Origin of the sequence: Aporhodopirellula rubra (assembly GCF_014192335.1) — a bacterium.
GTDB lineage: Bacteria > Planctomycetota > Planctomycetia > Pirellulales > Pirellulaceae > Rhodopirellula > Rhodopirellula rubra.
In genome coordinates this window covers 1-115,343 of the sequence record NZ_JACHXU010000006.1, presented here as the reverse complement: position 1 = coordinate 115,343, position 115,343 = coordinate 1, and the positions used below count along the sequence as shown (strand labels likewise).

General features: G+C 55.1%; 83 protein-coding genes (1 of these 83 running past the window's edge). 15 read left to right on the top strand and 68 right to left on the bottom strand.

The window, feature by feature from the left end; genetic code table 11:
- Both FHS27_RS10000 and FHS27_RS09995 read left to right on the top strand, forming a co-directional pair.
- Positions 1–1,113: the 3' portion of a tRNA pseudouridine synthase A gene (locus FHS27_RS10000; protein WP_184304737.1), read on the top strand. It extends 3 nt beyond the left edge of the window; 1,113 of the gene's 1,116 nt are visible here — the last part of the coding sequence; its start codon lies beyond the left edge, outside the window; its stop codon occupies positions 1,111–1,113.
- A gap of 120 nt (positions 1,114–1,233) precedes the next feature.
- Complete coding sequence (locus FHS27_RS09995; RefSeq protein WP_246419387.1) at positions 1,234–2,838, top strand: serine/threonine-protein kinase; 1,605 nt, start codon at positions 1,234–1,236, stop codon at positions 2,836–2,838.
- Between the two features lie 15 nt (positions 2,839–2,853).
- On the opposite strand, the gene bshB1 is transcribed toward FHS27_RS09995, so the two are convergent.
- Together bshB1 and FHS27_RS09985 are read right to left on the bottom strand one after the other, a co-directional pair.
- Entirely contained in the window at positions 2,854–3,594 is a 741-nt protein-coding gene (gene bshB1 / locus FHS27_RS09990; protein ID WP_184304735.1) for a bacillithiol biosynthesis deacetylase BshB1, read from the bottom strand.
- A 148-nt stretch (positions 3,595–3,742) separates the two neighbouring features.
- A complete protein-coding gene (locus FHS27_RS09985; protein ID WP_184304733.1) occupies positions 3,743–5,494 on the bottom strand; it encodes an outer membrane protein assembly factor BamB family protein in 1,752 nt (583 codons plus the stop codon).
- 35 nt (positions 5,495–5,529) lie between these two features.
- Between FHS27_RS09985 and FHS27_RS09980 the strand changes: the two genes are divergently transcribed.
- Together FHS27_RS09980 and FHS27_RS09975 are read left to right on the top strand one after the other, a co-directional pair.
- Positions 5,530–6,459, top strand: coding sequence for a metallophosphoesterase (locus FHS27_RS09980; RefSeq protein ID WP_184305015.1), 930 nt, complete (start codon positions 5,530–5,532; stop codon positions 6,457–6,459).
- A 177-nt stretch (positions 6,460–6,636) separates the two neighbouring features.
- Complete coding sequence (locus FHS27_RS09975; RefSeq protein WP_184304732.1) at positions 6,637–7,368, top strand: response regulator transcription factor; 732 nt, start codon at positions 6,637–6,639, stop codon at positions 7,366–7,368.
- 24 nt (positions 7,369–7,392) lie between these two features.
- Here the strand turns inward: FHS27_RS09975 and FHS27_RS09970 are convergent, their stop codons facing one another.
- The 4 genes from FHS27_RS09970 to FHS27_RS09955 all read right to left on the bottom strand — a co-directional run bounded on the left by FHS27_RS09970 (position 7,393) and on the right by FHS27_RS09955 (position 14,310).
- A complete protein-coding gene (locus FHS27_RS09970) occupies positions 7,393–9,003 on the bottom strand; it encodes a methyltransferase regulatory domain-containing protein (protein WP_184304730.1) in 1,611 nt (536 codons plus the stop codon).
- A gap of 121 nt (positions 9,004–9,124) precedes the next feature.
- The gene (locus tag FHS27_RS09965) at positions 9,125–11,266 is read right to left on the bottom strand and encodes an adenylate/guanylate cyclase domain-containing protein (protein ID WP_184304728.1); all 2,142 of its coding nucleotides are present in this window, start codon (positions 11,264–11,266) and stop codon (positions 9,125–9,127) included.
- A gap of 333 nt (positions 11,267–11,599) precedes the next feature.
- The gene (locus FHS27_RS09960; RefSeq protein WP_184304726.1) at positions 11,600–12,394 is read right to left on the bottom strand and encodes a GntR family transcriptional regulator; all 795 of its coding nucleotides are present in this window, start codon (positions 12,392–12,394) and stop codon (positions 11,600–11,602) included.
- A gap of 632 nt (positions 12,395–13,026) precedes the next feature.
- Positions 13,027–14,310 carry a HEAT repeat domain-containing protein gene (locus FHS27_RS09955; RefSeq protein ID WP_315854512.1) on the bottom strand — a complete coding sequence of 428 codons (1,284 nt, stop codon included), beginning with the start codon at positions 14,308–14,310 and terminating at the stop codon, positions 13,027–13,029.
- A gap of 190 nt (positions 14,311–14,500) precedes the next feature.
- On the opposite strand from FHS27_RS09955, the gene FHS27_RS09950 reads away from it, so the two are divergent.
- From FHS27_RS09950 to FHS27_RS09940, 3 genes are all read left to right on the top strand, one after another.
- The gene (locus tag FHS27_RS09950) at positions 14,501–15,337 is read left to right on the top strand and encodes a phosphoadenylyl-sulfate reductase (RefSeq protein ID WP_184304724.1); all 837 of its coding nucleotides are present in this window, start codon (positions 14,501–14,503) and stop codon (positions 15,335–15,337) included.
- Positions 15,338–15,414: 77 nt separating this feature from the next.
- Positions 15,415–16,404 (top strand): FHA domain-containing protein, encoded by a 990-nt coding sequence (locus tag FHS27_RS09945; RefSeq protein WP_246419386.1) that lies wholly within the window; start codon positions 15,415–15,417, stop codon positions 16,402–16,404.
- Positions 16,405–17,093: 689 nt separating this feature from the next.
- Positions 17,094–18,209: an SPFH domain-containing protein gene (locus tag FHS27_RS09940; RefSeq protein WP_184304720.1), complete on the top strand. Its 1,116-nt coding sequence runs from the start codon at positions 17,094–17,096 to the stop codon at positions 18,207–18,209.
- A 419-nt stretch (positions 18,210–18,628) separates the two neighbouring features.
- Here the strand turns inward: FHS27_RS09940 and FHS27_RS09935 are convergent, their stop codons facing one another.
- The 12 genes from FHS27_RS09935 to FHS27_RS09880 form a co-directional block, all read right to left on the bottom strand.
- Entirely contained in the window at positions 18,629–20,119 is a 1,491-nt protein-coding gene (locus tag FHS27_RS09935; protein ID WP_184304718.1) for a tetratricopeptide repeat protein, read from the bottom strand.
- Between the two features lie 2 nt (positions 20,120–20,121).
- Positions 20,122–21,990, bottom strand: coding sequence for an exosortase U (gene xrtU / locus FHS27_RS09930; RefSeq protein WP_184304716.1), 1,869 nt, complete (start codon positions 21,988–21,990; stop codon positions 20,122–20,124).
- 1,833 nt (positions 21,991–23,823) lie between these two features.
- Positions 23,824–26,355 (bottom strand): polysaccharide biosynthesis tyrosine autokinase, encoded by a 2,532-nt coding sequence (locus tag FHS27_RS09925; RefSeq protein WP_246419385.1) that lies wholly within the window; start codon positions 26,353–26,355, stop codon positions 23,824–23,826.
- 343 nt (positions 26,356–26,698) lie between these two features.
- The gene (locus tag FHS27_RS09920) at positions 26,699–27,331 is read right to left on the bottom strand and encodes a hypothetical protein (RefSeq protein ID WP_184304714.1); all 633 of its coding nucleotides are present in this window, start codon (positions 27,329–27,331) and stop codon (positions 26,699–26,701) included.
- Positions 27,332–27,533: 202 nt separating this feature from the next.
- Positions 27,534–28,925, bottom strand: a complete 1,392-nt coding sequence (locus FHS27_RS09915; protein WP_184304712.1) for a tetratricopeptide repeat protein — start codon at positions 28,923–28,925, stop codon at positions 27,534–27,536.
- Positions 28,926–29,125: 200 nt separating this feature from the next.
- Complete coding sequence (gene xrtU, locus FHS27_RS09910; protein ID WP_184304710.1) at positions 29,126–30,904, bottom strand: exosortase U; 1,779 nt, start codon at positions 30,902–30,904, stop codon at positions 29,126–29,128.
- A gap of 1,143 nt (positions 30,905–32,047) precedes the next feature.
- A complete protein-coding gene (locus FHS27_RS09905; protein WP_184304708.1) occupies positions 32,048–32,914 on the bottom strand; it encodes a glycosyltransferase family 2 protein in 867 nt (288 codons plus the stop codon).
- Positions 32,904–33,341, bottom strand: a complete 438-nt coding sequence (locus FHS27_RS09900) for a putative colanic acid biosynthesis acetyltransferase (protein WP_221225006.1) — start codon at positions 33,339–33,341, stop codon at positions 32,904–32,906. The genes FHS27_RS09905 and FHS27_RS09900 overlap by 11 nt, the downstream gene beginning before the upstream one ends.
- A gap of 124 nt (positions 33,342–33,465) precedes the next feature.
- Positions 33,466–34,767, bottom strand: a complete 1,302-nt coding sequence (locus FHS27_RS09895) for a glycosyltransferase family 4 protein (protein WP_221225005.1) — start codon at positions 34,765–34,767, stop codon at positions 33,466–33,468.
- Positions 34,764–36,185: a hypothetical protein gene (locus FHS27_RS09890; protein WP_184304702.1), complete on the bottom strand. Its 1,422-nt coding sequence runs from the start codon at positions 36,183–36,185 to the stop codon at positions 34,764–34,766. The genes FHS27_RS09895 and FHS27_RS09890 overlap by 4 nt, the downstream gene beginning before the upstream one ends.
- 667 nt (positions 36,186–36,852) lie before the next feature.
- Positions 36,853–37,959: a glycosyltransferase family 4 protein gene (locus FHS27_RS09885; protein ID WP_184304700.1), complete on the bottom strand. Its 1,107-nt coding sequence runs from the start codon at positions 37,957–37,959 to the stop codon at positions 36,853–36,855.
- Between the two features lie 183 nt (positions 37,960–38,142).
- Positions 38,143–38,991, bottom strand: a complete 849-nt coding sequence (locus FHS27_RS09880) for a glycosyltransferase family 2 protein (protein WP_390853227.1) — start codon at positions 38,989–38,991, stop codon at positions 38,143–38,145.
- On the opposite strand from FHS27_RS09880, the gene FHS27_RS31050 reads away from it, so the two are divergent.
- Positions 38,948–39,088 (top strand): hypothetical protein, encoded by a 141-nt coding sequence (locus FHS27_RS31050; protein WP_246419541.1) that lies wholly within the window; start codon positions 38,948–38,950, stop codon positions 39,086–39,088. The two genes, FHS27_RS09880 and FHS27_RS31050, sit on opposite strands and share 44 nt — an antisense overlap.
- Here the strand turns inward: FHS27_RS31050 and FHS27_RS09875 are convergent.
- The 38 genes from FHS27_RS09875 to FHS27_RS09690 form a co-directional block, all read right to left on the bottom strand.
- Positions 39,070–39,966 carry an FkbM family methyltransferase gene (locus FHS27_RS09875; RefSeq protein WP_184304696.1) on the bottom strand — a complete coding sequence of 299 codons (897 nt, stop codon included), beginning with the start codon at positions 39,964–39,966 and terminating at the stop codon, positions 39,070–39,072. The two genes, FHS27_RS31050 and FHS27_RS09875, sit on opposite strands and share 19 nt — an antisense overlap.
- Positions 39,963–40,295, bottom strand: coding sequence for an acyltransferase (locus FHS27_RS31045; RefSeq protein ID WP_315854510.1), 333 nt, complete (start codon positions 40,293–40,295; stop codon positions 39,963–39,965). The genes FHS27_RS09875 and FHS27_RS31045 overlap by 4 nt, the downstream gene beginning before the upstream one ends.
- Positions 40,296–40,555: 260 nt before the next feature.
- Positions 40,556–41,533 (bottom strand): glycosyltransferase family 2 protein, encoded by a 978-nt coding sequence (locus FHS27_RS09865; RefSeq protein ID WP_261363924.1) that lies wholly within the window; start codon positions 41,531–41,533, stop codon positions 40,556–40,558.
- 52 nt (positions 41,534–41,585) lie between these two features.
- Positions 41,586–42,638, bottom strand: coding sequence for a glycosyltransferase family 2 protein (locus tag FHS27_RS09860; protein ID WP_184304691.1), 1,053 nt, complete (start codon positions 42,636–42,638; stop codon positions 41,586–41,588).
- Positions 42,635–43,441, bottom strand: a complete 807-nt coding sequence (locus FHS27_RS31630; protein WP_390853225.1) for an exostosin domain-containing protein — start codon at positions 43,439–43,441, stop codon at positions 42,635–42,637. The genes FHS27_RS09860 and FHS27_RS31630 overlap by 4 nt, the downstream gene beginning before the upstream one ends.
- 221 nt (positions 43,442–43,662) lie before the next feature.
- Positions 43,663–44,367: an FkbM family methyltransferase gene (locus FHS27_RS09850; RefSeq protein ID WP_221225003.1), complete on the bottom strand. Its 705-nt coding sequence runs from the start codon at positions 44,365–44,367 to the stop codon at positions 43,663–43,665.
- A 160-nt stretch (positions 44,368–44,527) separates the two neighbouring features.
- Positions 44,528–45,631, bottom strand: a complete 1,104-nt coding sequence (locus FHS27_RS09845; RefSeq protein WP_184304685.1) for a glycosyltransferase family 2 protein — start codon at positions 45,629–45,631, stop codon at positions 44,528–44,530.
- The gene (locus tag FHS27_RS09840; protein ID WP_184304683.1) at positions 45,616–46,614 is read right to left on the bottom strand and encodes a glycosyltransferase family 2 protein; all 999 of its coding nucleotides are present in this window, start codon (positions 46,612–46,614) and stop codon (positions 45,616–45,618) included. The genes FHS27_RS09845 and FHS27_RS09840 overlap by 16 nt, the downstream gene beginning before the upstream one ends.
- Positions 46,615–46,704: 90 nt before the next feature.
- Complete coding sequence (locus FHS27_RS09835; protein ID WP_184304681.1) at positions 46,705–47,769, bottom strand: STELLO glycosyltransferase family protein; 1,065 nt, start codon at positions 47,767–47,769, stop codon at positions 46,705–46,707.
- Positions 47,770–47,786: 17 nt separating this feature from the next.
- A complete protein-coding gene (locus tag FHS27_RS09830) occupies positions 47,787–49,157 on the bottom strand; it encodes a hypothetical protein (protein ID WP_184304679.1) in 1,371 nt (456 codons plus the stop codon).
- A gap of 2 nt (positions 49,158–49,159) precedes the next feature.
- Positions 49,160–50,422 (bottom strand): MBOAT family O-acyltransferase, encoded by a 1,263-nt coding sequence (locus FHS27_RS09825; protein ID WP_246419382.1) that lies wholly within the window; start codon positions 50,420–50,422, stop codon positions 49,160–49,162.
- Positions 50,423–50,595: 173 nt separating this feature from the next.
- Complete coding sequence (locus FHS27_RS09820) at positions 50,596–51,810, bottom strand: glycosyltransferase (protein WP_184304675.1); 1,215 nt, start codon at positions 51,808–51,810, stop codon at positions 50,596–50,598.
- Between the two features lie 7 nt (positions 51,811–51,817).
- Complete coding sequence (locus FHS27_RS09815; protein WP_184304673.1) at positions 51,818–53,056, bottom strand: hypothetical protein; 1,239 nt, start codon at positions 53,054–53,056, stop codon at positions 51,818–51,820.
- 58 nt (positions 53,057–53,114) lie between these two features.
- The gene (locus FHS27_RS09810) at positions 53,115–53,828 is read right to left on the bottom strand and encodes a sulfotransferase family 2 domain-containing protein (RefSeq protein WP_184304671.1); all 714 of its coding nucleotides are present in this window, start codon (positions 53,826–53,828) and stop codon (positions 53,115–53,117) included.
- The gene (locus tag FHS27_RS09805; RefSeq protein WP_184304669.1) at positions 53,828–55,030 is read right to left on the bottom strand and encodes a glycosyltransferase family 4 protein; all 1,203 of its coding nucleotides are present in this window, start codon (positions 55,028–55,030) and stop codon (positions 53,828–53,830) included. Before FHS27_RS09805 ends, FHS27_RS09810 begins: the two co-directional genes overlap by 1 nt.
- 2 nt (positions 55,031–55,032) lie before the next feature.
- Positions 55,033–56,202, bottom strand: coding sequence for a glycosyltransferase family 4 protein (locus FHS27_RS09800; RefSeq protein ID WP_184304667.1), 1,170 nt, complete (start codon positions 56,200–56,202; stop codon positions 55,033–55,035).
- Positions 56,203–56,403: 201 nt separating this feature from the next.
- Positions 56,404–57,450 (bottom strand): hypothetical protein, encoded by a 1,047-nt coding sequence (locus FHS27_RS09795; RefSeq protein ID WP_184304665.1) that lies wholly within the window; start codon positions 57,448–57,450, stop codon positions 56,404–56,406.
- 114 nt (positions 57,451–57,564) lie between these two features.
- A complete protein-coding gene (locus tag FHS27_RS09790; RefSeq protein WP_184304663.1) occupies positions 57,565–58,791 on the bottom strand; it encodes a glycosyltransferase family 4 protein in 1,227 nt (408 codons plus the stop codon).
- Positions 58,740–59,630: a 6-hydroxymethylpterin diphosphokinase MptE-like protein gene (locus FHS27_RS09785; RefSeq protein ID WP_184304661.1), complete on the bottom strand. Its 891-nt coding sequence runs from the start codon at positions 59,628–59,630 to the stop codon at positions 58,740–58,742. The genes FHS27_RS09790 and FHS27_RS09785 overlap by 52 nt, the downstream gene beginning before the upstream one ends.
- 57 nt (positions 59,631–59,687) lie before the next feature.
- Entirely contained in the window at positions 59,688–60,251 is a 564-nt protein-coding gene (locus tag FHS27_RS09780; protein ID WP_184304659.1) for an SIS domain-containing protein, read from the bottom strand.
- The gene (locus FHS27_RS09775) at positions 60,248–61,225 is read right to left on the bottom strand and encodes a Gfo/Idh/MocA family protein (protein ID WP_184304657.1); all 978 of its coding nucleotides are present in this window, start codon (positions 61,223–61,225) and stop codon (positions 60,248–60,250) included. The genes FHS27_RS09780 and FHS27_RS09775 overlap by 4 nt, the downstream gene beginning before the upstream one ends.
- Positions 61,218–63,143, bottom strand: a complete 1,926-nt coding sequence (locus tag FHS27_RS09770) for an acyltransferase family protein (protein WP_184304655.1) — start codon at positions 63,141–63,143, stop codon at positions 61,218–61,220. Before FHS27_RS09770 ends, FHS27_RS09775 begins: the two co-directional genes overlap by 8 nt.
- Positions 63,144–63,200: 57 nt before the next feature.
- Positions 63,201–63,872: an acylneuraminate cytidylyltransferase family protein gene (locus tag FHS27_RS09765; RefSeq protein WP_184304654.1), complete on the bottom strand. Its 672-nt coding sequence runs from the start codon at positions 63,870–63,872 to the stop codon at positions 63,201–63,203.
- 67 nt (positions 63,873–63,939) lie between these two features.
- Positions 63,940–64,680 carry an inositol monophosphatase family protein gene (locus FHS27_RS09760; RefSeq protein ID WP_184304652.1) on the bottom strand — a complete coding sequence of 247 codons (741 nt, stop codon included), beginning with the start codon at positions 64,678–64,680 and terminating at the stop codon, positions 63,940–63,942.
- Entirely contained in the window at positions 64,677–65,153 is a 477-nt protein-coding gene (locus tag FHS27_RS31625; protein WP_184304650.1) for a YhcH/YjgK/YiaL family protein, read from the bottom strand. Before FHS27_RS31625 ends, FHS27_RS09760 begins: the two co-directional genes overlap by 4 nt.
- A 47-nt stretch (positions 65,154–65,200) precedes the next feature.
- Positions 65,201–66,016: an NAD(P)-dependent oxidoreductase gene (locus FHS27_RS09750; RefSeq protein ID WP_184304648.1), complete on the bottom strand. Its 816-nt coding sequence runs from the start codon at positions 66,014–66,016 to the stop codon at positions 65,201–65,203.
- Between the two features lie 73 nt (positions 66,017–66,089).
- Positions 66,090–67,001 (bottom strand): FkbM family methyltransferase, encoded by a 912-nt coding sequence (locus FHS27_RS09745; protein ID WP_221225002.1) that lies wholly within the window; start codon positions 66,999–67,001, stop codon positions 66,090–66,092.
- Positions 66,998–67,942, bottom strand: coding sequence for a hypothetical protein (locus FHS27_RS09740; RefSeq protein ID WP_184304644.1), 945 nt, complete (start codon positions 67,940–67,942; stop codon positions 66,998–67,000). The genes FHS27_RS09745 and FHS27_RS09740 overlap by 4 nt, the downstream gene beginning before the upstream one ends.
- A 10-nt stretch (positions 67,943–67,952) precedes the next feature.
- Positions 67,953–69,119 (bottom strand): ABC transporter ATP-binding protein, encoded by a 1,167-nt coding sequence (locus FHS27_RS09735; protein ID WP_184304642.1) that lies wholly within the window; start codon positions 69,117–69,119, stop codon positions 67,953–67,955.
- Positions 69,120–69,121: 2 nt separating this feature from the next.
- The gene (locus tag FHS27_RS09730; RefSeq protein ID WP_184304633.1) at positions 69,122–70,024 is read right to left on the bottom strand and encodes an ABC transporter permease; all 903 of its coding nucleotides are present in this window, start codon (positions 70,022–70,024) and stop codon (positions 69,122–69,124) included.
- Positions 70,025–70,120: 96 nt separating this feature from the next.
- Positions 70,121–71,209 carry a glycosyltransferase family 4 protein gene (locus tag FHS27_RS09725; protein ID WP_184304631.1) on the bottom strand — a complete coding sequence of 363 codons (1,089 nt, stop codon included), beginning with the start codon at positions 71,207–71,209 and terminating at the stop codon, positions 70,121–70,123.
- Positions 71,210–71,260: 51 nt separating this feature from the next.
- Entirely contained in the window at positions 71,261–72,664 is a 1,404-nt protein-coding gene (locus tag FHS27_RS09720) for a glycosyltransferase family 4 protein (protein ID WP_184304629.1), read from the bottom strand.
- 1,841 nt (positions 72,665–74,505) lie between these two features.
- A complete protein-coding gene (gene rfbB / locus FHS27_RS09715) occupies positions 74,506–75,612 on the bottom strand; it encodes a dTDP-glucose 4,6-dehydratase (RefSeq protein WP_184304627.1) in 1,107 nt (368 codons plus the stop codon).
- A 1,368-nt stretch (positions 75,613–76,980) separates the two neighbouring features.
- Entirely contained in the window at positions 76,981–78,000 is a 1,020-nt protein-coding gene (gmd, locus tag FHS27_RS09710) for a GDP-mannose 4,6-dehydratase (protein WP_184304625.1), read from the bottom strand.
- A gap of 1,141 nt (positions 78,001–79,141) precedes the next feature.
- Positions 79,142–80,086 carry a GDP-L-fucose synthase family protein gene (locus FHS27_RS09705; protein ID WP_184304623.1) on the bottom strand — a complete coding sequence of 315 codons (945 nt, stop codon included), beginning with the start codon at positions 80,084–80,086 and terminating at the stop codon, positions 79,142–79,144.
- 727 nt (positions 80,087–80,813) lie between these two features.
- The gene (locus FHS27_RS09700; protein WP_184304621.1) at positions 80,814–81,845 is read right to left on the bottom strand and encodes a GDP-mannose 4,6-dehydratase; all 1,032 of its coding nucleotides are present in this window, start codon (positions 81,843–81,845) and stop codon (positions 80,814–80,816) included.
- A gap of 464 nt (positions 81,846–82,309) precedes the next feature.
- On the bottom strand, positions 82,310–83,620 hold the full coding sequence (locus FHS27_RS09695; protein WP_184304619.1) for a DUF3748 domain-containing protein: 1,311 nt from the start codon (positions 83,618–83,620) through the stop codon (positions 82,310–82,312).
- An 83-nt stretch (positions 83,621–83,703) separates the two neighbouring features.
- Positions 83,704–85,311 carry a hypothetical protein gene (locus FHS27_RS09690; protein ID WP_246419378.1) on the bottom strand — a complete coding sequence of 536 codons (1,608 nt, stop codon included), beginning with the start codon at positions 85,309–85,311 and terminating at the stop codon, positions 83,704–83,706.
- Between the two features lie 146 nt (positions 85,312–85,457).
- Between FHS27_RS09690 and FHS27_RS09685 the strand changes: the two genes are divergently transcribed.
- The 3 genes from FHS27_RS09685 (at position 85,458) to FHS27_RS09675 (ending at position 88,868) form a co-directional block, all read left to right on the top strand.
- Positions 85,458–86,165, top strand: a complete 708-nt coding sequence (locus FHS27_RS09685) for a PTS sugar transporter subunit IIA (RefSeq protein WP_184304617.1) — start codon at positions 85,458–85,460, stop codon at positions 86,163–86,165.
- A complete protein-coding gene (locus tag FHS27_RS09680; protein WP_221225000.1) occupies positions 86,146–87,126 on the top strand; it encodes a hypothetical protein in 981 nt (326 codons plus the stop codon). The genes FHS27_RS09685 and FHS27_RS09680 overlap by 20 nt, the downstream gene beginning before the upstream one ends.
- 251 nt (positions 87,127–87,377) lie before the next feature.
- Positions 87,378–88,868 carry a Gfo/Idh/MocA family protein gene (locus FHS27_RS09675; protein WP_184304615.1) on the top strand — a complete coding sequence of 497 codons (1,491 nt, stop codon included), beginning with the start codon at positions 87,378–87,380 and terminating at the stop codon, positions 88,866–88,868.
- A 246-nt stretch (positions 88,869–89,114) separates the two neighbouring features.
- Here the strand turns inward: FHS27_RS09675 and FHS27_RS09670 are convergent, their stop codons facing one another.
- The 7 genes from FHS27_RS09670 to FHS27_RS09640 form a co-directional block, all read right to left on the bottom strand.
- Positions 89,115–89,942, bottom strand: coding sequence for a lysophospholipid acyltransferase family protein (locus FHS27_RS09670; protein WP_184304613.1), 828 nt, complete (start codon positions 89,940–89,942; stop codon positions 89,115–89,117).
- Entirely contained in the window at positions 89,943–90,794 is an 852-nt protein-coding gene (locus FHS27_RS09665) for a hypothetical protein (RefSeq protein ID WP_246419376.1), read from the bottom strand. It lies immediately after the preceding gene.
- A 159-nt stretch (positions 90,795–90,953) separates the two neighbouring features.
- On the bottom strand, positions 90,954–91,274 hold the full coding sequence (locus FHS27_RS09660) for an HU family DNA-binding protein (protein ID WP_009095042.1): 321 nt from the start codon (positions 91,272–91,274) through the stop codon (positions 90,954–90,956).
- Between the two features lie 178 nt (positions 91,275–91,452).
- Positions 91,453–96,303 carry a tandem-95 repeat protein gene (locus FHS27_RS09655; protein WP_184304609.1) on the bottom strand — a complete coding sequence of 1,617 codons (4,851 nt, stop codon included), beginning with the start codon at positions 96,301–96,303 and terminating at the stop codon, positions 91,453–91,455.
- A gap of 636 nt (positions 96,304–96,939) precedes the next feature.
- The gene (locus FHS27_RS09650) at positions 96,940–97,956 is read right to left on the bottom strand and encodes an ABC transporter substrate-binding protein (protein WP_184304607.1); all 1,017 of its coding nucleotides are present in this window, start codon (positions 97,954–97,956) and stop codon (positions 96,940–96,942) included.
- A 25-nt stretch (positions 97,957–97,981) separates the two neighbouring features.
- Positions 97,982–98,767: an ABC transporter permease gene (locus tag FHS27_RS09645; protein WP_184304605.1), complete on the bottom strand. Its 786-nt coding sequence runs from the start codon at positions 98,765–98,767 to the stop codon at positions 97,982–97,984.
- A 56-nt stretch (positions 98,768–98,823) separates the two neighbouring features.
- Complete coding sequence (locus FHS27_RS09640; RefSeq protein ID WP_246419374.1) at positions 98,824–99,741, bottom strand: ABC transporter ATP-binding protein; 918 nt, start codon at positions 99,739–99,741, stop codon at positions 98,824–98,826.
- A 98-nt stretch (positions 99,742–99,839) separates the two neighbouring features.
- Here FHS27_RS09640 and FHS27_RS09635 point away from each other — a divergent pair, with 98 nt between their 5' ends.
- Positions 99,840–100,631 carry an MBL fold metallo-hydrolase gene (locus FHS27_RS09635; protein ID WP_246419372.1) on the top strand — a complete coding sequence of 264 codons (792 nt, stop codon included), beginning with the start codon at positions 99,840–99,842 and terminating at the stop codon, positions 100,629–100,631.
- Between the two features lie 52 nt (positions 100,632–100,683).
- Here FHS27_RS09635 and FHS27_RS09630 read toward each other — a convergent pair whose 3' ends face one another.
- Positions 100,684–101,778, bottom strand: a complete 1,095-nt coding sequence (locus tag FHS27_RS09630) for a formylmethanofuran dehydrogenase (protein ID WP_184304603.1) — start codon at positions 101,776–101,778, stop codon at positions 100,684–100,686.
- Positions 101,775–103,763, bottom strand: a complete 1,989-nt coding sequence (hemE, locus tag FHS27_RS09625) for a uroporphyrinogen decarboxylase (protein WP_184304601.1) — start codon at positions 103,761–103,763, stop codon at positions 101,775–101,777. The genes FHS27_RS09630 and hemE overlap by 4 nt, the downstream gene beginning before the upstream one ends.
- A 261-nt stretch (positions 103,764–104,024) precedes the next feature.
- Here hemE and trmB point away from each other — a divergent pair, with 261 nt between their 5' ends.
- Entirely contained in the window at positions 104,025–104,726 is a 702-nt protein-coding gene (gene trmB, locus FHS27_RS09620) for a tRNA (guanine(46)-N(7))-methyltransferase TrmB (protein WP_184304599.1), read from the top strand.
- 67 nt (positions 104,727–104,793) lie between these two features.
- On the opposite strand, the gene FHS27_RS09615 is transcribed toward trmB, so the two are convergent.
- Positions 104,794–105,642, bottom strand: a complete 849-nt coding sequence (locus FHS27_RS09615; RefSeq protein ID WP_184304597.1) for a UDP-2,3-diacylglucosamine diphosphatase — start codon at positions 105,640–105,642, stop codon at positions 104,794–104,796.
- A gap of 425 nt (positions 105,643–106,067) precedes the next feature.
- Here FHS27_RS09615 and FHS27_RS09610 point away from each other — a divergent pair, with 425 nt between their 5' ends.
- A complete protein-coding gene (locus tag FHS27_RS09610; protein ID WP_221224999.1) occupies positions 106,068–109,613 on the top strand; it encodes a family 16 glycoside hydrolase in 3,546 nt (1,181 codons plus the stop codon).
- 89 nt (positions 109,614–109,702) lie between these two features.
- The gene (locus FHS27_RS09605) at positions 109,703–111,178 is read left to right on the top strand and encodes a DUF7133 domain-containing protein (protein ID WP_184304595.1); all 1,476 of its coding nucleotides are present in this window, start codon (positions 109,703–109,705) and stop codon (positions 111,176–111,178) included.
- A gap of 41 nt (positions 111,179–111,219) precedes the next feature.
- Here FHS27_RS09605 and FHS27_RS09600 read toward each other — a convergent pair whose 3' ends face one another.
- Together FHS27_RS09600 and FHS27_RS09595 are read right to left on the bottom strand one after the other, a co-directional pair.
- Positions 111,220–114,690 (bottom strand): serine/threonine-protein kinase, encoded by a 3,471-nt coding sequence (locus FHS27_RS09600; protein WP_184304593.1) that lies wholly within the window; start codon positions 114,688–114,690, stop codon positions 111,220–111,222.
- 395 nt (positions 114,691–115,085) lie between these two features.
- Positions 115,086–115,343 (bottom strand): IS4 family transposase (locus FHS27_RS09595; RefSeq protein WP_315854507.1); only part of this gene is annotated, 258 nt, incomplete at its 5' end.

The following is a 115,343-nucleotide window of genomic DNA, read 5'->3' as shown; positions in this document are numbered from 1 at the left end:
GATTCCCTCTCACCTCTCCCTGACGAGACGCCGTTGCCGACCTTTCATCTCACTGTCGTCTATGACGGGACGCGATATTCGGGATGGCAGGTCCAACCCGGTCGACTGACCGTGCAAGCGGAACTTGAGCGAGCCGTCGCGACCCTCATCGGCAAACCTGGCAAGAAGGCAAAACCGGCGGGGACACCGAATCGGGACGAACAGCCTTTGCGATCGGAGCGGACGACGAGCGATTCATCGAACGATTCGCCGAGCGGTGACGTCGCGAAAATTGACGTCGCCCATTTTAAGAACGCGAGCGGCGATACCGGTCCAGACGAGATCACATCGAACGCGACTGACGGGGCACGGTCGTTTCGGGTCCTCGGCAGCGGACGAACCGATGCGGGGGTCCACGCATGGGGGCAGGTCGCGCGGTGTGTGTTGCCGAATTGGCGGGCCGATGCGACGGCGGTGATGCGTGGAATTAACTCACGATTGCCTGATGACATTACGGTCGTCGACGTGCGAGAAACGGTTCCCTCGTTTCATCCCATCGCCGACGCCATCGGCAAACGTTATCGGTATCAAATTCAAATCGGCGGGCACCGCGATCCTTTTGCGGTGCGGACACGTTATCGGGTGCCGTGGCCGATTGATGTCGACTTGTTATCCGCAGCGGCGGAGAAATTCATCGGTTGTCACGACTTCGCCGCGTTTCAGGCTGCGGGCGCGGTTCGGGCGAGCACCGTCCGCACGATCACGCACAGCGTGTGGACGCGGGAAGCCGCTGAGCCGTCCGGTGGCGCATTCTCCGGTGACGTTACCGGCAATCTCGCTGGAAAATCCACTGGGCAGTTCGCTGAGAGATTCGCTGAAGAGTTTGCTGGGCAGAGATGGTTTTATGAGGTGGAGGGAAACGGGTTTCTCTACAACATGGTCCGCAACCTCGTCGGAACGATGCTCGATGTCGCTCGCGGCTATCGGCCGGTCGAGTGGATCGACGAAGTTTTGGAATCAAAAAATCGCCAGATGGCTGGGGCGACAGCACCGCCACAGGGGCTTTTTTTGTGTCGGGTAAATTATCCCAGTGAGGTTTTTTTGACTCCCTCGTTAATGTTCATGGAAACTTAACCTTTCCGGGCTAAAAATCGGTTGAAATAACGGCTATTCACCTCAACCTGTTGCTTCGCAATCTGCGAAGCCGATGAGTAGAATTGGTCGTTCGTTTATTTCACCCACTTCGAGTTCACGATGAATGGTGAGAGTTACCCCGCCGCTCCTGGACCTTCCATTCAGTTAACATCGTCGTCCACTGCCGTGACCGCGCGCCCGATTCTCGATGAAGATACCCGTTCGCTGGTCAAACGCGCACTCGCGTCTCGTGTTTTGACGCTCGAGGAAATCAAGACGGTCGTTGCATCGTTGATGACGGAAAGCACCGTGGTGGATTCGCAGCGTCTCGCCGATGGACTGCGCAACGCCGGGTTACTCACACGTTGGCAGGCGAGCAAACTGCTCGCGGGCAAGAGTCGTGGATTCTTTTTGGGAGCCTATAAACTGCTCCGCCCGCTCGGTCGTGGCGGCATGGGGATGGTGTATCTCGGCGAACATCAAGTCATGAAGCGGCAAATGGCGTTGAAGGTGTTGCCGCCTGAAGCACTCAAGGACAGTCGCCGGATCGAGAGATTCAAAGAGGAGGCTCGCGCGTCAGCACAACTCGATCACATCAATATCGTTCGCGCGTATGACTTCAACGAAGCGGGCAACAAACTCTATATCGTGATGGAGTTTGTCGACGGTATCGACCTCCACCAAATCGTCGCTCGAGATGGAGTGATGTCTTACGACGCCGCACTCGATGCGGTCGCCCAGGCCTGCGAAGGATTGGTGCACGCACACGAACGAGGTGTCATCCACCGTGACATCAAACCTTCCAACCTGATGCTGCGCAGCGACGGAGTTGTGAAGGTCAGTGATATGGGATTGGCGCGGATCGGGTGGACCGAAGCCGATGACGGGCAAGAGTCGAAACGGTTGATGGGCACCGCCGATTTTGTTGCCCCCGAACAAGCCCTCAACAGCAAAACGGTCGACGCGCGAGCGGATATCTATTCGCTCGGGTGCACTTGGTATTTCCTGCTGACGGGAAAGTCACCGTTTCGTGGTGAAAGTGTGGCCCAGCGACTGGCGAAGCACCAGACTGCGGCGATTCCGGATGTTCGCGAAGTACGCAGCGATTGCCCCGAAGCCCTGGCGATGTTGCTGATGCGGATGATGGCGAAGAAGCCTGCGGATCGTCCATCATCGGCTGCCGATTTGCTCAATCAATTGCAACGTTTGCGAGCGGGACGTGGTGATTTTGATTCACGACACGAACAGTTGGCCGCCATGGTCACTCGGAGCGATTCGACGATCGACGAAAAACTCTTCAATGCCACGATGGACGACAGTTCCGGGATGCCCATCTCGGAAGTTGAAGTGGTCGAGGTGATGGAGGATTTCGACTTCGGATCGTTGCCGCCACTCGATGCGGGCGGTGGATCGGTCTCCGATTTTTCTTCCGCGTCTTCATCGCACTTGTCAAACGGGACTATCGTTCGTCCTGGCAAAACGCCAACAAAGTCCGGAGTCGGCAACGTCGCGAGAACGGCACCGTCGCCGCAAAACGGCACGTCACAAAAGTCCGCCGACACGCAGCTCGTGATGCTGGGCATCGGGCTCGCCATCGCCGTGCTCGCGTTGGTGCTCGTCGTTGGCGTTGCGGCTTACACGATCGCACGTCCACTGCCCCAGACGGCTCCGAAAGTCAAAGCGATGGAAGACGGCAAGGGCGGCAAGGTATTCGTCGTCGAGTGAGCCGAGTCACTCGTTTTAGAGCAAGTCTCGCAGGCTGTTCAGCGCGAGCGGTTCTTTGGTGTCGAACGGTTCGCCGTGGGTGCGATTAATCAGTCGGCCCCAGTGTTCGCCTTCGTGACGGATTCGGTCGATCAATGTCGGAGGTGTCGCGGGCCGGCCGGTAATCATCTGGCTTTCATACGCTCGGACCGCTTCCATTTTGCGTTCCCATTGTTCGGAGATGTCGACGATCCATGCCGGCTGAACCGCCAGTCGTAGGTGGATGCAAAAATAGTAGTACAGCCGCTCGGGATGGTGACGTGGTCCCGGCATGTCGGTCTTGCTGAGTTTGGCTTGAAAACGAGCCGCCTCGGTTAACAGTGTCGCGGCCAGGTGATCAGGATGGGCGTCGTGGTAATACGGGGCAAACAACCATCGCGGCCGAAGGCATCGAATGTAGCTGGCGATTCGGATGCGGGCCTCGATCGTATTTTCGAGCGCGCGATTGACCAATCCGGCGTTGCCACGCCACGTCAGGTTCATCACGGAAGTGGCCGCGGCGGTTTCGCGGATACGGGTTTCCATGCTGCCATGCGGCGTCGGCTCGCCCGATGTCAGGTCCAACACCCCGACCCGCATTCCTTGGTCGAGCATTCGCATGATTGTGCCACCCATGCCAATCTCGGCATCGTCGGGGTGTGGGGCAACGACTAAAAAGTCGAGTGGTTCGAACTCATCCGGATTGGGGAATTCAGTGGGTGTGAGGGTGTTGATCATCGTCGTTGGGTTGAATGAAATGTTCTAAAGTGGTGCATCGAAATGACAGGTGAATTCACATGCGAACCGACTGGGCAATCGGTTCGCTTGTGTAGGAAGAACCTAGCGATCATCCCGGCATTGAGTTCGGAAGAGGCTGGTGCGGCGGTTATTTCGGCGGCAATCGAAACGCCATCGCTTGGACTGCGTTCCGGACCAGGAGTACGTTACCGGCAAGACTCGGAACGTTCCATGTCTTGTGCTGCAATGCGTCAATTCGCAGCAGTTCACGGTACTCCGCCGGGTCTGCCGCGACCAGCAAAACGTCACCCATCTCTTCTTGGACGATTAACGTGTCGCCGGCCAGGATGACTTGGCCCTGCCCCGATCGACTGCGGCGTGATTGTTCCCAAAGCCGGTCGCCGGTTTCGATTTCCATGGCTTGCAACGCACCGTTGCTGATTCCATAGGCGACTCCGTCACGGATGACGGCATGGTTGAATTTGGTCTTCATCACGCGGTTGGAACGCCACACGTCTTCGGCGATAAAGCCCTCGCCTGATGGAGAGGCTTCGATTTCGATCAACGCACTGCCGCCGCCGTAGCCTTTGCCGACCAGAAATCGATCTTTTCCAGCACCAATCACCGCGGCGCAGTTCGCACCGCCGTTGCTCTGTCCGGCCCAGTCGGTTTGCCAAAGCTGTTCACCGGAGTCGACGGTGTGCCCGGTAATGGAAGCTTCATTGACCGAAACAATTTGTCGAACGCCCGCGAGCGTGAGCAGTTGTGGCGAGGCGTAACTGATTTGGTCTTCCCCTGCGGTCCAGCGAACCGAACCGGATTGGGCGTCCAACGCGATCAGTGACCTAGCGCCGGAATCCACTTTCCCGCCATAGGGCAACACGCACAGACCGTTGACGAGTAGCGGCGACCCGCTGCGCCCCCACGTTACGGCAACTTCGGATTCGGTTTGGTCCCATCCGGCGAGTTTTAGCAGGTCGGCATCCCAGATCACGTGCCCGGTCACCAAGTCCAAACACCACACCATCCCGGTCGCTCCTTGTGCGTAGACTCGTCCGTCGAGGACTGCGGGAGTGGATCGTGGACCCGCTTCACCGAGCGGGTGAGTGTGGGTCGCTTCGTGGTCGACGATCCACAACAACTCCCCATCGCTGACTCGGTAGGCGGTGACGCATTCTCGATCTTCTCGCTGTTCGAGTGTGACCGCGAATTCGCCCGCTACGGCGAAGGATGACCAACCGCCACCGATACCGATGTTCCACAACGTTTCGATCTCGTCGGTGGATTGGGGAATCGAAAACGGCCGTTCCTCGATGGTCCCGTTGCGATCATTGCCCAAAAATTGTCCCCACTGAACGACGAGCGTATCGGGTGCATCGTCGGTTGCCCGCGTGGCGTTTTCACCTGGGGTGGCGCCATCGCCAGCGTTTTCAGTTTCCGAATCGGTGGCGGGGGCGATTGATGTTGCCGAGCCTGATTCGTTAGGGGCTATCGGCGCCGCGGGGGGCGTTTGTAATTTGGGGATATCGCGAGTCGAGAAACGCCATCCGAGTTGTGGGATCATTTCGCCGGACATCGTGCGAACCTTGACCAGCGAAGCGAACACAATCCCGATCGCGAGCGTCGTCAAAGGTACCAACCATGTCCTGCCGGCGCGATGAGCGGCTCGTTGCAGAAAGTAAAGCGTCAACACGGCCGAGATGAGACCGATGGCGAGGCAACCGAGGAACGCAAATTGATAGTCGAATTCGGGCGCGAAATACTGCACGACGGCGATCAACGCGAACCCAATCGCGGCCGAAATCGCAGCCCGTCGGAGGAATGGTTTTTCGTGAGTCGGATCGGCTGGCGGTCGGGATGCGGATCCCGTAACAGCGTACCCATCGGCGGGATCGCTCATGATTGTCTCGATAGATGAATAGAAAAGGCGTTGCTATGACCCTCGGTCGTCTCTCTCACGATAGCAGTCCGCCAAATATTGCGACATTGGTGCCCGATGGATCAGGCGTCGAGGATCGTCAGTGGACCACCGCGTTCATTTCCGATTTGCATCTGCTTAGCGCTCGCAGCAATTATTCGCAGCACATGCGTTCGGTTCGGCGTGCCGTCGAGTCGGCCGACGTTTGTGTTTGGGGGGGCGATCTGTTCGATTTCTGCTGGTCCTGCGAAGGGGACGGGCCAACCTCACGACGCATCGCGGTGGATTGGTTGGAGGCGTGGAGAGAGGAGTTTCCGGAAAAGCGATTCGTTTATCTGACCGGCAATCACGACGCTCAGCCTCGGTTTCAACAATCGCTCGCCGATTGGGCGGCCCCGCACCAACGCCTATCGGCAAAACCCAACCCGACAGGAGAATCCAGCCCGACAGGAGAACCTGGCCTAACGGGCGATCAAAGCACGGCGGCGATCACGACTCCTCGCGAGCTTGCTCTTTACGAAGGGGCCGTCTACGTGGGGCTCGACGCGGTTCGGGTCGGTGATTGCTTGATGGTCCACGGCGACGTGATCGAAGGGGGCGGAAGTCATGCCGGATTAGGACGTTATCGGTCGCGGTGGCACCACGAACGTACTGGCATCCACGAGCCTCCCGCGATCCGAAATCATCTCTACAACGCCGCCGTGACCGCGCGTTTGCACCTCGCCACCGCCGGAGTCGCACACCGGCGAAAACGAGTTTGCATGCGATTGCTGCACTGGATCCGCAGCCAACCCGATTGGCTCGGCAGTGGTGTGCAGCGGATCGTATTTGGGCATACGCACCGTCGGATGGGCGGTTTCCGCATTGCAGGCTACGAGTTTTACAACGCGGGGGCTGCGGTGAAGCACGTTCCTTTCGAGCCGATTGTGCTCGATTTGTCGTTTTAATTCGCCGGTTTTAATCGGAGGGAGCGTCCGTTTAGGCGGTCGAAGGTTAGAATATTCATAAAACCTTCATCGCTTTCAGGGCCCCCGGGGCGCTGCGTCAATCGGGTTGATGGATCAAAATGTTGGCGTCAGCAGGAGGCCGTTTTACATCAGTCAGTCCCCACCCAATCGCGCCGCATGTCCAAAACGAAAGTTCTCGTTGTCGAAGATTACCTGCCGCTCGTCGAGACGTTGGAGTATCAGCTCAAGCGCGCCGGGTATGAAGTTTTTCGCGCTACCGACGGGCGGGAAGCTCTCAAGCAAGCCAAGCTTCAACTGCCCGATTTGATCGTTCTCGACGTCGATCTTCCGATCCTCAGTGGCGTGGAAGTCTGCAAGCAGTTGCGTGCGAACCCCGCGACCCAGTCCTGTTTGATCATGATGCTCAGCGCACTCGGAGAAGAGTCCGACCAAGTCGTCGGGTTCGCGATGGGAGCCGATGACTACGTTCTCAAACCGGTCGAGAGCTACAAAGTTCTCCTGCAAAAAATCAAAGCCCTCTTGCGACGACGCGAGCCCGCAGTTGACGACGCCGAATCGGTCACGCAGTCCGGCGTCACCGTCGATCGCCGACGTTTCGTCGCGACTATCGATGGCGAAGTCCTGAAGTTAACCAAGAGCGAGTTTCGCCTTCTCGAGACGTTGATTCGTCAGCCCGGACGAGCGTTCGATCGCAACGAACTCGTTGAAGCAGCGCTCGGCGAAGACACCTTGGTGCTCGAGCGAACGATCGATGTTCACATCCGTGCCCTACGGAAGAAGATGAACGATGCGGCTGATTTGATCGAGACCGTGCGAGGAATCGGTTACCGTTTCCGAGAGCATGAATCGAGTCCGAGTAACGAAGTCGCTATCGCCGAAAACGTCTGACTCTCGTCGAAGAAGCCGGCGTCGTTAACGTACGAGAAGGCCCATCACGCCGAGGTTTTTCAGATTCGGTTCGATCTTCTCTCGCACCAATTCAGTAATCTGATTCGGGTCGGTGATCTCGCGGCCTTGATGTTTCAGTCCGACGCCATCTCGTGTGATGAAGCGGACCATCCCCGCCACGATCTGCTGGCGATCGTTGGTGCCATCGCACAACATGATTAACTGCCGCGTCGCCTCATCGACTCGCACGTTCATGTGTCGTAGTGATGTGATCGTGTTACCGGATTCCGCTTGCAGACGCGCCAGTACGCTGGTTTGAGGTTGAGACGAAACCGTCGTGACCAGAGGCAGTTCGCCCCAATGCAAACGCACCATTTCAAACCGTGCCAACTGAATCAATTCGCCACCAAAGTTGGCTCGAGCTGATTCTTCATCGGCTCCAGCGTTCCGTTGCCTGGATGCATGATCCCAAAGACTTGGGAAGCTTACCGCGGCAGGTCGAACCGACGCCAAGTGCAGCAACGCAGCTTGGGTCGTGGGCGTCTTAATTGTCACGTTCGTGCCACGAGTATTAACAAGTCGTAATTCGGTTTCGGGATTCGCTAAATCGGCAGCGGTGAAAGGGCGATTGTCACTGTTCTGGCATTTTGAATCGGAGGAAAACCACAATTGGTTAATCCCCGATAATTCTGGATTGTCAGCAGCCTTTTCGCCCTTTCCGCTTCGACGCAGGAGCGATTGCCGAAAAGTTCGGTTGCACACGTAGTCGAGATATTGTTCCCGCTGCAGCACGCCCATCGTCGAGATTCGCTGTTTCATTGCCTCTGTTTGCGATGGCACAACGGTCAAGCTCGATTCGCACACATACTGCAGATCCATCTCTGACACCTCATCAACGAACTGATGAAAGTAGCGAGGTTCGTTAATCGTCTCGAACTGTTCATGAAACAAATAGGCTTCATGGGATTGCGATATTGACCAGAGTTCTTCCCGCAACATTTTCCCATAGCTGGTCGTTTCGGGGACCGAGTTGGCGACTTCCTCTAAGAATTGTATTCCATCGGTAATCGATTCAAGCGAGGGGCGGCTTTGTGAAGATACAGATGCATGATGTCTCAACATCTCCCGCACCATGCCTTTGGCGTGCCATCCTGGATAAGTGTTGTAGCTGATGAACGCGATTCCCGAATCGGAAAGGTGGTCACGGCAGATTCTGAGAATCTCTTTGCGGACTTGCTCTGGAACCCAAGAATAGACTCCATGCACAAGGATGTAGTCGAACCGGTTGTCGCCGGTCGGTTGTACGATGTCGGCGGGAAAGCCCGCGGGAAATTTCGCTAGGTCACCGGCATGGAGTCGGATGTTTTTGAGTCCGAGTTTTGCCGTGTTGGATTTCCCCGACGCAATGTGTCCGGCACTCAAATCGATCCCAACGCAGCGTGAGTCCGGATACAACACCGCGAGCGAAATCAAATTGCCGCCCTGTCCACAGCCGAGTTCGAGTATCCGAGAATGAGCGGGAGGAGCGGTTTCGACTCCGTGTAGCCTCGCCATCGCGGCGATCGAATCCGGGTTTGTTCGCGGATGTACGAAGTCTGGATAAGGGACATCTTCGTATTGTTGTGCGGCATCCATGCGGAGGTACTCGGAGGGCTTCGGTGAGGCGAGATGAGGCGGTTGAGTATCCCGTGCTTGATCCTAAGACAGATTTGGCGTGGTCATGCGTTGCGGGAATCAGAAGATAGCGAGGTGATCGCTATTTCGGAAACTCGAGTACTCCGTCCCAATCGGCAGGGGCGACGCGGTGGTGTTGCAGAATTCGCTGCAGCAACACGTCTTTGGGGCGGTCCCAGGCGGGCAATTCGTGAAGTTGCTGATAGGCGTCGTCCCAACGTCCTTCGCCAAACGCGGCGAACGCTTGCTCGGAAAGTCTCAATTGAGCTTCGGTGAGTTGAGGATGATTCTCCATCGGCACGATGAGCTGAAAGATCTCGATGGGGTTCTTGGTTCCCGCTGGCCGCACACGCCCGAGCGTTCGGAGGTGGAATCCGTCCCGCGTGGTGGCAGTCTTTGCACCGGAGAGACGCAGGTCGTCTGAGGTGGATTTCCGTTCCACCGAATCGGGGACGGCGAGGTGTTTCGCGGTCGCTTCATCGACGAGGATTTCAACGCCGAACACTTTGGTCAGACCTTCCAATCGGCTCGCCAGATTCACGACGGGACCAAACGCGGTGACTTTGACTTGGTCGACTGTGCCGATTCGCCCAGCGACGGCCTTGCCCGAGGCGATCCCGATTCCACAGCGAAAATCGGAGGCACCTTTGGTGTAGTCGCGGCGGATGTCGGCTGCTGCTCGCGCCGCCGCTGCACTCGCCGCGACCATCGGATCGGTTCCGTGCGGCAGGGGCAGCGGCCATCCCCAAAAACCCATTGCGGCGTCGCCGTGAAAATCGCCGATCACGCCCTCGGTGTCGAGGATATGTTTGGTCATCACGCCGAGTGCCGCGCTGACTTGTTTGAGCAAGACGAGCAGATCGTCGCTGTGCATTTCGGATGTACGCGAAAAACCACGCAAGTCACAGAACATCACCGATAGGTCGCACTCTCGCGGCTGTAGCCAGTTCTCTGAATCGGTACCCGCAATCGCGTCCAGGACGACCGGCGCGAAGAAACGCCGCATCGCCGCATGCCGTTGTTGAAACTGATTGGCCTGCCGCATCCCCGAGACAAGCGAGCCGACAACCTCGGCGAATTTGACATCGTCACTGAGTCGATCCACCAACGTTCGTGAATCGTTGATCGAGGCGTCTCCGGTGAGCAGCGCGGTCCGGCTGCCGGTCACATAGAGAACCCATCCGCGGCACGCTTCACTCCGCAACGGCACACAAAAAGCCCAGTCGATATTTTCAGTCGCCGTGTAGTCCGTCGCTGACGCTTGTCCGCCTCGCAGGGGCGAGGTCTCCCAAAGATGCAGCACACTCTCTCGACGTTGAAGGGTCGCCGCAACCAATTTGGTGCTGACATCGTGCGAAGTCGAATCATTGTCGCGAACGTCGTAGTGCAAGATCTGCATCTGCGGCAAGACGCTGTCTGACTCGGGACTCGGTATCGAACCTTCCGAAAGATCCGCACGAACGATTGCGACCGCGGAAGAGGCCGGGGTCGCACGCAACAGGACATCGGTCACTCGCGCAAACAATTCCTCGTCGCTGATACTGCCGGCAACCAAGTCTGGCAAACGGGCCAGTAATTCGATTCGTGCCTGGGTGTCGTGAAAGTTGCGTTGGCGAAGTGCCGATTCGGCAAACGCCATTTCAGTGACTTCATACGATTGCGGCGACGCGATGTAGTCCGGCGTGAGGTCCGCGTCGCTGGCCGGTTCGCCATGTTCGTTTGGCGAGAGCCCACGACGGATGGACGGAACGGCATCGGCAGAAGGTTTTGGTGACTGATCCGAATCGGATGTGAATCCAGGGCGACGAGCGAGCGTGAAGGTGGTTTGACCGATCACAAAGTGCTCACCCGGAACGACGACGAACTGATCCCGCGGTTTGCCACGGTAAAAGATCGGATTGCGTGCTCTCGGATCGCGAGTCACTCGCAATCGGTCACCGTTGAGCATCGTGAGAACGGCGTGATGCCGAGAGATGGATGGGTCCCACGGAACGGCCCATGGGATCGCAACAATATGTCGTTTTTGCGGTTGTCCCATCGCTGCGACCGCACCCCCTCCGGCGTCAGCATAGGCCGCATGGATACCCGCCCCGGGCGGTGACGAGAGCGATGAAGGAGGCGGCGAGGTTTGAGGTTGTCGCCCCAGCAGGACGTCGCGTCCGGCGGCGATTTCAGGCAGCCCACGTCGCCAACGATTCGACCCTTGCGCAATCAAGTCAGGCATAGGTTGTTCGAAGCCTGGGATCAGGCCAGCTTTCATTCCGAGAAGGTATTTGTTCGCACTTCCGATGACAGACGTCGAATAATACCAGGGTTGCTACCGTTGGGTAAGCAACACCGTTTCATCGCTCGCGATGCCGAAAAATCTACGCAGCGGGACCCGTCGAGAGCGATCAGTCACTCACGTTTTAAGCAAATACTAACGCGACTCGAGCATTCTCAGAAAGGTGCAGTCGCCGTCGCCAGGCTTCGGGGGTCGAAAATCTGGCACATCCAGCTAACGTGAACAGGCACGTCATCGTTTGAAATGCTGCAAACTCTCGCGTCCTGATTCAGACTATTCTGATTTTTCTTCCGTCGGAGTCTCCAAGGGCGTCTCCACGGGAGCCTCCTTTGCCGCTGGCTCGTTTTTGCCGCCTTCTTTCGCGGCCTCTTCAGCTGCTTTCGCGGCTTCGGCTTGGTCCATCACGATCAGACAATGTTCCAAGCCGTATTGGATGTGTTCGACGGCAGCGGCGAAAGCGGCTTCGGGTTGGCGATTCGCGATGCCGTCAAAAATCGCTTGGTGGTGACCGCAGGTCAGTTTCATCGATTCGGCATCGTGAATGTGTTTGCGAATGCCGAACACACGCGTCAGTACTTGCGACTGAGTCGCGGTGTGTACGATTGCTTTGTTGCCGGTCGCTTCGAACACGCGAATGTGGAATCCGTAATCAGCGCGGTCGAAGTTTCGTTTGATTTCCCGAGTGGTGACTTCGGTGCCGCCGAGTTCTTGAGCGTGCGTCGCTTCTTTCATCTTAGCTAGCTCTTCACCGATCGCCGCGATCTGTTCTTCGCTCGCCTTTCGAGCCGCCATCGCGGACGCACCCGGTTCGATGATTTCGCGAACGCCGTAGATCTCAATCAACTCTTCGCGACCGATGGTACGAACAACGGCTCCGATTTGAGGAATCAGATCAACGAGACCTTCGTTGGCGAGTCGACCAGCGGCTTCGCGAACCGGCGTCGCGCTGACGCCAATTTCTTTGCCGATAGGTCCATAGAGTAGTCGCGTGCCGGGCTCAAAATCTCCCGAGATCAGTCGGTTGCGTAAGTGCTGATATGCGCGAACGGAATGAATCTCTTGGCTCAATGGTATGTCCTGATTTTTATCGGAGATTGAGGTATGTCTAATTTTGTCGATAGTTGAACAATATTGTAGCAACGCAATCACATTTGCGCAGGCGATCAGTGGCACGAAGAGAATAGAATTCCTGGTTCACATGCCACCCGAAAGGCTTCTTCGGAACGTAACGGGTCGATGGAACGCGAGAGAACCCGTCTATAGAGACGTCGTGCGTTTTGCGTGATGCAATCTCAACGACGAACAACTTGTCTATAGATGCGATTGGGTTTCGGCGACGATGAGCGCACCCATAATCAATGAATCAATAGACTCGTTGGGTTGCTCGTGAACCCGCCGCGATTGCTGTCATATCAGGGAACGCTACCGCGAACAAGAAACAGTGTGTCCAGTTCGCATGCTCTGCGGAAATGTGCTTGACCCCTTTTGATGCATCGCAACCCACAACCGTTCAGTCACCTGTATCCGTAGCACAGGCTGCCAGCCTGTCTTGCCACCTCCCCTGGTTCATCAGCAAGCAGTTCATCTAAGCGGAGCCTCGCACGCACGTGCTAGCCCGTTTGTCTCTAGCCGTTTGCCTGTAGCCGGCGTCATGTTGCAGGCTGGCAGCCTGCACTACGGTGGTTGTTACTTTTTGAGGGTTATGGATCGCGCCGGAGATCCGATCGGCTCGGGTTTCTCAGTGCCGCGAAGTATTTACGCCAAGCCACTTCGTCGTAACCGTAGTCCGCATTCGGGGCGATCATCTTGACGAGTCGTAGGACTTCGGGATGCCGCACCGCGACTGTTTTCTCTACGATCTTCGCACCCTGCTGCATTCCCGCTGATCCGTTGTTTCCGAACCCGGCTTGCGTGCCGCCACTGCCGACCTGGACCTTGGACTTCTGTTCGGTGATCAACGCGTTGGTATAAGCAAACGCGAGTTCAGGATTGGGGAAAGACGCGAGAACACGGGCGGCGGCTTTGACCTGCGCCGGCGAGTTGGATCGTAATAGCGGCAGGCATGTCGCCACGGCGGATGAGCCTCCGTATTCGGTCAGTTGTCGCACGGCTTCCTCGCGAATCAATTCATCCGGTTCATACAAGGCGGCTTCGACGAGCGCCTTCACCGCGTCCGAGTTTCGGAGCCGACCGAGCAGGCGAACGTAACCGAGTCGTAGCGTCCGCAAGTTGATCTTGGACCTTCGCGTACGAAGGAATTCCGAGGCGATCGCATGGGTTGCGAATGGATCGTCGATCGCCTCGATCTCGGCCATCGCTTCGGCGTCACCGCGGATCGCGTTGGCGTGTAAGCGTCTAAACTTTTTGATCCACAGTTTTGCTTTCTTGTCGCTTTCGTCGGCGTATTCACTGGCCGCCAAAACCTCTGGCAGTACCCAGCGGCCTTTTCGGTCTTCGATCAATCCTTGACTGCGGCGGAGTCGTTCATAACTGATCCAGCCGTTGCCTGACCGGTTTCGAACGAATCCCAACGCAGCCCGCGCGAGTTCATGATCGGGTTGGATATCGATCGTCCGCGTGAGGTGATAACGGTACTGCGGCAGTAATGTTTGTGACTTGCACCAACGGGCGAGTTGGAATTGAGCCTCGGCGTCATCGCCCGCTGATGCGGCCCGCTGGCGATACTCTTTCAAGTCGTCCGCCTCGACCGCTCGTCGCACATGAGTCCCGGCGACCGCGATCGACAAATCTTGATCGATCCGCACGACGACATGGGCTGTCGAGCCGTCTTCCTTCTCTGCACGCCGGACGTCGCCGGTCAATTGGCCGCCGCCGGAGAGTTCGACCTTGCCGGCCTGGCACGCCGCAGTGACGGCGAAAGACAGCAAAATCACGAGGGTGACACGTGGGGCCCGTGTGGGGAAGGCAATCCGGAGGCGGTAAAACATCATCAAAATCCCGATCGACTTGAGGGGTGTAGTCACTCTATCTTAGCCGACGGAACCGGTTTTTCGTCGTTAGACCTCGCGAATCTGCTCAAGGGACCCCCGATGAGTGGTCGATGGAGATACTTGACCAAACAGGTCATGTTTGTATCCTTTCCCGGATCGAATTCCCAAAACCGTTCCATTTCGACTCCCGCAAACGCTTTCCCAGTCGCCGAGCATCGCCATCGTGTCCCCTGACTCTGAACCGTCCAAAACGCTCTCGGTCGAGGAATCCGCTGGCGCCGCGTTGGCCGCTCAAAAAGCCATGGGGCTTGATAAAGAGGGGATTCCGTTGGTCGGTGGTGCCCGCGTCGCCGACCCGCCGCTCGAGCCGACACCCGAATTTCTCGCCGAACTGCAGCGAGAGAGCGAGGCGTTGGAGAACGAAACCCCGCAAGCGATTTTGAAATGGGCGGTCGATCGCTACGCGCCCAAGTTCACGATGGCGACCGCGTTCGGCCCCGAAGGCATGACGATTATTCACATGCTGGCCGAAATCGCTCCGGAAACGCCGATTTTTAACCTGGAGACGGGTTACCAATTCGAGGAAACGATGCAGCTCCGCGAGCGGGTTCGCGAGCGTTACGGCGTCACGGTCGAATACAAATACCCGAAGATGTCGGTCGAGGAATTCGAAAAAGAAAACGGCGGTCCGGTCTATTTGACGGATCCGAACCGCTGCTGTTTCGAAAGAAAGCTCCGGGTGCTCCACGAAGCGGCACGCGGCTGGCACGCCTGGGCCAGTGCGATCCGGCGCGATCAGAGCGAGGACCGTGCGAAGGCGCCGATTGTCGGTTGGGACAAAAAATTCCAGCTCGTCAAAATCAGTCCGCTGGCTAATTGGACGAAACAGCAGGTTTGGTCGCTGATCATGAAGGAAGGAATTCCCTACAACCCGCTCCACGATCGAGGCTACCCGAGCATCGGATGCCAACCGTGCACGCGATCGGTGATGGCCGGCGAAGACGAGCGGGCGGGACGGTGGAGCGGTTTTCAGAAAACCGAATGTGGGCTGCATAACTAAGCTACACGTAGCATCCCACTCACAAGCGTGGCAGAATAGAAGCAGACTCTTTTCTTTATTCGTTGAAGTTGCTGCTGATGTTCGACAAACTCAAACGCTTGCTCGGCGCCGCTGACGGGCGTTCGAATGACGACGCGTTGGCTCACCAGACGATGACGGGCGAAACGCTCGATCAGGAAATCGACGCGATCCGGCAAACCATGGTCGTCGATCCGTCTCGCTTGCGTGGCGACGACGAACCCGACGTTGATAATGGATCGGGCGGCGCGGCAATGCACGGTGCGACTCAAGCACGCGGAGCAAAATCGCGGGCCGCCGCGCCTGGGAAAGCTTCGTCCAAACGCACGCCGCTGTATCGCCCCATTTTGCGGCCGCCGATGGCGTTTCTCTCCGCTCTCGACGACGGTTCGATCAAGGAGTCGGAAGTCCACCGGCTACGCGGCGGAGTCGCCGTGATCGGTCGCGAACAAGGAGACTTAACGTTTCCTCACGAAGTCCTGATGTCGTCGAAGCACGCTCAGTTGGAATGTCGACGACACCGGGGCAGCTACCAGTGGCACTTCGTGGATCTGGATAGCCGTAACGGATCGTTCTTTCGTGTGCAGCGGGCGTATCTCCGCAACGCTCAAGAGTTTCTCGTCGGCGGGCACCGGTTCGCTTTCAAAATGCCAACACCCGATGGACGCTTTGACGATGGGGGCGGGACCCAAGTGTCCGGTGACGACAAAGACGCACGGGCAACGCAATTAGTAAGCGACGTGAAGGTGTCGTTGCCGAAGCTCGTCTACCGAGATCCGAAGGGCCCCGAACAGTCCTACACGCTCGAAAGCACTCACATTGTGATCGGTTCGGATCCGTCCACATCAGCCCTCTCGATCAACGACCCCTACGTGTGTCCGAATCATTTGCAACTGCATCACACACCGCGAGGATGGCTGATCGAAGACCTCAACTCACGCAACGGAATTTGGCTGCGACTGCACGATGTGAAATTGGATCAAATCACCGAGTTCCAGCTCGGCGAACAAAGGTTCTACTTCCGACCACCGGCCGCACGAAAAGTCTAACGGCGCGGCGCAGCGAAAATCGCCCACGCATTTGAGCCGCGAACACCAAAAAGGCTCGATCGCGCCGCCGATCGGACACCCACCTTCAAGATCCCTCCTCTACGAACCAGACCACTGCTTCAAAAGTCAGTCCCCACCTTTCGTATCGTTCGTACTTTTCGTGGTTGAAAAAATCCACACCACCACCTCCATCACACCAAACAAAATACCGCCCCGACGCGCATGCTTCGAAGCTGCATTCTCCCGCAGGCCGGACCAAGCAAACACTGCAATTACGGGAGCGGCTGCGGCGATGGAGAACGTCTCTCGGACCTCCAGGCTTCGTGCAAAAGCGGTCCTTATGCGCCGCTCCGGCACGGCTTAAATCCCCGATCCGGCCATATGTCGCCAGCACCCAAACGACCAACGAGAATTTCCGTCAGTCCCAACCTTTCGTGTCTTTCGTCCTTTTCGTGGTCAAAAAAACACACCACCAACCTGCACCACACCAGACGCAAGACCACTCCGACACGCCAGCAAGTGACGCAAAAAGCACGCGTGGCGCGCCCTGACACATCCGTTTTCTCGCCTGAAGGAACGCGAACGTTTTCGGTTGCCCGTCCCCGGTGGGCCTGAATCGTCACCAATTTGTTATCATTCCAGAGCTGCCTGCTCTCGCATACACGAACACCTAGAACAAAGGAATCCAGATGGGATTGTTTGATTTGATTCGCTCCGAGTTGATCGACATCATCGAGTGGATCGACGACTCACAACACACGCTTGTTTGGCGTTTCCCACGGCACGATAACGAAATCAAAAACGGCGCCCAACTGATTGTGCGTCCGGGCCAGATGGCGGTGTTTGTCTACGAGGGAGAGATCGCCGATGTGTACCCGCCGGGGCACTATGAACTGACGACGGCAAACCGTCCGGTGATGACGACGCTCGAGAGTTGGAAGTACGGCTTTGATAGTCCCTTCAAAGCGGAAGTGTATTTCGTCAGCACACGCCAGCTCACGGATTTGAAATGGGGAACACCCAACCCGATTATGTTGCGTGACCCCGAGTTCGGGCCCATTCGAATCCGAGCCTTCGGCACGTACACGCTCAAAGCGGTTGATCCGAAAGCGTTACTGACCGAGATCGTTGGCACCGATGGCCAGTTCGGAGCCGATGATGTCACCACGCTGTTGCGATCAGTAATCCAGAGTGCGTTCGCCGACTTAATCGGCAGTTCGCAGATCGCCGCGTTGGATCTCGCGAGCAATTACCAGCAGCTCGCCAGCACGCTCCGTGAGAAGGTGGTCGAACGCATCGACGATGAGTATGGGTTGGATTGCCCGCAACTCTTCATCGTCAATATTTCGTTCCCCGAATCAGTCGAGAAAGCCCTCGACACACGCACCAGCATGGGCGTGATTGGGGACATGAACAAATTCCAACAATACCAAATGGGCCAAGCCATGATGGCTGCCGCCGAGGGCGGTGGAGGCGGAGGCGCCGCCGAAGGAATGGGACTGGGCGTCGGGATGGCGATGGCTAGCCGCATGATGCCCGCCGCCGGAGCGAGCCCCGTGGCAGCTCCCAGCGCCGGACCACCACCGCCACCCGCAGCAGACGCATGGTATGTCGCAGTGAACGGGCAGACCAAAGGTCCTTTCACAAGCGATCAGATGCGATCGGGAATCGCCAGTGGCGAAGTGAACGGGCAAACGATGGTCTGGATGGCCGGCATGGCCGCCTGGTCACCCGCCGCCACCGTCCCCACACTCGCCACAGCCCTCACCGCCTCGACCCCGCCCCCACCACCCCCTGCTTCCTAAACTTTCTCGCTCAGGACCAAGCCAGTAACTCGTTAACTACCCGGCAGCCATTCGTCCAAGGTTTCCCGGGGTGAACAGTCCCGCACTTCACCCTCCCCCCAAAAAAAGGAGGGTGAAATTGGATTGATTCGGGCACTCTCGCAGAAACGCGTCCCGGGCCACTATGGTTTGTCCCTCTCAGCCCGCGAGAATGTAGGGATGGGCGTCGCATTTCACCTTCCCTCGGGGAGGGGCGATGTGATGGAGGATCGTGTGGCGCCGTGAAGGACGCAACCCACCCGTCATCAGTTGGAATAACGTAACCACATGAAACTCAGCCCCGAACTTTCGTGTCGTTCGTGCCTTTCGTGGTTATATAGACGCGACCTAAGCACCCCAGGCGCTGACCCGTCATCGACGCCATGCGGAAGGTTTGCTGATCAGTGTTCCGACTTCAGTCGGTCGGCAGCGGCTTGATGATCTTTCGACAATTCGGGTTCGTCGATCTTCGCGTAGCAACTAGCGAGCGTTTTGTGAGCGTTCGCTGCGAGTGGTTCGGCGGCGAGTGCTCTTTCCAAATCCGGGATCGCGTCAAGGTAACGTTCCATCAGATAGAGAATCTGACCACGTGTTTCGTAGAAATAGGGGCTGGGCCGATCCACTGTCGCGATGGCTTGTTCGCTCAGTTGTAAGGCTTGCTCCAGATTGCTGTCCTCGCGTTGACTCAGTGCAACGGCAAGGTTGTTAAGGATCGCACCACTGTTGGGAAGGTGCTGCGATGCGAGGGTCAAATGTCTCTGCGCTGATTCCGCATTCCCTTTCATTAGCCATGCGGTGCCGCGGACGAAGTGGGCGATCCCCGGTGACGACCCTTTCACCAACGCGTTGCGAATCGTGATTACCTCGTCTTCGTCACTTTCGATCGTTCTCAAGACTTGGTTGGCCACGAGGGTCAGGACTCGTGGATTGTTCGGTGCGTATTGCAACGCCACCTGCAGCATCTTGAGGATTCTGAGTTGTTCGGTCGGTGTTTCGTTCGGTTGTGATTCAATCTTGTTGATCCACGCAACAATGGTGTCACCCATCGCCTGGTGAAGTGCACGCCGATGCTCCGGCGTTTTCATGCGTTCGATCGAATCGGCGAGCGTGCGGACGGCTTCGTCATGTTGATCTAAGAACACGCGTGTTTGCGAAACGGCGATCGCCAGTCCTGGATTTGCCGGTTCTTCTTCAAACAGTTGGGTGAACTTGTCGAGTGTGGTGGTTGCCAAGCGGTCAGCCATCTCGTTTTCGCCGATCCGCCGCGCCAAAGCCGCCGCTTGGAGCCCTCGTCCTGGTTGATATTCGGCGAGTTGGACCAGATACGGGATTGCGGAACTGTACCGCTCGGCCGCGATCAGGTAGTTCGCGTAGAGTTGTTTGACGCCGAGGTCGTCTGGTCTTTGCTGCGACAGCAGAGTGAGCAATTCTCCAAACTCTTTTCGTTGATCGTTATCCAGTTCCGACCACGTCGTGCCCTGGTACAGTTCCTGCACCAACCACCGAGCGGCAGCATCGTTCCGGCGTGTCGACGCGAGTTGCCGCATCAGCGCGATCGCTTCGTCGGTCTTGCCTTGCCGATCCAGGTTCTCGGCGTAGGTGAACATCGTTTCGGCAGACGAATCGCCCATTTTGACCTGACGACGAAAAAGGAGATCAGCTGTTTCAAAGTCTTCGGTTAGAATCGAATCCGCAAGCTGGCCCTTGATCAGATTTCGTCGCCATGATCCACCATCGGTAAACGCAAAAAGCGACAACGTCACTAACCCGGCACACAGCAGGATTGCCGGAATGCCCGCGGAAACACTTTTCCACGGAATTGAGATGCCCCAAAAATAAACGAACTGCCAAAACCAACGCATCCACTGAATAGGATTGAGATAGGCAATCATGATCATGCCTCCTCGCTTTCGTCCGCATCCGAAGGCGTAGTCTCAGCGGCGTTGTTAGCAGGAGGTATCGTTTGCGGTGCCACCGTTTTGGTCGAATTCAATTCCCGAACACGCTCCGCGATCCGGCCACGCAACAACGCAAAATCCTCAGTGACCTTTTCGAGCGAAGACGGTTCAAGAGGATCGGCCGATGTCACCCAAATCTGCAGCATCATGACCGGTTCGGACACGTCGGATGTCGCATCAAACGCATCGGCAAATCGTGAGCCGAGTCGACCGGGTCGAGCGGGAGGATGTGGTTGCTTTCCAGACTCCGTAATCGAAGCGTACCAAAGATGCCCACGTCCACCCTGTGGTGTCCGGAAAACCGCGTAAGCGAGTGGGACATCGGATTCGACATCACCTGCTGGAGTCGGATCTCGTAGATCCCGATTGAGCAATTCCCAGTCTTTGTTTTCGTAGCAGAGACAGAGTTCATGGAAGCCTTGGTACGTTTGACTCATCACAAATTGCCCGGTTAATCTCCCGTCGTCTTGCGTTGGCGTCGAATAACTCCACACGTCGGAGTTGCGACCTAGAATCGGGTTTTCGCCATCTCTAGACGTCAACCGATCCGAAAGATCAAAGGCGGTCCCGTAGGACTCGATCTCCCCGTTGTTGGGTTCAATGATGAGTCCGTCGACAAACATTCCCGCGCCGCCTTCAAACTGCATGCGTTCGACACTGAATGCGCGTACGGTTGTCACGCCCAAGAAACTAAGACTGATGAGGGCAATTGCAAACAACACTGTTTGCGATTGGGCCACATTTATCATGCTTAATATGCGGGGTGAGCGATTGATTGTCACGGGAGCATGAGACGTCATTCCAGCACGGTAGTAGGCGTCGGCTGCATTCTCTAAAGAACCATCATCCACACAGGCATTCCATATTCGAATGATCGGGTTCGATTTGGAAGCAACGATCGCTTCCCCCGTCGGATGCAAAACGGAAGTGATCAATCGATCAAACGAGATCAGAAAGAGGGCGGAAATTCCCAATGTGAGGTAGCCCAGCAAGTCATGCGACCAACCTTCGGCCCAGTCCCATCCCAACGCATGGTCGACGACCGCGACCGTGGTCACCCGGAGCACATTGCCTGCAACAGCCAGCACGCATGCGATCACGAGATAGAAAGGTGCCAACCACAATCGTCTGCGATACACGGCAATGAGAAGCGTGCTCAAGAAAGCAAGCGTGAATACGGACTGAATCCCACTACATGCTTCAGCTACAAACAGATCTCGATTGACGAGTTGGATCACGTTGTTGTCGACGGCATGGGGAACCCCAGCGACGTCAATCAGCAAGCTCGATAGCTGTGTCGTTATGGGTTGCAGCCAAAGAACAATGAGGGAGTCGTACCCGAGTGGCAGCCGAACCAGCAACGCAAGTGGCAGTGCCAGTGCGAGCAATGATTTATCGAGCGGCCCCCGCATCACGTTCAGGCATCCAGCGGCGAAGAAGAAAAACGCGATCGCGACCATCCAAGGTGAGCGTAGCGACCAACCGCCTACCAATGCGATTCCCCCGAGACTCACACAGGTGATGCTGATCCAGCTCATCGGCGGATAAAACCGGCGGTCGCTCCGTGTCCAAGCGAGCCAGAGAACGGCAAGAATCGCAAACGGAAAGTACTGGTAGTGCGTCAGCCGCCACATGCGAGAGAAGTAGATCACCAACATCGGCAACCCACAGGCGAGTAACCCGCCCCAAAACCAAGTCCAAACGGAGAGATGCCACGGAGTCTCGTTCGGGTCGCTACTTAGTTGCAGCACATTTTCCGCTCGACGGTCGTTCGATTGGCTGTCCTGAGGCGTTTGCGCTGTCATTGGGAATCTCAATCATCGAGCAATCTCGGGAGTCACTTGTCAAAGCCCAAGCAATGGAAGTGACCATCTTTGGGCAATAGGAAAGCTCACAGGGTATTTTGCGTAACCCAATTGTAGTGCGAACGCTAAAAATACCAACGCGAATTCAAGTCTGGGGTCCCACTCCTAAAACTGAGCCCTCCGAAGTAAACGAATGTTCGCGGCCCTGAGAAAAAGCCAAGCCGCAGCGACCGTCCCCTCAAACCACAAAACACCCCAACCACACGAATTCCAGCCTCCACCTTTCGTCTCATTCGTACTTTTCGTGGTCAAAAAAAACACGCCACCATAGTCGCCCGATCGCTCCGCCGATCGGATCCCCACGCCGCACAATCCCAGCCCGACGCGACCAAGTTTTAGTCCGTGGGATACCTATGATACCGGATAGCTCACGCCAATCCGCTAATATGAACGTGATCCGGTTTCAAAAACAGATTGGCGTTACCCAGCCACGAACCACACGACGCCCAGTCTCCACCTTTCGTGTCATTCGAAACTTTCGTGGTCAAAAAATCCACACCACCATAGTCGACCGATCGCTCCGCCGATCGGATTCACGCACCGCACAATCCCAGCCCAACGCGACCAAGTTTTAGTCCGCCGGATACCCACGACACCGGATAGCTCGTGCCATTCCGCTAGCTAGAACGCGTGCTAACTTCCAAGCTAATGAGTTATTCCCAACCACGAACCACACCAATCACACGAATTCCAGTCTCCACCTTTCGTGTCATTCGCGCCTTTCGTGGTTAAAAAAATTCCCACCACCATAGTCGCCCGATCGCTCCGCCGATCGGAACCCCAGGCCGCACAATCCCAGCCCAATGCGAGAGCGAGTCAAACAGCAAAATTCCTCTCTTGCCCGGCGAGCAGGAAATTCAACATCCGGCTCACGCCATTCTTATCAACGAGAACGCCAGCTAGAAAGAAGAGCTGCTCTTTTAGGCCACGGACCACACGAATTCCAGTCTCCACCTTTCGTGTCATTCGTAGCTTTCGTGGTTAAAAAAATTCCCACCACCATAGTCGCCCGATCGCTCCGCTGATCGGATCGCCAGGCTACGCAAATTCAGCCCAACACGAGAGCGAGTCAAACAGCAAAATTCCTCGCTTGCCTGGCGGGCCGGAAATTCAACACCCGGCTCACGCCATTCTTATCAACGAGAACGCCAGCTAGAAAGAAGAGCTGCTCTTTTAGGCCACGGACCACACGAATTCCAGTCTCCACCTTTCGTGTCATTCGTAACTTTCGTGGTCAAAAAATCCACACCACCATAGTCGCCCGATCGCTCCGCCGATCGGAACCCCAGGCCGCACAATCCCAGCCCAACGCGACCAAGTTTTAGTCCGCCGGATACCCATGACACCGGATGGCTCGTGCCATTCCGCTAGCTAGAACGCGTGCTAACTTCCAAGCTAATGAGTTCTTCCCAACCACGAACCACACCAATCACACGAATTCCAGTCTCCACCTTTCGTGTCATTCGTAACTTTCGTGGTCAAAAAAATCCACGCCATCATAGTCGCCCGATCACTCCGCCCATCGGATCCCCACGCCGCACAATCCCAGCCCAACGCGACCAAGTTTTAGTCCGCCGGATACCCATGACACCGGATAGCTCGCGCCATTCCGCTAGCTAGAACGCGTGCTAACTTCCACCGATGAGTTCTTCCCAACCACGCAATAACCCAACCACACGATGTCCAGTCTCCACCTTTCGTGGCATTCGCAGCTTTCGTGGTCAAGACAATACCTCGCAAACGCCAGATATCCATCCACGGCTACCAATGTGATTACACGTCGTCCGTCGGCGTTCCGTTGGTGGAGTTGCTCGTCGCGACGGATATCGGTTTTGCCGCTGCCGCGGTTGCTCGTAAACCGGTTGTCCGACCGGAAACGACAATGGGAGTACGCGGTTGGCCGGCCTTAACCCCATTTTCAGCGGTCTTGCGGTAATATCGGTTGGTGTGTCGACCGTAGCGATAGTAACCGTATCCCTTGTAGCCATCGCTGCTGCCTGACTCGTCCGAGTTGTTAATAACCACCCCAATCAGCCGCGCGCCCACGGTACGAAGAATCCCAGCAGCCTCTTTCAAGTTTGGCTTGCTCTTGCGACGGATCTTCAACGTCATCACGACCGCATCTACCATGCTGGCTAAGATACTTGGATCCGTCACAACCAAGAGTGGTGGAGTGTCCACAATGATGTAGTCAAACTCGTCACGAAGCAGTTCGAGTAATTCGCTCATCTCGGTCAGGGTCAACGCCTCTGCTGGGTTGGCGGGGATGGGGCCTGACGGCATCATTTTAAGGGTCGCTAGAGGCGTTTCGTGCATCGCTTCGACGTGTTCGCAATGACCGTTGAGCACGTCGATCAGACCAAGCTTATCAGCAGAGTCAAAGTTGTCAGTGATCTGTGGGCGGCGTAGGTCGCAATCAATCAGCAGCGTTTTTTTTCCGCTTTGTGCGATGCTGCAAGCTAAATTGCCCGCAACAGTGCTTTTGCCATCACCAGGGAGTGGGCTCGTCACCTGTATAATTTTTCCACCATTTATATTCGACAGATCGAAGAAAATTGAGGTTCGGCAAGACCGAATCGCTTCCGCAGGTACCGATGCCGGTTGATGAACCACCGCTAGGTAGGGATCTAGCTTTTCGAAAGGATTTAGGGCGTCCTTCTTCGATTTTCGTATCTTACCCTTAAAGAATGGGAGGTGTGTGAGTATCGGAACGCCGATAGCAGCAACAATTTCGTCTGGGGTTCTAAACGTGTTTGCGTTCTTTTCAAGTAAAAATGCTAAAACACATCCCAATGCCAGTCCAACAACCGACCAGAGGCTAAGTGACTTCGAAAGATTGGGGCCGATTCGAACTGCCATGCTCGGAGCCGACAATTCGGTCACGATCACGCCACTATCTTCTTCTGTCAGGCTGACTCGCGCCATTTGCTCCTCAAATTGATTGATGAGTTGTCGAGTTCGTTCGATTTCGCGTAGCAGAGAGGCGTCTTCTTGTTCAAACTTTGCAAGTGCAAGTGCTTTCTTTTTTTCGTCTTCTATTTGCTTGTCCAGATCCGCAATCTGCTGAGAGAGAAACTGGATTTCAGCTTCGTATGCAATCTTCATTACTGAAATCGATTGCTTGGCCCGTTCGTCCGGTTCGGAGTTTGGTTGTGAGGACTCTTTCATCAACTCCAGGATGCGGTCGGTTCGCTCTTTGATTAAACGTGTGAACTCGGACCTCATCATCGTTAGTTCTGTGTCTAGGTTTTTGACCGTTGGGTGTGATTCGCCAAACTGCTCGGCATACTTTATTCGTTCAATAACTAACGGGATGAGGCGTTGATCCAGGTCGATCTCGGCCAGTTGGAGGTCTGTGTCTCGGGCGACTCCTCGCGATGCCGTTGCTGCAGATACTGCAGAAAAAGCAGATTTTCTTCCTAATAATTGTGCGAGAATCGAAAGAGCGAGCGACGCGTCTTCGGTCTCCTTGGTGATGGCTTCGATCGACGAAAGCTCGATCGACTTTTGGCGTAATTCTTCTGACAATTGGCCTCTTCGTTTCGCTAGCAGTAATTGTTGCTCTCGATGGGGATTAATGGCTTTCCCCGCCTCATTCCACACCAAAGGGGCATCGATCCGGAATTGGCGATAACGATCTTCCAATTCGGTCATTTTTGGGTGAAGTTGATCAATCCCAACATTGATCAAACGGATCAACTCAGACCGACTGCTCTTGTGCCGCTCAGCGAATAATTCTCGAAGCGATTCACTGAATGCTTTCACGCTTTGCTCACACAGCACTGGGTCGTGATTTTGGAATGTCAGTACCGCTACCATCGAGGATGCAGATCGTCCACCCTGTGAATCGACTGAAAACTGCAGCCCAGATGTGATCGAGCTTGCAAAGCCTCGTGGGTTGCTCTCAATCCTGTCCCGGAACGGGTTCATGTGGGGGGATTGCAATGAACTGCTAACCACTCGGTCGCTGTAGAGTTGCGACGTCAATATCTGGATCGGGGGGACGCCCCCGATCATGTCGCCGGTAAGGGAGTTGAGCGCGGCTGGTCGCTCAGTTTCAAACAATAGTTTGGTCGAAGAGCGAAATGATTCGGGCGTCTTGAGGAAAAGCAAGAATCCACCGAGCATACCCAGCAATGTTGGTAAAACAACGGCCCATCGATATCGCCACAACGCACCAAATAGGTCAGTGCCTTCTGACGCGTCGCCACCCTGATCGTGATTGTCCTGTCCGAAATCAGAGAGACCGCTTTCCCTAGATGGATAAGCTGAACTGATATCACCAACTGCCATTCGAATAGCCATTTCGCAAAAGTTGTTTTGGAATAATCAAGTAACCTTTGGCAAGGTTGTCGTTGAATAATCCTGAAAAATGATGTCCTGCATACCGAAAAGGGATGAATGTTCGATTTCGGATTATGGGGGAGGGAAGGCGTGCTGCTCCGCGGGCCTTTGAGTTTGAGTATACGTTCGCTGCCGAACCGGGCAATCGAAAATTGCGATTACCTAAGGTTGATACCTCTAGCTCAAGTTGCAGCAAGCGACTAATCGTTAAATTCCGCTGGATTGCGGGGACATTGAAGATACGAAAAAAGGCCAAGGCGATTGCCTTGACCTAGAGTGAGATTTTCGTGAGACCGACGACAGGCTACGCTAATGCAGGCTGAGCTTGAGTGACTGCCTTCCGCCTTCGGCGACGGCGAGCAGCGATAACACCAGGCACCGTGACCATCGCACCTAACAAAAGTGTCGCTGGTTCAGGGTTTGCAGTCAAACCAATTGTGAAGTTCGACGAATTCCCGGCCGCTCCGAAGTTTGCCAAACTCAGAGCAAACGATGAAATGGCGGTTTGCCCTGGGACGATTTGGCCACCGCCCCCATTGAGACCACCGATTCGGACAAAGGTAGTTGGTGGTTGAGGCTCGATAGCGAACGAATTACTTGTCAACGGGGTATTTACACTGCCTGCTAATGTTCCGGCAAACCCACCGACCGACGCATCAAATCCGTTCATTGGATGACTGGCAAGATTAGTTGACGTCAGTGTCACCGTGTAAGTCTCTGCAACAAACGGCGGTGTACTGAGTTCAGCTTGGGCGTTGAATCCCAACTGGATTGGTTGGTGTAGTTGTAGAAAACTTAGGTCAATACCGATTGTCTTCGCAGTATTGTCGATCGAAACCGAATTTACCGATGCATTGCCCCCAAGAACATTGTTGCCTGGGACGTACGTTACCAAAATCGCTTGTGCGGGACTGGCCCAACAAACGACGGATAACATTGCTATTAAGCTTAAATTTCGCATGATTTTACCAGTTGTGAAAGGACAGATTCGGGGCTTGTTTGCAGCGAAAAGTGGACGTTTGATCCTTGTTCCCCCCAAATGTACTGGGAGGAATGGTTGGTGTCAAACGTGAAGTTGGGAGTTTTGGGGGGGAAAGTGCTGTTTTTTCTAGATGTCGCAATTGTGTCGCAATATCGAATCATTTCGGTAGTCGAAACGTGGCCTCACCATCGTTAAATCGGCCGGTTAATTGTAAATGGTCTGCGATGAGGCGATGGCGTTCTTCTAGCTCGAGCATGTTAAGGTTATGGTAGGCTCTGGCCATTCCACGGTGAACGCTCTCGACTTCTGGAAATTCGGTTAAGGAAACTTGAAAATCGTCTAGTGCTAGCTGCCATTTTTGCTGTTCAAGGTAAATATTTGCGCGAGTGTCGATAAATGCGGGGGTGTTCGGGTGTCTATCCAGGACTGTCGAGATTAGTTTCATGGCGCGATCAATTTGGGGGGGCGTGCGTTTTATTAAATGCCAAGCCAAGTTGTTGGCGACAATTGGGGCCTCCGGTAAAAGTTTGAAGGCTTGTTCTAAGTGGAAATTGGCTCGCTCGCTAACGCCAGCTTCTTGGAAACTGGTGCCCAACAACAGGTGGCTGAGCCCCACTGCTTTACCGGTCGCTATATTGTCGAACAAAAAGTCTCTGGCCTTTTTGGTGGCTGAGTCGTCAATAGACACCAATTGCAGCATACGATTGAAGACATCAGCGTCATCCGGGTTCTGAGACATCGCTGCGGCAATGAGTTGAAAGGCTTGAGGCCGAGAGTGCCTGGTTGCGCCTTCTTGCGTTAGCAGTTTGTCTGCCCAGCCTAGATATGTTCGAGCCAAGGCTTTGTGAAGCGGTGCCACGTCGCCCGATTGTCGCAAGCCTTCGCGTAAATTCTTAGCGGCTTGGTCAAATCTCTCTAGTATGAACAACGCTTCTCCACGCTCGATTCTGGAGGCTTGGTCTTTCGGGTTGGCGCCGAGTCTCTGCGTCGTCAGGCGTAGCGCTCGCTCAGCACTAGCCTCTGCCTCGGCAGTCCGGCCTGTGAGGATGCAGGCTTTGGCATAAAGGATTTGGTAGTGGGGAAGAGTCTGGCTGGCTCGCCCGAGGTGGAACGTAGCACCTTCGAGGTATCCTCTTTGAAAGTAGAGGTCTCCTAAAATACCGTGAGCGTTGACGTTGCTTGGATCTACTGCCAGCGTATTGCGTAGTTGCTTTTCTGCCGACTCAAGTTTTTCTTTGGGGATTGGGTGGAGCGATAGTAGTCGCGACGCATTCCAAAGGTGGGCTGGAGCATGCACGGGTTTGTCGAGCGGGCCTAATTTTTGAAGTATGGCATCTCGGCGTCCGAGGTCATTGGACCTATCTGATGCAATAGCCAGCTCAAACATCGCGTCGCGATCACGGACTCCCAACTCAATCGCTCTTTCCAAATATAATGTTGCCGATGACCAATCGTTGCCGCGTGACGCAGCACGTCCTGCCTGAACATATTTCGTGCTCAACTGAGTGGAGGAGGCAAATGCTGTTGTCAGCAGAAAATATCCTGTCACGGATATTGTGATGATTGCGGGAATCCCCCACGCGAGATTCCGCCACCGACGTGACCGGTACCAGATCGCTAGTCCCCGAGATAGCCCTCGAAACAACCACCCCACAAAGGAGAACGGCGAAAGCAAAACTCTCAAACTGCCTCTGGAGATGTCACCGAACCACCACGAAAAACGCCGGAATCTACGCCGAATAAAAGAGATCATTGCACCGCCTCCTCGTTAGCCGAAATCTCCACCGCTGGATCGTTCAGCGTCGCCAAGACCTGTGGTGTTAATCGACGCCTCGCTTGTTGGAAAACCGCGATCACACTCCTTTCCGTTGCCTCGTCCATTTCTGAATGAGTTCGTGCAAAAAGATGGATTTGAATATAAGGCGGTTTGGGTATCTCGTAGACAACGTCCTTCACACCACGCGTTAACGTCGTCAGCTTGTTGCCGGCAATATCGGTTGCGTTGGCTTTGGAAATATCTTTGATGAGTGCCTTGGTCTTTCCGTCCAGGTCAAAACTACTAAAAACGATCAGGCCTGTTCCGAAGAGCTCTCGAGAAATGCTTGCAGTTGCCAGGGGGAGTGGCTTGGATGGAGAGGAATGCTCGTCCAGAAGGTCGTCTTCGTTCCCGTTGTTCGCCACCGAATTGACGTAGTCTTCGCTGCCTTTCCACATTCGCTGGTCAGAAATTTCCCACCCTGTACTGACATAACAAAGACACAGGTCCTTCACGTTTTCATAGGGGTAATCGATCGACAGGCTCACACTGATGTCGCCACTGCGATAGATCCAGCGTTGGCTCGATCTGCCGAATGGATCCCCCTCGACGCGGCGGATCACCTCGTAACCTGTTCGCTGGAAATTCCCTATATTAGGCGGCAAAGCTTCCTCACCCAATTCGACCAATTCAAAGTCTGGCGGGATCAGTGAGCTGATGCTGGGGAGATCTGCTGGGCGGTTCCAGATCTGGACGGCGCCCATGGGTGCGAACACCACCGAAAGTGCCGTCCAGGCGATGGTCGCGGAATACGACATGCGCGATGGTTCCATCCCACCTGTCACTCCACCACGCGATGAAAACCGCTTTGAAAGGAAGTGAAATGGGCGGTGAGGAAGCAGAAACAACAAAAGTTGGTCGACCGAGATCACCAGAATCGTTGAAGCAAGAAACAGAAAAACGCCGAGCCAAGTGTGTGGCGTCCCCTCGCTTAGGTCCCGCGAATGTCCGAGCGCCCAGGCGACAATGACAATTCGGGTAACGTTCTCTACCAACACCAAGCCGAACGTCGAGCCCAGCAACATCAAGCAATGCACCACGCTGCGGCGAAGGTAAAGCCCGAGAAACAGCGAAAATGCCATTAAAACGTAGAGGGAATGAATGCCACTACAAGCGTCAGCCACGAACAGTGACTTGCTTGGTAGTTTCACTACATTTGCGTAGGTTTGGTGTAGAATTCCCAATTCGTCAAGCACTCCACTGGTCAGTCTCGTTGTCACTGACCGCAATTGGATGATCAAATCTTCGTCGAGTCCAAATGGGAGTGGCAGAAACGCCCACGCAAAAATCCAGGTGGGGAGCCAGTTCGATGGAGGAATGGATGAATTGACAAAAAAAGCAAGCAGGGCGAATAGAGCCGCCACCATGGCCAGCCAAGGTGACCATGCAAAGGTCGCCAATGCCAGACCTGCGAGAGCGGCCAAGAGTAAAACGAATCCCCACCATGGATGCGAACGGCCAGGGATGCGTGCCTCACTGTCCTCGTCAGCGCCGCCCCAGAGCAACCAGAAGGCGAAGGGTGCTAATAGAAGGAACTGATAGTGTGGCTTGGCGAGCAAACCCAGCAGATGCCAGTAAAGGAGCGGTGCAAATCCTAACGCAACGAGCGTCGTAATCAGCCATGGTCGCGTCGCAAAGGCGTTCGAAAACGGTACGGTGTTCGTTTTTGCCGTGGGGAAACCACTTTCCGACGTGGGGGCGGTACTTGCCATAATGTTCTAGAGGTTTCACTATTCGAAAAAGTCAGATTTGGGACATGTCGAGCTCCACCTGAGGGCGGCTCTTTTTTCCGCCGCACAACTGAGGGTGCTTAGGATGTCCGTTGCGTTGGATCACAGTTTTAGGAATTGCATTGATCTGTGGGCAGAGCAGCAATGATAGGTGTGGATTGATAGGTAAGCTCCCTAGATTCGACTTTTGCACGTTTACTTTGGACGAATCGCTCGCAATTTGCTGTGTAGAATAATTGTACAAATTGTTTGATAGCCTGAGCTGGCTTCGCCAGCGAAACAATTGGGGCAATTGGGGCAATTGGGGCAATTGTTCTACAATATGTGGATTCGTCGCTTGAGCGTGCAAAAGTCGAACTATAGCGAACGTATTCTCGCATCGCGTCCGATCAATCCCCCATCTGCAATGCAGACGCACTGCCTGGAGGGGGGGGGGTAGTACGATGATCACAGGTCTCTATTTTTGCAAGTCGAAACTGACCGAATCGGTCACCCGCGTTCAGTATGGGCGACTGATTAGGCGAATGCGGACGGAACCAATGCTTGAAAAGCTATGTAACGCTACTTTTCACGCAATTCGGTCTTTCGGGATGTTAATTTTTTTGTGCTCTTTCTAGCGGAACAGCGTGAACCCTCCCGGTAACGCGGGAACGGACGGCTCGCGAGGTTCCGCTACATTTGAAATCCTGCAGTATTTAAGAAAGCGTTCCAGCAATCGTTGAAAGTTGAAAAGGTTGAAATTTGGAAGGTCTACGGGTGGGCTGAATCTGCCCTATGCAGCTTTTCAATGTGTGTCCGCGGCGATCGCTCACTTGCGCCGGGTCGCTAATGATGAGCTTGTATCCCAGCAAGTCTCACGGCGGCGGGCACATGGGTTCCGCCGGGCGGATCGCACGGGAGACCAAGGTAGATCAAGTGGCGAGAGAGCCACCCTATCCGCCACTGACTTGCGTTTATATTCGCGGTCTCGGCGCACTCGACGGTTGCAGGAGTGTTCATTTGCGACGTAAGAAAACATGCTTGCCAATCCCGGCCTTTACTTAACTTTTCACAAAGAGGCAGCCATTAGCCGACCGAATTACTCAATCAGCGCATTTTCGTGCGCCACGTTACGAAACAATCGAGCTAGCTCTTTTTGCTGGCCGCCTTGAGTTCCCGTTTCTTCATGACGATCCACGATTCGTACGTTCCCATCAGATAACTGTACTGCCATCCGGCACGGCCATCGAGAAAGCCTCGCTTAACGATATAATGATAAAGCGTGCGTAGAAATCCGCGAAAGGGAAGCTTGCGACTGAGTTGTCGCATCTGAGTTCGGCGTGCTGCCTTATCCCGTACGATGGTCGTCCATGATCGCGGGTCACGTAGTTGTTCCAGCTCCTGTTCCAGTTTGGCTTCGCGGTCGGAATAGGCGTTATGACGAGCGATCCAATTGGCCAGCCCTTTGCTAAATGCATAGTGGGTTAGCGGAGCAACGATTTGCGAGATTTGCCCTTCAATGTCAGGAACTGCCACCTCTCCATGACCCTGGTCTTGGAAAACGGCCTTCTCACGGTGAACCAGCCTCATGATCCAGACTGGAAACCCTTCGCTGCGGCGTAGCCATGTCCCTTCCAGAATCGTTCGACGACAGATGCAAAACGCTCCGATAGTCGATTCGGCATTCAGAACGGCGGAGTACAGTTCGGTGCAAAAGGTGGAGTCGACAACCTCATCGGCGTCGAGATGCAATACCCACGGGTGCCGCAATTTTCCCTCACGCATCGCCCAATTGCGTTGTCCGGCAAACGTCACAAAACGATGGTCGAGCACTCTGGCGCCGAGTCGGCGCGAAATAGCGACGGTTTGGTCGGTCGAATTGTCATCGACCACGACGACTTCGTCGAATCGGGTGAGAGCACGGAGGCACCGTTCGATATTCACCTCTTCATTTTTAGCCAGAACGACAACGCTCACTGGGATCGTCTGATCGCGGTGAATCTCAGTCGCCATCAATTTGCCTCGTGTTCCTCAGTTCACGTCGTTTCAGAGGACGTGCCGGATTGCCCGCAACCACCGTCCATTCGTCAACCGAACGCGTCACAACCGCGTGAGCGCCCACAACCGCCCCCGCGCCAATGTCAACGCCGGGACCAATGAATGCCCCCGCGCATACCCAAGCTTGGTCCGCAATTGAGATCGGCAGCATCGTCAATGACATGTGGGGATCGCTGATATCGTGAGACGCCGAGCAGAGATGGGCATATTGCGAGACCGTTGCGTGGGCTCCGATCGAGATCGGGGCAACGCAGTAGCAGTCCACATTATGGGCGATCGATGCCTCCTCGCCCACGGTGAGATTCCAGGGGGCCCACACCCGAGCGCTCGGAGAAATTCTCGCGTTCGCACCGATCGACGCGCCGAAACTACGCAGCAGCAAGCGCCTCCATCCGAATAGGATGCGCGGCGAGGGGCGGAAGCAACCGATCCAAACGATCGCCCAAATCACTCGACCGATTTTATTGTTTCGGGAGTGGACGCTCGGGCATTTGCCAGAACTGACGTCAAGACGCATTGGCCTGCCCAGTCTTTTGCGATTCCGGCGAAAGGAGCAATCGCTCCCACTGCCGAAGGATCCTCTGGCGATCGTACTGCATCGCAATGCGACGCAAATCTTGATCAGGGGCCAAAGCCCCGGTCAAAAATTTGCGCATTCGATCGGCCAGGGCTTCCACGTCATCCGGTGGGAACAACCACTGCTCTCCTTGCTGATTGACCAATTCTGGAATCGCCGCGACATCCGAGCCAATCACCGGGGTGTTGCAGGCGAGGGCCTCTAAGACGATCAGCCCGAAACACTCGAGGGCTCGGGTTGGCAGCACGAAGCAATCTGCGGCTGCATACACGTTCGGCAATACTGGTTCATCCAATCGTCCCAGTAAGCGAATCGTGGATCGCAGGCCATTGCGATCGATCCGGTCTTGCAGCGAATTGCGAAGCGGTCCTCCTCCACCAATCAACATCCGAAAACGATGTCCCTGTTGGTGCAAGGTGGCGCACGCATCAATGAGTGTGTCCAATCCCATTCGCTGCTGCAAACGACGCAGGGTAAAAAACACGGGTGCGTCGCAATCCCAATCATCGCCGAGTTTGCCGCGAAGTGCCCTTCGGTCCTCTACAGGGAGAAACCGTTCCGCATCGACCCATCCTGGTGCCACGATCCCACGAGAGGCCATCATGCGCCCAAATTTATCGGTGAACCGTTTTTGTGTGTATTGTGAGGCCGTTTGAACTCGATCCGCGAGCAGCACGTTTTTTCGGTCTATTCGTCGAGCGATTGTTGCCGCAATTCGGTGTCTTATCCCTGAGCCGCCTTCTCCCGCATTGCTCAGCAACTCGTCATCGAATGGAGAGTGAACCGTGTAGTTGATGTAGACATATTGGTTGTTCTTCGTTGCCGCGTTTCGTGTGCGCACGGCTTGAGCAGCGCCCAAACCTTGTAGCGGGCTGTGCCCGCTGATCGCGTCTAACGGGGTTTCTGAATTAAGTCGCTCAACCAGTTTGCGAGTTTGTCGTAGATGTTCACGCATACGTGCGAGGCCACTGCCACCTCGTACAGGCGGGCGGTATCGAGCCACGTCCACACCCCGGAACTGCTCTCGTTCAGGCAGTGTGCTGTCAGCTGTCGGCTGCGAACAAACGTAAGTGACCTGATGGCCCTGTTCGGACAGGTGGATTGCAAACTCAGACGCCAATCGAAACGATCCGCCAATAAGATCGTCGTACCAAGCATGGCATGTGACCACAATGCGACGACCGCTCAATTGAACCGCGTGTTCTTGCGATTCTGAAAAATGTGAGTTCACCGGTTGGCCTGCCATCGAGGGATTCGCTGTAGTGAGGGAAGAATCCGACGAAGCGGAGGAAGTGGCCGGATCATCAAAGGGAACCGAAGAATCATTCCCATCAGCATTGTCACCATCAATGCATTAACCGGGTCGCCACTGAATTGTTGATGCGAAATCGCAAATGATGCGGCGTTGCCGGCGACAATAGCGGTCAAGCCTAGCTGCATCAATATTTCATTGCCCTTAGTTGGCATTCGCCGGATCGATTGCAAACCCGTGCGGAAGAATAAAACCAGTGCGGAGATCAGAAAAATCACGCCAGGAACACCAAACTCCACAAACAGCCGACTGATGCCGTCTTCTTGCCATCCTCTTAAATGTTTTGGGGTTTGAACGCCAACGTAATATCGTCCCTGTGTGGCGATCCCAAGACCGCCACCAAGCAGACCAGCCTGCTGAAGCGTGGTGATGACCCCGCCCAGTATGACGTCGTTGCTGCGGTCTGCCCCCTCGGTAAACAAGCTGGATGCAAAGTCAGTGTACTCCTGCGACTGATCGGGGCTCCAAAGGAAGACTCCGCCCACTCCGCCGATTAGCAAGCCGAGAATGGCAAATCCGAGCAGGCGGTTGACCTTGGCAACCTTGAAATACATTCCCAATCCCAGCAATACCGCGACGAAGACCATTGGAATGCCCACCATCTTGCGTCGCCCTGAAAGCAGCACGCAAAACCCCGCGACTAATACCGGGGCAATCCATGCCATACCCCCCTTGCTCATTGGTCGTACCGCCAGTAACAAGCTAAACATGATCACCTGAGCGGCGTGCAGTCCCATCACGTCAGGGCTACGGTACCAACCGCTCATCAAGTCAACGATGTATCCGTCACGATACCGAATCCACTCAAATCGAATCCCCCCAAGAGCTGGCACCTCCCAATTCAAATATTCCATCGGGACGCTAAACAGCATAACGACGTTGATCAGAATGTACCATTGCATCATCCGCACCACATCACGCTCACGCTTCATCAAGGCAAATCCCGTTAGGACGCCTAAGCACGGAATGATATATGAGGCCGCGCCGATTGTTGCCATCAAGTACCCACGAGGATAGCTAATCGTTGAGATTGCAAATGCAGGGATAATCGCAAGCATTAGGAACTGAAACGCTCGTCGTAACGCTGGATACATCCGATACAGTGTTGCGATATATTGCTTCTGTTGAAAAGCAACCGTGCTGACAATCGCTAGCCATACGAGTGCACCACTCAATGTGACAATGACCGGTTCATCCGGAAGCAATTTTCGTACAGGATCTCGTAGAGCGTCAACAAGGATCCCGAGATAGATCGCCCGCCGCCAATCCGCCAGTGCGTACGCACAGGAAAATACGACAGCGAGCAACCACAGCGCGAGTCCAGTGTCTAGGTTCATCAGCCGGTTCCTAGATCGGAGGCGGAAAGAAATTTCATTGACGTGTCGGCGTTTTGGTGGCTGGTCAAGGAAAATCTGAAGAACAAGTGGACAGAACCGCAACGCATCTAAAATGCCGGTAGACGCACCTACCCAAAGCTGCGCTATTGAATTGTTCTGACATGATCGCCCCGCCAAAAAAGCTCATTCCGAATCTTAAGTTCTGGTTTATTGCTCATTCGACATGCCCGGTAGGAAACGAATTTTTAGCAACTCGATCAGAATCCAATAGGAAATGGCAGGGCATTGTCATTAACGGCTCCACTAACAAAACGAAAGCCACGGAATATCCAAGAGAGGCAGCACATGGGGCCTTTGGTGGCGATGTCATGTGCCCGTTCACTCCGCGAACGAAACCCCGTATTTAGATAACGAGGGACGTTAACTGAATTACTATGGGATTACAAATATCCTGAGTTACCAGACGGCTTGTGACGTTCCGCTAAAAATGGTTTTAAGACACTCGGTGTCCCAAGCAAAACGGCTGTGTGGTTTACTTTGCAACCGAGGAGTGAAAGGCGACAACTCCATCGTAGGCACGCATCGGTGATAAGTCCAAGACCGCATGCAGTTCCACCCCAAGCGAACCAAAAAAAACGTTCCGGTTGCGTAGCTTGTGCTGCTTGTATCAACAACGACGCGTTGCAAATCCGACTGCCTGTACAATTCCGTCTGCGGCAATTTGCGGGGTAAAACCCTTTATTCTTTCTATGCATGCTGTTCGCATCGCCCGCACACGGCCTACATTTTGACTTGCATGTTCCATGCACGCGATCAATTCTGGCCAATCGCCAAAGGGAAACACCCAGCCGGTTTCGTCGGGCACAATCAAATCTTCCGCACAGCCGACGCGGTTACTGACAATCGCGGGCAATCCACATGCCATTGCCTCGTTGACAACCAAACCCCAAGTTTCGCCCGCGTCTGAAGGTAGGGCGAGAACGTCCGCTGCAACGTAGGCGTCGACGATCTCACTCTGGTTCAAAAATCCGGTAAATTGAATCGGAAGGTCGTGCTTTTTCGAGAAGTCCTCACATTCTCTGCGTAATTCTCCATCGCCAACCATCAGTAGCTGCAGATTGGCACCTCGCTGTTTGGCGGCCGCAATGGCCTTTACCAGCTCGACCGGATGTTTTTTTGTTTCAAACTTTCCGCAGTACAATAAACACAACCGATCTTCGGAAAGCCCCCATCGCTGCTGAATCGCTGTTTTACGTAGCAGGGCAGTAGCAGCCGCCTTGGCAAAACGTTCATTTTCGATGCAGTAAGGCGAATCAAACAATCGCGTTTCTGCGATACCATGCTGCCGATAAAATTGGCGACTGGCAGATCCGATCGGTAAGAAGGCATCGTAGCGGCGAACCAATTGGCGCTGGAGCCAACGTTTCCAGCGGGCGCGATCACGCAGGTTATTCGCTTCACCACGAACGATGCAGGGGATTCCAAGCTTGCGGCAAGCCCACAGCGTCTGCAGGCATGTCTTAACGACCCAGCCATTAACGACTACTACATCAATTTGGTGTCGTTGCAATTCATCGGTGATGTCCGGCGTGTCACAGCCGCGAAAATGGGTGACGCTAGGCTGTGCAGAAATGTTTTTGAGGACATGGTAAGGGTAGCCCTCGAGTAGGGGGATGTCCCACGTGAACTCGACGCCAAAGCCGGCTCCTTGCGCGGCCGCATCGGGCAACATCGCAAAAAACACTCGAAAATCAATGTCGTCACGTGCCGCCAATAGCCGAAAGATTGGTACTTGGTATTGAATCGGATGACTGGTGACAAACGCCACTCGGGGGTGTTTGGAAGCGGCGAGCGACAAGTCGCGAGTTGCGAGTTGCGTCGGAGATTGCACTTTGAAGTGTTTCAAGGGATTAGCCGAAGGACGGACCAGTCATGTCATTCACAGGATTCACCGAAATCAATCGGCTTTACTACTCGCCATTCGCTTCTTCCGAGCCAGCAAACACCCGCCCCACATCGCTCGCAGTTCTCCTGTCATCTTGACCGGGATCCACCAGGGGTGCGTCGCGTGAAACTTAGTCGCAACTTCGCGGAGCAATCGCTGGACGCTGTAACGCCATGCTTCGCTACGAGTCCCGTGTAAGAAGGCGTAGTAGTGGTCTCCGATCCCATGTTTCGGATCGGCACTGGTCAAGTGGCTGCCGGTACTGCGTGTTCCGCCGGCTTTCACACGCAAGTGATCGATCCCAGCAGAACTAAGGAATCGAATCGTCCCACCGGCCTTCTCAACACGACGCGCAAATTCGGTTTCGAATCGGAATGCTGCTCCCTGAAAATTCTCGTCAAACCCACCGATGGATAGTGCTCGTTCACGATGGACGCAGAGATTGCCTGCCATTACGTTGTGAACGTCTTGATCGATTTTGGAATGAAAGGGAAAGTCAAAGTCGCGGCGCAGGCCTTTCGTTTGCCGTGGGGCCGTTAGCGGCATTGCCTTCTGCCAAGGCTGAATTACCTGACCAACGGTGGCCCAAAGTTCGTTGTGCTGCATATGAGCGAGAGAATGCTCAACGATAAGCTTGGAGTGTGGTTTGATGTCGTCGTCAAGGAAAAGGGTGAGTGGGCCATGCGACATTTTCAGGCCTGTATTCATGGCCTTGGTAATCGAGGGGGTTTTCTGTTTGATCCATCGGATTAGACCTCTATCTTTCCAGTCTTTCATTCTGTCAGTAGTTGTCTCGTCGTGAATCGCGGTCTGATCTATGACTAAAATTTCTGACGCAGGCAACGTGAGTTGCATCAGCATGCTAAGTGAATCGATGAGCACGGATTCACGTCTGTACGTCGGAATCACGACGGAAACAGGAATCGAAGGATTCGTCATTCAGTTTTCAACAAGCTGAGGATAATTCTCTCGGTAAGCCGCGGCTTTCACGGTAGGTATTGCCATAACATCACCTGGGGCAATTTGGAAGAATTGATAATCACCGGCATTTCGTAAGGTTCGTATTAATTCACTCCGAGTATAACCATACCGTTCGCAATTCTCGTTTGCCTCAAAGATCACTATGGGCATGTTCTCTTGGAGAGTTTGCTCAGCACCTTTAAGTACGTCGAGTTCTCCACCCTCAACATCAATTTTGACGACATCGGGTGGCGGAAGTTGACCGGAGGCTACCATTGCGTCAATGGTGATCAGCGGGCATTCAATTCGTTCTTCGTGACCCGTTGATACCGATTTTGTCGACGCATGAAGCGTGTGAGCAGGTTTGTGTAGAATGACTGTTCCACAATGATCACCGACGGCGGCCTCGAAAACCGTGATGTTGGACAAACCATTTTTAGTGGCCGATAACGCGACTAGGCGAGCCATGTCAGGTTGTGGTTCAAAAGAGTAGATTCGAGCGTTGGATCTGGCGCGTCCAACTTCATTCGAAATCGTACCTGCATTGGCACCGACGTCGAGAAAGACGTCTGACTGACCAACCGCCAAAATGCACGCTTGACGAACCCAAGGTTCCCATGCACCTTCATTTTGGATCGTAACGAAAAGATCGAGATTGCCCGGATCAACCGCCAAATGGCAACCACTGTCGGTCTGGATGAAAAACTTCCAATCTTTTCCAAAGCATCGTCCGATCCATCGCGGAACTGCTCCCTTTCCTCGGGGCAACCAACGATTGAGTCTTTGCGCGATTCGGGCAAAAAACGGGCGGCTGGTTGACCAGTCATTCATAGACTCTGTGATCTGGGTCGGTTGCAGGCTGACTGAATCGGTCACTTGGCTTCCTGATTTTGTTCGACTTCGGTGTTGTCAGAGGCGAGATCCGCGTCTCGCCTGCTTCGAATATGACGCGCTGGCACACCGCCAACGATGTCCAAATCGTCTACATCGTGAGTCACAACCGCGCCAGCAGCAATGACAGCCCCTGTACCAACTTTCACCCCCGGCAAGATGGTAGCACCTGTCCCGATCCAAACATCGTCGCCGATACTCACGGGATTGGATTCACACCCTTGCAGGGAGATCGGACCAATTCCATTCAGCTGATGGTTATGATCGGTGATGAATGAATGAGGGCCGATCAGAACCCTGTTTCCAATGGTCACTCTTTCGGTCACATCGATTTCGCACCCACGACCAAGAAAACAGTGAGAACCGATTTGGATCTCGGCGTCGTCGGACTCCGATTTGATCCAAACATCCGATTCGGTGGTTGTTCGGGGGCCAATTTCAACGGTCCAAGGGCGATCAATTCGAGTGGCTGTTCCCAATGAGACTTTCGAGCCCAGTTTGGTTCCGACGGCTCGAAACTTCACCGCGCGAAGTCTAGCACAAAGCAGTCGTAGCAGCGAACAGCATCGAAAGATCAACTGGAAGGGCATCTGACCAGCGATTGGAGAAGCTTGGCGATGGATGGAATCGCAAGAGACGGCGATGCGAGAGACTTGGAAAAGTAGCGGCGGCATCGTTTGTTACGCAAGGCCAGTAGTTGACTGCCAATGAAATAGGCCGCACGTTGATGTTGCAAACGCTGCTGGCTGTGCGAGAGAATGGAAGATTGCTCCGAACTAATCATTACCGCTTTCTCCAGCAGTGCTTCCTCACTTTTTCCCTGCAGTCGCGCCGTTCGGCATTCCCGAGCAATCTCCCAAAGTTTCCGCTGGCGATCGATTTGCAATGCACTGATTCCATCCGTCTCCACAACGAGCTGGAATAGGGGGTCGGGTGATTCCGCCAACATTCCATGCTCTACTAATCGAAGCCACAGATCGGTGTCCTGAGCAAAACGGAACTGCTCGCGATAGCCGCCAACTTGTCGAAGCGTTTTGGTGCGAATCATACTTGCCGGATGAATCAGGCCGATTCCATGTTTGACAAGCTCTTCCGTAATGATCTGGGGGCTGCAATCTCGCGTTGACTCTCCAAGGTACTCACCCTCAACGGTCACTCGGCGAGCACCACAGCCGACCGCCACCACATCGGGGGCCTCTTGCAGCAATGCACTTTGCTTTCGGAATCGATCCGGTAGCGAAACATCACCAACATCCTGACGGGCGATGTAGAGCCCTCGAGCCTCTCGGCACGCGGTATTCAGTGATCGCGTCAATCCCTGATTCGCTTGGTTGATGACTCGAACCCGATGATCCTGCCTTTCATATCGACGGAGAATTTCCAGCGACTCGTCCGTCGAACCGTCGTTGACAACCAAAACCTCAAAATTTTGGTAAGTCTGATTCAACACCGAATCGAGGGTCAACGGAAGCGCGGCGGCGCCGTTGAAGACGCTCATCACTACCGAGATCTCAGGCGGACTCGCGGATTTCGATGAATGCGTTTGCCCCATCATTTTAATCGACACTGACACAACATAGTCATCGCCAGCTGGCTACCCAGGGTCATTCCTGCTCGCCCACCTGACCCTCAAACGACTGATTCATTGTACTTTTGCCAGGACGAACTCGGTAGTTTTCCAGCCATGTCGCGAGCCGTCCGGTCACTCTGGACCCTAGCATTTTACCGACGGCAGAATACGCGGCCAAACCACGGCTTCCCACCCCTTGCCCGCTCGCTTTTTTTGCGACACGGAGCAGCTCCGCGCTTTCGCTCTTAAGCCCCACCGCCCCGCACTGCCTGGCAATGCGGAAGCACCAGCGTGCGAAGTGCTGTCGTTCTTGTGCTTCTCCAGGCAATCCAGCCTTCGTTGCGTTCTTCCAGAGTGTCGTCAATAGATCAAATCGATTGCGAAGTCGGACAGGATCGCGTCCCCAGTCCGCTCCCGAAGTTTGCCGAACTCCAGCATGATGAACATGCTCGCTGACTAGAGTCGGGCAGTGAACGAGTTTCGCTCCAAGTGCACCGGCCCGAGCGTCGTATTCCCAATCCTGCGACCAACGCATATCGCACCAAGGCCCAATTTGGTCTGTGAGAGATCGACGATAAAGAGGTGTATGGGTGCACCACCAGCGATCCACTAACAATCCGGGGAACAAGGCGTCGATTTTGCGGTCGGTCCATTTGAACGGCTCGCTGATCACAGTCCCCTGCTCATCAACCAATCGCGTGATTCCGTAGGCGATGTCGCAGTCGGGATGTTGATTCAATGCTGCGAGCTGATCCGCAAATTTGTTCGGCAACAACCGGTCATCGCTATCGAGGTACTGAATGAACTCGCCCTTCGCAATCACGCGTCCCGCTTCTCGTGCCGGACCAGGACCGCTGTTTTCGATTCTGACATAGTGAATGATATCTGGGTTCTTTTCAATCAACTGCTCGGCAACGGTTGGGGTCTGGTCTGTCGATCCGTCATCGGCAACGATGATTTCGATCGGCCGATAGTCTTGAGCCAACACGCTCCCGACCGCGGAAACCAACATTTCGGGTCGGTTAAAGACGGGGATTACCGTGGTGACCATCCCTGGGACAAGCGTTGGGATTGGGCGTTTTTTCAAGGTTCTGATGACGAGCTATTCGTCGCCTTAGGAAAGTTTTTGATCAGCCGCACGGCTCGTTTCAAGACACAGTATTTAAAGAAGAATGGACGCAGTAAGTGTTTGTATGCTCGCAAGCTCGGACGTCTTCGCCTGCTGCTCTTCATTTCCAGACACTGTGATACCACGCAGTCGAATGCGGCATCAGGTGCGAAGTGTTGTTCCCATGCCGCTCGTGCCAGTCTTCCCATGTATTCGGCATTTTGGCTGTGTTTCGCCAGGAGCCCTGGGATTAGGTCAACCTGTCCTTCTGGGACTCGTATCGAGAACTGACCCCAGTCCGGACCGAGCGGCGGTGTCCAGTCATCCGAGATAATGACAGGAGCCCTTCCCATCGCTAGGCATTCGAAAACGCGAAAGCTGGACACACCCGCGCCCCGTGGGCAGAGCACGAACTGACTCTGTTGGATTTCTTTCCGGTAAATATCCCGGTTCGTTGCCACGTAGCTTTCGGCTCCCGTGTCAGTTAGAACGGCTGATGGGTGCGCCAATTGCATTACGTTTGCCCTCACGGCATGCGTGGCAACATTGCCTCGAAACGAAAATAGAAATGGTCGAGTGCCGGAATCTTCAGAATACTCAAAACTCTCGTCGCAGCTGACCCGAGTGTAGCAATACGGACGGCACCAGTTCCGATCGAAAAAACGGCGATCCACCGAAGCGTACAAGCCGGGGAGAAACGGGAAAAATCGATCGCTAGCCGACAGCACGAAACACTTCGAGGGAAACTGTTGCCAAGCAGAGTGGGTGCGAAGATCCCACATATCCAGAGTCGCTGCGCCAACAAATAAAATCGCGTCGGCCGTATCCGCGTCGCCGACTAATTGATGCCGTGATCTGAGTGCGAGACTTCGCACTCTTTCAAATTCGCGATCGCCCCACGGATTCTCGACGGTCTTCACGGACGGAATCAGCAGGATCTTCGACACTTGCTTTTCACGTTGATTAGCTGATGATGGGTTGGTGAAGGTTTTCCGGATAAGTTTTATGCCGGTTGGTCAGGCAGGCGATACGCCCTGACAAGTGCTTCAAGTCGCGGGTAGCGATTTGGGATTCTAACCGCAACGGTATCGTGTGCACCATGCATCAGTTGGAAACTATTTTCGGCAAGCAAGCGAAAGCACTCTGATTTATCCTTGTCGTTCAAATGAACGGTTTCAAAAAGGATGGCCTCAGCCTGGAACTGATCAAAGTTAATACTCCGTAGGATCTCACCGTCATAGCCCTCTGTGTCGATTGCGAGTAGGTCTGTGGAATCGACTCCATGCGTCTGAAGGAATCTCATCATTGTTTCGCACTGAACATCGATTGATCGGACTTCATTGGCCTCGGCCGCAAATTTTCGGACGTGGTCTTTGCTAAAAGAGGCGACAAGCGGATTGTTAGGCAGGTAATAGAACTCCCGAACTCCCGTGTCCGAACAAATCGCCACGTTGGCAAGCGAGATTTGAGTCAGGTCCCCGAAGTAGTCGGATAACTTTGCGAATGAATCAGGATGCGGTTCAACCATGATCCCGTTCCAGCCGTGTCGTACCACTGTGTTGGACAAATGATCGCCAGTGGCACCGTCGTTTGCCCCAATCTGTACAAAACGAACCGATACCTTTGAACGCCGCAGTGCGCGAACAACATCCGTCGGCGGATCTACGCCACGTAAACGTACCGGCAAGGCCCAGTAAACAGACCTCATCAAACTCCGTAAGGCTCCATCAGGGATGATTTGAATCGACCGTTGACGAATCATCGACAGGACTTTAGAGCTTTCTCGAAACATAAATCTGTTCATAAGGGACGCGGGCACAATCGATGAGCTCGGGATGATTCAGACAGTATCTAAGCGGGACAGACGCTTATGGTATATCCTGCCTCACTCCGACCACTTTTCTTGCCGTATCTCGGTAGCCCTTTGGAAGGCTTGGAGTCTGCCGATTCCCGAAGTCTCTTTTCTTCAACTCGTCTATTCGCTCAGGCACTGAGATCTGTAAACGGCTTTTAAGAGCTATTGTGGTATTCGGGTTGTTCACTGCGAACTTGTCGCTTTGCGGTGCATGCCATAAGTGAACGAATGGCACATGTCCAAACGTTAGATGTCCGATGTGCTTGCAACGATCGAAGAATTCGTTGTCTTCTCCACCCCAGCCAACAAATCCTTCGTCGTATCCACCAAGCCCGAAGAAAGCATCGCGGCGAATGGCGATCGTGCCGCCTTCCCAGTTCTGGCGGACACATTCCGGCTGCATTGTTTCGGGCCACTGCTGTGAATCAAAAATCTGCTGAGTGGCTATCTGGTTCAGGTTAAACAAAAAACGCTGAATCGATGCCGCGCCGTGCTCTCGTAGTCCCTCAATGACAGCACGGGCATATCCAGCCGGGCAGACGATATCGCCATCGTGAAATACCAGCGTACTGCCCTGTGCTTCGCGTGCACCCTGATTGAACGCCCATGACTTGCGCCATCCGTCCAGGTCTTTGGGTAGCGGCCGGTGAAGATTCTTAACGGCCGGTGGTAAGCGAGTTCCGAAACATGGTTCATTCGTTTGATCAACCACAATGCACTCCACCGCGACCTGTTGTTGCGCTAAAATGGATCGGACAGTCCACCAAACATGATCCAAACGTTGGGTTCCCTGATGAGCGATAATAAACGAAACGTCGGGTGATCCCGCTTGTTCAGGTTTGTCAGCAAATCTGATCGGCCAATCCGTAAAGGCCCGCTGAGCAAGACGACGAGCGTAGTTTGCGTTGACGTTGCAGGCGTGAAGATCGCTTGTCCACCTCCACGGACAATGCACGCCCGGGCCATCGGCGTTAATTTCGAGTACTTCGTTTCGATTGCAGAGATGTAGCCACAGCGGATCACCATTGGCGGCCCTGTCGTTCCCAGACAACGCTTGTCGGTATCTGCCGGAATCCTTGATGAGGACACCGGCGTATTCTTTTATGGTTTTGAACAAGGTGCCGAGCTCTTATTGTGGCGATTGGCGGCCGGCTTAGCAATTGTTTGCTTAACGGCCGACAAGACACGTCTTGCTGGAAGTAGCAGGTCGTGCAGGAGGCCGGAAATATCGCGGAGTTCAGGAGAAATTTGTCCGGCTCGAAACCTGTTCCAAGCATTTCGCCAGTCGGATCCCGTTGGGTTATAGCGGATCTTCATCAAATATTTGCTTGCTCTGGCAGCACGCTGGATCTGCGGACTACTTGCTGCGATGTCGGGTGACTGGTCGATCATCAGACAGTAGTCGCGAATGATTTTCTCACCTTGCGTATCGCGTTGTTCGTCGTGCATCCGTCGTTGCGAAAGAAAATCCGCAGACTTGATCACTTGAGCTCGGAAAGCCATTCGAATCCAAAGATCAGTATCTGGAGCATAAGGAATCGCTTCGTTCCACCCACCGCAGGTTTCCAACATTTCCCGCCGGAAAAATGCGGACGGCTGAGGTATCCAGGTTTTGAGCTTAAACAAATTCTCAAGCGAGAAATCGCCAGTGTGATGTCGCAAAATTTCGTTCCCATCGCTGTCAACTTTGACAGTGTCGCCGTAGACCAACCCTGCAGCTTCGTGTTGTTGAAACAATTCCACGACCGATCGAATCGTACCGGGCAGATACATGTCGTCAGAGCTTTGAATGCCGCAGATGTCACCTTCCAGCAACTCAAATCCCTTGTTGACTGCATCAACGACGCCCTTGTCGGGTGCCGAGACCCATTCGAGTTCCGGGATCTTCCCGTAGCTCTTCAGTACATCCAGAGTTCCATCCGTCGATGCACCATCAACCACATGAATCTTTATCGGCCGATAGTCCTGCTGGAGAATCGAGTCGATTGTGTCGCCAATGAATTGACCCTGGTTATAACTGGGAATCAGGATCGAAACCAAGGGGTTGGCCGAAAGCGGATTCAGCTTCATGGGTTTGCGCGGTGCAGGGATTGGATTCATTCTTGTAGCTGCAAATACTTAGTATGAGTTAGGGTCGAATTCTGGACGACCATTGAGGCGAAGTACCCGCGTAGGATGCTGAACCAAACTCTAAAGGCTGTCCGCAACACCCGTAAGCCAAGCGTCAATCAGCTGCATTTCTTTTGCTGGGAAAATCTCGGCATCGATCAGCGACTTGTAACATTGCTTCAGGTTTTTGCCGACATTCTCGGCACCACCTTGGAGCGTGGTCGCTTCCAGAATCTGGGCAATGCGATTGTTCTGCTGATAACCAGGGACTTCGTCATCGAAGTCGCATGTCAGGTCATGCACGTTTCGTTCTTGCCACACTTCCGGTGCGTGGAATACGACGCCGGTTTCCAATTCCCACAAGCAACGCTGTGCGACGAAACTCTTCCAAATGTCGCACATCCGGAACGAACAATAGCTGGGAACATAAAGAAGCGGATAAACGACAGGCCACCACCATGTCGTTTGGGTGTTGAACGGACACCAACTGCCAGGAGGTAGTATCACACTATCGGCTTGATCGAACGTGAACTCACGGTCGAGCACCAATCGCCAAATCGCATCTACATCCGGTGAACCGTCCGCAAGTCCTTGCTGAATGGGAGCCCATACTCGCCCATCTTCCTCGCGTAGACCACTCGCTTCGCCGGGCTGGTGCTTTCGAACTTCACCAACGCTTTGGATTCGGTCCAATGGCAGTCCGCGAGGCCAGATGTTCTCGCCGCTGAAGTGCCGATAGACATTGATCCAGTTTGGTGAATCGCAGTCTTCCGCTTGCACCGTGCGAAGGTTGCCAACGAACTCGTCTCGCAACTTCCAGGAATCCAACGGGGCGTTGTCGTCGTCGGTTTCATAGATACTAGACGCTCCCGAACGAATGGCTTGCAAGTAACCAACGTTCTTTCGAGCGTAGTGCTTCGTTGGAAGCAGTTTGGCAATTTCAAATTCACTGGCAAGCTGATCATCGATCGTCAAGAACGACAATTGATGGGTGCCAAATTCTGGCACATCGGACAAATCAAAACTGTCTGGTCCCTTCGTATCGCCAGCGATGATCAAATGGCTATCCGAGCCGGCTAGTCGCTTGGCGAGCGTGCGCACACTGTCGGTTGGGCGCTGAATGGTGGTGATGACACAAGCAAGCATTGGGAAGGACTATTCGGCTAAAAGGACTGAGATGGAAGGTTCAAAGGATGGGCTGAAGGTACAGACACGGGCAATGCGGCACCAAGACGGTTTGTTGATTCTTGAAGGTAGTTCATGAGCCAATTCGTCAGCTTTGCCTCACCCGTTTCGTTCAAGTGCACGGCGTCTCTCCAGTCGTCCGTTTCCAACTGGACTCGCTGATCCGTTGTCACAAAGTCGAAACCGACCGAGCGACTGAGCTCACTTAATTTTTCTCGTGTTTCGGCCCGAAAAGCAGGAGGATACGCCTCCATCGTCAACGGGTGGCTCTCGCCTTCGATGATCACCAATCGTGTTCCCGCATCGGTTAAACGTCGAGCAAAACGCTCGAACGCTTGGAAATTCGCATCCACCAGGGGCGTGCGCTGAATGTTCTGTTTGGCGTTCTTGACGCCTTGGTCTAGATCCGCCAAGCGGGCGCCGACTTGTTGTTCCTCATCGCTGGCAACCGGAGCCCCCACGTCGAACCTCCACCAGAAGCGAAAGGACAGCATCTGGATGGGTTCTCGTTGACTCCACAATGGCGTCACGACGGCAGTTGCGAGATCCGCCAAGTGGCCGCGGTTGAACCATGCCTGATTCGGCGTTAACACGGAAAACACATCACGCACATTGGCAGTTTCCGCACACCAACGCAGACGACTGGTCGGAAGTTCACGCTCCCGGAAGAAATCAAACTCCGACAACCAGCAGACCACAACATCCAAACGCTTCTCAGCAAGCGGTGCAGACAATGCTTGGTATTGCAGCGGAACCATTCCGGGTAGACAGTACTTATGAACCGCCCCCTCGCCACTCCACGTCTCGAGTTGTTCCACATCGATACCGAGATTGATCTGGCTGGATCCGACGAGTCCGACCTTCGAAAGTGGCGCCGGTGTGATTTCGATGGGTGCCTCGGTGAACAGTTTCTGCTGCATGAAGATGATGTTTCGTGAAAACTCAAGCTGAGGGGTTCGCGCTTTGACACTCTCTTGAAACACCCAATGCGACTTCGGGAACTGCAATAGCAATCCGCCCAATCCTAGCCCGAGCAAACAAAGCAGTGGGGATAGACCCGGCAACCGGTTGGCTCTTTCGATCCTGGCTGTGCGAAGTGTCGCCCAATAAAGCACGATCGACAACGCGGCCAGGATACCAGCGACCAATCCAAGTTTGCTGCTAATGAATCCTGCGGGCGACGCTGCTGGATAGAGAAATAGAAGCGTTTTTCCGAAAGTCGCCGAGCCAACCCAGGTCACGATAAGAATGACGGGGCTCGACCACAACAAAATCGTCGATAGCCCGCGTTCCCAATCGGATACGCAGCGACAAGCCTGATTCGTTTCGATCTCTTGAGGTAACGACACGCTTAGAATTGAAAGTAGATGAATTCGCTTTGTCCGAACTGCCCTAATGAAAGCAGGGCCGCAATGACACTGGCGTAGGCGACCGTTCGTGGTAGCAGGCTCAGGTGTCGAACAAAGTTGAGGTTCCCCGTCGACTCCTGGCAGGCTTGAATCAAGATCACGGGCACACACAGCAACGCAAGCTTCCAAGCGTTCATTTGATCCGCTAACGACAACCCAAAGTCAAATCGGGCTAGTCCCGAGAGCATTTCAAGGATCTGGGTCGTTGACTCCGCACGAAAGATCAGCCAACCGATGCAGGTTAGGTGGAACATCACCACCAACTTCACAAGGTACGGGACCGACACATTCCAACCGGATTCCCGCTGCCAACTCGCCACTTGCCGGTGGGCAATCAGCAGGGCTCCGTGAAACAGTCCCCAAATCACAAACGTCCACGCCGCACCGTGCCATAAACCACCCAATAACATGGTGAGCACGAGATTTCGATAGGTGAACCATTTGCCGCCACGGTTTCCCCCCAGCGGTATGTACAGGTAGTCACGTAGCCAAGAGGAAAGGCTGATGTGCCAACGCTGCCAGAAGTCACTTGGGTTGGTCGCGAAGTACGGCAACCGAAAGTTCAGCATCAGGTTATAGCCCATCATGCGTCCAACACCACGGGCAATGTCGGTATACCCCGAAAAGTCGCCGTATATTTGAAAGGCGAAGGCGTACACTCCGATCAGCACTTGGACCGCCGACGGGTCCGACATCGCAAACGTACTGTCGACGATCGGTGCCAGGTTGTCCGCGAGCACCGCTTTCTTAAAAAGCCCCTTGATGATCAACCAAGCTCCATCCTGCATGCCTGCCCATGATGTGCGGGGGCCGGACTCAATTTGCGGCGCTAGCCGTGACCCACGCTCGATCGGCCCCGCAACGAGCTGAGGAAAGAAAGCCACGTACAACGCGAAATCGGTAAAACTGCTTAGTCGCTTTAGGTCACCACGATAAACATCAATCGTGTAACTCATTGTCTGGAACGTGTAAAAACTGATTCCGACCGGCAGGACAATGTTCAACGTCATTGGGGTTAGCTCCAACCCCGCATGGGACGCGATGTCTAGCAAGCTATCAGCGAAGAAATTGTAGTACTTGAAGAATCCAAGGACGGTCAAATTCGCTGCCACGCTTGTCCACAGCAGGCGACGGCGAACGCGTGAATCTTGACTGTTCGCAATCCCGCGGCTGCAACCGAAGTCGATTACGGTTGATGCCAACATAAGTCCGGAGAACCTCCAGTCCCAACAGCTATAAAAGAAATAGCTGGCCGCGAGCAGGAAGTAGTTCCTTGGGCGATGCGGTAGGCACCGTTGCACCACAAGCACAACCGCAAAGAAGAGCCAAAAATCAAAGCTATTAAAAAGCAATGAAGATCACCTTGCTCCCGAGTGGTTCATGAATCGGCCGCTTGTCGGTAGACCGAAAGATAATCAGTCGCGATTCGATTACGGTTGAATCGCGGACGACTGTGAGCGACGCATTCGGCACGCATTTCTTCGAGTTGTTGGGGATGCGAGGCCATCGTCTTGAGTTCATTTATCAACGCTGTGGTGTCGCCGGGATCAATCGTTCGTCCGCAGCAGCCGTCGTTAATTATCTCTGGCAATCCTCCGGTTCGGTAGGCGATCACCGGCGTACCGCAGAATAATGACTCGGCAGCGACCCTTCCGAAGGTTTCGAAATAAGAAGGCACAACCGTCACGTCAGACGCTTGATAGCACTCCGCCATTTCAGCTTCCGTCATGCGGGGTGAAAGGATGGTCGTTGGTATCGATAGTTGCTCTGTGGAAATCGAATTTGGTTTTGAAACAAGCAACAAATGAAACTTGCTCGGGTCGAGGGCGTTCAACGCATCAATTGCTTCATAGGACGGCCCATCAATTCCTTTGGCCACAAGTAAAACCACAAAGCGATTTGGGGGAATTGATAGTGATTGCCGCTTCTGCTCACGATCCGCTGGTTGAAACGCGTCTTCATTGATGCTGTTATGCACCACATGAATCGGCTTCTCTTTGAAGATGGGACTCTTGGTGACTTCGTCTTTCAACCAATGCGAGACGGTCGTCACGTAAAGATTGGTTCTCTGAACCGTCCGACGTTTTCGCCTCCAGTTCATCGCCGTCCAATCACGTTGCACGGCGGGAGTGCGAGCGAGGTCGGGACAGCGCCCGCAACCGGTCTGCCAACGCTGACAACCAACCGGGCACGCACAATGCCCCGTTAGCATCCACGAATCGCGGAGGGTCATCACGGTCGGAAATTCGGAAGCGATCTGCTTCACGCCCGTCAGATCCGCAAAATTCTCGCGGCTCTTCCACAAGCTATGCATGTGAACGACATCAGTGCCAGCGAGCTGAGACGACAGAGCTCGGAACCATGGTGAGTAGAGATTTTGCAGTCCTGAACTTTCCAGCCTTCGCGTCACACGCAGAACACCAGGAATCGGACGATTACGATCAATCTCGACCACGCCCGGTTCATTGCCACGTTTCGAACCGACAAGTAAACGAGAATCGTGGCCCAGATCGAGAAGCGATTGATGCAGCGTCAATACACTGCGTTCCGCCCCACCCCCCATATCGGACACATGAATGATTGCGATCTTCAAGTTGGATTTACCCGTCTCGGTTAGTAGGTGAAGCCGATCGAAAGTGATCAGCGAGGGCTGCGCGGGTGCCTTCCGGTGAAAACGCTCGTAACGCGAATTCTCGAGCACGGGTTTGAGCTGATTGGTAGAACTTCCTGTCTTGTGAAAGCCGTTCGATTAGCGGCAGAAGGCTAATTGACTCAGGGACCGCTGAAATCACACCAAATTCCGAGATGCCATCAGGCGGCACGTCGGTGCCCAACCTGGCCAGGGTCCCGCTGGCTGGGGCGTGAGCGATCACGGGTCGCCCCGATGATAGGTACGTGCTCAATTTCGTTGGGAATGAATAATTCGACACTAACTCAAACGACGGCTTGAATCCTTGCGGCAAAAAACATACGTCGCATTGAGATAGCTCTTGGATCACATCGTTCGAGGTTTCTAGGAATCCCCGGTATTCGACAAATCGCGATGACCTGGCCGAGAGGGGGAACCGTGATCCGAAAAGTCTCAAGACAATCCTGCGATTTCCAATCTTCCAGTCGATGGATGCGAGCGCATCTTGTAGCCCCTGCAACTCGTCCGGCGCTGTCACACTGCCAGCAAAACCGATCACAAAAGGACTATCGGGATGCTTACCTTCACTAACCGCGTCGCGGATCTCGACGGGACTAGGAACAACGGTGCAGCGCGCCGAAGGATTCAACTCCGCCAATAGGCGTTTAAGAGAACTTGAGACCGTCAGCAGCGACTTCGATTTCGAGACCGCTGCGTTGAAGGCGGATCGAAGAGAGCGAAAGGGGACTCCCGTGTGACCAAATCCGCGGATGACGTGATCCGGATGATCCCAAACCAAGCCGTGCACACGGATGTTCTTTTGACTCGCTAAGCGTGCGGCCGCGAGAATCGACAACGGCGAGGAGAGAACCGTCATCACATCAACGATTTGATGCTGTCGGCAATAATCTGTAACCGACGATGCGTGACGGCGCGCCAGCATCACCGTCTTTCCGAAGAAGGCGAGGCAAGACGCTGCGTGTCGTGCTCCGGGTGGTCCATACTTCCACGCCGACTCAAAGTTGCGGTTCAGAGTCTGATAGCCCGCCACGGATTGACGCGAACACAAATCCCAATCGTCTTCACTTTGAAGTAGGGCGCAACACTCTATTTTGTCAAACGGGACAACAGGAATCAGATCGCGGATGTAGTTCTGTCCAACGCCGCGCTCACCGGGCGGCGAGGGGGTAAGAATCAAAAGTGAAGACATCGGCATTGATACAGCACTAGCTTGTCTGACAAGCGGATCGACAGAACGTGTACCCAACTCATTTCGGAGAAATCGCCAGAACTCGTCGATACAACTCGATATCAATCGAGTTGCTCTCTTGAATCGCCTGTCGTTCTTCATCGGAAATCTCGCTTTTTGACTTCCGTTGCTTTGTCACGTTCAGTTTTTGATTCACCCAACGCTTTCGAAGCCTAAACATCTTTTTGATCGCCATCATGGATTCGTCTAGGTTTTCCAGAGTCCCGACGATGGAATAGTCATTACTCAGTAGGTCGAATGCTCGATCAACGGTTGCCTGTGGCGAGAGCATCGCTTCCTCGTTGTCAATCTCAAGGAATCGGCACGCGTAGTTGTTCGTCAATTCGCCTGAAATATTCGACCGAGCATATTCGGCTAGGGTCATCTCTTCTGCAGTTAGCTGCTCGTACAGGTAGTGGTCGGGTGACGCAGCGACGAAATAGTAGTGAGAGACAATTCGATCGATTGGATCTCGCAAGATAGTCGCCGCGAGCATCTCAGGATCGCAGTGTCGCCTCAGACGGTGGGCACCATGACCGAATACAAATTGAAACGAATGACGTTGTGGCTTCGGCAAATCCTTGAACGACTCAATTGAAGAATGGGGACTTCCTCCGTTAAGTAAAAAGCTCTTTTCTGACGAGTAGCTTTGCTTCAGAAATGCTCGAATACTGTTGCCACCACACTTCGGTACGTGTTCGAACAACAGTTTCTTGGGTTTGCTCCAAAACATTAAGATGGTACCGTTTCTTGTCTTTTGAGGGCGTTTTCGATCACGGCAAGCACTTTGCTTGAATAGTTTTCGTTACTGAACTCAACTATCGCTGATTGACGCGCTGATTCAGCAAGTCGTGATCGAATGTCGTCATCAGTCATTAATTGAAGCATCGACTTTGCGAGTTGTTTTGCTCCGCCGCGATAGAGCAGACCGGTTCGCTCGTGTTGGATCAATTCGCTCGTTCCGCAGGCATCGTATCCAATCACAGGACAACCGCAAACCATTGCCTCAGCCGTGACACGTCCCATGGCTTCTAGAGGTGAGCACATCAACAGGCAATCTGCATTGACAATCTCTTCGAATGGAGCGTCGGTGGGGCCGTTCAAATCAACGAGGTCTCGACACGTTGATCTGGCAATCTTCTCATTCAGCCAATCGGTTTTTCCTGAGCCGACAACTCTTACTTGAAATGATTGACTGGAAACCTTTGCAAGGTATTCACATGCGGCAAGGACCTGCTCGTGGCCTTTGCTTGGTAAGATTTGTCCGAGTAAAAGAAAACGGAATAGGGAGTTGGGCTTCCGCTGCTTTCTTCGTCTCGACAGCGACTCGAAGTCCTTTGGCGTTCCAACACCGTTGTAAATCACATGACACCGAGACGCCAAGCGGGAACCTGCCAGTCGTTTTGCAACGGCATGTGAGATCGCAACGACTTCGGTGGCTGTCGCGAGCTGCTTACGAAAGTCACTCATTCCGTGAGCAAAATGCATGTCATAGTTCTCAGCAAATTCTCGCAGATGCCAAACATGCGGCGTCCCTAAGCCGTCCGCAAGGACTTTGCCAAAGCGAGTCGCAGCAGTGTTCGAATAGACGAGGTCGATTGAAGATGACTGCAATCGATTCACTAACACTGCCACTGAAATCGACGAACGCTGATCGATGTTCTGGACCGTGGTTGCCTTCCATCGTCGACGGCGAATCGGGCTCCAGATGGATGGAAGTTTCTTGCTTGTCGCGAACTGAATTGGCACATCCGCTTCGATCGTTTCGATACCGCGTGTCCGAAGCTCTTCATGCAATCCTGGTTCGTCTCCTACACTTGGCGGCAGAACAACGAGTGGATGAACCTGACTTCGGCTCAATCCATCTAGCAAGCCGAGTAGTGATCGATTCGCCCCGTACAACGTGGAGTAATGAGTCACAAAAACAACTCGCATTACTAGAGTCGCTTTCGTTGATCGCCGGACGGTACTTTCGCTGCTTCGGTTAAGATTCTGGCAAGCTTACCAAGCGTATTGTCAAACGAAAATTCTGAAGAAACGATCTCTCGCGATGCGGCCCCCATTTGCTGAGCCAGTCCGGGGGACTGTGCTAGCGTGATCATATGTTGTGCCATGCCGTTAACGTCGAACTCGTCGACCAAAAACCCGGTGACGCCTTCCTTCACGACATCGGGAATGCCTGCATGCCGCGTACTGACCACAGGAAGCCCCGAAATTTGTGCTTCCAGTATGCCAACAGGAGTCCCTTCGTGGTCGTTGTCAGTGCCTGCAACGGAGTGCTGGACAAAAACATCTGAGGCGCTCATGAACTCGGCGACCGTCTCATGCGGTAGCGGCCCGGCTAACTCGACAGCATGAGACATGCGTGATGCTCGAATAAACTGACGGCAGGCCTGCTCCATAGGACCATCCCCAATGATCATCAATCGAATGTCGGGGCATTGTTCGAGAGCTCGGCGAAATGCCATTAGCGTAACGAGTGGAGCTTTTTTTTCGACCAAACGGCCGACCGCTAGGAACCTGATTGCTTCGGTGTTGATGCCAGACGTATCAAATAGCGTTGGGTCCACGAAGTACGCCGAGTAACGAATCTTCTCATCTGGGGCACCGACCTGTTTAAGCTGCTCGCACATGTGGCGTGATACGCCAATAATCGATTGTGCCGATTGAAACACATCTCGATAGTTGTTTCCCCCTTCCCCAGTCAACCGAGTCGCATAGGCATCCACGCCGTGAAAACGAACGCACAACGGGATACTCAGTTCCTTGCAAACCGTCGCGACAAGCATTGCCAATGGCCCCGTGTCGACCAGTACAGTATCCGCTTCGGTGGCGGCGAGCTGCTCACGAAATCGGTTCTGCGCACGATCAGCGTTTGTATTCTTTGACGGTCGAGGGCTCAGCCTTCTCCACACCCTCTCCAAAATGTTATGCGAGCCTGGCTGAGGCTCTTTGGGCGTCGCGAGCCACTCGTGAACCCGCACGTCGAGTGGAAGACGCTTTGCGGTCTGAGTAAGAAACGTCTCTGAGACATTCCCGAGTTCCCAAACAACATAGAGAACGCGGGGCTCTCCCAATGAAGAGACGGGCTCACGGTTCAACGACATGAACGAGTCCTCTCAGTTGAAGCATGAAAGGGACTTTCATCCCACTCTTCGCCAACAAGGGGTATCGGGGGCAACATGATGATTGGTGCTAACGAGTACGACGAATATATCCCGTCAACCGAAGACCGGACGTTATATAGATGACGCATGCGATACATCCGGAATGCTGCTTTGAGGGAGTTGTGCTTCGTCACTACCAACCTAGGAACTTGAGTCTTGGTCGTCGGGCGAGTTCGCATCACGGGCTTGCCTATCTGTCGTCCTGGCAAGGTTCCCAATAGGTCCCCTCAACCATCGTTTCAAATAGCGAGCAACCGAACGTATGCCCCAGCTTCGTGTGCTCGATTGAACCGGGGGCAGAATTCGTTCGTGTTTTCTGCTCTTGGGCTTCTCGTTGAACGGCAAGTTAATTCCATGTTTGGCCAACACCTCACGATAGAGCTTCAAGGCCGGAGCCAAATTGGGGTCAATGCCGTAGTCAATCATCCGAATCGTGCTACCGCTAAAATGGACGCAGATCAACGGTTGGTCGTCAATTCTAATCGCCCCATGATCTAGCAATTGGCGGCGTCGAGTGTGCATGTTCCAACTTGCGACATTGGCACCACGATGTCGAATCCAATCAGTGGAATGAAAGTTCGTCAGCACCGCATCGAGGTATTTTTGATCGACAAAGCAACCAAGCTCACGTCGGACTTCGCAACGATGAGCACACACCGATGCCCACCATTCTAGGATGTCTTCCGCATCCGCTCGGCACACAAATAGCCCACCATTAAAGATGCCATCGGTAAAGTTGTCAGTGAACATCCCTTCAACCGACGGGTCGATCGGGCGATCGTGCGGTGAAAGCAAAAATCTTGACCGATCCAACTGCTCAAACAATACGGTCGGATCACCCACGAAGAATTGATCGGGATCGACAAAGGCTAGGCTGTCGGGCGAGCAATCCTTAAGTAAGCATGCGACGAAAACAGGTTTCATCGACCATCGAAAAGCGTCGAAGTCAGTGCCGTGGTACTTCTGAAAGATGACGTCAAAGTAAACGCCGCCCCGAACATCCGCCAATCTGTAGAAGCGAACAATCGTATTGGCGGAGATCTGACAAGCTTCCTGCTGCTCATCTGAATCAACGACTAGACAGTGAAGTTGGACCTTGTCCGCATCCGATACCTGGCAGCTAATGGATTCCGCAAGTGCCAACGCGTAGCCGACATGGCTTTCAGTAATGATTGTTGCAAATTGCATCGAATATTTGACCGGGAGGGCGAGCGTGGCATCGTTCGCGGAGGCTGTTCATTGAGACAATCCCAAGACGCCCCGCCATTGGCACTTGAATCTTTCCGCTACGCTCATCGCCGCCTAAGCGCGAATTGCCCGACCAATCTTGCCCCTAGCTCGTTGCCATAAACTTCTTGTTTCTGGAGCCGCTGGCGACGAAGCATTCTCTGACTGCCTTGCATAGGATGACGCCCCGTCACGACAGATGGGACACTGCGTGACAACGTCGAACACACCCTTTAGCGTTTTTACATGACGTTCGATTGAATATGGCTGGGCCGATTTCAAGGCCGCCTCGTTGTAGTGGATTCGCTTCTCGGCGTCGTCTGCCAGGTCCTGCAAGATATCAACCGCGTTCGCTATGTCACCGACCTCGAACAGGAACCCATTGTTCCCATGGCAGACAATTCCATCGACACCACTGTCCGTATGCGTGACAACCGGAATGCAGCCATACGCCATTGATTCCAGCAAACTATTGCTCGTCCCTTCGAACTCCGAGCAAAGCAAACCGACATCAGCGGAAGACCAGACGTGTTTCATTTCACTCGGGTGAACTCGCCCCATGAAGACAACTTTAGTCCCTTCTAATGAATCCATGCACTGCTTCAAAATCGCTTCTTCGTCGCCGTCTCCGACAATCGTCAACAGAAAGTCGACTCCGCGTTCTTCGAGTCGGTGAGCGATAATGGCAATATCAAGCACACGTTTTTGGTGCTGCCGCAAACGGCCAGCATAAACAATATTCAGTTTGTGCGATTTGCCCTTGTCGATGTGCGTCGGGACGACCACGCCGGTTGGTAGCGTCGTGAGACTGCCCGCCCGATCCGGCAGATACTCGGCGAGTTTGGTTCGACACTGTTCGCTGACGCATACAAAATGCGAGATCACCGATGCGCGTTGAAGCAGTGGTTGATAGTATTCATCCTCACTGTCGGCTCGGCAATAGCCGAGAATACGCCAAGAGCTTCCGTCTGCAATCTCACTGCAAATCGGCGTGAAGAAATGCCACGCATAGTTCGGCACCACAATTCCCGAACCATACTTTCGCAGTAGTTCCTTGAACTCGGAAGGCGAGTTCACCGCATGATCGAATGCGATCGCCCCATCGCCCACGCCACGACTGGACACCAGAACCACCTGGTACTTGTCGTCATTCGCAAAAGCCTCTCTGACGCGAATCGCCCATGACACCACGCCCGACACAATCGGAGAGATCACAACGAGAACAGGAATTCGATTGTCGGCCTGTTCCATCATTGCAACTTCAATTGCTCCAACGACATTTTCGGAAACAGACTCAGACATGAGTCCGGAGTCAAGTTGATCAGTTCTCGACCATCAGCCTCAAATTCCGCGAGCGCCAACGCGTACGCCTTTTCCTGGCGAGTGACATCCGGAACACCCATCACATCGCCCAGACGATAATAGTCTGGGTCGAAATGACACTGTTTAACTAGGTCGATATTCTCTTCGGTGATAGGTATTTTACCGGGCGGAAAAAGATCGGAAAGTCGACCGTAGCTGTGATCCAGTCCGAGCACATAGACGGACGTGCACCCGAGGAAATAGGCAAGCTGCAGCATCAGGTAAGTGACCGTGCTGCCAAGATGCGCAATCGACGCGAAATCATGAGAGAACTGAGGGAAAATGCCATTCCAATAATAGTAGTGCTTCGGCGTATTGCACCGCGGAGAATTGAAGAAGATCCAATCGCGGCGGTCTTTGATCGCATAAGAATTGTACAGCGCGGCCATCTTCACTGGACCGCGCACCGTCTCAAGGTCTTTCGAACGTATTTCGAACTGTTCAACATCTTCGAACAAAAGGAAATCTGTGTGAAATCCCCACTCATCAAAGTTCTTGTAGATGCCGTTGCAACCAATTGTTATCTCATCCTTGAGAAAGCTGAGGTCCATGCCTTTAAGACTTGGCCCATTACAAACGATAAAGCAACGCTTGCCAGCAAACTTGTTGTACAGACCGGTCATCCGGCTTTGGTAGCCTTCCCTTTTGTATAGACGTGGGAAACGCTTTCCACCCCGGCCGATTGCATAGCCATCGAAGAATTGTGCTCTCGCCCGGAAGAGGCGATACCAATACACCAACTTTCGAAGCTTCGGAGTACTGTCGTCCCACGCAATCATTCTGTGCCGTCCGGTAATCGGGTTGGTTTCGAGTGCAAAAAGACGAACATCGACGTGCTATTTGACCGAGTATTCTGCATTTCCCACAAGCATGTCGACCACCATGGTGAGCCATATGCTATGAACGTTTTCGATGACGTTATAGGCCTTCGAGTCGACGACGAAATTTATGTCACCAGTTTGTCCCAGAGGTCCTTCGTTGTCGAACCCAACTGCAGTGGTGACATGTAGCCCCAGTTTTTCGCTGATTGCAGCTGCATTGACCATGTTTGGCGAAGAACCGCTTGAGCTAATCAGGATTACAGCATCACCAGGGCGATGGTACTTCTCGATTGCCTGTTCAACCCAATGCTCAAAACCATAGTCGTTTGAAAGCATCGTAATCAAATTGGGATCGTGAAAAGTGATCGCGGGGACGCCGCCCTGTTTCGTCATGTCGGCTGCTACGTGGCTTGCAATGGAGGCGCTGGCGCCATTGCCAGCAACCATGAACTTGTTCCCGTTGTCCCTTACCCGCACAGCCACTTCGTAGAGTTTACGGCAGCAAGTATAGACTTCCTTTCCGAATAACACGCGGCGGTATCGTTCGAGATAGTCGCTGTACCAAGCTTCATCAATCACGCGCTCGCCTCATAAATTCGGTCCATCAGTTGCATTAATTTTAACGCATCGGTCGAGCTTCCATACATCACTTCACTGCCTGTTTCCACGCATCCAAGGAAATGTTCAATTTCAGAATTCCAAGACGTGTCAACGTGGAAGACGTTGTGTTCTTCGCTTGTGAAATGACCATCAGAAGCGTTTCGCTTGATGGAGAGTTTTTCTTCACCGTACGCGTTTGAAGACGTTTTTAGCCCATTGATGATAAGCGATCCTTTCTCCAGAAAGACTTCCAAGGAAAACAAGTATCTCCATTGGGTCATCGTCGAGTGCAGGGAAGCGCAGATACCGGATTCGTTGCTTTTCAAAATGGCGAAAACATTGTCTTCAATGCCTTCGATCTTCCAGAACAGGTTAGACACAACCGCGTGTACTTCATCAAAACCGCCGCCCAAGTGCAACATAAGATCAAGCATGTGAATGCCTTGATCAAGCATGATTCCCCCGCCAGCCAATTTGGGATCTGCACGCCATCCCTTGAAGAACGACTCATCCACTTCTTTGCCGTACCTTCCTCTCATCCATAGAATTCGCCCCAATTCTCCGGAGTCGACGATTTCTTTCATGCGTTTGATGCTTTCATGATGTCGATGGTTGAACCCATACATCAACACACGTCCTGACGCGACTTCTACCGCGCGGATGGACCGAACTTCTTCCGCGTTTAGTCCTGGCGGCTTTTCCGCAAATACATGCTTGCGAGCATTCAAGGATGAGATGATCAGAGGACAGATCAAATGATTGGGAGTGCAAACAAATACAGCATCTATATCATTGGATTGAATCAACTGTTCAGCCGATGCGACAAAAGTCACGTCCGAGGCGTTCGCATGGACGTCGTACACCTCCGTTACTTCGGCGCGTCCAGACTGTTTCAAAGCCTCCGCTCGAATACGCCCCATTTTCCCATAGCCAATTATTCCAGCTTTAATCATCGGTCACCGGCGCCTTGATTGCGTCATGAGTGATTTCTTCCAGCTTACCTACGTAAGGTGAGATGAGCTCGGTTATTGCCTCGCGAAGTGTGAATGTCGCGGCAACACTGAGATGTGATCTATTGTAGAACAGGATTCTGTTATCGCGAACAAATACAAGTTTTTCCCCATCACGTATGGCTTGAGACGGATCAAAAAGGATTACATTTTTAAACCGCGATGCGACCTCGCGAAGAAACTCCTTCGCGATTGGGAATCTCGCTGCAAAATCGGGGTCCTCGCGCAGAGGCTCAGTCGGATTGGTTATTAGGTTCTCTGCAATCCGTTGCATGCTCATTTCTTTAGGTACATCGAGGATTGGGGTTTCCAACGCGATCACAACCAAGCGTGAACGAGTTGCCAGATACTCAATGAACGCTTCCGTGCTTTGCCGTTCCTCATAATAGACGGCTTCCGTTTCTGCGTTTGCAATCGCAGGATTTGGCCCCAGCCATCGATCTCCCACGAAGACAACATCGGCCCCTTGATCCAGTATTGCACGGCGTTTCTTATCAAGCTCAAGCCTTGCTTGATGAGTCCAGGTGACCGGTGGGATCAGGTCAGTGCCATCTTCGCCTTGATCTAAAAATCTCGCCGGAGTTCCTCCAACAGTCAGGAATCTCATTTGGCAACTAGGGAACGCAGAGCGAAGCAAATCGCCATGCTGATATGCCATGCTGTTCCCGACCAGCACAATGGTTGGTTCTGCATTTTCGTTGAAAACAATGCCTCCGTCGCTGAACGTGGATTGGCAGTCGTAGTTACTGAGCTGAGGGGCTTCGTAGCCTTCCGGGGTACGACCGTTGAGTTTCCCCGTCCCGATCATTGTCGCCACTACCAATACGGCAAGGCTAGCCGAAAGTACAGTAGAAATATTCGCTCGCTTTCTGGTCGACTGCTCGACGAGGTGATAGGTGATTAGACTGAGCGGGATAAAGGACAACAAAAATGGAATGCCAAAACCGCATACGCGTCCGAAAACCAATACGGGCCAATGCCACAGATACAGGGAATACGAAAGCTTGCCGACGTAGGTCATTGGCGCACATGACAATAGCGAGTTAGTTTTCGTTTGCGGGATGCCTGAGATGATTACGAGACAGGCTCCGATGACAGGAAGGGCCGCCAATGGTCCAGGGAAATAGACTTGACCGTTTAGTCCCAAATACGTCCCTGCAATCAGTGCGAGGCCAAGCCATCCAGCCCATGGCGTGGACAGTCGAGCCAACTGTCCTGCTGAATTCGTCGCCTTGCAAGCGACTAGGGCACCGGCCAGAAGCTCCCAGGATCTACTCGGTGTTAAGTAAAATGCAGCAACCGGGTGATTCAGGCTGGCGTAAACCGAAAGCCCTAGACTCCCCACGAAAAGGATGAAAAGGCTCCGTGTTATCCATTTCAGCTTGAGGAACCAAATCAACAGCGGGAGCACGAGGTAGAACTGCTCTTCAACGGCGAGGCTCCACATGTGAAGCATGGGGACGGCTTCGGCTGCTGGCGCCCAGTAATCGCCGCTTTGCCGCCACATGAAAAAATTGGCAGCAAAGCAACTAGCCGCTACAACTTGCTTTCCTAGCGACGTCAGGGATGCGGGTTCGAGCCAGAAGTAACCTGCGACCATGCTCGCACAGGTGACCACCAGAGCAGCGGGGAAAATTCTTCGAATTCGCCGTGCCCAAAACGTGCGAAGCGAAAGAGTATCTTTCTCCTTATCTGAAATCAGAATCGAAGTGATCAGATAGCCTGAGATCACAAAAAAGACATCGACGCCTACGAAACCTCCTGTGAGCCGTGTTGGAAAAAAGTGATATAGAATCACACCAAGGACGGCGATGGCCCGAAGGCCATCGATGTCCTTGCGATAGGGGATAGACGAACTCATAGAATTCAGGAAAGGAACAGGTGCAAGCTTTGCCTGGTCAGGAACTAGCGTCTGGCTCTAAGTCAGTTTGTTTTCTAGGGTGGGCAGCAGGGCTTCGGCAAGCTCCAGATCAGCTTCTGTCTTAATGACATGTGCGGCTAAACGGCTTATCGGCGTGAACCCGACCCTGCCTGAATAGGTCGCACAATGCCCCGCGTTGAATGATTCCAAGTAGGTGTCCCGCCGCCATCCGGTTATGCTCCAAGAAACTCTTTGCACTGGCGTGAGTTCTTGTGAGTTCGTTTTTTCGTCAAGTGTGAAGTTGACCGGCTTGCCTTCGAAAGCGCACTCTATCTGTATCTCTTCAGTGCTTAACAGGCAGTCGTACTTGCCGGTGTTCATTTCATTGACAAAGAACGTGATATCCTGAATCGTCAACAAGGGGGCGATGCTGTGCACTTGAAAGACGTAGTCGCATGCATGTGCGGTCAGGAATTCGGCGGTGTACTGCTCACTGGTAGCTTGGTTGTTGCCAAGTGCCTCGGGACGTTGGTGAAATGAAACTCCCTCGTCTTGGGCAATCTGGCCAAAGTCTGGATGCTCCGAATTGACCCATATCTCATCGAAGACATTCGCTGCAACGCACTTGCGGATCGCACGGGAGATAAGAGGCACACCTCCCAACTCCCGCAGGTTCTTCTTAGCAAGACGCTGGCTGCCCATTCGTGCGGGGATCATTGCGATAATCATATAGGTAGTTTCTTGCCTTCAATTCGATTGGCAGAATTCATTGTTTTCGCCGAGTCTTCGCAGCGGCCTATTCGAAATTCAATTGCCCATTCGTTGCAATCGCGTGCACCGAATGCGTGCGGTTGCCGGGGCGAATTAATAGTCGTCCACCGGCACCGTCGACGATTGCAGCGCCCGCTGCAATGTCCCAGAGCATGATGTCTTCCTCGAAGTAAGCGTCGAAAACTCCCTTCGCAACGTTGGCCATCGATAGTGCCGCAGAGCCAATCATGCGTATCTTCTTAAATGCTTGAATGTGCCCAACAAACTGTGTCAGTTTTTCTTCATCGTAGTTTCGCAAGGATGGAAACCCCGTCGCCAAGATTGCACGGTCGGTGGAATCGACACTCGATACACGAATCGGTGTCTGGTTCATCCACGAAGCATGCCCAGCGATCCCTGTGTATAGGTTTTGGGTTGCTAGGTCGAGAATCACGCCAAGGACTGGAGTCAATCCATCCCACAACGCAATCGAAACAGCGAAAACAGGGAATCCCCTGGTAAAGTTCATGGTTCCGTCGAGCGGGTCAACTAGCCAGTGCAAGCTATCCTGAAGAGAATCGGAGGCGGATTCTTCCGCGATGATTGGAAGCTTAGTTTCCGACAGCTTTGACAGGATGATCGATTCCGCTTCTAAATCCGCCAGAGTCTTGATGTCTTTGCCGTCTTCACTGAGGACGTGCGGGTTTGCTTGGAATTGTTCCATTAGACAAGCCCCCGCTAACTCAGCGGCCCTTGTCGCAACATTCAGTTCTGCCTGCCAATTCACTGGGCCAAGAGCTCCATGTCGATTTTGAATACGAGCTTGTGAATCGATTTACTTGCGGGGTGCAACACCATGGGGCGATGCGGCTCACCCGAAAAGAAAATCACGAATCGCCTGGGTGTGAGTTCAAACGAACTGAAATCCGTTTCTCGAGCGTTCCACAGTTCGAAGTCGCTTTGCTCGTCATAATCGCTGGTGCCTTTGTCAAATCTCTCGTTTGTCCAGTCAATTCTCTCACTGCCTGAGATGCAATACTGGAGATCAACCGTTCTGCGATGTGATTCCCACCTGCAATTGGTGCGGTGCTTTGTTTCATACCCGTGTACATTCACAAAGAACTGATCGCCCTCTAGTTTCGTGATGCCAGCGGGGTACTGCGTCGAGTTTGCGTGCAACCATTCGATGCAGCGTTGGAAAACACTTGAATGACAGAGCCAGTCAATCGTCATTTCATCTTCTAGCGTTGACGCAAACATCGTGCGGCTCTATCCCTATCGCGTTTGTTGATCATGTTGTTTGAGCGTCAAGCCGAGAGCTTCGCAATGAAGTCCCTGAAGTCTTTAGCAGTCGCTGCGAGGAAGTCGCTGCAGGTGCTCGCGACGTGCGGTGACAGCGAGATTTTGTCCGGCGAGAGCTCGCACAGCGGACCGTTATATGGTTCGTTTGAGAATACGTCCAACGCCGCGAAAATTCGACCAGTCTGTAATTCATTCAGCAACGCCTGCTCATCGATAATTGGGCCGCGTGCGGTGTTAACCAAGCTCGCCCCGTCTTTCATCCATCTCAGTTTTTCCGAGTCAAAAAAACCGTGAGTGGAATCCAGTAAAGGAATGTGCAAAGAAACGCAATCAGCCATCTCGACCATCGGTCGCAGTTCGCCGCTCTCATTTGTTAGTGAATCGAACGTGATGGTGTTACAAAAAGCGGCCATCTTGTTTCGCACCATCGCACCAATCTTACCAGTGCCAACGACAAGGAGTGTTTTCCGCTGCAGCGCATTGCGAGGTTCTTTTGTCCAAGTCTCAAAGCAGCCTAGTTTTCGGTAGAGACACTGTAGGATTCGATGACAAGCAAAATCCGCAGTTTCTCGATAGATGATGCTGCGAGTTGCCTCGCATGGAAGGGCGATTTCAATTCCGCGTTTCTTGGCTTCTTCGAAGGGGAGATTATCCGTGCCGACACCAGTCTTGAAAATTCCCCGAAGATTTGGATGCGCATCCAAGTCTATCTTTCGGCCACCCACCAGAAGGATATTTGCTGTGCTTCGGTCATCTGTTGCCCTGCTAGTTAGTTCACTAACAAAACCATTGAGCGTCTGGGTATCGAAATAGATATGCATGTCAGGTTATTTAGGCAAATTTCGCCAAGTGGTTCCAAGTCAGGTCCGGCTGGAGATACATCTTCGAGCCAGCTCAGTTCTTCCTACTGCCGTAGATACAGAGTGATGCGTTCGCAAGGTTTCGCTGCGTAAATAAGGACCCCGCCTCGCGCGACGAACGATTTGGGGCAATCACGTAGTCAATTCCCGCCTGTCGCAAGATGCTCAGAATCCGTTCCAATCGTTCATTCGTCCACGACGGTCCGCGGTGATACTCGATGAAAATGCGGTCTACTGCTGCAAGATCATCTTTAATATCTTCCAAGACCTCGAACTCTGATCCTTCAACATCAAGTTTCAACAAGTCTACATGGTTTTGTAGGTAGTCCTTTAGACGCTTTACCTGGACAGTTTGTTTCTGAAGCGATGCATCTCCTCGCTCTTGCTTGCGGGTGGTCAATGAACCTCCCAAAGGATCGTGTTCACTAAACAGGAACTCGGCACTCCCCTCATGATCGGAAACCGCAGCCGTTTCGACAAAGATACTATCCCAGTTTCGACGTTGGACCATGTCCCGAACTGAATCGGCGAGTTTTGGGGTGGGTTCAAATGCGATAATCGATGCGTCCGGGCGTTTCGTTTTGAAAAACTCCGTCGCGAATCCTACATTTGCGCCGCAGTCCAAAATGCGTGGTGCTTTTGGAAAAGTAGCAGGGATCTGATATTCCTGATCAACGAAAATCTCATTGAAAACGACCCATAGTCGATCAAGAGTCAAGAGCATTTCGAGTTCTTCAAACGAACGGCTGCCATTCGCCAGCGCCGCCCGTAGAAGCTCTCGTTTTAGCGATTCTTCGCACGTGCACCGGTGTGCAATCCGAAGCACCTCATGGCGTGCAAAAGGGTGGCGGAATCCGCTTTCGTTAATTGCGCGGCTAAACTGACGGACGAGATAAAGGTTGTCTATAAGGCGTCGCATGCCGGTACTTTTGGGAGTCTTAGTCATTCGTCTATTCGACACAGAGTGTCTGATTTGCCAGCGTATTCAAGGGTTTTACGGACTTGATTTCTAAGGTGTTGATTTCCCGTTTCGTTCAAGTGGGTATCATGCCCATGAAAGTGAGAGAGTTCAAATCCTTCAGCAGTGTGACAAAATAGAACATGCTTTGCCAAAGCTGACTTCACTCGGCTCCAAGATATTTCAAGTGATTCTTTTAAGACCTCAAATCGCTTGTTCAAATGCGTCGTGGGTAGCAGCTCTTCCTTGATAGGGACTCTCAAACAAATAACAGAATCGAATGTACTGGCAAGTTGACAGAGAGTGCCTTTCTGTTGCTCGACGATGTCCTCGATCTCATCTGGCCGAATGTAGCAGTAGTTCGAATTGAAGCGGAACATTTCACCACGGTGCTCCAGTTCCACAATTTCACCGATTGCCATTCTTTGGGTCAACTGTTTGCGTTTTGATCGAGACAGCTTCCAGCAGTCCAACCATCCTGTTTTCCACCGATAGAATTCGAACGCTGTTTGTCCATTCTGGGTCATTGTGTGATATGCGTTTGCGATTGGTAAAAGGTTTGGATGGTAAATAAGGAAAGCAACGTTTCGGTTTCCCCTGTAAGTGCTGTCTAGCAAACGCTTCCATTGCAACGGCCCAACTGGGAGTCCGGCATTGAACCATTGATTGTAGTCAAGCAAGTTGTCGTACCAGTCCATGCCTGCATCTACCGCAAACCCCATCGCAAAAGACGTTCCAAGGATGACGCATGAACCATCGCGAGCGTTTGGGCCCCGAAGCCCAAATTGGTTTGAGCGAAATGCGAATCCAAGTTGGCGGCGTGAAAGCGAAAGGTTGGGAGCGATCCGGATATTTGATACAGGATCGCAGCGCAAGGCTCGCAACCAATTGCGAGCTTGGAAAGGGTCAGAGAAATCTAGCTTTTTCAAAGTGACGCCATCACAATTGCACTTTGCAGACGCCGTAGTGCTTTGCGAGCGAAGAAAAACGACAGCACTTTGCACCTGTGACCAGATAACGCACTTCATCGGCGTCATTGATCGAGAATGAAATGTAGTATTCGCCAAACGAGAGCCGAAGATCACTCAGCACGACGTCAAATTCATTGCTTCCTACGGAAATATCTATGGGATAATCGTGGTTGCGCGAGTCCCATTCAGCGATCGATTCACCAGAACTGTCAACAATATGAACACGAAGTATCAGACCAGAAAAGTGCGTTTTCGAATCCAACGCGATAGAAAGTCTTAAAGATCCCCCGAAAGGCAATTCATGAGCATCGAGTTTGCATGAGGGCGTATCCAGTGTTTCAATGGTTGTGAATTGCGTGGACAATTCGGTCGAAGTGTCTTCGTACTTAGAAATCACGTCTCGTGGTGAACCAAAGAACTTCGGAGTGCCATTTTCCATTAGGACGGCTTGCGTGCAGACTCGCGCGACCAGGGAAGACTGATGGCTTACGAATATAACAGCGCTTGTTGTCAGCATTTGCGAGACCCGTTCCATGCACTTAATTCGAAAATCTCGGTCTCCTACGGCAATGACCTCGTCCAATAGAAGTACATCTGGCTTAAACATCACTGCGGCAATCGAAAACCCGAGACGCACATACATGCCAGAACTGAACGTTCTTACCGGGGCATCGACAAACTTGTGGAGGTTGGAGAAATCTATGATTTCGTCAAATCGATCATCTGTTTGTTTTTTACTGAGCCCCAGTATGGATCCGTTGATATAGACGTTTTCGCGTGCAGTTAGAACTGGGTTGAATCCAGCGCCAAGAGCAATCATTGCCGCAACTCGGCCACTCATTTCTATGGAGCCCGTATCCGGCTTGATAAGGCCGTTCAGCATTTTCAGGAGCGTCGTTTTTCCCGCGCCGTTCCTGCCGACGAGCCCCAAACAATCTCCACGGCGCAGCTCAAAATTGATATCTCGATTTGCCCAGAACTCGTAGGGGCGTAGTTCGGGATTGCTGTTATCGCGATTTACTCCTACTAGATCCCTCGCTGAGTCTTTCACTGCATACCAAAGACTAGACTTCAGATCGCGGCAGAATTTTTTGCCGACGTTTTCGCAGCGGATTAGGACTTCGTTATCACTCATGGCTACATCCCCATCCGTTCAATGAGGTTTGGAAGCACGACGCGAAAAACAACAATCCCAAAAAACAGAGCCACAGTAGCGATGGCAGTACTAATTAGCATTGCAGGCATGTAATCGCTGTGACCGATGGTCAACCAATCGCGAGTAGTCATCACGACTGCAGTCATGGGGTTGTATTGGACAAGCGTCGCCGCCCAACCACTTGTTGGGGGCGGGTAGACCACCGGGGTTAAGTACATCGCAAAGCCCAAGGCGGTTACGACAAGGCGGCTGACATCGGTGTACAACGATCCAAGAGGAATCATCAGGAATCCAATGGAGACCCCGATCAGAACCGTGCATGCCATGCCGACGGGAAACAGCCACATTGTCGACGCCGGCATCATCCCAAGTGCCGCGAAGACTGGAATCAATACCAACATCTTGATGAGGAGCTCGAAGACGACCTTGCTCAAACCAGACAAAATAAACGCTTCAGGTGGTACCTTCAGCTTCATGAAGACGTTGCGACCCTCGTTGAACGATGCGAGTGGTTGGTTCAGTGAAGAGGTAAACACTCCCCAGATCATCGAGCCGAGAAGTACATAGGCCGGATATGGGATCGGGGTGTCGGCGACTTGAATGACCTTGGTGCTGTTCAGGAACATCCACACGATCGTGGTCGAAATGACGGGCACGAACAGCCAGATATAGCCAAAGTAGCTTTGGCGATATTGGGCTTTGAGGTCTCGTGTGAATAGGATCCATGTCAGTTCGCGACACCGCCACATATCCCCGAAGATCTCCTTGACAAGCTTGATGGGGTGTGCAAGCGGCGACTCGGGGGAGTACACCGTGACGGGAAGGTCATCCGGGGTAGCAGCGAGCGCCGAGGTGCTGGCTTCGAGAGGGGATGTGGTGGACAAAGTTTGCGAGTTGTGTTGAGAAACGTGGCTAGCGCCAAAACGGCTAATGGATTGCTAGTTGCTAGTTGCTAGTTGCTAGTTGCTAGTTGCTAGTTGCTAGTTGCTAGTTGCTAGTTGGCTGAGCTTGAGCAGGGGTTGGTAACAGGTTTGCCAGTTGAGAGTGGCGGCCTTTTGTTTGGCCGCTGCACTGAGCTCGTTCCATCGATTCTGGTCACATAGCAGCTTTTGCAGTGCATCAGCGGTCCAGTTGGGATTTTCAACCGGGCCGAATTCACCGGCCTCGGCACAGATCTCGGCGATCGCACAGCAGGTGGTGCTGACGACGGGGGTCCCGAAAGCCATCGCTTCGGCGGCTGGGATTCCGTAGGACTCGCAGTGACTTGGTAACGCGTAGACTTGGTTGATCGCGTATTGCCGATGAAGTTCTTCGTCGCTGACTCGGCCAAGGATCTCCACGGCCTCATCCAGCCCGAGTGACTGTATCTGCCTCCGGATGCGTTGTTCGTATTCAGGGTGCGGCCATGGGCCCACGAGTCGCAAAATGGCAGGGATGTCTCGCTTGCGAAGAATTGAGACCGCTTCGACAAGCGTGTGGGCTCCTTTCCATGACGCCATCGCGGAGACGGACAGGATTGAGTAAGGGTCGCGCGGCAGGTCGGCATGTTGCTGGGCGGCAGCATAGGTGTCGTCGTTCAGCCCCACATAGGCAATCTCACTGGGGGCTTCGCCGCGTCCAAGATTGTCTTGGCGATAGAGGTCGCGGAGGTGCCCCGAAATATAGATCATCAAGTCGGCCTTCTCGAAGGCTTTGCGATATCCGACTCTCTGAAGACGTGCCTTGATTCGCTCTTTCCAATCACGATGGACAACGGGACGGTAGCACCACGGGTTCTGGCAAAGGACGGCTTGAGGAACGGGACAGCGCGGCGTCAATGCTCCCGAGACGGTCAGCACCACGTCAGCTCTCTCGCTGAGGATAACGGATGGCAATCGGGTCGATTCCCAAAGCAACCGTTTGGACCATTTTTGGTAGCGGGCGGAGACGGGGATCGTTGTCGCGCCCTGGTCAAGTATCTCTTGCGGAGGCGGATTGTCCTCGTAGTGCACAATGAGAAGCTCGTCGTTGGGGAGAATCGCCGCCGCGTAGGGCCGCAAGAATCCATAAACGACGTGATTGCCGCTCATGGAGCCGATCGAGAGAGTGTTGACGAGGAGACGCAAGGGAGTTGTTGGTTGCTAGTTGTTCAGGTTAGTGATTTGCTTTTCGAAGGCCGCCACGGCGACGGATTGGTCGTAATTGGTTTCTGCTAGGCGGCGGGCTGTCTGGCCAATGGGGGCGATTTGCGACGTGGCGGCTTTCGCGACGGACTCTGCGATTCGTTTCGCATTGCCGGGCTCGCACACCCAACCGATTTTCTGTTCATGGACTGTGCGGGCGAGGTCGGTTTGGTCGGGGGCGATGGCGAGGACAGGGCGGCCGGCGGCGAGGATGCCGTACAGCTTGCTGGGGCATAAGCAGCCGGTGATGTTCTCGTGCATGGAGATAACATGCAGGTCCGCAGCCGAGAGTGATTCGGCGAGTTGTTCGCGGGGTTGGTAGGGGAGGAACTGAACGCGGGGCGTTGTTTTGTTTTTCGCTATTAGCTGATCGCTATTAGCTTTTAGCTTTTCGGGTTGTTGGTTTTGCGGTTCGGCCCTCCCCTCACTTCGCTCGACCCTCCCAGAGGGAGGGTGATGATTGGATGAAGGATCACAACCGTGGCTAGCGCCAAAACGGCTCACTTTGTCCGTCGGTGGGTTTGGCGGGGGGTGGGCGGATTGGTGTTGGAGTTGCTGTTTGGCGGCTCCGTCGCCGACGAGGAGGAGGACCGCGTTTTCGGGCCAAGCGGGATCGTTCGTGGCGTCAATGAGGAAATCGAGTCGCTGGGTCAGGCCCATGTTGCCCGAGTGCATGACGACAAATTTGTCGTTCAGGTTCCATTGCTGGCGAAGCGGGTTGTCGGTGTGTGGGATCGGCCGGATGGCCCCGCAGTCGGCCCAGTTGGGGATGATCTCGATCTTGTCAGCGTCGAGTGACCACGGTGGGCTGGCTAGCCGGTCTCTCATGCACGAGCCGAGGACGATCACTTTTGCGGCGGATTGATAGGCGTTTCGCAGCCGGCTGCGGATTTGGTTGGTGACTAGCCCCGGTTTTGCTTTGCCGATCGCTTCGGCGACGTCAGGGTAGATGTCTTGGAGGTAGGCGACGAAGTGAGCGTTGAACCGCCGAGCATGTTTGGCGACGACAGCCGGCAGTAAAAATGGGTCTGTTTCGCTGACAAAGACGTCGGCTTGGAGTCGGGTTTGTTTGAGGTACCGCTGCGCCGCGTGGGTGAACGAAACGAGGTTGAGGAGTCGACCGGCGGGGACCCTTTTGGGAAATCGGGCGTGGGTGAGTCGGTGGATCGAAACCCCGTTTCGGACTTCGACGCCATGCGGCAAAAAGGGGGTGTTCGCTCGTGGGCTGTTGGGTTGTCCGCATACGACGTGAACTTCGTGGCCGCAGCGACCGAGGTGTTCACAGAGGTCGGTGAGCAATTGTCCAGTTGCCTCGGTGTCCGGCCAGTAGCAACGATTCAGGAAGACGAGTTTGGACAGCAAAAAACCGACGATTAGCGCAGACTTCGTCCCCTTGGGTGACACTCTGGGGCGAACAATTTCGCTCTCGTGACACCTACGTCGGGGTAGGGTATGGGCGAAATGGCTTGCCGTTGCGGACAAGGCAAAGGATTCCGCCTGGACGCTCAAAGCATCGTTCGCGGGTCGTGAATTTGCAATGACGGAAGGGGGGGAATTTCACGTTTTGCTCGATGTCTACCGGATAGTTTGCGCAATCTGCGCAATCGGAGGGCGAGTGGGGAGGATTGGTTTTTTTGCTGCCACAGTCGTGGTTGGCACAGGAGGTTGGACTGGAGTGTCTCGTGGTTCTGGCGCGGTTGAAGGGAGCTGCGTGTTGGGTTGAGGGGGGAAGTAATTGGGTGGTGATGGTGGTGAATTTTTGAGCGCTAAAGACGCGGATGACTCGAAAGGCTCTGGGTGGGGCTGCGTGGGTGATTCTTTTGGGGACTTTCGGCGCGGTGGTGGCCCTTTGCTTCGTTTTGGCTTTGCCGGTGGCAGAATGGTGGGGTGAGTTGTGGGGGGATCCAATCGGCGGAGCGATTGGTCGACTATGAGCGTGGTTTTTGACCACGAAAGTTGCGAAAGACGCGAAAGTTGTGGGTAGGCTGAGGGATTGTTGTGTGGACTTTCGGCGCGGTGGTAGCCCTTTGCTTGGCTTTGCTGGTGGGAGAATGGTGGGTTGAGTTGTGGGGATCCAATCGGCGGAGCGATTGGTCGACTATGGGTGTGGTTATTGACCACGAAAGTTGCGAAAGACTCGAAAGTGGTGAGTGGGCTGGGGGATTTTTGTGCGGATTTTCGGCGCAGTTGTGGCCCTTCGCTTGGCTTTGCCGGTGGGAGAATGGTGGGCTGAGTTGTTGGGGATCCAATCGGCGGAGCGATTGGTCGACTATGGGTGTGGTTATTGACCACGAAAGTTGCGAAAGACTCGAAAGTGGTGAGTGGGCTGGGGGATTTTTGTGCGGACTTTCGGCGCGGTGGTGGCCCTTTGCTTCGTTTTGGCTTTGCCGGTGGCAGAATGGTGGGGTGAATTGTGGGGGGATCCAATCGGCGGAGCGATTGGTCGACTATGGGTGTGGTTATTGACCACGAAAGTTGCGAAAGACTCGAAAGTGGTGAGTGGGCTGAGGGATTGTTGTGTGGACTTTCGGCGCGGTGGTAGCCCTTTGCTTGGCTTTGCTGGTGGGAGAATGGTGGGTTGAGTTGTGGGGGGATCCAATCGGCGGAGCGATTGGTCGACTATGGGCGTGGTTTTTGACCACGAAAGTTGCGAAAGACGCGAAAGTGGTGAGTGGGCTGGGGGATTCTTGTGTGGACTTTCGGCGCGGTGGTAGCCCTTTGCTTGGCTTTGCTGGTGGGAGAATGGTGGGTTGAGTTGTGGGGATCCAATCGGCGGAGCGATTGGTCGACTATGGGTGTGGTTATTGACCACGAAAGTTGCGAAAGACTCGAAAGTGGTGAGTGGGCTGGGGGATTTTTGTGCGGACTTTCGGCGCGGTGGTGGCCCTTTGCTTCGTTTTGGCTTTGCCGGTGGGAGAATGGTGGGTTGAGTTGTGGGGGATCCAATCGGCGGAGCGATTGGTCGACTATGGGTGTGGTTATTGACCACGAAAATTGCGAACGACGCGAAAGTGGTGGGTGGGCTGGGGGGGATTCTTGTAGGGACTTTCGGCGCAGTGGTAGCCCTTCGCTTCGCTCAGTTTTGCCGGTGGGAGAATGGTGGGCTGAGTTGTGGGGAATCCAATCGGCGGAGCGATTGGTCGAATTTGGAGGGGGGCGTTTTGCGTGGTTGATGTGGGCGATGGCTGTGTTCTCGCTGCTCGCTACTTTTTTCCTAGCCGATCGAGTTGGTAGTCGCCGGAGAGGATGTTTTGCCACCAGGATTCGTTGTTGAGATACCACTGGACTGTTTTCCGGAAGCCGCTTTCGAAGTTTTCGAGGGGCTTCCAGCCGAGTTCACGTTCGATTTTGCTGGCGTCGATCGCGTAGCGGAGGTCGTGGCCGGGGCGGTCGGTGACGAAGGTAATTAGTTGCGAGTAGCGAGTCGCGAGCTGCGAGTTTGTATCTGATTTCATCTCGCTGCTCGTTGCTCGTGACTCGCCACTCTCTGCCCTTAGGCAGAGTTCGTCGAGAATGCTGCAGAGGGTCTGGACGAGTTCGAGGTTGGTGCGTTCGTTGTTGCCGCCGATATTGTAGGTCTGGCCCGGCTTGCCTTTCTCAACGACCGTCAACAGGGCGCGGCAGTGGTCTTCAACGTAAAGCCAGTCGCGGATGTTTTCGCCTTTGCCGTAGACGGGGATTGGTTCACCGCGGAGACATTTGAGGATGACGACGGGAATCAGTTTTTCGGGGAATTGATAGGGCCCGTAGTTGTTGCTGCAGTTGGTGACGAGGACGGGGAGGCCGTAGGTGTCCTGCCATGCGCGGGCGAGGTGATCAGAGGACGCTTTGCTGGCCGAATACGGCGAGTGCGGGTCGTAGGGCGTGGTTTCGGTGAACAGTCCGGTCTGGCCGAGGCTGCCGTAGACTTCGTCAGTAGAGACGTGCAGGAACCGGAATTTTTCCGCTTGGTCGTCCGGTAACGATCGGTAGTGTTGGAGACTCGCCTGCAGCAAGTTGAATGTGCCGATGACGTTGGTTTGGATGAATTGGCCGGGCCCGTCGATGCTGCGGTCGACATGGCTCTCGGCGGCAAGGTGCATGACGGCGTCGGGGCGGAAGTCCGCGATGGTTTGCTGCACGGAGTCCGCATCGGTGATGTCGATTTTCGCGAAGCGGTAGTTCGGGTTGTCTTCGATGTCACTGAGGGAGGCAAGGTTGCCCGCGTAGGTGAGGGCGTCGACGTTGAGGACTTGGTGGCCTTGCGATAACGCCAGTCGAACGAGGTTGCTGCCGATGAAGCCGGCACCGCCGGTGATGAGGGTTTTCATGAGGTGACAGGGACGGGTTGGTGGGTTGGTGGGTTGCAGGTTGCAGTGTTTTTTGACCACGAAAGTAACGAATGATACGAAAGGTTTTGGGTGGGCCTGGGTGACTCTTGTGCGGACTGTCGGCGCGGTGGTAACCCTTCGCTCGGTTTTGCTGGTGGGAGAATAGTGGGTTGAGTTGTGGGGATCCAATCGGCGGAGCGATTGGTCGACTATGGGCGTGTTTTTGACCACGAAAATTGCGAAAGACACAAAAGTTGTGGTGGGCTTGGGTGACTCTTTGGGCGGTGGTAACCCTTCGCTCGGCTTTGTGGGTGGGAGAATGGTGGGTTGAGTTGTGGGGATCCAATCGACGGAGCGATTGGTCGACTATGGTGGTGTTTTTTACCACGAATATTGCGAAAGACGCGAACGTTTGTGGGTGGGCCTGGGTGACTCTTTTGGCGGTGGTAACTCTTCGCTCGGCTTTGCGGGTGGGAGAATGGTGGATTGAGTTGTGGGGGATCCAATCGACGGAGCGATTGGTCGACTATGGGCAAGTTTTTGACCACGAAAGGTGCGAAAGACGCGAACGTTGTTGGGTGGTACCTCGTGTGGCTTGATTCGTGGAGTGCGGCGATTGAGGTGGAGTGCTTGCGTGTCGTGTTGATTGTGGACGGATGGGATCCGATCGGTCGGCGATGGTTTTTTTAACCACGAACGACGCGGAAGAGATGGATTGAAGTAGGCGAAAACGCTTTCTTTGGGGCCAGTATAATACGCAAATTTGAATTTGCTTTTGGCTTGCACGAAAGCATGCAATCTCGCGCCCGAATGGTGGTGCGGGGAAGGTTAATCAGCTCGCGGTATGCGATTGCGTTGGCCGGATTGGGGCTGGATATGCCGGTTATCCGACGAAGTGATGGGAGTGAAGTGGCGAGTGATTGGTGGTGTTTTGACCACGAAAGGTGCGAACGACGCGAAAGTCTTTGGGGGGGGGATTTGTAGAGTTGGTGTGTTTGTGGTTAGTGCTTGTGATGCCCCTTGGCTCGTTTGGCTTGGCTCTCCCGGGAAGAAATGAAGCGTTTTGTGAGTGCAGGTGCTGGGTGGAGATGTGGGGATCCAATCGACGGAGCGATTGGTCGACTATGGGCGTGTTCTTGACCACGAAAGTGGCGAATGATACGAAAGGTTTTGGGTGGGCCTGGGTGACTCATGTGCGGACTTTCGGCGCGGTGGTAACCCTTCGCTCGGTTTTGCTGGTGGGAGAATGGTGGGTTGAGTTGTGGGGGATCCAATCGGCGGAGCGATTGGTCGACTATGGGCAAGTTTTTGACCACGAAAGGTGCGAATGACGCGAACGTTGTGGCGGCTTTACCTGTTCGCTAGAAGCTAATTGCTAGTTCGTTTGAGTTCTTGGTGGGCTAGGGTTAGGTCGTGTTGGATCATGAGTTCGGCGAGTTCTTTGCAGGTGGTTTTGGGCTCCCAGCCTAGTTTCTCCTTGGCTTTGGTGTTGTCGCCGAGTAGAAGATCGACTTCGGAGGGGCGGAAGTATCGGGGGTCGATTTCGACGTAGTCGTTCCAGTCGAGATCGAGGACGCCGAACGCATAGTCGAGGAAGGTTCGGATGGTTTGGGTTTCGCCGGTGGCGAGCACGAAGTCGTCGGGTTCGTCGTGTTGCAGTATCCGCCACATGCCTTCGACGTAGTCTTTGGCGTAGCCCCAGTCGCGTTTCGCGTCGAGGTTGCCGAGGTAGAGCTTCTTCTGCAGGCCGAGTTTGATCCGAGTGGCGGCACGGGTGATTTTTCGCGTGACGAAAGTCTCGCCTCGTCGTGGGGACTCGTGATTGAAGAGAATCCCGTTGCTGGCGAAGAGACTGTAGGCGTTGCGGTAATTCACGGTTTGGTGAAACGCGTAAACTTTCGCGCACGCGTACGGGCTCTGTGGGCTGAACGGGGTGGTCTCTCGTTGCGGTGTTTCAACAACATCACCGTACATCTCGCTACTGCTGGCTTGGTAAACCCGCGTCGGTTTGGTTTTGGAGAGTTGTCTCGCTGCTTCGAGCACGTTGAGTGCTCCGAGGGCGACCGTTTGAACGGTGTAGGCGGGGGCGTCGAAAGAAACGCGGACGTGCGATTGAGCTCCGAGGTTGTAGATCTCATCGGGCTGCACATCGAGCACCAGATTGGTGAGATTCTGGCCGTCGGTCAGATCGCCGTAGTGGAGAAACAAACGCGTGTCGGCTTCGTGCGGGTCACGGTAGAGGTGGTCGATTCGTGACGTGTTGAAAGAGCTCGATCGGCGGACGATTCCGTGGACGGTGTAGCCCTTTTCGAGCAGTAATTCGGCGAGATACGATCCGTCTTGGCCGGTGATTCCCGTGACCAAGGCGGTTTTGGATTGTGTGGGCATGGGGGCGTGGGGAGTAGTTTTGATTACGGAATGTGCGCGAAGCGATTGGGTGGTGGTTGGTGTGATTGTGGTGGGGATTTATTTATTTGACCACGAAATACACGAACGGTGCGAAAGTTGTGGGCGGTTTTGTGTGATTGGGGGGTGAGGGGGGGATGCTTGGTGTTGGGTTGGCATCCGATCGGCGGAGCGATCGGTCGACTTTGGGTGGGTTTTGTTTGACCACGAAATACACAAACGGTGCGAAAGTTGTGGGCGGTTTTGTGTGATTGGGGGTGAGGGGGGGATGCTTGGTGTTGGGGTGGGATTTGTTTGACCACGAAAGGCGCGAACGATACGAAAGGTTGTGGGTGGTTTTGTGTGATTGGGGGGTGAGGGGGGGATGCTTGGTGTTGGGGTGGGATCCGATCGGCGGAGCGATCGGTCGACTTTGGGTTGGGTTTGTTTGACCACGAAATGTGCGAACGACACGAAAGGTTGTGGGTGGTTTTGTTTGATTGGGGTGAGGGGGGGATGCTTGGTGTTGGGGTGGGATCCGCTCGGCGGAGCGATCGGTCGACTTTTGGGTGGGATTTGTTTGACCACGAAAGGCGCGAACGACACGAAAGGTTGTGGGTGGTTTTGTTTGATTGGGGTGAGGGGGGAATGCTGGGTGTTGGGTGGCATCCGATCGGCGGAGCGATCGGTCGACTTTGGGTGGGTTTTGTTTGACCACGAAATGCGCGAACGACACGAAAGGTTGTGGGTGGTTTTGTTTGATTGGGGTGAGGGGGGGATGCTTGGCGTTGGGGTGGAATCCGATCGTCGGAGCGATCGGTCGACTTTTGGGTTGGATTTGTTTGACCACGAAATGCGCGAACGACACGAAAGGTTGTGGGGGGCGTGTGAGGTGTGCGTGATCGTGGGCCCTCTGGTTGCTTTGTTCGACTCGGGGGGAGCGAAGGTAGAGGGGCTGAGCGGCGCGGATTGTGTTTGCGCAGGCTTGGGAGAGAGGTTTTGGGCGAACGTTTTGATTGCGTTCGCTTGATACCTGCAGGGGCTCCCGTGTGGGAGAGAGAATGCGATTGATGATTGGTTGAATGTGTTTGGCGAGAGGGACAACGGATGCCGTTGCCCTCTCGATTCTACCCTGGATCGCGTGCTAGCAGCGGATCGTTTCGCTGTTGCGAATGAAATCGGCGTAGGTGGTTTTGAGACCTTCATCGAGGTCGATCGATGGGTGCCAACCGGTCGAGTTGATGAGTTCCGTATTGGTTCGTTTGACGGGGGTGCCGTCGGGTTTGGAGGTGTCTTGGATGATCTCGCCTTGGAATCCGACGACGCTCGCGATTTTGGCTGCTAGGTCGGCGATCCGTAAGTCGGTGCCGGTTCCAACGTTGACCCAGTGTGGTGGATCGGCCAGCGTGATCAGGTGCAGCACGGCGGTGGCAAGATCGTCGACATGGAGGAACTCGCGTCGCGGGTTGCCTGAACCCCAAACCGTGACCGAATCCGCTTCGCCCAGTTTGGCTTCGTGGAATCGGCGGATCAGCCCAGGGATGACGTGTGAATTTTCGGAGTGATAGTTGTCACCGGGGCCGTAAAGGTTGGTCGGCATGGCGGAGTGAAACATCACGCCGTATTGCTCTCGGTAGTACTGGCAGAGTTTCAGTCCCATGATTTTTGCCAACGCGTACGCCTCGTTGGTTTGCTCCAGAGGGCTCGACAACAGGCTGTCTTCAGGGATCGGTTGGGGGGCGTTTCGTGGGTAGATACATGTGCTGCCGAGAAACAGGAAACGTTCGGTTCCGTGTCGGTATGCAGAATGAATGGAGTTCATCGCCATCGCTGTATTTTGGTAACCGAACTCAGCGGGATAGGTTGCGTTGGCGTGGATTCCGCCGACTTTAGCTGCCGCGAACAGAACGCAGTCGGGCTTTTCAGTCGCGAAAAAATCGTCAACGGCGGCTTGGTTGCAGAGGTCGAGTTGATCGCGAGTGCGAGTCAGAATTTGGGCGGGCGGATTGGGGCTCGACGTGAGTTTGCGGATGAGAGCGCTGCCCACCATTCCGCGATGTCCGGCAACAAAGATCTTTTGAAAGTTCATAGTAGATGGCTGTTAGCGGTAGTTGTTAGTAAGGGCCTAGCTGATTGCTGTTTTCGGAAATATCGATCGGCCACGTTGTTATGGGGCGACCTTTACCACGAAAGTTACGAATGACACGAAAGTGTTAGGGGGCGGGTTGTTTGTAGAGCCGTTGTCTCAATTGCTGGTGCGGATCGTGCGATTGATTGGATGGAGATTGGTGCTCTCGTATCTGCGGGTGGTGTGGTTTGTGGTTGGGAATCTTGGTTGGTTGCCAGTGGTGACGTGTGTTTTTCGACCACGAAAATTACGAATGCCACGAAAGTGTTAGGGGGCGGGTTGTTTGTAGAGCTGTTGTCTCAATTGCTGGTGCGGATCGTGCGATTGATTGGATGGAGATTGGTGCTCTCGTATCTGCGGGTGGTGTGGTTTGTGGTTGGGGGGCTTGGTTGGTTGCCAGTGGTGACGTGTGTTTTTCGACCACGAAAATTACGAATGCCACGAAAGTGTTAGGGGGCGGGTTGTTTGTAAAGCCGTTGTCTCAATTGCTGGTGCGGATCGTGCGATTGATTGGATGGAGATTGGTGCTCTCGTATCTGCGGGTGGTGTGGTTTGTGGTTGGGGGGCTTAGTTGGTTGCCGGTGGTGACGTGTGTTTTTGACCACGAAAAGTACGAATGACACGAAAGTTGTGGGGTAGGGTTTGTTTCGTGTGTTTTATGGTTGGGTGATCAGCTAAGTGGGATGGGCTAGGAGCTTATGGGAGCTGTTTTTTCTTGGAGTAACTTCAAGTCGTGGTCGACCATCTGCTGTGCGAGTTCTTGGCAGCTTTCCGGTGGTTTCCATCCGAGTTTTTCGATGGCGTGAGACGGGTCGCCGCAAAGGTCGGCGACGTCGGTCGGGCGGATGAATTTGGCATCGGTGACGACGTAGTCACGCCAGTCGAGTCCGACGTGTTCGAAGGAGAACTCGAGGAAGTCCTGGATGCTGTGAGTGCGTCCGGTTGCGAGCACATAGTCGTCAGGAGAGTCTTGTTGCAGCATCATCCACATCGCGGCCACGTAACTTTGAGCGTCGCCCCAGTCACGGCGTGCATCCAGAGCACCGAGGCGGAGTTCGGATTGGAGGCCTAGTGAGATGGCCGCGGCTGCGCGAGTGATTTTGCGGGTGACGAAGGACTCACCACGACGCGGTGATTCGTGGTTGTAACAGATGGCGTTGCAGGCAAAACAATCGAACGAACGACGATACACCTGAACCATTTGGGTCGCGAAGGTCTTAGCGACGCCGTATGGCGTAACAGGCCGCATCGGGGTCGCTTCGTTTTGCGGCGAGGCGTCCGGGCGGCCAAAAATTTCGCTACTGCTGATGTGAAGCAGACGCGGTTGCTTTTCGAGATCTCGAATCATCTCGAGCAACCGGAGCGTTCCCATGGCTGTGAATTGGCACGTGGATTCGGGGATTTCAAAACTTAGGCCGACGTGGCTCTGACCGGCTAGGTGATAGATCTCGTCGGGGCTTGTTTTGAGTAAAATCCGACGGATGGTGGTGGCGTCATCGAGATCGGCGTAGTGCAGGAACAGCGAACGTTCGTAGACACTCTTGTCATGAAAGAGTGAGTCCAATCGCGACCGAACTGTGCTGCTGGTACGCCGGACGAGACCGTGCACGGTGTAGCCTTTGGCGAGCAACAACTCCGTCAAGTAAGAACCGTCTTGACCGGTGATCCCGGTGATCAGAGCGGTTTTGGGCTGCGACGTGGTTGGGGCTGATTCGGGCACGGAGATCAAGTGGACTAGAAAGGAATGGATCTAGGGAAAGATCCTCGGTCGGGAGGAAAGCGAGAGTTCTCAAGGGGCAACTTCGTCGTTTTTTGTTTACGGTGTTTTGTAAATGACGAAGGCTCTTGATCGGTCGCTGTGTTTGCTAGAGCGTGTCCACCGTCTAGCGACGCTGGCTGACACATGTTAGTCGGATCGCTTGGTTAATTCGAGCGAGGCGGGCGAGTTGGGCCGTTGTGATTGCGTTATGACGGGATGCGGGATTTGACGAGCGGACCGGCGTTCGTCGTGTTGATGGAGACATCAGGGGTAAAACCGGATCCCTAACGGTTTGGATTTCGCCAATGGGTGGGGGGCGGTCCGCGGTTCAGCTTCGTGATGAAATCAGCAAAAAAAATGTGCCGATTTTGGTGTCGGGATCGACATCGGTTGGCGAAGCCAGCCAATCGTGCTGTCGGTGAATGTTACTGGCGAAGTTTGGAACGGCAGGTGAAGAGATGATTTCGCGGGCCGGCGGGCGTGGGGATTCGGCGGAGGAAGGCGATTTGCGTTCCGTCTGGGCTGTAGACACACGCGAGGCTGAGAGGAGAGAGTTCGGGCGGACTTTGGGGTGTCAGACCGTCGATCATGCCTGTCTCGGTATCGACCTCGCAGACGCAGTGGTTGATCACGCAGGCGATTTTTTGCCCATCGTTGCGAAAGGTGAACGCGGATTGGATCGGAGTGCGGGAAGTCGTTAGTTGTCGAGGTTCGCCGCCGAGAGGGGAGACGAGCCATAGCTGTGACACACCGTGGGTGTCCTTAATGAGAAACGCGATCCGTTCACCGTCGGGGCTGCTGCGCGGCCAATGCCGTACACCGGAGATGCCTGGATATTTACGATCGGCGGTGTGCGTGAGTCTGCGTTGGTGCGTGTCGGCGGGCGGTGCGGGACGCGTCGTTTCGGTTCCTGATAATGGGCCATCACCCGCGACGGTAACGTCGCATGGTATATCGACCACGAACAGTTCCGTGATGGGGTGTCCGTGTTCGCTGAGGCAATCGCCGAGAAATGCGATCGCTCGTTTTTGGTGTTCGCCGTTGCTATTTCGGTAGCCATCGACGCCGACCCACGCGTCGCTGTAGGCTCGGTTGATTTGATCGCTACCTGGCTCTGGGCGATCCCACGTTCGCGTGACGAGAACGCTGAAGTGCGAACCGTCGTGGTTGCGTGGGTGGGTTTGGGGAACAGATACGTTTCGCACAGGGACGCTGATTCCGACGCCGCGTTGATTGAGTTCCGCGCCGGGGGACGTGCTCGAGGCGAGGACGTGATCTTCGTAAGTGAAACTGACCCAGCATCCGTCACCCGAAAATACGTGCACGTGGGTGCCGCCACGCAGTGCACCGGGGGTGTAGGGAGGCGAAAGATCGCGTGCGTCGAGGTTGCAGGTTTGATCGGGGTGGTTCGGGATCGCGATCACGCCACGACGGTGGTAGGCGTTGTATGGCCAATCTTCAGCGGGATCCTCAGGACGAACTTCGGGGCCGTGGATAAAAACGACTCGATCATCAGTGGGGCTGGCGGTAACGACACCGACGTGAGCGCCGTGATGAGCGTGGTAGACGGTTTCGACGCGGCCATCGTGAACATGGACCCGTGCGACCGTGGAACAGTCGAAGGCCGATCCGTCGGTATCGCTGCGTGTGTCGAAATAGATCCACTCGCTGTCGTGCGACCAAACGGCGGCGTTGGTCAAGAGATGATTGTTGGTCCCTTTGGTGATCTGACGCACGCGGATAGATGGTAGCGAGGAGAATGAATCGCTCGGTGCAACAGCACGTTACTTCGTCGAGCCGTGCTCGTCATCGAGCGGTGTTAGTATCCGTAGCCCGCTCGAACAATGAACGCTTCGCCGAGGTCTTGATCGTCTGGTGAGAATTCGTATTTGAGTTCCCGTTGGAAGACGCCACCGAATTCGATAAACGCGGTGCGTTGCCCTGCCCTGATGAGATCACTGCGGCCCCATTCCCATCCGAACGTAACGGCGATTTGATTGACGTCGACGCGTTCCTCTGTGCTGCCCACGTTGTTACGCGTGACTGTCCAGGAATCGCCACCGTACTCGCCGGCCAAGTACCACCAGACGTCTTGCGTGCCGATGGTTCGCCAGTATTTCGCGAGTTTGGGTTCGGGAAAGAAAATGTCGAAACGGGTGTACGGGTTCGGTTGCCAAAGCAGGCCACCGGCAGGCAACATTTTGATGCTTTCCCGGTCGAGGTAATACACTCCCGCTTTCAGCGTTGACGCGGGCGTCAGGCGAAACGCCACGAGTGCCTTGCCCATGTAGCGAATGCTGTCTGAATTGAACGTGTCGAAGTCCGTGAAAGCACCGACGCGAAACCCGAGTTCGCCGCCGATGATTTGGTTGGGGTCGGATTGCCAACCGAAATCCAGATAGCCGCCATACGCGCTGCCGGGCAGATCGGCGGGGTTGCCGGGCGTCGTGATCGGACCGTCAAACAGATACAGCGAGAAGGACGGTACGACGTAGAGGGGGCGGTTGCTGTAGAAAAAATTGCCAAACGCAAAACCGAGTGACACATCGGTTTGATTGATTCCGAGGTCGTCTTGGTCGTCGCCGCCCCCGCCGATCCATGTGTGACGCAATCGAGGGCCGTGCAGCAATTGGTACGCACTGAAGCCGCCTGCGGGAATCAGCCCGGCAGGCAACAGTGTTCCGCCGTAGCCGGGGCCGTTGAGTCCACCGGGGAAGAGTGATGTCGGTGAGCCAGACGGGTAGGCGGAGGGTGGAAACGGATCGCCGGAGAAACCGCTCGGCGACGGCGGGGCGATCATCGGGCCGGTGCCATAGAGCGATCCGCTGCCCACGGGCGGTGAATTGTATGCTGGAGGAGTGCTGTAGATCGGAGGGGCGTTGTAAGGGGCTGCCGTTGCGGACGGGTATCCGGCGCCCTGGTACAGGCCCGTGCCGCTGTTGCTTTGAAACCAGTTTCCCGAGAACAGTCCGCTGAGCAGGCCGCCGTTGGGGTAGGACGGGTTGGGGCCGACGCTCGGGCCTGCGCTGTACGACGGAGGTCCGACGGGTGTGGGGGTGCCCAGTGGTGTCGTCGTGCCGTATCCGGCCGTTCCGCCGAATCCAGGAGGGGCAAAGTTGATCCCCGGGCCACCGAGGCTGGCGCCGCCCGAGGTCGCGTAGGGATCAAAGGAAGGTGTCGTGGGGCTGAGCGTTCCCGGGTTGCTCGATCCGAACGGGTTGGCACCGTAAGTGCTCCCGTTGGTGGGCGGATAGGCATTTGCCGACGATGGGGGGCCGATCGGTCCCATGTTTGTTTGTGGCGTCGACGAAAAGCCGTTTTGTGCGGACGCCGAATCGAACGTGGCGAGGGTGATCAGCGCGAACGCCCCCACTAGCCAGAAACGGTTCAGGCGTAACGATAAACGGTTGTCCGATGCGATAGGCAAACAAAAAACTCCGCGTGATGACCCGCGTGGGCACGTCGACGTCGGTCCGACGAAGGAATAACTTGAGTCGATTTACTGATTTTGTGTGACTTCCGTCAAGGGAAGTGTGGATAGAAGCCAAACGTTTACCGCTGATTGAAAATCCGATGGAAGACCTCGATATCCCCCAACTCGCCGAATATCTGCACGTTACCCCTGATCAAATCACGAAAATGGTGACGCGGGGAAATTTGCCCGGACGCAAAGTCGGCGGGCAGTGGCGATTCAACGAAGCCGAAATCCACCACTGGCTCGAGGAGCGGATCGGGCTGAGTGACCCCAACGAGCTCGACGAAGTCCGCAGGGTGCTACATCGCAGTTCGGACGCACCGACTCGCCAGTTGAGCGAGTTGTGTACGGTCGACTTGATCGCCAATCCGTTGTCCGCACGTACACGTGGCAGTGTGATCCGCGGCATGAGCGACCTGGCATCGACGACGGGGATGCTGTGGGATGCCCCGGCGATGGCTCAGGCGGTCGCCGAGCGGGAAAAACTGCATCCGACGGCGTTGGACAACGGGGTCGCGTTGCTGCACCCTCGCCGGCCTCAAACTTCGATTCTGGCCGACTCGGTTCTCGCGTTGGGCATTTGTCAGGCTGGATTGCCGTTTTCGAATCGTGGGCAATTGACGGACATATTCTTCCTCATCTGCTCTTATGACGATTCGAGCCACCTGCGTATTCTCGCAAAATTGAGCCGGTTGGTTTCCGATGATGCGTTCCTCGACGGGCTCCGGTCGAGCGATTCGCCCGGCGACGCGTGGTTGATTTTGAAGGAAGCCGAAGCTGCCATCGATGAAAACATCTCGCTCTAATCTATCACTATCTGCGTCCCAAACCGTGGGCGTGCGTCCGGCATTGGACGCGTCAAAAGCCATTCGCTCGAGCGTTTCTAGGGCACCGCGACCTTACCGCTGCGACACATTGTTGTGGATCGGCGATAGCGAGCACCCCGAAATGCGAGCGGTGTGGCAGGTTTGTCAGCAGAGTTGTGACGTGATCGCGATTCGGCGAAGTATCGATGATGCGATTGGATCACCACCTCGGCACTCGCCCACGCACGTCATCGTCGCACAAACGAACCGACACGAGGTGGCGGGGTTCGTGATTGATGGCGAGCGATCGGTTTCGTTGCGATCGAAGTTTGCCGAGGCCGATGTCCTTGTCGTGCGTGGATCGTTGGTCGCGCCAACGGTTCGATTGCCAAACGGTGGCGGAGTGCCCAATAACACCGCATGCTCTGGCCATCCGGGCTCGTTAAATGAACCGCCAATGCCGGTTTGGGTTAATTCCGTATCAGTACTCGAGGCGGTGAATTATCTGCCGCATTGGTTCGATGATTCCACGGCGGTGGATGCGGTTGGTTCAGAAGAGCGTTCTGGCGTGTATTCAGGCTCGAGCGACGTGATCGTCCGTCCGGTTGTCGTGGTTGCGTCGCAATACACCGATGCCGAATGTTATCTCGATTCGTTGCAAGGTCTTTGGCGATGCGGTGCCCACTCGGCGCCTTTGGTCCAGTGGCAACGGGAATTGACGCGGCGCTCGTCCGCGGGTTTTGCGACCGTTCTCTGGGACGACTCGGCGGCCCCGCCCACGACAGGCGATCAATGGGTTCAGCGATGCGGACGGGCTCCTCACGCTCGACACATTTGGATGACCGGAATGGCGAATCGTGATCAGCGGCGAGTGGCTCGCGAGAACGGGATCGACGCAGTCGTTGAAAAACCCGGGCGGTTGGAGTGCTTGATTGCCGCGGTGGTTCAGGGCGTCCACTGAAACGATTTTCTGCCTAAAAGGCGTCTGCGCGAGGCACCATTTACAGGCGTCAGTTCGCTCTTGGGAAAACCTGCGGTCGCGTTTGATCTCGATCACATGTTGGGTTGCTTTGGGATAGAATGCTGCGCGGCCCGTTTACGTTAACGCGTGATCCGAATCTGATTGTGGATCGTCGGCGATTTACTTGGCGATTTACTTATCGGGCGTGCCCGAATTCCCTCCCCCGCCTCCTCGCATCCAGCTTAGGCAGCATGAATACCCAAACAAAATCCAGTCTCCGTACCCACTTCGCCGGTCGAGTTGATCGACGTCAATTGCTCAGTTTCGCCGCCGCCGGAATTGCAACCGCCGCGTTGCCTCGTGTGGTCCGTGCCTCGGCCAATGAAGAGGTGCGAATGGCGGTCCTCGGTGCGGGCGGACGTGGGGGCGAAATTGCTCGTGCGATCGACACTGCTCCGGGGGCGAAGTTGGTGATGGTGGCGGATCCGGACAAGGGCCGCGCCGAGCAGCTCGCCAAGAAATACAACTCTCAGGCGGTGACGGATCTGAGAACGGTTTTGGATTCTGACGACATCGACGCGGTGGCGATCACGACGTGCAACCATTGGCATTGTTTGGCATCGATTTGGGCGATCGAAGCGGGCAAAGATGTTTACGTCGAGAAGCCTCTGTCGCACTCTCAGTGGGAGGGCCGCCAGGTCGTTCTCGCGGCACAGAAGTCGGGACGCATCGTTCAACTCGGGACGCAGCAACGCAGTGATCCGATTCAAATGCAAGCTCGCCAGTTCCTCCACGAAGAGAAGGGGATCGGCGAGATCAAGTATGTTCAAGCGAACCGGTTGGGAACGCGTGGGTCGATCGGCAAACGCGACACACCGCTGACTCCGCCCGAAGGCGTTGACTACGATTTGTGGCTCGGACCGGCCGCAGATGAGCCGATCTACCGAAACAGCTTTCACTACGATTGGCATTGGGACTGGAACACCGGCAGCGGCGAGATGGGCAACTGGGGCGTTCACATTCTCGATGACGTTCGCAATGTCGCTTATCAAGATGAAATCTCGACGCCCAACCGCATCATCTGTGGTGGCGGACGTATCGGATGGAATGATGCCGGTCAGACGCCGAATGTTCACTTCGCTTTGTTTGAAACGGAGACGTTTCCGACGTTGATCGCGTTGAGCAATTTGCCACCGAAACCGGGCGTGAAAGGCACTTGGTCGGTAAAGGGCCAGATGCAGGTTTCGGCGCCTAACAGTGGTTATGCGATTGTCTGCGAAGGCGGCACTTATCTCGGCCAGCGAGGCAGTGGCAAGGTCGTTGATTTGGATGGGAAAACGGTGCGTACCTTCCGGGAACGCGTCAGTACCGTGCCCGCTCACGTGAACAACTTTGTCGAAGCGGTTCGGTCACGCAACGAGGGAATGTTAGCGGCGCCGATCGAGAACGGCCATCACAGCACGGGATGGTGTAACCTCGCCAATGTCGCGTTTCGCGCCGGCGGGGCGTTCGATGCTGAGCAATTGACTCAGGCGAGCGAGTTGCCTCAGTGGAAGGCGATCATGAACGACATGACGGCACCTCTGTCAGAGTTTGGTGCCAGCGTCGAGGATCTGGTGTCGTGCCCGATGTTGCAACACGATCCAGCGACGGAACGATTTGTCGGCGAACACGCAGAGTTGGCGAACCCGTTTCTGCGGCGTGAATACCGCAGCGGGTACGAGATCAAGCCAGCGGTCTAGGTATTGCCGTTTTAACCGTGACCACCGTCGTGAGGCGGTGCAAGTGGGGCAACGGAATCTCTTGCTTGCGCGGCGGGCCAGTCGATCAACCGCCCGCGAGCCATCCGGTCTTGTCCCGACGTTTTCGTGCAGGGATAGCACTCGGTGGGATGCGTTTTAACCGATTCGACTTGCGGAGCAATTCGGCGAGTGAGGTGCGGCCGTACGTGCTGAGCAAATCGGCGGCGTAGGCCTCGTGTGTCGTCTTTAGGCCGCTTTGGAGAGGCTCTCTGGAGCGGCTGTCGTCGACTCGTTGCGAGCTTGTTTTTGAGCCTGTGCAATGGCGGCTTCGTGGGGGTCTTCGATCTGTTCGAGTTTTTCGAGCGACGTTCCGACTTGGCTTGCGATCGCGGCCAGGTCGTCGCTCTCGCGAACGTAGATAGGGTCGCCGAAACGGCAGTCCAAACGGCAGAACGGGATCGGCAATTGCATGCGGTCCCACGCTTTCGCGAATAGCCAGCGACGACGCGCGACGAGGACGACGGGCAGGATCGGAATGCCGGCTTTCTGTGCCAACATCGCGGCTCCCTTTTGGACTTTGCCACGGGGGCCTTTGGGGCCGTCGACCGCGATCACGGCGGGGTGTCCCTGTTGGCAATGCCGGATCAACTGAGTGAGCGCCGTGGCGCCGCCCTTGCGTCCCTCACCGCTGCTGCCGCGGATCGGCACACAGCCGCATGACTCGAGCAACGGGACGAGAAGATCGCCGTCGCGAGACCGTGAGACCAACGCGCCCGTGTTCGGGTCCGATAACGCGGTCGCGGCGACTTGGTGGGCGTGCAGGATCGCGTAGATGAATTGGCGGTCGGAGTGGTACCGAATTTGATCTCGCTGGTCGTTGACGACGTGAATGCGGACGGTTCGGCGGATCAATGCGAAGAACCAACGCAGACCGAACAGTTCGAGACGTTTGCCGAGAGAGAGTTTCTTCGGGGCACTGTTTCGGCGTTTTCGCTCTGCCCGCCGGGCGGTGCGTTCGGATTGTGAATCAGCCGAGAGCGTTGGCTCGGGATCACGTTCGATGGATTCGTTCATTCAGTGCTCGTACTGATCCCACGGGATCTCTTGAAAAATGACACGCATGGATTGTGCGTCTTTGACTTGTTTGTTGATCGACGCGGTCAGATCATCCTGGATCACGGTGGTTGATCGCAACCGAATTTGTGCGGGAGTGCGCTCGGCGCCGATGTGCCGGGTCAGTGTTACGGCGGTCTCTTTGGGTAACACGTTTTGCCGTGTCATGACCGCGTTGAGTTTCATACGTGCGAATGGCGGCACACCGCGTGGGCGGGCAACGTTGAGTCGGCATGCCCAATCGACGAAGCGGCCGTATTCCGCGGCGAGTTTCGGTGCGTCGGGACGTGTGCCGGTAACCCGATAGCGTGTGTCTGCGTACGCGACATCGAATTGCAGTTCACCCGACCGGGTTGGTACCGCGTCCATGCCGTATCGTTGGCGATCGACGGGATCGGTGATTTCCGCTTCGGCGCGAGCGGCCAGTTGAACCAGGTCGTCGGTGGGAACGCTTGTTCGAATTTGTCGTTGGCGATCCAACAGGATCACCCGTGAGGCCTTCAGGTCGAAGATCGTCCAGGGTTGTTGTTCGTCGGCGGGAAAGTCGTAGTAGATCCCGTTTTCGAAAACGACGTGATGCGTTTCGACAGGGTTCGGGTCGTCACCCTGATAGATGTGACTGACGGCCATCCACGGACGAGGTTTCGGTGTTGAGGCGGTCTCGGGGCCCTGGTTCGCGACCTGGGTGATCCCGCTGCGTGCAAACACGTCTTGGGCGATCCCTTCGGAGGCACTGATGCCGAGGGCGCAGACGCATGCGGCTGTGAGGGCGAAAAGAGCACGCGTAGGAAAGATGCGTTGCAAGAGATTCATGCTGTCACCGCGGCATCGATAAAAGACCAAAAACAGGTCAATAACAAACCGCGGGAAATCTCTCTAGATCAGAATGAAACTGCCTTCCGTCTCGAAGGCGATCGAGAGGAAGGCAGGCGTGTCTGTCGATAACGACATGATCCGAATCCGGGTACCGGATTAGACCATTTCTTTGAGGCCCTTGAGTGGGCGAATTGTCAGCTTCTTGCTAGCCGGCTTTGGCGCGAGCCAGATTTCTTCGCCGTTGGCTGGGTTGCGACCTTTTCGTTTCGGTTTAGCTGGAACGTCTTTGAGGACGATTTTGCAAAGTCCAGGAATTGCGAATTGGCCGGGCCCACCCTTCTTCAGCGACTTTTCGATTTCGGCCGCCAGCGCGTCCAGGACGGCGGCGACATCTTTCTTGCTCAACTCCGTCTCTTCGGCGATGTTGGCGAGGATCTGGGTCTTTGTGGGCGCTTTGGGTGGAATGGCTGCGGGCATGGGCTGCACCTGTAAATTGGATACTGAGACAGGAAAAAACGAAGGAAAGCAAAATCGTTTCCACTTCGTTGCGGGTGCAAGTGTTATGTCGGCACTGGAAAACCTGCAACCCTCCTGACCGACAAAAACCTCGTGTTTTTCCGTGTTTTCGCCGAATCGGGCCCTCATGCCCCCCGGATTAGGTCCCCTCCGAGTTTGTCAAGACCTGATCCACCGCTTCGGTGAACGTTTGGACCCCGTCGGAGGTCTGCTCTGCGACACGGTCTCCAGCGGGTGAAATTACCTCCAAACTCTCCGAAACATCGCTCATTGCAGCATCAATGTTGGCGGATTGCTGCGTCGAAGCGGGCCCTGAAATGGGTTCGCCCGACGGTGCGACGGAGCTCGAGTCGTCGTCTGACTCGTCGGAGGATTCGGTTTCCATCGCCGCCAAATCGGCACTCGAGAGAGGCTCGCCGGCGGGGACGAAAGCGTCGTTGACCGACGAAGCGGCGACCGCGGCCGCGGCTGTTGACGATGAACTCACCTCGACGAGGCTCAATTCGCCGGCGCTGTTTTCCAGGCTGACCAAGACCAATCGCATGACGCCGGATTCACCGCGTGTTCGGATGACGGTCGAGTCGGCGACGTTGGCTGACAAACTGACCGCAACGTCGCTCGTGGTGCTGGAGTCGGCGGGTCGCGTTGCGCTGACGGTGACGGCCGATCCGGTGTCATTGAGTTGGACTTGCAGGTCCGTCACGGCGTCGAGTGCGGCGGTGGAGGATTGTGCGTAAATCGCAGAACCACCTGGGCTGACGGCGGCCAAGACGGCCAATCGTGGTGCCGAACCGAACCAGTCCGTGACGCTGTAGTAAGCGGCCTTCACCGAACCGAGGTTCAGTTCAACAGACTCGTCGCCCTCATCAACATCGCTTTCGATATCGATCGCTTGAGCACTATCGCCGTTATGTAAGAACGGGATCGCGGGAACGTTCAGTTTGTACGAACCGGGCAGCAAGTTCGGGACGCGGATGCCGTTGGCGGTCACGACCACGGAGCTGTGGTTGAGCGGTAGCGAGACCGATTGGTTGAGCACATCAGTGCCGGTCAGGGTGAACTGCGACAGGTCACTGCTGAGCAAACCGAACGTGCTGCTGCGGAATTGGACGTCGATCGCACGGCGTTGGTAATCGGCGACCGTGATCGTCATCGTAGCTGGACCGCTCTTCAAGCCGTTCGAGTCTTCGACGAAGAAGTCAAAGGTGACTTCTCCGGTGAAGTCGGCATCGGCGGGTGTGAACGAGATCGATTGCCCGTCACTCGAGACGGTCGCGCTGCCGCTCGTTGGCGTGGTGAGGTCGACGAACGATAACGTTTCGTTCAAATCAACGTTGGCGGGCAAGTCGGAGATCGAAAGAACCGTCGACGCGCTGGAGCCTTTCACCAAAACGATTGAACCGGCCGAAATCGGCGGTGCGTCGTTGACGCTGGTGACGACAAAGGTTGCCGTGGCGGTGGCGAGACCGCCCCCGGTGTCACGGATCGTGTAGGTGACCGTTTCGGTCCCGTTGAAGTTAGCGCTCGGTTTGTACAGCAATGTGGTGCCGTTGTTGCCGATCGAGACGGTGCCGCCCGCCGAAGGCGTCCCCAATGCCGTGATCACGAACGACTGATTGTCGGCGTCGCGGGTGTCGTTGGCGAGAACGTCATAGCTCGCTTGGGCGGCGTCTTCGTTGATTGCCGGATCGTTCGACGCGGGGAATGCGTCATCAACAGCGGTCGGTGGATCGTCGGTCGGATTCACCGTCACGGTAACTGAAACGGTGTCCGTGCTGGTGCCGTCGCTGAGCGTGTATTCGAACGTATCGGTACCGACGAACGATGCCGGCGGGGTGTAGTTCACCGACAGGCCGTCGGACGCAATCGTGACGGTACCGCCGTTGGTCGGCGTGGTGACTGCGGTCACGGTGAGTGTTTCGCCTTCTTCCGCAGCGGAGGCTTCGTTGGCGAGCACGTCGAGGGAATTCGCACCCGATCCGGCGTCGACGATGAACGTGTCATCGACACCGACCGGTGGGTCGTTGACGCCGGTGACGGTGACCGTCACGGGGACGGTTTCTTGCACGCCGCCCGGACCCGAAACACGGTAGGTGAATTCGGCCGTTCCTACAAAGTCGGTCGCCGGAGTGAACCGGACTTCGCCGTTGCTCAATGTCACGCTTCCGCCCGTTGCGGGCTGGGTCACGCTGACTACCGAGAGCGATCCTGAACCTGAGGTGATGGTGTCGTTGGCGAGCACGTTTAGGACGGTTGCGCCGCTGTCTTCGGCGACGGTGAATGTGTCCGCCAGGGCCGTGAACGATTGTCCGATGGCCAGCGAAACGCTGCCGTAGGCGACCGCGTCGGTAGGGATGTTGTCGTTGTTGAAGAACAGCAACACTTCCCGATTCGTTCCGTCGGCGGGGTCAGTGACGAAATTCACCGTACCTGAGGCGAGAGCTTCCATTTCGATGGTCGCGATCAGGGTCTCGACTTCGTTCGAAGGAGCGGTGCTGATGCTGACGGCACCGAGGTCATCGATCAGTCCGGTGCCGACGGTTCCCGATTGAGTGTTGCCGAACAGGGTTTCGAAATCGATGGTCGTTCCTGGAACCGCTCGCACGAGTGTTCCGTCAAAAACGACGTCCGCGTAGGCGGCATAGATCCCGCCCTGGCTGCCGCGTTCGCGTTCATCGGTGCCGTAGAAGCGGAGCAGGAATTTATCACCGACGTCGAGCGACGTGATCACGTTGCCGTTCAAGTCGGTGGCTTCGAGTTTGATTCCGGCGAGTGGTTCGCCGGCGACAGTGACGGAGAACGATTCGGTGCGAACGTTACCCGCTCGGTCGGTCAGGGTAACGGTGAAGTCGTTTGTTCCGGTGTGGGTTTGGGTCGGCGTCCAACTGATCACGCCAGTGGATGCCACGATGCTCGCTCCGGTTGGGAACGTCGACAACGCGTACGTCACTCCGGAACCTTCTTCGGCGCTAACCAAGTCGGTTGTGTAGAGCGTGCTGACGTTGCCCGTTGTCGTTATGTTCGTGACATCAAACGCCGGAGCGGTAGTGTCAAAGACGACTGTAATCGATGGCGAATTTCCGCCTGCGGTGCCATCGATCACTTGGCGTGCGGCGAGCGTGTAGCTGCCTTGTCCGAGGGCCGATAAATTGTTGGTTGTCACCGCGATCGTGCTGCCCGTCGCGGTGCCAACGCCAATCACGGTGTTGTCCGACGTATCAATGATTTGCACGGTGGCTCCGGAGGTCACACCCGTGATGTCAAACGTCAGCGATCCGACATTGGTGATGTTGTCCGTGGAGTTAGATCCCGAGTCGCTCGACGCTCGCAGGTCGATCGATGTTGGAGCCGCGATGGCTTGATCGTCGAACGTGAAGGTCACACTTTGGGTGTCCGAGGCGCTGCCGGCGCCGGTCTCGGCGAACACACCGACGGAAACCGTCACGTTGCCAGTGAATCCATCCACGGCGGTGACTTCGACCAAACCGGTGGTCGGGTTCACGACCGCGGTCGCGTTACTGGAACTCGTGCCACCGATGAAGTAACGGACTGAGTCGCCTTCAACGTCAATGCTTTCGAGTTGCAATTGTGCAACGTTCCCGTTGGCCAGGATCGGATCGGCGATCGGTTTGAGGTACGGTTGGCTGTTGATCGGCACGCCTTGGAGGCTGAGGTCTTCGGTCACCGTCACCGCGACGACCTCTTGGAATTGGTTCCCATCGCTGTCGGTGATTGTGAACGTGACGTTCGTGGTCCCGGTGCCGCCGAGTGCCTTCAGCATCACGACCGAGTTTTCGGTGTCGTCAAAGATGGTCGCGTTGTTGATGCGAACCGTGTTGGTGGGTTTCTCGTTCGCGTCGGTATGGTTTTGGCTGATCGCCTCGCGAACGTCTTCACCCTCGACGAGTTGTCCGAACACGGAGTGGTTGAAGTCGAGGAACCGTGCGTCCGTTTCGGTCACGAAAAATTGCGAGTTATTCGTGTCGTCTGATGATTTTGCGAACGAGAGCACACCGGAGGTGTTGTGTTGTAGATCGGGATGGAAATCGTCGTCGAACGTGCCTAAGTTAGAACCACCCGTGCCGGTACCGCCCGGATCACCGGCTTGGATGACGAAGTCACCATCGACGCGGTGGAAAATGATCCCATCGTAGAAACCACTTTCGGCGAGCGTTACGACGCGACCGGCAGCGACGGGGGCACGTTGTTCAAACAATTCGAAGACCATGTCGTCATAGCCGTCCATGTCCAGTCGCAACGAGCGGTTGCCCGTGATGACTTCGGCGGACAGCAGTGCCGGGTTGGCGACCGAGACCGTCACCGTGAGCGGGCCACCCTCGGCGTCATAAGCGTCCACCGGAATGTGCAGGGGCGATCCGATCGCAACTGTTTGCGAGCCGATTTGTGCGAAGGTCGGACGTTCATCGGTCGGATTGACGAATCCACTCGCTTGGATCAAATCTTCGATCGAAAGAATTTCTTCATGCCGCGTGTTGTCGGGGAAAATCCACGTTGGGTAAGTCGTGATTCCCAAACTCGCGAACTGTGGGTCTTGCGAGCGTGTCGCGTTGGGAAGCGTCACCTCGGTGAACGGAAGGAAGCTCGCACCATCTTCAAACAGTTGTTTCTGTTCGGTACACGCCGGGCACCAGTTCGCACCGTAGAATTCGAATCCCGTTTGGTCCAACCACTTTGCCAGTTCGACCAAATCCAGCGCCGCTTCGCCTTCGGCTTCCCGTTCCGACGAGCCACGATCGGTCGTTGAGGTATCGGTCGCCGAGGCATCGGTGAAGGCGGCTACATTTTCCGCAGGTGCCGACGGGTCGGTGAACAAAAGTTCCACGTCTCCCGCCATCATCTGTCGGCCTTCGAGAGTTTCGAGTAGCAGGCGACCACGATCAGCCGAAATCTTGGCCTGATCACCGCGACCGGAAGCGTCCATGGCGACCATGCGGGCGAGACGTTGGCGTAGTTTTTGAGCGAGATTCATCAGCGAGCGTGTTTCTTGCGGGGATTGAGTGGGCCTGCGTCACCGTGGCGATCGATCGCGGTACGTCGGGTCGGCTCCGCCACAACAGGGCGACGGCGGAATCGGAAAAGCAGGATGTATCGGAAAAGTCGACCAAGTACGGTCGCGGTAACAAGGTTTTTCAGTACAGGCGTTGTCGTCTCGCCATCCCGACGAGTTGTCCCAACCGGCGCAGTGGTCCGGATCCATCAACGGCAGGCTAATCCGCAAAGATTGCCAAAACAGGGATCTCCCCGCCACGCCTTTTACGAGGCGACAAACAGACCATTTACGTCGGAAATCCAACGTTTTTCCAATGTTTTCGCCCGGACCCATCGTCGATTTCGTGACTTTGACGCTGAATATGCAACGCAAGACCGCTGTGCCGACCTTACCGATATTGACGTTTGCGGGATGAAATAGGTTCCCGATTGACCGCTTTTTGGGTGGGTCCACCCAAAGTCGAACACGGCGTTTGGGCGGGGCGGTAACGACCACGCTCCTGTCCTCGAAGCAACTGTTGCCTTTGGAAGTCGCTGAAAGCCAGGGGGATACCTTCTGCCTAACGCCAAAGCAGGTCCGAAAGGGAGGCGTCCTAAGGGGGCGGTCTGCCGCGGCCTACTCGTTAGGCAAGAACTGCGTCGTAAAGCACTCTTCGGCTTGGACCGAATCGGCATCGATCACTTCCAGTTCGCTCATCTGACCGACGAGCGTTTGCCAACGATCCAAGCTCATCTGGCCCAGTTTGGTTTTTTCGGAAGGGTACGCGAGATCACGCATCTGCTCAGCCCCGAATTGCAATACCTCATCGGTCATGCCGTGTTTGTTCGCCGCCAGAATCTGTGCGTTGGCTTTGTCGGGTGCCGACAGATAGTTTTCCCATCCGAGACGGGTGGCGTCCACGAATTGCTGAACCATCTCGGGTGATTCGCGAATGAGGTCACCAGTCGTGACCAAGACACTCGAATACGGATTCCAACCGAGTTCACTGACCATTAACGTTCGTATATCAAGGCCTTGTTGCCGGGCGAGCAACGGTTCGGCAACCACGTATGCCTGAACGGCCATTTTGGGATCGTTCACCATTCCCGCGATCGAGTTGAAATAGGGAACCTCGCGCACGCCCTCGAGAATGCCACGCTGTCGCAGAAACGGCAGGAACGTTCGTCCCGGCTGGCATTGCAGCGTCATTCCGGACAAGTCGTCAAACGTCTCGACGCCGCTGTCCGACCGCACGAGCAGACATCGCGGGTTGTCCTGGACCGCTGCCAGCACGGCGACGATGTCCGCCCCCTGGGCTCGAAACAGAACCACGTCGTCCGCGTTGGTGATCGCGAAGTGGCTTCTGCCGAGCAGCAATTCGGGGGCGACGGGCGTTTCGCTGCCGCCCGGTTTGATTTCGACGTCCAGCCCGCGATCACTGTAGGAGCCGTCGATTAACGCCTGATAAACACCGCCGTGCTCGACTTCCGGATACCAATTCAACTGCACACTGACCGAGGTCGTCTCCGATGCCGAGCCCTCCGGTTCGGATTTTTGCGTCGAGCAGCCTGTGGTGCCCGTGACAAGGAACGCAGTCAGCGTGATAGCCCAAACGGTTTTGTTGGATTCGCAGTTGAACATTTCTGTTTTCACCGGTGATGAGTTTTCGAGGGCGAGATCAATCCACCCGAGTGTAGCGGCTGAAGAAGATCAGTCCGATGCCGTTGACCAAACCGAATAACGCCAGTCCCAGCAACGTCGACATCCCCAATGCGGCGATTAACGCGTCAGTTTGCAGAAGCCCCTGCCACCGCGTCATCAACGCGCCGAGCCCCACGTAATCGGCTCCATTGCTGACGAAGAATTCGGCCACGATCGCGCCAATCACGGCCAGCCCGCTGCTGATCCGTGCGCCGAGCAGCAAGTACCGAATCGATGTTGGGATTTGTAAACGCACCAACATTTGCCACCTCGACGCGCCGTAGAGTCGGAATAAATCGTGATGTTCGGGCCGACTCGATTCCAGTCCCGTGGTGATGTTGTTGACGATCGGGAACAGACAAATGATGACCGTCGCAATCACCGCCGTTCGGAATTCGTATCCGCTCCAAATGATCAGCAGCGGCGCGATCGCCACGATCGGGACCGTTTGTAGAAAAATGACGTAAGGGAAAAACGCGCGGCGAAGCATTCGTGATTGACTAAAGATGACCGACAGGACGCCCCCGATCAGGATCGCCACCATCAGGCTCACGGCGGCGGTGAAAAACGTCACCCAGCTCGCCATTAGCAGTTCGTCTCGTCGTCGCCATCCCGCCTCAGCGACTTGCCACGGCGTCGGCAAAAGGATTTTGGGCAGGTCAAAAATGCGAACACAAAGGTGCCACACGAGCAGGCCTAGAATCGCGACCACCAAGACACTGACGACGCTCCACGCCGCATCATGCCAACCATGGTTGGGCATGCGTTGGTGGGTTGTGGACGGTTTTCGGTGATCGGTTTGGTTGCGCTCGCGGGATATCATGTGCCGGCCGCCTCCCGCAATTGATCACTGACGACGCCGTAGAACTCGGCGAACTCGGGCGTGCGACGCACGTCTTCTGATCGTTCGACACTCGCGTCACGCTGCGATTGGGTGACGGGGTTTTCAAGGACCGAGCTGATTCGTCCGTCGTGCATGACACAAATGCGATCGCTCAATGCAATTGCTTCACTGATGTTGTGCGTGACCATCACGACGGTGAATCGATGAGCCCGCCACAGGCGAGTGACCAGTTCGCCGAGTTGTGTGCGGAGGAGATCATCGAGCGCCGCAAACGGTTCATCCAGCAATAACAAATCCGGACGAGTCACCAACGCACGGGCTATCGAAACTCGCATCTTCATGCCGCCGGACAGTTGGTAGGGAAAGCGACGAGTCGCATCGCTCAGCTCCACTTCTTTCAACGCGGCCGTCGCGGCGTCGCGTGCCGAGACGGCGTTGTGATTGCCCGATTGGAGTTCAAGGGGCAGTTGCACGTTGCGGATTACCCGTCGCCATGGCAGCAGCGCGGGCTGTTGAAATACAAACGACGTCGAGCCCGGGTTGTGGTGTTCACATTGGCCGGAGGTGAGCGATTGCAGGCCCGCGACCACTCTCAATAGAGTCGTTTTGCCACATCCACTCTGCCCGACGAGAGCCAGCCGTTCTCCAGCCCGGATCGGAATGTCCACGTTGTCGATGGCTTTGACACGGTCTCTTGATCGCCTGCCACCCCCAAATTCAACCGTGGCATGACGAACCGTCACCGCGTTTTCGGTACCAGCGTTGGTCTCGGGATTGGAGGTGGATTTCAAAACGACAGTGGACAAAGGAGGTGTCGGGAGGATGTCGTCACGACGACTTGACTCAATCGAATCGGACGTTCGAAGGAGTCGAAAACGAGTTTCCCAGGACATTGTGGGTGAGGCAACTAGACTTGCCAGCCACCACAGACGACGATAGCGGGAAGGAAATCGCACCCGCAGCGAGTATTTGCTGGAAAAAACACAATCTCATGCAGCTCCATTGCCTCGGAACGGCCGGCTACCACCCAAGCGAAACGCGGCATACGTCGTGTTACTTCGTCCCCGAGACGGGGCTGCTGCTCGATGCCGGGACGGGCATCTTTCGGCTGCCATCGCTGTTGAAGACCGACACGCTCGACATTCTGCTCTCTCACGCTCACCTCGATCACATCGTCGGGCTGACCTTTTTGCTCGATATCCTTTACCAGCATCCGCTTCAAAGCGTGCGGGTTTGGGGCGAGGCAGAAAAAATCAACGCGATCCGAACGCTGTTGGCGAGTGAATTCATTTTTCCCGTGGAGTTGCCTGTCCAGTGGTGTGCGATCGATGACCCTGACCATGCATCGGGGAATCAAACCTTCGAAATCAACGGAGCGTGTGTCAGTTGGCGTCGTCAGGAACATCCCGGTGGATCAATCGGCTATCGCATCCATTGGACGAACATCAACGAGCCAAACAGTCCGGACTCCGGTGCAACCTCACGCGTTCTTCTCTACGCGACGGACACGGTTGGTGCGACCGATGAGGACACGTTGCACTGGATGAAGGATGTGGACCTGTTGTTGCACGAATGCAACTTTCACGATCATCAGGTCGAGTGGGCGATCAAGACCGGGCACTGCTATCTCGACCGGGTCGCGCAAATCAGTGCCGCGGCATCGCCCAAACGTGTTCTGTTGACCCATGTCAATCCGATCGACGAGCTGACGTTGGACAAGGGTGACGAGAGATTTTCGATGCCGTGTGAAATCGTCAGCGACAAACAAGTCATCGAGTTCTAAAAGTCGCCGCCGTTGTGCGTGATGGAGCTCGCGTTTTGGGCGGTCTCGCGTTTCACGACGGGCTCAGTGGCGAGATTAAACCGCGAATGATTTCACAGGGGGCCGGGCGTTCGCAGGTCATCGGGGCCGCCAACGGGAGCGAAACCGAACCGTCGCCGCGAATCGTCATGCCGCGGCGATGCAGTCCGGCGGTTGAGCTGGAGCGGTAGGCGTGTGCCAATTTGGGGCCGGGGTCGATGCCTCCGATCTGCAATGTCGAGGGACACGAATCGCGGTTCAGCGGAGAGCCCAATCGGATATCAAACGTCACGTCGGTGTTGTCAGGGGCGATTGACGAGGGGCTTTCGTTTGTCTTCCACAAACAAACGCTTCGCAGCGTCGCGGCGGAATCGAGCGTCACTAAAACGCAACGAGAATCCGCGTTACGAAGACGGACGAGTCGGCACAACATCGCGGCCGAGATCGATTCTTCGCCGGGGGCAAACGCACCGGGGCCCACCAGGATCGCGGCATATTTGGACGAATTCCAACGATCGATCTGGCCGGCCGGGCCGAAGATTTCCGCAGACACATTCGAGACAGAGCCTGAGTCCGGGCGTGTCGCCGCAGCGAATTGGGATAGTGAATCGGCGGAGCATTCTCCGAACCGACAAACGTTATCATTCGCGTCGCCGCGTGGCCCTTGGCAAATCTTTTGCATCAGACGCGGCCATGCTTCGTCGACACGTCCAAACGTCCAAATCAGGTCCGCGTGGGTGGCGACGTCCGCGATGGTTGCCGAAACGATGCCGTCGCGGCTGATCACCTCGAGTATCGCTTGGATGCTCGCATCGGATTCAATCGTCAGATCGATTTGGCCGTCACGTTGCCAATCGGACAATTGCCGTGCGGTGGCAAGATCGACTCCGGTAGTGACCAGACGCCAGCGTTTGCCGTGATCCTCCGAGCGACTATCCGCTGAATCGAGTGTTGCCGATTCGCGGTCAGATGCTGACGAGGGCGCGTTGAACTCGTCGACAATGGGGCAATGGTCTGCGATCAGGTCGCCGGTTTCACCGAGGCGAACGTCATCGCAGTGCAGAGGGCACAACGGGCAGACGATCGATTGGTTGATCGCGGTGTCATCGAGCCGACCTGATAGGGTCATGAATCATCCTGTTCGTCGGAGTCATCCGGTGCACCGGAGAAGTCCTCTCGGACGGATAGTTCCTGAACGGCGCGAACGAGTTCGATTGCGTTTTCAACAGGCGTCATTTGCATTACGCCATGACCAAGGTTGAAGATATGGCCGGGACGATCACCGACTTGGTCGAGCAATTCTTTGGCGGCGGCACGGATCGTTTTAGGATCGGTCAACAGCACCGTCGGGTCCAAGTTTCCTTGAACCGAGATGTCGTGTCCGATCCGTTTCCATGCGGATGTCATGTCGATCCGCCAATCGACGCCGACGACGGTACGACGATCGCCTCGCAGCAGAGGCAACAATTCAGGGTTGCCGGTAGCAAAATTAATCAGAGGCACACCCGGCGCTACGCCCGCGATGATTCGATGCATCCATGGCAACACGAACCGGGTGTAGTCGGCAGCGGAAAGGCACCCCGCCCAACTGTCGAACAATTGCACGCATTGGGCTCCGGCCGCGATTTGTTCGTTGAGGTAAACGATGATCGCATCGGTAAGCCGGTCCATCAGCGCCGCCCAGCCACCATCGTTGGCACGCATGAGTTGTTTGGTCGCGGCGTACTGCTTGCTGCCACCGCCCTCGATCGCGTAGCTCGCCAGTGTGAACGGGGCCCCGGCGAATCCGATCAGCGGGATCGATTCGGGCAGGTCTTTGCGAGTTTGACGAACGGTCTCGTAAACGAATCCGAGATCCTGAGGGTTGTCGAGCGGTTTGACGCGATCAACGTCCGACGCGGTTCGAACCGGGTTGTGGATGACGGGGCCATCGCCTTTGACGAATTCCAGATCGAATCCCATCGGCACCAGGATCGGCAGCAAGTCCGAAAAGATGATTGCCGCGTCGACACCGAGACGTTCCACCGCCGTGCACATCACTTCGCTGCACAAGGCAGGGTTCGCACACAGTTCGAGAAAGGTTTGCTGCGACCGTACGGATCGATACTCCTGCATGTAACGACCTGCTTGCCGCATCAACCAAATGGGCGTGCGGGGCGTCGGTTCGCCGCGGCAAGCCATCATGAATAGGCTGGACTGCGACGGATGGTCATCAATGGCGGTGAGGGGTTCACGATCGGACGAAGAGGTCATTGAAACTCGAGTGGTTGATTCGGCTTGGTATGCGGTCCGCCGCTTTTCAACCAGTGCGGTTGCTTCGCGGGCGGACTCACTGACGAGGTGTCCCATCTTCGGATGCGACGGTTCCATGTCCACGTGGATGTCGCTCTCGCGAAGCATGTCACTGGTCGTTGGGCCGATCGAGACGATGGCGGTTTGGGCGAGTCCGTCACGCAGTGCTTCCGTCAGGTTCAACGAATCGGCCATCCGAAGCATGTTGACGACTTGGTGAGCGCTCGTCAGCAGCAGGATGTCACGTTCCCCCTTGGCGATCGCTTTCACGTTCTCTTCGAGCGGGCCGGTGTCCTCAGGGTATTCCCATCCATAAACGCGGACGGTTTCAGGGATCGCGCCGCGTGCCTCCAAACCCGCGATCAATGACGTGTTGGTGACACCATATTCTTGGATGCCGACGACTTGGTTGGCGACCGGGATGCCTTCGTCAATCGTCCGGAGCAAATCACGCCACGTGTTAGGCTCGGGGACACGATGGGTCGCCGTGATTCCAACCTGTTTCATTGCCGACGCGGGTTTGGGGCCGCGGGCGATCGTCGTGATGTCACTGAGTGCGTCGATAAAGCGTTGGGAGTCGACGTGCTTTTCGGTGCTCTTGAGCAAATAGCGAAATCCGACCCCGGTCATGAAAATCATGATCGGGATTTCACCGGTGATGACACGATAAGCAAAATCGATTGCGGGCCGATTAGGCTCGATAGGGACCTCGCGCATTGAGGGGCTCACGCAGGCCTCACCACCAAATTTCGTAATCAGGCGGGCCATGTCTTCAGCCCGGCGGCTCTCGAGCGAAGCGATACGGAGTCCAGAAAAATTCATAGGGTGGGTTTGAGGGCTGAGAGGCTGGTGTTGGGGAGACGCGGTGATTGAGACGTTCGTGGCGGAGAACTCAGGGGCGAGAAACGTCGAGCCTGGAAAGCTCGAGGGCCCGTGGCGATCCGATGTCGTTTTCGGGGCTTCAGAACCGCCGGATCGTGCTGTATCTGGTCCCGCCCAGATTGTAGAGCAATTCTGACGCGTTACGATGGCGGTTGGATCTCCTCATTTTTCCTTCCGTTTACCAGCCCCAGCCTTCGTTTCATGCCTCGCGCCGCACTGCGAAAACCGCATCCCGATCTCGATTTGTCCACCTGGTTGAAAACGCCGGAGGACCTGCCTCCGATGCTGTCGAGCCAATCGCTATTCGGCAACGATCTGCCGCTGGAAATCGAAGTCGGCAGTGGCAAGGGGTTGTTCATTCAAACCGAATCGGATCGGCGGCCCGAGCATAATTATTTCGGGATCGAGATCGCACGGAAGTATGCCGCCCACGCGGCCGCTCGATTGGCAAAACGTAAACGCGCCAACGCCATGATGCTGGCCGGCGACGCCACGCCGTTGTTTGCGTCGGGCATCGTTGTTGAGGGAGAGAACGTGGGGCAACCGGCGGTCGAGCGGATCGAGAGCGGTTCACTCGAAGCGGTGCACGTGTACTTTCCTGACCCGTGGTGGAAGAAACGTCATCGCAAACGACGTGTCTTGAGCGAGTCAAACATTCGTCAGTTCAGCCGTTGTCTGCGAACGGGCGGGCGATTGCATTTTTGGACCGACGTGCTCGATTATTTTGAACTCACGGTCGAATTGATCGCCGAGATCACGCCTGAACTCGGAGTGCCGTTGCCCGAGACGCAGCGAGAGTCATCCCATGACCTCGACTATCACACGCACTTTGAACGACGTAGTCGCAAGTTCGGCATTCCGGTCTATCGCGTTTGTTACATCAAACGAGATCGCAGTCGTTAGGCGTCCGAACGCAACGAACGTATGTATGATTGCGGCAATGAAATCGCGACACAGGAAACCGCCGCGTTTAACGACAGGCTGCGAAGCGATCTCGTGCTGACGACGCTGAGGCGCGCTGACGTGGGTGCGTTGGCAACTCGAGCATTCGTGGTGATCCGTAGATCGATTCCAACCGGATGCTGCCGTCGAGGTGCTCGACCAACCCGGTGCAGTTCTCAACCCAATCGCCTGTGTTGCAGTACAGCATCTCTTCGCTGTACACGATCGCAGGTGTGTGGATGTGTCCGCAGATCACTCCGTCACAATCTTGGTCGCGAGCATGTTGCATGATCGCGGCTTCGAAACCGCTGAGCATCATCACGACGCGTTTGACCGCCGACTTCAACGCCGCGCAGGCACCATAAGGGTTTTTACGCCGGCGGGTCGGTAATCGGTTGAATAGCCGATTCGCACTCAGGACGGAGTCGTATGCGAACGATGTCACTTTCGAAACCCACTGTGCTTGCGTTTCGACCATGTCGAACAGGTCACCGTGGGTGATCAAGAAACGCCATCCGCCGGCGGACTCGAAGACGAACTCGTTGGCGAATTGCACGTCTGCAAATTTGCCCGGCAACATCTCCAGGCTGTGTTCGCTCCGCAGAAACGAATCATGATTGCCCGGGACGTAGTAGACCTCGGTTCCCTCTTTGATGAGGGCTTCCAAGTGCTCGATGATTTCGTTGCACTCATCCGACCAATGCCATCCCTGATTGCATCTCCACCCGTCGATGAAGTCACCGACGAGATAGACCTTCTTTGGCGAGTAGGATCGCAGGAATTCGAGGCACTGCTTCGATTGGGAGTGTTTCGAGCCCAAGTGCACGTCGCTAATCAGGACGGTGCGGACTTCTGTCTTCGTGGAGTGTTTTGCCATCGTTGTTGCTGACCCTCACCAAAGTTGTGAACGCCGCTCAACGGAGACCGGCTTTCAGGGGACCAGATTCTAGCCGACGAGAAGAGAATGCAACCACTGTTTTTCGAATTGGCGTGCCCGAATCCTCTAAGTGGGGGCACGGGTTTGAGCACTCACGATTTCGTGACTATCATGCTGTTCGCTGGCTATCGTGGTTCCCTTGCCTCTGTATGCCAGTCCCGCCTTACTGCCTGCTATCGAGTTCCCGCTTAAAACGTGCGTGAGGGGTGTTTTTGCCTCCTTCGCGTCGTTTCTCTCCTGTTTTTAGTAGAAAACTGTTCGAGTTTTCTGAGGAAGACAGTTTCGTTTTGCCTATCCAAGTGAGATTCCCAAACGTGAATTGCCCTCTGTTGTGTCGGCCTCCGTCCTGGCGGACGATCTTGTTGATGTCTGGCATTTGCCTCATTCCGCTGTGTTTCCAGCGGGTTGCCGTCGCAACCGGAACGCCGGATCCAGAGGTGGCCCAGGACGATCCCGACTTCGCCATTCAGGGGGAGTACGTCGGTGTGGATCGAGCCATGCAGGTCATTGCGGCCGGCGATGGCGACTTTGATTTGGTCATTTACGAGGGCGGGTTGCCCGGGGCCGGAACGACCGGCCAGCCCCGTCGCATCGAAAGCGATATCGACGCAGTCGAAGATTTGATCGAGTCGATGGGGTTAGAAAAAGTCGAACGGGTCAGTCCCACGATGGGCCGAGATGCTCCCGCAGGAGCGATCGCGTTGTTCGACGGGACTCAGGACGCGATCGATCAGCATTGGGAAAAAGGGCAGCTCACCGACGACGGTCTGCTTAAGGAAGGCACGCAGACGAAGCAGCGGTTTCACGACTACACCTTACACCTTGAATTCCGAACGCCATACGCACCGGAGGCTCGCGGCCAAAAGCGAGGCAACAGTGGCGTCTATCACCAGGGGCGATTCGAAACTCAGATTCTCGACTCGTTCGGTTTGGAAGGGCTCGATAACGAAGCGGGCGGAATTTACACCGTGAGTGCTCCTTCGGTGAATGCATGTTTTCCGCCGCTGCGGTGGCAAACCTACGATGTCGATTTCACCGCGGCGAGGTACGACGCCGATGGCAACAAAACCGCGAACGCCAGAATGACGGTGCGGCTCAACGGCATCATCGTTCAGAACGATGTCGAGGTGCCAAACCCAACACGAGCGTCCACGGTGAAAGCCGGTCCCGAACCCGGTCCGATCGTTTTGCAGAATCACGGCGACCCGGTTCGCTTTCGAAATATTTGGTTGATGCCTCGCGATTCACGACGCGAAGCCGCCCGTCCGATCGTTCCTGGTTTCGAACGTTTTGTAGGTACCGCATCCACCTCCGTCGCCGACGCCGGTGAAGTGTTGATTGGGTCACTCGCGTGTGCGGCGTGCCACCGTGATGACGAGTCGATGTTGCCGGCGCAGCGAGGACCGAATCTCAGTGAAGTTGCCGGCCGCGTTCGGACTGATTCGATCGTTTCGATGATTGCCGATCCTCACATGACCAAGACCGGGACAACCATGCCTGACCCCTGGCCCGGTGCGGATGATCAGACTCGCCGGAAAAATGCCGAGGCGATCACGAGCTATTTGATGCTACGTGGTAAGGGGCAGCTCGTCGATCGCGTCGTTAGCCAAAATCTCGCCAACAAAGGTGAGAAGCTTTATCACGAAGTCGGATGCGTCGCGTGTCACGGGGCGATCGGCGATGACAACAAGAAGACACCACTCGCGACGACAGTGCCGCTCGGTCAAACCCACCGCAAATACACGGTCCCGTCGCTGATCCATTTTCTGCAAAATTGCACGACGATTCGTGAAGGTCTGCGGATGCCAGCGATGGTCGGATCGACGGAAGAAATTGCGGCGGTGGCAGCCTATCTGACTGCGGAAACGACAGTGGGGGAAAGCAGTGGGCAATTCACCCGCCGGCTTTATCGCGGGAATTGGAATCAGTTGCCGAACTTCGATGAAATGGACCCGGTTGCGACTGCCGAAGTTGGTGATTTGAAAATCGATGACATCAACCCCGCGAACAACTTTGCAGCTGTTTTCGAAGCGAATGTTTCGATCGAAAACAACGGCGAGTACACGTTCGTGCTGTCGAGTGATGATGGTTCGGCGATGGAAATTGACGGGCACCGGTTGGAACACGACGGTATCCATCCCGAGTCGTCTCGCGAGGCCACCTACACGATGAAGGCGGGCGTGTATCCGATCCGTGTTGAGTATTTTGACGGTGGCGGCCAAATCGCGCTGAGCCTGAAAATGAAAGACCCGCGGTTGGGGCAAGACGATATTTCGGTATGGCTGACGGGCGGCGAAGAAGGTGCCCCGATCGATTTGCTGCCCAGTGCGTTTGAGCCTGATGAATCGCTCGTTGATTTGGGGCAGAAACTTTTCGGTAGCGCGGGCTGCATTAACTGCCATGATTTCGAAGGCAGCGACTCGGCGAGTCTGAAGATGGCGATGCCGCTGCACGAATTGACGTTGACGCGAGGTTGTTTGGCGGTGCCAGCCAAGGCTCCCGCAGTCGACTACGGATTGGGGGCGACGCAGGTCAACGCGATTGCCGCAGCGCTGGATCGACGTCGTGCCGGTGAAGTGCCTGCCCAAGAGGATTCACGGCAGGTGCAATTCACCATGATGGCTCTGAATTGTTACGCCTGCCATGAACGAGATTCGATCGGCGGACCTGAGGCGAGTCGTGATGAGTTTTTCCACACCACGATCCCGGAGATGGGTTTAGAAGGACGGTTGCCGCCGTCGCTCACCGGAGTCGCAGATAAACTCAACGATGGTTACTTGAAGGATGTTTTGAGTGAGGGGGCGAACGCCCGTGGCTACATGCACACTCGCATGCCGGCATTTGACCAGGAACGGTTGGCCGGGTTTTATGATGCCATCGTGAGGCTCGATCGCAGCGATGAAGTGCAGACTTATCCGGCCACGAAAACGTTGCAGCAGGTGCAAATCGACGGCCGAAAACTTTGCGGCAACGCCGGTTTGTCTTGTATCAAGTGTCACAGCTACAACGGAAACGATGCTGGCGGGCTCGGCGCGATTGACATGTTGATGATGCCCCAGCGTTTGCGTCATGAATGGTTTCAACGGTATTTGCAGGATCCGACGAAATATCGACCGGGAACGCGGATGCCAAACAGTTTTGTAGACGGCCGTTCAGCGTTGGTGGATATCGATGGAGGTGACCCGGCGCGGCAAATCGATGCGATCTGGGAATACCTGGTAATGGGTACCAAGGCAAAAGAACCCCAGGGGCTTAATCAGAAAGCGATCGTTCTGGCTGCGAATCAGCGGCCGAGGATCTACCGCAACTTCTTCACCGACGTCAGCCCTCGTGGAATCGGCGTGGGCTATCCCGCAGATCTGAACTTGATTTGGGATGCAGAGCGAATGTCGCTCGCGAAGGTATGGAAGAACGCGTTCGTCGACGCTTCTCTGCATTGGCGGGGACGCGGCCAAGGTAGTCAGCAACCGCTCGGAGATGCGGTTTTGACCGTCGATTCGGCGTCACCTCTCGCGATGCTTGCGAGCGTGTCGGAGCCGTGGCCAAAGGAATCCGGACGCGATCTTGGCTATCAAATGCGAGGTTATCGTCTCGATGAGAATGGGAATCCGAGCTTCCGTTACACCATCGGCGAAATCCTTGTCGAAGATTTCCCAGTGCCGGATGCGGATGGTTTGCGACGGCGTTTCACATTTCATGCTTCGGACGCGGCGCCGGAGGGTGTTTTGGTTTGGCAGATCGCCACGGGAAAAATTGAGCCCGTCGATGGTGGGTATCGCATCGACGATCGAGCGACGGTTTCGGTCGAGGGTGTCAAGGTTCAGTTGTTGAGCGTGAACGGATCGCAGGTATTGCGGGCTGCCATCGCGGCGGATTCAACGACAACGGTGACACAGACCATTCGTTGGTAACGGTGGCCGGCGGATGCCGCACGCATTTTGAATTATTCCGTTTCGGTCGCTTCTTTAAAAAACTTTTATCCTCTTTGGTTCCTAACGATATGTCTCAATTCAAACCTGCATGGCCGCTCGTCGTAGCCGCGTTGCTGTTCGTTGTTCCGGCAAACGCGGCGAAGCCAACGGAAGATGATTTCTATCGCATCATTACGTTCGAGTTGCCGCCCGATGAAGTGATCGAGGCGTGTGGTTTTCAGCGGATGCCGGATGGAAAGCTCGCGGTGTGTTCACGTCGCGGGGACATCTTCATGATTTCTGATCCCCTCGCTGAAAAGGTGACCGCGGATCAGGTGCGAGTATACGCACGCGGGTTACACGAACCACTGAGTTTGGCAGAGCGAGACGGTTGGCTTTATGCGACTCAGCGTCCCGAGGTAACACGGATGCGTGATACCGATGGCGATGGATTGGCGGACGTTTTCGAAACCCATGCCGACGGATGGGGCGTGTCGGGTGACTACCACGAGTACGCGTTCGGATCCAAATTCGACGAAAACGGCGACATGGTTTTGACTCTTTGTTTGACGGGATCTTTCTCGAGCGCGGTGCCCTTTCGTGGGTGGGCGATGAAGGTCACTTCCGATGGTCAAACGTTGCCAATGTGTAGCGGGGTGCGTTCACCCGGCGGGATCGGGAGTGATTTGCATGGCAATCTTTTCTACACCGACAATCAGGGTCCATGGAATGGAACGTGTGGGCTGAAGTTGTTGCAGCAAGGTAAATTCGTTGGGCACCCTGGCGGGTTCCAGTGGTACGACTCGGCACCATCGATGGGGCCACGACCCACGGAGCCCGAAAGCGGCAGTCGCATGCACGTTGAAACGGCGAAGATTCCTGAGTTGGTTCCTCCCGTGATCCTGTTTCCTTACGACAAACTCGGTAAGAGTGCGTCGGGGATAGCGTGTGATTCGACGGCAGGAAAGTTCGGGCCGTTCGCCGGTCAACTCTTCGTGGGTGACCAAACTCAGAGCCGGATCATGCGAGTGTTTTTGGAAGAAGTGGATGGGGTTTGGCAGGGCGCCTGTTTTCCGTTTCGGAGCGGTTTTGGGTCCGGAAATGTGGGCGTCGAGATGGACGCCAGTGGCGCATTGTTTGTCGGCGGGACGAATCGCGGTTGGGGATCGGTGGGGCGGCGTCCGTTTGCCGTTGAACGCCTCGATTGGACGGGTAAGGTTCCGTTCGAAATCAAAGAGATGCGTTTGACTCCGAACGGCTTTGAGTTGGAGTTCACGCAGGAGGTTGATCCGGATGCCGCGGGCGATGTTGGCGCGTATCGAATGTCGACTTACACCTACGAATATCGGTCGCAGTACGGCAGTCCGGAGGTGGATGCGACGCAACCGACGATCCAATCCGTGAGTGTCTCGGACGATCGCAAGAGTGTGAGTCTGGCGGTTAATGGATTGCAGTTAGGGCATGTTCACGAGTTGCATGCCGATGGCGTGCGCGGTGCCGATGACGGTGAACTGCTTCACAATGTGGCGTATTACACGCTGAACCGGTTTCGCACGGCCGAGTAGGTCCGCGAACGGGATGTTTCTTCGCCGATGGTGTCTCGCGGTTACTTCGGTGCCGCGTCGAAACGAATGACATGAAGGGTCCGGACTTTGTCAGCGTCGCTAATCATGAGGATGGCTTGGTCAGTGTCCTCTGATAGTCGGACGCGGCGCAGATGTTGGTCCGTGTTGGCTTCGGGCCAAAGCGGCCCGATCTTGTTGTAGTCTCGCATGCTCCAGGCCTGAGTGTCGCCCGCCTCGTCGATGCTGATCAAGGTCTTTTGGTCTTGGCTGATTTCGAGTTCGGACAACTGATGGTCATGGCCTTGGAGTACCGCTAGCTGTGACCCTGATTCGACATCCCAAACCCGAATCGAGTGGTCCAAGTGTCCGATCACCAGTCGGCGGCTGTCGTCAGTGAAGATTCCTCCGAGTGTTCCGTCGCCTGCTTCAACGGTCCAGCGTGGTTGGAAATCGTTCGTAGAGAAGACGGATAGATCTTCGTACCGACCTCCCACCAGCATCCATTTACCGTCGTTAGAAAAGAGGACAATTTCGACATTGTCAGTGTATTGGCGTTCGAATCGTTTGGTCTGGTCGTCGACTGACCACACGATCAAGCTTCGGTCAGAACAGCCGATGGCGGCAAATTTTCCGTCAGGTGAAATTGCGACTGAGACAATCCACTCATCATCATGCGGATCCAATTCGGTGTGAAAGTGCGCGATCGGGGATTGGGACTGTAAGTCCACAATCGCAATGCTGCCAACGTCGTAACAAACGATCGCACGTGATTCATCGTGACTCACCGCGAGCCATTGCTCGTCTGCATGTTTCCATTTCTTGATCCGGGATTTCCAGTCCTTCGAAGTCTCTGTTGTGCCGCTGTCGAAGACATGATAGGCAGCGGTTTGTGACCACCGTGTCGGGTCCTTCGTGTCACGATCGAAGAGAGTCAGTTTTGCGTTTGTGTCGAGCGTCAAAACACGTGTTCCGTTTCGGCTGCACCAGCAGTCGTAGACTTGGTGTTCGGGCCCCGTGAGAGGCCTGATCGCGGTCCCTAGGGCATTGTATGCGGCGACCACTCCGTCTTCGCCACTGCACGCGAGCCAGTCGTTGTCGATGTAAGCGACCGACATGCAGGGGCCATCGTGCAACGTGCTGGCGTGAAATTGGTCCAAGGAGTTCGGCGGAGGTGTTTTGGCATTGGCTTTCTTGGGCGGACTAGCTTGGGGGGAATCGAGCGCCCATGTTTGAACCATCCCGTCGTCGGTAGCAATCGCAAGTTGAGTCGCCTGGGCGTTAAGGGCCATGGCCCTGGTCGTTCCTAGGACGCGCCCTGTCAGGGCCGTTTGCCGCCATTTGTCGGTAAGGCGGCTGATATAGGGGGTTCGGTTTTTGGGGCTGTGGTGCGCAATCGTGTCCCCCGATGGCGACATGGCGAACATCAATCCTCGGTTACTGTCCGCGATGTTTTCTGTCGGCTTACCGGTCGCGATGTCGTGACTGCCAAATCTCTCAGGCGTTGATAGGACCAGTTCGTGCGGTATTCCGCGGATGGCAATTTGCATGTTTCGAGTTCCACTGGCAAACGTGCGGGAGATTCCATGGCCGCGGTTCCACAGAAAGGCGTCCCCATATCGAGCCGCCAGGGCGAGCCATTGGTCGTCGCCGGACCAGGCTAATGCTTCAACCGTGGTGGGCACTCCTTCGATGTCGTGTGAGACTGACCTGGTTTTAGGATCGACGAAGGCAATCGCGTGCAGTCCGAATCTGCCTTTGCTAACGCCAACGGCAATTTCTGACCCGTCATTTGTAATCGCGATGGCATTCATCTCACCGGACTTCAAGTCAATTCGATCTGTCTCGCGTTCCTGTTCAAAGCTGAACTTTCTCATGACGCCGTCTTTGCCAACGCTCCAAGTATCGCCGGTGGTTGGGTCGATCGCGACTTCGGTGGCGGGGCCGTTGTGTTGTCCGAGAATCCGGTATCGGGCTCTGAGTTTGGCATTGAGCCATTTCCAGCTGAGGTCTCGATGGTCCGTTGGGTAACCGAGCACCGGGTATTTATCGAGCAGCTTGCGAGTGTCTTTGAGGCGGTTCTCTTCGTAGAACCGGTAGGCTTGTTGCATGTCGCTTTCGTAGACGAGTTGTCGTGCAAGCGATTCTTGACGTTGTGCTTCGGCTTGAGCTGCGAGAGATTCTTTGAGCAGCCGGTCGGCCCGTGCGCGTTCTACGCGAGAGTTCGTCAGGGCGACGGACAGTTCTTTCTCATGTTGAAGTAGGCGGCCTGAGTAGATCGACAATCCCCAAACGCCAAACACGAGTGAGGCAAGGCATACGAAGACAAGTGCGGCGGTCGAAGGTGAGCGACGACTCCAGCGATGGAGTTCCTCCCACATCGGTACGGGGCGAGCCTGTGTGGGTTGGCCGCTGAGAAAGCGTCGAAGGTCGTCGCGCAGTTCCTCGGCGGTGCCGTAGCGGTTCGCAATTGTTTTTTCCAAGCACTTCATGCAGATCGCGTCGAGGTCCCGAGGCACGTCGGGGCGGATCGCGCGCGGACGCCGTGGCGTTTCAACTTCTAATGCAAGGTGAGTGGCACCGATCGATTTCCGGGAGAAGGGTCGGCGGGCGGTCAGCAGTTCGTAAAGGATGACGCCCAGCGAGAAAACGTCGCTGGGAAAGCTGACCTCATTGTGTCTCGCCGATGCTTGTTCGGGCGATGCGTAGCCGGCCGATCCTAATAACTGTCCCGGTTCGGTTAGCGCGAAATCATGCTGTTCGGTACGTGCTAAGCCAAAGTCCGTGATCCGGCCGACGTATCCCGAGAGAGACTTCAGCGACATCTGTGTCGCGTCCGGATCTCGTAGTTGCAGCAAAACGTTTCCAGGCTTCAAATCCCGGTGGAGGATGCCCAGGGCGTGTGCGGTTTGCATGCCATCGGCGAGCGACTCGATCAACGTGGACGTTTCAATCACGTCCATCGGTTCGGTGCGAAATCGTAGTAACTGCGCCAAGCTCGGGCCTTCGACGTATTCGGCAACAATGAACGGGGTTCCTGAGTCGACACCCGTTTCGTAGACGCCGATCAGGTTCGGGTGTCGCAGTTGAGCCGCGGTGGTCGCTTCCTGGTGGAATCGCTGCAGAACTCGTCGGTTCATTAGCGAAGTTTGCTGCGGGATTTTGATTGCGACTTTGCGGTTGAGTAGAGAGTCGTTCGCAAGGTAGACGCTCCCCATGCCTCCCGCGCCGATCAGCCGAATGATTTCAAAACGGCCGATTTTGATGGGGGCTTCACCGTAGATACCATCGTTGTCACCTAGCTCATAAGCGAGCGGTCCGGTCGCGGCATTCGTGATACTGCTCGACCCGCTGTCGCTGTGCTGCGTTTGAGAGCCCTGTTGGGTGTCGCTCGACGCACTACGGAAATCACTCGATCGTGAATCCGGCTGGTGCCGGTTTGACCACGAACTTGCCTTGGAGTGCAGCCACGCGGGCAGGTAGCGGTTCAGTAAAGTCGAGGTTCGTGAAACCATTGAGCATATGTCGGCGGCAACGCCGTTTCCGGAACTGAACTAAGAGTGTTCGTGGCATCGTGCGCAAAGGGTTCGATCGTCCCGTCGGTAACGTTCGTTCCCCCGACGTAAATTCGAGGGAGACGGAATTGGGGGATGTCCGATATTGTAGACGAATCACCGATCGATTGTGCAAACGATGGGTTCGTGTCCCTGATTCGGTCGCCAGTGAAACGGCAGACGAACCCGCGTTCCGAGGTGTGACCACATCGAGGCCGTGGCGGCGGGGGCAGCCTATCGTTTACTTGGTCACGCGGCGAACGTTTTTGAATATTTGCCGTCTTGTTCAGACACGCAGTGCGTCTCAATGCAAAAAAGAACCCGTGGCGGAGGCCCTCTTTATAGCCCACATCTTATTAGCTAGTTCCGAAGACGGTGTAGGCTTCGCGGTAGGCTTCCATTCGCCGCAGTCCTCGCCAGATGGTCTTTGATCCAGGCGAGCCTTGGCCTTTCTGATCCAGGTAGCCTCCCAGCTTTGCCAGGATCAGCATGAACTCCGCGATCGTCGGCGGTGTCGGCGGAAGCTTCCGCGTCTTCGTGGCAACCATCATTGCGGGTTTCCACTCACTGGCCTCAAAGTAATCCTCGCAACTGGCATCGCCGTCGACCCGAGC

What these genes read in the sequence shown, in the direction of transcription:
- FHS27_RS09795 (WP_184304665.1), bottom strand. Translation starts at nt 57,450, where the DNA reads ATGCAATTTGCAACAATCATTACTGAAAGCCATGTCGGCTACGCGTTG.
- FHS27_RS31630 (WP_390853225.1), bottom strand. Translation starts at nt 43,441, where the DNA reads ATGTGGGATCTTCGCACCCACTCTGCTTGGCAACAGTTTCCCTCGAAG.
- hemE (WP_184304601.1), bottom strand. Translation starts at nt 103,763, where the DNA reads ATGAATTTTTCTGGACTCCGTATCGCTTCGCTCGAGAGCCGCCGGGCT.
- FHS27_RS09640 (WP_246419374.1), bottom strand. Translation starts at nt 99,741, where the DNA reads ATGTCCTGGGAAACTCGTTTTCGACTCCTTCGAACGTCCGATTCGATT.
- FHS27_RS09605 (WP_184304595.1), top strand. Translation starts at nt 109,703, where the DNA reads ATGTCTCAATTCAAACCTGCATGGCCGCTCGTCGTAGCCGCGTTGCTG.
- xrtU (WP_184304716.1), bottom strand. Translation starts at nt 21,990, where the DNA reads ATGACAGCGCAAACGCCTCAGGACAGCCAATCGAACGACCGTCGAGCG.
- FHS27_RS09610 (WP_221224999.1), top strand. Translation starts at nt 106,068, where the DNA reads ATGTCTGGCATTTGCCTCATTCCGCTGTGTTTCCAGCGGGTTGCCGTC.
- FHS27_RS09975 (WP_184304732.1), top strand. Translation starts at nt 6,637, where the DNA reads ATGTCCAAAACGAAAGTTCTCGTTGTCGAAGATTACCTGCCGCTCGTC.
- FHS27_RS09670 (WP_184304613.1), bottom strand. Translation starts at nt 89,942, where the DNA reads ATGAACGAATCCATCGAACGTGATCCCGAGCCAACGCTCTCGGCTGAT.
- FHS27_RS09945 (WP_246419386.1), top strand. Translation starts at nt 15,415, where the DNA reads ATGTTCGACAAACTCAAACGCTTGCTCGGCGCCGCTGACGGGCGTTCG.
- FHS27_RS09865 (WP_261363924.1), bottom strand. Translation starts at nt 41,533, where the DNA reads ATGGGGCAAACGCATTCATCGAAATCCGCGAGTCCGCCTGAGATCTCG.
- FHS27_RS09920 (WP_184304714.1), bottom strand. Translation starts at nt 27,331, where the DNA reads ATGTTATCCGTCGTTTGTTGGGCCAGTCCCGCACAAGCGATTTTGGTA.
- FHS27_RS09680 (WP_221225000.1), top strand. Translation starts at nt 86,146, where the DNA reads ATGAAAACATCTCGCTCTAATCTATCACTATCTGCGTCCCAAACCGTG.
- FHS27_RS09850 (WP_221225003.1), bottom strand. Translation starts at nt 44,367, where the DNA reads ATGAGGTCTGTTTACTGGGCCTTGCCGGTACGTTTACGTGGCGTAGAT.
- FHS27_RS09800 (WP_184304667.1), bottom strand. Translation starts at nt 56,202, where the DNA reads ATGTCGTTGAACCGTGAGCCCGTCTCTTCATTGGGAGAGCCCCGCGTT.
- FHS27_RS09825 (WP_246419382.1), bottom strand. Translation starts at nt 50,422, where the DNA reads ATGTTGGCATCAACCGTAATCGACTTCGGTTGCAGCCGCGGGATTGCG.
- FHS27_RS09750 (WP_184304648.1), bottom strand. Translation starts at nt 66,016, where the DNA reads ATGCATATCTATTTCGATACCCAGACGCTCAATGGTTTTGTTAGTGAA.
- FHS27_RS09805 (WP_184304669.1), bottom strand. Translation starts at nt 55,030, where the DNA reads ATGCGAGTTGTTTTTGTGACTCATTACTCCACGTTGTACGGGGCGAAT.
- FHS27_RS09635 (WP_246419372.1), top strand. Translation starts at nt 99,840, where the DNA reads ATGCAGCTCCATTGCCTCGGAACGGCCGGCTACCACCCAAGCGAAACG.
- xrtU (WP_184304710.1), bottom strand. Translation starts at nt 30,904, where the DNA reads ATGGCAAGTACCGCCCCCACGTCGGAAAGTGGTTTCCCCACGGCAAAA.
- FHS27_RS09615 (WP_184304597.1), bottom strand. Translation starts at nt 105,642, where the DNA reads ATGGCAAAACACTCCACGAAGACAGAAGTCCGCACCGTCCTGATTAGC.
- FHS27_RS09645 (WP_184304605.1), bottom strand. Translation starts at nt 98,767, where the DNA reads ATGCCCAACCATGGTTGGCATGATGCGGCGTGGAGCGTCGTCAGTGTC.
- FHS27_RS09905 (WP_184304708.1), bottom strand. Translation starts at nt 32,914, where the DNA reads ATGGCGACTGAGATTCACCGCGATCAGACGATCCCAGTGAGCGTTGTC.
- FHS27_RS09925 (WP_246419385.1), bottom strand. Translation starts at nt 26,355, where the DNA reads ATGGCTATTCGAATGGCAGTTGGTGATATCAGTTCAGCTTATCCATCT.
- FHS27_RS09675 (WP_184304615.1), top strand. Translation starts at nt 87,378, where the DNA reads ATGAATACCCAAACAAAATCCAGTCTCCGTACCCACTTCGCCGGTCGA.
- FHS27_RS09685 (WP_184304617.1), top strand. Translation starts at nt 85,458, where the DNA reads ATGGAAGACCTCGATATCCCCCAACTCGCCGAATATCTGCACGTTACC.
- FHS27_RS09985 (WP_184304733.1), bottom strand. Translation starts at nt 5,494, where the DNA reads ATGAGCGATCCCGCCGATGGGTACGCTGTTACGGGATCCGCATCCCGA.
- FHS27_RS09890 (WP_184304702.1), bottom strand. Translation starts at nt 36,185, where the DNA reads ATGAACCTAGACACTGGACTCGCGCTGTGGTTGCTCGCTGTCGTATTT.
- FHS27_RS09965 (WP_184304728.1), bottom strand. Translation starts at nt 11,266, where the DNA reads ATGCCTGACTTGATTGCGCAAGGGTCGAATCGTTGGCGACGTGGGCTG.
- FHS27_RS09785 (WP_184304661.1), bottom strand. Translation starts at nt 59,630, where the DNA reads ATGATTGCGTGGGACGACAGTACTCCGAAGCTTCGAAAGTTGGTGTAT.
- FHS27_RS09770 (WP_184304655.1), bottom strand. Translation starts at nt 63,143, where the DNA reads ATGAGTTCGTCTATCCCCTATCGCAAGGACATCGATGGCCTTCGGGCC.
- gmd (WP_184304625.1), bottom strand. Translation starts at nt 78,000, where the DNA reads ATGCCCACACAATCCAAAACCGCCTTGGTCACGGGAATCACCGGCCAA.
- bshB1 (WP_184304735.1), bottom strand. Translation starts at nt 3,594, where the DNA reads ATGATCAACACCCTCACACCCACTGAATTCCCCAATCCGGATGAGTTC.
- FHS27_RS09745 (WP_221225002.1), bottom strand. Translation starts at nt 67,001, where the DNA reads ATGACTAAGACTCCCAAAAGTACCGGCATGCGACGCCTTATAGACAAC.
- FHS27_RS09995 (WP_246419387.1), top strand. Translation starts at nt 1,234, where the DNA reads ATGAATGGTGAGAGTTACCCCGCCGCTCCTGGACCTTCCATTCAGTTA.
- FHS27_RS09935 (WP_184304718.1), bottom strand. Translation starts at nt 20,119, where the DNA reads ATGATTGCCTATCTCAATCCTATTCAGTGGATGCGTTGGTTTTGGCAG.
- FHS27_RS09725 (WP_184304631.1), bottom strand. Translation starts at nt 71,209, where the DNA reads ATGAGCGGCAATCACGTCGTTTATGGATTCTTGCGGCCCTACGCGGCG.
- FHS27_RS09600 (WP_184304593.1), bottom strand. Translation starts at nt 114,690, where the DNA reads ATGGTTTCACGAACCTCGACTTTACTGAACCGCTACCTGCCCGCGTGG.
- FHS27_RS09655 (WP_184304609.1), bottom strand. Translation starts at nt 96,303, where the DNA reads ATGAATCTCGCTCAAAAACTACGCCAACGTCTCGCCCGCATGGTCGCC.
- FHS27_RS31050 (WP_246419541.1), top strand. Translation starts at nt 38,948, where the DNA reads ATGACTAAAATTTCTGACGCAGGCAACGTGAGTTGCATCAGCATGCTA.
- FHS27_RS09735 (WP_184304642.1), bottom strand. Translation starts at nt 69,119, where the DNA reads ATGAGTGATAACGAAGTCCTAATCCGCTGCGAAAACGTCGGCAAAAAA.
- FHS27_RS09660 (WP_009095042.1), bottom strand. Translation starts at nt 91,274, where the DNA reads ATGCCCGCAGCCATTCCACCCAAAGCGCCCACAAAGACCCAGATCCTC.
- FHS27_RS09840 (WP_184304683.1), bottom strand. Translation starts at nt 46,614, where the DNA reads ATGAATCCAATCCCTGCACCGCGCAAACCCATGAAGCTGAATCCGCTT.
- trmB (WP_184304599.1), top strand. Translation starts at nt 104,025, where the DNA reads ATGCCTCGCGCCGCACTGCGAAAACCGCATCCCGATCTCGATTTGTCC.
- FHS27_RS09970 (WP_184304730.1), bottom strand. Translation starts at nt 9,003, where the DNA reads ATGGATGCCGCACAACAATACGAAGATGTCCCTTATCCAGACTTCGTA.
- rfbB (WP_184304627.1), bottom strand. Translation starts at nt 75,612, where the DNA reads ATGAAAACCCTCATCACCGGCGGTGCCGGCTTCATCGGCAGCAACCTC.
- FHS27_RS09880 (WP_390853227.1), bottom strand. Translation starts at nt 38,991, where the DNA reads ATGCTGATGCAACTCACGTTGCCTGCGTCAGAAATTTTAGTCATAGAT.
- FHS27_RS09775 (WP_184304657.1), bottom strand. Translation starts at nt 61,225, where the DNA reads ATGATTAAAGCTGGAATAATTGGCTATGGGAAAATGGGGCGTATTCGA.
- FHS27_RS09815 (WP_184304673.1), bottom strand. Translation starts at nt 53,056, where the DNA reads ATGTCTTCACTTTTGATTCTTACCCCCTCGCCGCCCGGTGAGCGCGGC.
- FHS27_RS31625 (WP_184304650.1), bottom strand. Translation starts at nt 65,153, where the DNA reads ATGTTTGCGTCAACGCTAGAAGATGAAATGACGATTGACTGGCTCTGT.
- FHS27_RS09765 (WP_184304654.1), bottom strand. Translation starts at nt 63,872, where the DNA reads ATGATTATCGCAATGATCCCCGCACGAATGGGCAGCCAGCGTCTTGCT.
- FHS27_RS09980 (WP_184305015.1), top strand. Translation starts at nt 5,530, where the DNA reads ATGACCCTCGGTCGTCTCTCTCACGATAGCAGTCCGCCAAATATTGCG.
- FHS27_RS09940 (WP_184304720.1), top strand. Translation starts at nt 17,094, where the DNA reads ATGGGATTGTTTGATTTGATTCGCTCCGAGTTGATCGACATCATCGAG.
- FHS27_RS09810 (WP_184304671.1), bottom strand. Translation starts at nt 53,828, where the DNA reads ATGTTTTGGAGCAAACCCAAGAAACTGTTGTTCGAACACGTACCGAAG.
- FHS27_RS09630 (WP_184304603.1), bottom strand. Translation starts at nt 101,778, where the DNA reads ATGACCCTATCAGGTCGGCTCGATGACACCGCGATCAACCAATCGATC.
- FHS27_RS09790 (WP_184304663.1), bottom strand. Translation starts at nt 58,791, where the DNA reads ATGTCTGAGTCTGTTTCCGAAAATGTCGTTGGAGCAATTGAAGTTGCA.
- FHS27_RS09835 (WP_184304681.1), bottom strand. Translation starts at nt 47,769, where the DNA reads ATGCTTGCTTGTGTCATCACCACCATTCAGCGCCCAACCGACAGTGTG.
- FHS27_RS09665 (WP_246419376.1), bottom strand. Translation starts at nt 90,794, where the DNA reads ATGAATCTCTTGCAACGCATCTTTCCTACGCGTGCTCTTTTCGCCCTC.
- FHS27_RS09705 (WP_184304623.1), bottom strand. Translation starts at nt 80,086, where the DNA reads ATGAACTTTCAAAAGATCTTTGTTGCCGGACATCGCGGAATGGTGGGC.